Origin of the sequence: Streptomyces ficellus (assembly GCF_030406405.1) — a bacterium.
GTDB lineage: Bacteria > Actinomycetota > Actinomycetes > Streptomycetales > Streptomycetaceae > Streptomyces > Streptomyces ficellus_B.
The window spans coordinates 1-110,897 of sequence record NZ_JAUEPL010000014.1 but is presented as its reverse complement, the minus strand read 5'-3'; the positions used below and the strand labels follow the sequence as shown (position 1 = coordinate 110,897).

Sequence of the window (110,897 nt, the reverse complement as noted above, 5' to 3'; positions counted from 1 at the left end):
GCCTTCGTCTGGCGGTGGCGGCCGTGGGCGGCGCCGGACGCACCGGAGCGGCGCCTGCGGACCAGCTCGCCCCGGCGGCGTACGACGGGCAGGCGGGCGGTGTCCACGGACGGCATCGGAACGACCGCGGTGCCCGCGTCCGGCTCCGGCGCCGACCGCACGAGCGAGCGCAGCCAGCCGCGCAGCTCCTCGAAATCCGGCCGCTCGGTGGGGTCCTGACGCAGCAGCGACTCGACCACCGGACGCAGCGCACCGCACTCCTCGGCGAACGCGGGCGGCTCGGAGCAGACCAGCTGGACCAGCTCGGCGGCGTTCTCCTCGGGGTAGGGGGCGTGGCCCTGGACGGCGCGGTAGAGCAGCGCGCCCAGCGCCCACAGGTCGGTGGCCGGACCGATGGGCGGCGCGAGCTGCCATGTCTCGTGGACCGGCCCGGCCTGTTCGGGCGCCCATCGCTCCGTTACGGCTCCGACGACCGCGATCCGCGCCTGGCGGGCGCGCTCGGCGGCGAGGGGCGTGGCGGGGCCCCGATACCGGGAGGCCGCGGCGGGGGTGTGGTCGCGGCCGGGTACCGACTCCCTGGCGGGCTGCGGCAGGCGGGTTTCGGGCTCGCGGGTGTGGGGTGCGTGGCCATGGGGTGCGCCGGGCTCGGGCTCGGGCCGGCGGGTGTGGGGCCGGGTTTCGGGAGCGCGGTTGTGGGGTGCGCTGGGCTCGCGGCGGGCGTCGGCGCGCAGTGCGTCCCTGTTGCCGTACGGGGAGACGCCGCCGCCCGCCGGGACGGAACCCGAGCCGCCGCCCGGCCCGTCGCTCCAGCTGCCGGTCAGCAGGGCGCGCCGGGGGGCTCCGCCCTCGGGTCCCGTGTCGCGCTCGACGCCGGCCGCACCGTCCGCGTCGTCGTCATCCTCTTCGACGAGGTGGGCGGCCTGGGACCACCAGTGCGCCTGGTGGTCGGCCGGGGTGCCGCCCGCCGGGGCCGCCGGGCCCTGGGGTGCGGGCGGCAGCGGCAGGGCGGTGGCCGCCTCGTTGGCGCGGGCGGCGGCACGGGCTCCCGCCCGGTACGCCGCGATGGCGCCCGCCCGGGTGGCCCGGGTCTCCGTCAGGGGCCGGTCGCCCGGGGACGCCGCGTACTGCTCGGGGAGCGCGGGGGCGGCCGGTTCGTACCCGGGCGCGAGGGCGGGAAGGGGCGCGGGGCCGGGGGCGGGAGCGGTCGGGGGCGCCGCGGTGCGGGGCAGGTCGTCGTCCGTGTCCGGATCGGGCACCGGGGCGTACCCGCACAGGGCCTCTTCCGCGGCGCCCGCCGCGAGCCCCGTCAGGACGACCCGTCCATCGTCACAGACCAGCACCGTGCGGGCGGTGATGTTCCGGTGGATCCAGCCGTGCGCGTGGAGGGCGCGCAGCGCGGTGAGCACGTCGGAGCCGATCTCGGCAGCCCGGTAGGGGTTCAGCGGCTTCTCCGCGAGCAGCGCCGCCAGCGGCCGGCCCGCGACCAGTTCACTCACGATCCACAGCGACCCCGCCTCGGCGAAGACGTCGAAGACCTGGTCGAGCCGCGGATGGTCCGGGATCTGCGCCGCTGCCTGCGCGGCCTCGACGGCCCGTCGTACGACCGGATCGGCCGGCCGCCGGGTGGTCCGGCCGGCCGCCGCCCCTCCGCGTGGCGCCACGGACCCGGCCGGTCCGTCATCGTCCAGCATTTCCGCTTCGACGACCTCCGGCAACGGAAGCTGCCGGACCAGGACTTCCTGACCGCTGTAGGTGTCGAAGGCGCGCGTCTCGACGAGTTCGTACTCGTCAGAGGGCGGCAAGGGCAGGCGGTAGCGGTCGGCGAGCACCCTTCCCGCGTAGTCGTCCACGACGCCGCCTCCCCACGAGCGCGCTGTCGCCCGGTCTCGGTCTCACAGATCGTACGCAACCGTCAATTGTGGTCACTTCGCATGCATTTACCCGCTGATCCAGGCTGAATCCGGCTGAACTCCGCTGCGTACGGTCTACGAGCTCTCACGATACGTGGCCTTGGTCAGTCCTTGGGGCTGAACGTCGCGAACGCCGTGTCCCTCAGCGTCTTGCACTCCGCGCCGTTCCACTCGCTGGACTTGCAGGTGATCATGATCGAGTAGCCGCGCTTGTCGTCGACCTTGAAGCCCCTGTTGAGCACCCGTACCCGCTGACCGTTCTGGTTGCGCTCGAACTGCCAGTCGGCGACCGTCGGGTAGCCCTTGTACTCGACCTTCTCTATGCCGTGGTGCGTGTAGCCGCTGACGCTGGCCCTGAGGCCACCCATGGCGGCGTTCCAGGCAGCCGCGGCGTCGTCCTTGGGGTCGCTGCCGAAGTCGACCTGGACGCGCGGGAACCCTCCGTTGGCGCTGAATATCGCACCGGAGTTCTGCCCCGCTATGCCCGTCATACGGAAGGTCGACGGCATGGCCATGGTGAAGTGGAACCGGTCGTTGCTCACCATGGTGTACCCGGCCGGCAGCGCCGCCACGCCGCTGCCGGGCCCACCGGACGGCTTCATGCCACCGGTGCTGGTGCCCGTGCCGGCGCCGTTGCCGGTGCCGGTGGCGGGCTGTCCGGCGCCCTGCTCCTTGCCCTGCTCGCCGTCGGACCGGCCGGCGTTGCCGCCCGTGGGGCTCGGGTCGGCCGTGGCCCCGGCCGACGCCGCCTTGTCGCCGCCGGCCGTGCCCTGGCTCTTGCCGCCCGGCTCGTCGTCACCGCTCAGGGCGACGGCCAGCACGGTGGCGACGACGGCCAGCACGGCGACGACCGCGATGATCACCAGGGTGCGCCGCGGCACCACGTCGGTGAGCGGCGCCCTTACCGGCGCGGGCGGTCCCGGCCGTTCCGCGGGCCGGGGGCGCGTCGTGGACTCCGGCCTCGCGGCCGCTGCCGCCGCCGCGTTGCGTACGGAACGCAGCGCGCCGCGCATCCGCTCCGCCGCCGCGTCGGCCGCCGGCCTGGCCTTCTCCGCGTTGCTCTGGGCGTTCTTCCGGGCGGCCTTCCGGGCGGTCTCCTGGGGCGGGAACGGCGGCAACGGCACGACGCGTGTGGCCTCCGGTGACGGCTCGGGCACCGGCGGCGCGACGGGCTCGTCGGGCGCGTGGATCACCTCGTTGAGCAGCGCCCGGGCGCCCGCGTCGTCGAGCCGCTTGGCCGGGTCCTTGTGGAGGAGGCCGTAGATGACCTCTTCCAGGGGACCCGCGTTCTTCGGCGGGTCCAGCTGCTCGGTCATCACGGCGGTCAGCGTGGCGATGGCGGAGCCCTTGTCGTACGGCGGGCAGCCCTCCACGCACGCGTACAGCAGGCCACCCAGCGACCACATGTCCGCCGCGGGCCCTGGCCGGTGGCCCCGGGCGCGCTCCGGCGAGATGTACGAGGGCGCGCCGACGAGCATGCCGGTCGAGGTGATGGACGGGTCGCCCTCGACCTGCGCGATACCGAAGTCGGTGAGAACCACCCGGCCGTCCTCGGCGATCAGCACATTGGACGGCTTCACATCGCGGTGCAGGATGCCCTCACGGTGCGCGGAGCGCAGTACGTCGAGGATCGCGAGCCCCACTTCGGCGGCGCGCCTGGGCGTCAGGACGCCGTCCTCGCGCACGGCGTCGGCGAGCGACTTGCCCTCGATGAGCTCCATGACGATCCAGGGACGGTCGTCCTCGTCGACGACGTCGTACACCGTGACCGCGCCGTTGTTACGGATGCGGGCGATCGCCTTGGCCTCGCGGAGGGTGCGCGTGATGAGACGGCGCTTCTCGTCCTCGTCGATGCTGTTGGGGAAGCGCAGTTCCTTGACGGCGACGGTACGGCCCAGCGTCTCGTCCACGGCCCGCCAGACGGTGCCCATCCCGCCGCGGCCGAGGACCGCGCCGAGCCGGTACCGGCCGGCGAGCAGGCGCGCCTGGCTGGTCCCCCGCCCCGCCGACTGCCCCTCGGCCCGCCCGCCACGCCCGGTCCCGGCCTTGCGTTCCTGCGCGGTCGTACCGCTCTTACCCCCCTCGGCCTCCGCCCATCCGGGCACCTTGCCGCCTCCGCCCCCTGCGGCCCTGCGGCCCGGGGCGCCCGCGCCGGCCCTCCCGTCCTCGGCCCCCTTGCCGGCCTGGGCACCCTTACCGGCCTCCGCGCCCTCGCTGGCATGGGCGCCCTTACCGGCCTCGGCCGCCGTGCCGTTTGTGGCTCCCCCGCCGACTTCGGCACCCTTGCCGGCCTGGGAAGCCTTGCCGGGCTGGGCACCCTCGGCCACCTCGCTGGCCTGGGCGCCCTTACCGACTTCGGCACCCCCGCCGGGCTGGGCGCCCTCGCCGACCTCGGCACCCCCGCCGGGCTGGGCACCCTTACCGACTTCGGCACCCCCGCCGGGCTGGGCGCCCTCGCCGACTTCGGCACCCCCGCCGGGCTGGGCACCCTTACCGGCCTCCGCGCTCTCGCCGGCCTGGGCGTCCTTACCGGCCGCGCCCTTGCCGGGGTCCGTGTCGCTGCCGGGCTCGGTCTTGGCATTCTTCGGCGCGCCCGAGCGGGCGGCGGGAACCGAACTCCGCGTGCCCGGGCCCGAAGACGGCGCCGTAGCGGACGCCTCGTCACCTGGCTCCGCCGCGCCGCGGCCACCGGCGTCACCCGCCGCGTCCTGCTTCTGGCCCCGCTCGGCACCCGGCCTGCCGGCCGCGCCGTCACTCGCTCCGGCGCCCAGCTTCATGGTGGTGTCCTTGCCGCCGGGTTCGGTGCCCGGCTTCCCGGGGGCTCCGTCCTCGGCCTTGCCGGCGCCCGGCTCCGCGTCGGGTCCGGCGTCCGCCGCGGCGCCCGACTTCCTTGCGTCCCGCTGAGGTTCCCGAGCCGCGTTCCGCGACTGCTCCGCTCCCGACATGCGTCCCCTCTGCGATCCCTGATCCTCGCCCGCGCCTGCCGCTTCCGCGCGATGCGGTAACCCGCCCTGGAAGAGCCCCCATTGTCTCTCACTCCGGGACCGGCGCTTCTCCCGGGTCCTTCGTCGGTCAGGATGGGCCCCGAGGAAAGGAGCCCCCGATGCCACTCCCCAGGGCCCGGCTCGCCGCTCCGCTGGTCACCGCCCTGCTCGGGTTGGGCACCGGCCCGCTGTCAGGGGAACCCTCCCCCACCCCTCCCTCCTCCGTTCTGCCACGGTTCGTGGCCGAGGGCAACGCTCCGGCCGCCGCAATGCTCTCGGCCTCGCCCACCGCGTCGCAGTTCGAGGCCGCCGGCACCGGCATCGACCGCGCCGACCGCTTCCGCGCGGGCAGCATCACCAAGACGTTCGTCGCGACGGTCGTCCTCCAGCTGGCCGCCGAGCGCCGGTTGGGCCTGGACGACCCGGTCGGCCGGCACCTTCCCGGCCTGATCCCCGGCGAGGCGGGCCGCCGCGTCACCCTGCGCGCGCTGCTCACGCACACCAGTGGCCTGCCCGACTACACCGACCGCGGCGGCGCCCTCTCGTCCATGGCACCGGGCACCGCACGCGAGGCGGTTCGCCGTGCCCTGACCCGCCCGCCGGGCCCCGTGGGCAGGTACGCGTACTCCAACACCAACTACGTCCTACTCGGCCTGGTCATCGAACACGTCACCCACCGCCCCTACGCGACCGAGGTGCAGCGACGCATCCTCACCCCCTTGCGCCTCACCGGCACTTCGTTCCCCGGCGCGCGGCGCACGCTGCCCGCCCCGCACGGCCGTGCGTACGACGCGGCCGGCCATGACGTCACCGCGCTCGATCCGCGCACCGCCGACGCGGCGGGCGAGCTGATCAGCACCCTCGACGATCTGAACCGCTTCTACGCCGCCCTCCTCGGCGGCCGCCTCCTTCCCGCCCCACAGCTCCGCGAGCTGCTCGACACCCGCCCGGCGAGCGGCGACTACGGCATGGGCATCTACCCGCGCACGCTCTCCTGCGGCACCACCGTGTGGGGCCACAACGGTCACATCACCGGCAGCTATGCCCGTACCGCCGCCACCGCCGACGGCCGACACACCGTCACCTTCCGCGTCAATACGGACGCTCTCGGCCCCAGCACGCTGAGCACGCTGGAACCGGCGCTTCTCGAAGCCGAATTCTGCCGGCAGCCCCACCACACCGAGCAGCCCGCGCGGAACTAGAGCGGAACGATGTCCGGAGCGCCCAGTCGGGCCGCGTCAGCCGTCAGGTCGTCCGGCTGGCGCTGCGACTCCCGTTCGGCCTCCACCCGCTTCTCGTAGTGCTCCACCTCCTTCTCGATGTGCCGTTCGTCCCAGCCCAGCACCGGCGCCATCAGCTCCGCGCACTCGCGCGCGCAGCGCGTGCCCCGGTCGAAGGTCTCGATCGAGATCCGCGTCCGCCGGGTGAGCACGTCGTCCAGGTGCCGGGCGCCCTCGTGCGACGCGGCGTAGACGACCTCCGCCCGCAGATAGTCGTCGGCACCGCCCAGCGGTTCGCCGAGTTTCGGGTCGGCGACGATCAGTTCCAGCACCTCTTCGACCAGCGAGCCGTACCGGTTCAACAGGTGCTCCACGCGCGCCACGTGAAGCCCTGTCCGGGCCGCGATGCGGGCGCGCGCGTTCCACAGCGCCCGGTATCCCTCGGCGCCCAGCAGCGGCACGTCCTCGGTGACGCAGGCCGCCACCCGCGTGTCGAGCCCGTGCACCGCCTCGTCCACCGCGTCCTTGGCCATCACCCGGTACGTCGTGTACTTGCCGCCCGCCACCACGACCAGGCCCGGCACCGGATGCGCCACCGTGTGCTCGCGCGACAGTTTGCTGGTCGCGTCGGACTCGCCGGCCAGCAGCGGCCGCAGCCCCGCGTACACGCCCTCGACGTCGTCCCGGGTGAGCGGCACCGCGAGGACGCTGTTCACATGCTCCAGCAGGTAGTCGATGTCGGCGCTCGACGCCGCCGGATGGGCCTTGTCGAGGTCCCAGTCGGTGTCGGTGGTGCCGATGATCCAGTGCCGGCCCCATGGGATCACGAAGAGCACGGACTTCTCGGTCCGCAGGATCAGGCCGGTAGTCGAGTGGATCCGGTCCTTGGGCACGACCAGGTGGATGCCCTTCGAGGCCCGTACGTGGAACTGCCCCCTCTCCCCGATCAGGGCCTGCGTGTCGTCCGTCCACACCCCGGTCGCGTTGACGATCTGCTTGGCCCTGACCTCGTACTCGCCGCCCGCTTCCACGTCCTGCACCCGGGTACCGACCACCCGTTCGCCCTCACGGAGGAAGCCGATGACGCGCGCCCTGCTGGCGACCTGCGCGCCGTAGCTCGCGGCCGTCCGCACGAGCGTCGCCACGAAGCGGGCATCGTCCATCTGGGCGTCGTAATACTGCAGCGCCCCGACCAGTGCCTCCCGCTTCAGCGCGGGCGCCACACGCAGCGCGTGCCGCCGCGAGAGGTGCCGGTGCACGGGCAGCCCGCGCCCGTGCCCGGACGACACGGACATCGCGTCGTACAGCGCGACGCCCGACCCCGCGTAGAGCCGCTCCCAGCCCTTGTGCCGCAGCGGGTAGAGGAACGGCACGGGTTTGACCAGGTGCGGGGCCAGCCGTTCCAGCAGCAGTCCGCGTTCCTTCAGCGCTTCCCGTACGAGTGCGAAGTCGAGCATCTCCAGATAGCGCAGCCCGCCGTGGATGAGCTTGCTCGACCGACTGGAGGTGCCCGAAGCCCAGTCGCGCGCCTCCACCAGCCCGGTCGCCAGTCCTCGTGTCGCCGCGTCGAGGGCCGTTCCGGCGCCCACCACTCCGCCGCCCACGACGAGCACGTCCAGTTCACGATCGGCCATGGCCGCCAGCGCCTCCGCGCGCTCGGCGGGTCCCAGTGTCGCTGTCCTCACCGCTGCCTCCCGTCGTCCCCCGTGTGGCCGGGGCTCGTCTCCCCCGGATGGCCGGGGCTCGTGTCCCCGTTGGTTGGGGCTCGTGTCCCCGTTGGCCGGGGCTCGTCCCCGGTATGGCCAGGGCTCCTCTCCCCGTGTGACCGGGGCGCGTCCCCGGTATGGCCGGGGCCCACGGACTCGCCCGTGTGATCGGGCCCACAGACTCGATTCTGTCCCGCCCCTCCGACTTCAGCCACCGCCTGTGGACAACACTCCGCGTAACCTCGCCGCGCAATGCCGCATAACGGTCATATTTACGCCTAGTCTGACATTGCACACCGCTCGTTCTGTCCACAGGACTTGCGCGTCTCGTCCACTCCGGCTACTGGGAAGGACGGCATCACCCATGCCCGCAGACCTCGCCGTCATCGGCCTCGGCCACCTCGGACTGCCCCTCGCCCAAGCCGCCACAGCCGCCGGTATCGACACCATCGGCTACGACACCGATCCCCGACCCGTGGCGGAGCTCGCCGCCGGCCGTCCGCCGGTCGACGGCTCGCTGACCGCCTCGGAGATCCGCCGGATGCTCTCGGGGGGCTTCCGGCCCACCACCAACCCCGCCGAGCTCGGCCGGGTCCGTACTGCCGTGATCTGCACACCCGTGCCCCTCGGCACCCACCGCGCCCCGGACCTGACCGCCGTCGCCGAGGCGGCCCGCGCGCTGGCCGCCCGGCTGCGCCCCAACACCACCGTTCTGCTCGAATCCCCGGTCCACCCCGGCACGACCGAGCAGTTCCTGCTCCCGCTGCTCGAAGGCGGCTCGGGCCTACGGGCGGGCCGGGACTTCCACCTCGCGTACTCCCCCAGCCGCCTCGACCCCGGCAACCGCGCCCACGGGTACGCCCACACCCCGAAGGTCATCGGCGGCCTCACCCCCGCCTGCACGGAATCCGCCGCCGCCTTCTACGGCCGCCTCACCGACAAGGTCGTACGGGCCCGTGGCACGCGCGAGGCCGAGACCGTGAAAGTGCTGGAAACCAACTTCCGGCACGTCAACATCGCCCTCGTCAACGAGATGGCGGTGCTGTGCCACGAGCTCGGCGTCGACCTGTGGGACGTCATCCGGTGCGCCGAGACCAAACCCTTCGGCTTCCAGGCCTTCCGCCCGGGCCCGGGCGTCGGCGGCCACGGCGTCCCCGTCGACACCATCGGCCCCCACCGCCCGCTGCGCCTGGTCGAGTTGGCGGGCCAGGTCAACGAGCGCATGCCGCAGTACGTCATCCAGCGCTGCGCCACGCTCCTCAACGAGCACGGCAAGTCCGCGCGCGGCGCGCGCGTGCTGCTGCTCGGTATCACCTACAAGCCCGATCTGGCCGACCAGGAGGGCTCCCCCGCCACCGAGATCGCCCGCCGCCTGATGGACATGGGGGCCGTGGTCAGTTACCACGATCCGTACGTCGCCGACTGGCGCGTCCGCGACCTGCCCGTACCCCGGGCGGACTCCCTCTACGAGGCGGCGGCGGCGGCCGATCTGACGGTCCTGCTCCAGCACCACCGTACGTACGACCTCCAGGGGCTCGCGGTGAAGGCTCAGCTCCTCCTGGACACCCGCGGGGTCACCCCGGCCGGCGCCGCTCACCGTCTGTGACCATCCCGGACCCCGGCACCATCGGCACCGGAAACAAACTCCTTACGCGATGCGCTCAGCGGGAGGGGGTCCGGGACATTGAAGCGCCGTACCGTGCTCGCCGGCGGCGCCGGAGCCGCCGACAAGCTCGCCGACGTGGCTGCTTTCAGCACGTCCCGGCCGCCCATGGACCAGTCCCGGCGGACGCGGACGGTCCTGACCGACCGCGACCCGTCGGCGTCACCGGCTGCCCGCGCCGTATACGGGCTGCTGGCCGACCTGTGGAAGGAGGCCGCGGACGCCATGACGTACGTCTTCCTCGCCATAGCCGCGGTCACCGCCTTCGCCGGCGCGAAGAAGGCCAACGCGTAACGCGACCGCCGTACGCGAAAGGGGCCCGCGCCACCCGGCACGGGCCCCTTCACGTACTCAGACGCCAAACTTCAGGCACACCCCAGCAGCGCTTGCGTACGGCGCACGTACGACCAACCGTCAGCGCTTGTGCTGGGCGTCGGCGACCGTGACCTCGACGCGCTGGAACTCCTTGAGCTCGCTGTAGCCCGTCGTCGCCATCGCGCGGCGCAGCGCGCCGAAGAAGTTCATCGACCCGTCCGGCGAGTGGGAGGGGCCGGTGAGGATCTCCTCGGTCGTGCCGACCATGCCGAGGTCGACCAGCTTGCCGCGCGGCACGTCCTCGTGGACGGCCTCCATGCCCCAGTGGTGGCCCTTGCCCGGCGCGTCGGTCGCCCGTGCCAGCGGGGAGCCGATCATGACCGAGTCGGCGCCGCACGCGATCGCCTTCGGCAGGTCGCCGGACCACCCGACGCCGCCGTCCGCGATGACGTGCACGTACCGGCCGCCGGACTCGTCCATGTAGTCCCGGCGGGCGGCCGCGACGTCGGCCACGGCCGTCGCCATCGGCACCTGGATGCCCAGGACGTTACGGGTGGTGTGCGCGGCGCCGCCGCCGAAGCCGACCAGGACGCCCGCCGCGCCCGTACGCATCAGGTGCAGGGCGGCGGTGTAGGTGGCGCAGCCGCCGACGATGACGGGGACGTCCAGCTCGTAGATGAACTGCTTCAGGTTCAGCGGCTCGGCCGCGCCCGAGACGTGCTCGGCGGAGACGGTGGTGCCGCGGATGACGAAGATGTCGACCCCGGCGTCCACCACGGCCTTGGAGAACTGGGCCGTGCGCTGCGGGGAGAGCGCGGCGGCGGTGACGACGCCGGAGTCGCGCACCTCCTTGATGCGCCGCCCGATCAGCTCCTCCTGGATGGGGGCCGCGTAGATCTCCTGCAGACGGCGGGTCGCGGTCTCGGTGGGCAGCTCCGCGATCTCGTCCAGCAGCGGCTGCGGGTCCTCGTACCGGGTCCACAGGCCCTCGAGGTTCAGCACGCCCAGGCCGCCGAGCCGGCCGATGCGGATGGCGGTCTCCGGGGAGACCACCGAGTCCATCGGGGCGGCCAGGAACGGGAGCTCGAACCGGTAGGCGTCGATCTGCCAGGCGATCGAGACCTCCTTCGGGTCCCGGGTGCGCCGGCTCGGGACGACGGCGATGTCGTCGAACGCGTACGCCCTGCGGCCGCGCTTGCCGCGCCCGATCTCGATCTCAGTCACGATGTGTGGCCTTTCCCTCTACGTCTGCGCCTACCAGTATCCCCGACACACGAGTGAGGGGCGGTCCCGGCCGTATGCCGGGACCGCCCCTCACGCACGCGTGGATTACTTCCTGCTGTAGTTCGGCGCCTCGACCGTCATCTGGATGTCGTGCGGGTGGCTCTCCTTGAGGCCCGCCGACGTGATCCGGACGAACCGGCCGCGCTCCTGGAGCTCCGGCACCGTGCGCCCGCCGACGTAGAACATCGACTGGCGCAGGCCGCCGACCAGCTGGTGGACGACCGCCGAGAGCGGGCCGCGGAAGGGCACCTGGCCCTCGATGCCCTCGGGCACGAGCTTCTCGTCGGAGGCGACACCCTCCTGGAAGTACCGGTCCTTGGAGAAGGAGCGCTGCTCACCGCGGGACTGCATGGCACCGAGCGACCCCATGCCGCGGTACGACTTGAACTGCTTGCCGTTGATGAACATCAGCTCGCCCGGCGACTCCTCGCAGCCCGCGAGCAGCGACCCGAGCATCACCGTGTCGGCGCCCGCGACCAGGGCCTTGGCGATGTCCCCGGAGTACTGCAGGCCACCGTCGCCGATGACCGGGACACCGGCCGCCTTGGCGGCGAGGGAGGCCTCGTAGATGGCGGTGACCTGGGGGACGCCGATACCGGCGACCACGCGGGTGGTGCAGATGGAGCCGGGGCCGACACCGACCTTGATGCCGTCCACACCGGCGTCGATCAGGGCCTGGGCGCCGTCGCGGGTGGCGACGTTGCCGCCGATGACGTCCACCGAGGAGTTCGACTTGATCTTGGCGACCATCTCGCCGACCAGCCGGGAGTGGCCGTGCGCGGTGTCGACGACGATGAAGTCGACGCCCGCCTCGATGAGCGCCTGGGCACGCTCGTAGGCGTCGCCCGCGACGCCCACGGCGGCGCCGACCAGCAGCCGGCCTTCCTTGTCCTTGGCGGCGTGCGGGTACTTCTCCGCCTTGACGAAGTCCTTGACGGTGATGAGGCCCTTGAGGATGCCGGCGTCGTCGACGAGCGGGAGCTTCTCGATCTTGTGGCGGCGCAGCAGCTCCATGGCGTCCACGCCGGAGATGCCGACCTTGCCGGTGACCAGCGGCATCGGCGTCATGACGTCACGGACCTGCTGGGTCCGGTCGGTCTCGAAGGCCATGTCGCGGTTGGTGACGATACCGAGGAGCTTGCCCGCCGGGTCGGTGACGGGGACGCCGCTGATGCGGAACTTGCCGCAGATCGCGTCGGCCTCGGCGAGTGTCGCCTCCGGGCGGACCGTGATCGGGTCGGTGACCATGCCGGACTCGGAGCGCTTGACCAGGTCGACCTGGTTGGCCTGGTCGGCGATGGAGAGGTTGCGGTGCAGCACGCCGACGCCGCCCTGGCGGGCCATGGCGATGGCCATGCGGGCCTCGGTGACCTTGTCCATCGCGGCGGACAGCAGCGGGATGTTCACCCGTACGTTCTTGGAGATGTACGAGGAAGTGTCGATCTGGTCGGGCGCCATGTCGGACGCGCCCGGCAGCAGCAGCACGTCGTCGTAGGTCAGCCCGAGTGTCGCGAATTTCTCGGGCACTCCGTCGACGTTGGCAGTCATGACACCTTCCCCAAATTGCCTTGATCGGTGCGGATGTCCATGCTAACGGGCTGCGGCGGTGTCTCATTCCACGAGCAAGATCACCGGGAAGGTTTGGACGTTCACACGTATGGACGCGGCCATCGGGAGCCGGGGGCGGCTCACTGCTCGGCCAGCGCCCGCAGCCGGCTGAGCGCGCGGTGCTGCGCGACCCGTACCGCGCCCGGGGACATGCCCAGCATCTGGCCCGTCTCCTCGGCGGTCAGGCCCACCGCGACCCGCAGCACCAGCAGCTCGCGCTGGTTCTCGGGGAGGTTGGCGAGCAGTCGCTTGGCCCACTCGGCGTCATCGCTGAGCAGCGCCCGCTCCTCGGGCCCGAGGGAGTCGTCGGGCCGCTCGGGCATCTCGTCGGAGGGCACGGCGGTGGAGCCGGGGTGGCGCATGGCGGCCCGCTGGAGGTCGGCGACCTTGTGCCCGGCGATGGCGAAGACGAACGCCTCGAAGGGGCGCCCGGTGTCCTTGTAGCGCGGGAGGGCCATCAGCACCGCGACGCAGACCTCCTGGGCGAGGTCCTCGACGAAGTGCCGGGCATCACCGGGAAGCCGGTTCAGCCGTGTACGGCAGTAGCGCAGGGCCAGGGGATGGACGTGGGCCAGGAGGTCGTGCGTGGCCTGCTCGTCACCCTCGACGGCACGGTGAACGAGTGCACCGATCGCCCCGTGGGCAGTGGCCGCCTCGTCGTCACGCATCGGTCCATGGTGCCTTGACGGCCGTTCATCCGCGGCACCGCGTCCGCTGTTGTGCACCGAAGCGTTATGAGCAGGCGCGCCGGAACTCATCTCCTGCGCCCTCCCCTCCCGCTCGATCGACTCGTCCCCGAGGAACTCCACCCTTCAAGGATGCGGCATCGCGCGGGAAACAGATATCGGGCCTCCGCCGCCCCGTCCGCCGGGCGGCGGACGGGGATCGATACGGTCACGTGCTAGCGCACCAGGCCCCAGCGGAATCCGAGCGCGACCGCGTGCGCCCGGTCCGATGCGCCCAGCTTCTTGAAGAGCCTTCTGGCGTGGGTCTTCACGGTGTCCTCGGAGAGGAAGAGCTCACGGCCGATCTCCGCGTTGGAGCGGCCGTGGCTCATGCCCTCCAGCACCTGGATCTCGCGGGCGGTGAGGGTGGGCGCGGCGCCCATCTCGGCCGAGCGCAGCCGGCGCGGGGCGAGCCGCCAGGTCGGATCGGCGAGGGCCTGGGTGACCGTGGCCCGCAACTCGGCGCGTGAGGCGTCCTTGTGCAGGTAGCCGCGGGCGCCGGCCGCGACGGCGAGCGCCACGCCGTCCAGGTCCTCGGCGACGGTGAGCATGATGATGCGGGCGCCGGGGTCCGCTGACAGCAGCCGGCGTACGGTCTCCACGCCGCCCAGACCGGGCATGCGTACGTCCATCAGAATGAGGTCCGAGCGGTCCGCACCCCAGCGGCGGAGGACTTCCTCGCCGTTGGCCGCGGTCGTCACACGCTCGACGCCGGGCACCGTCGCGACGGCGCGGCGGAGCGCTTCTCGGGCAAGCGGGGAGTCGTCGCAGACGAGGACGGATGTCATGGCCGTCCTCCGCAGCTGATGCGCGTCACCTTGAGCCTCCAGGCTGGTTACGTTTCGTCACCTGTGACGGTTGACGCCCCCGGACATCTGCCCGAGCGCTTGTTCTCTCAACCGCCTCCGCACTCTCAACGACGGTCACTCGAAAGAGTTACGGGTCCACCCTCCCTCTTCGGCACTCTACGTGAGGGGGTGCGTACGGAGGAGAGCGACGCAGGTCACCGTTGCTTCACCCAGAGCTATGCCCCATTTAGCGGCTTTTCCTTCACTTTGTCGGTGTCTGTGGCTAGATTCGCAATGAGTCATATTTACATCTACTTAGACAGTAGTTGTACGGTCGTTGCTATATCGGCCCAGCCAATCCGCTCAGTTACCGGAACCAAGGGGACATGCGCTATGGCAGATTTCTCCCGCCTTCCCGGACCCAACGCCGACCTGTGGGACTGGCAGCTGCTCGCGGCCTGCCGGGGGGTCGACAGTTCGCTCTTCTTCCACCCCGAAGGTGAGCGCGGCGCGGCGCGGAGTGCGCGCGAGAACTCGGCGAAAGAGGTCTGCATGCGGTGCCCGGTCCGCGCGGAGTGCGCGGCCCACGCGCTGGCCGTGCGGGAGCCCTACGGCGTATGGGGCGGTCTCACCGAGGACGAGCGCGAGGAGCTCATGGGACGGGCCCGCAATCGTCTGGTCCAGACGTCGGCGACGACTTCGGCGCGCAACTGACCCCTCGCCCGAACACATGAAGGAACGTTTCTGCACATCTGCTCAGGGGCGACCACGGGCCGCCCCTTCGGCGTGGACAGTCCCTTCGGCTTGCGCCGCCCCTCCGGCCTGGGCAGTCCCTTCGGCTTGGGCCGCCGGCCGGCGGCGGTTCAGGTGCGCGCGGCCGCGCGTGTCAGTTCGTCCAGGGTGGCGGCGACCGCCGGGACCTGGGCCAGGTCGGGCAGCGTGAGGGCGACGACCTCCCGCTCGACGGCGGGCTCCACCGCGACCATCCGGGCGCCCCTGGGCCGTACCGACTCGATGGCGAGCTCGGGCAGCACCGCGACCCCGAGCCCCGCGCCGACCAGGCCGACCACCGCGGGGTAGTCGTCGGTCGCGAAGTCGATGCGCGGGGTGAACCCCGCGCCCTCGCAGACCTCCACGAGCTGGCGGCGGCAGCGCGGGCAGCCCGCGATCCACGACTCCCCGGCGAGCTCGCCGATGGCCACGGCTTCCGCCTCCGCGAGGCGGTGGCCCTCCGGGACCAGGCCGACCAGGCGGTCGGCGAGCAGCGGGCGTACGACGAGGTCGTCCCACTCCGCGACGGCCGGGCGGTAGCGGAAGGCGAGCGCCACGTCGCAGTCGCCCTCGCGCAGCATCTCGACCGAGCGGGGCGGTTCGGCCTCGACCAGGGAGACGCGGGTGCCGGGGTGCGCCGCGCGCAGGGCGGCGAGCGCGGTGGGCACGAGGGTCGAGCTGCCGCTGGGGAAGGAGACCAGCCGCACGCGCCCGGCCCGCAGCCCCGCGATGGCCGCGATCTCCTCCTCGGCGGCGGTGAGCCCGGCGAGGATGCCCGAGGCGTGGCGTACGAGCGCCTCGCCGGCTTGTGTCAGGCGCATCTCGCGGCCCGTACGGATCAGCAGCGGTGTGCCCGCGGACGCTTCGAGCGCTTTCATCTGCTGGCTCACGGCGGGCTGGGTGCAGCCCAGTTCGCGCGCGGCGGCCGAGAAGGAGCCGGTGGAGGCGACGGCGCGCAGCACACGCAGATGACGGGCTTCGATCACCCTTTGAATATAAGGCTCGCTTGGACTGGGCGCCAATTATTCGCTGGCTGCTTTGGGCAGCGTGGCGTTAGCGTGCCGCTCATGAGAGTTCTCACCGTGAACGTGGGGCGGTCCAGGGCCGTCGACTACACCGACGCGCCGAGCGGTACGTCCGGGATCGACAAGCGGCCGGCCGACGGGCCGGTCCGGGTGTCGGATCCGGGGCCGAGGGGCGAGGGCGAGAGGGGCGCGAGAGCGAGTGGCGTGGCCGGGGACGCGGTCTGTGACCTGCGCTTCCACGGCGGGAGACACCGGGCGGTGTACGCGTTCGCGCGCGAGGAGCTGGACCACTGGGAGGGCGAGTTGGGGCGTCCGCTCGCCAACGGCGCGTTCGGGGAGAACCTCACCACCTCGGGCATCGACGTCAACGCCGCGCTGATCGGCGAGCGGTGGCGGATCGGTTCGGCGGTCCTGGAGGTGGCGTCCGGGCGCATTCCCTGCCGTACGTTCGCGGGTTGGCTGGACGAACGGGGCTGGGTGAAGCGGTTCACCCGGCGCGCCGCCCCGGGCCCGCTCCTGCGGGTCGTCGAGCCGGGCGACATCCGCGCGGGCGACGCGATCGAGGTCGTGCACCGGCCGGACCACGACGTGACCGTCGAGGTCGCCTTCCGGGCGTGCACCCTCCAGCGGGAGCTGCTGCCGCGCCTGCTCGGGGCGGGTGAGGCGCTGGACCCCGAGCTCCGCGAGGTGGCGCTGTCGTACATTTCGCGAGCCGCCAGATCCTGACACTCCGTATATGTACGGGCGGGTCACGGCCGCCGCCTGTGGACGGCGCGCCGGCATGTCCGTGGGAGGCACTAACGTGCCGCGCATGACGACTGCACTGATTACGGGCGCGACGGCGGGAATCGGGGCCGCCTTCGCGCGGCGGCTGGCGGCGGACGGCCGCGACGTGGTGCTGGTGGCCCGGGATGTGAAGCGGCTCCGGGAACAGGCGACCGAGCTGCACGACCGGCATGGGATCGAGGCCGAGGTGCTGGCGGCCGACCTGGCCGAGGAGGACGGCATCGCGGCCCTGGAGGCGCGGCTGTCCGACCCCAAGCGGCCGGTGGACCTGCTCATCAACAACGCCGGGTTCGGCAACAAGGGCCGCTTCCTGGACGTGTCGATGGCCGACGAGCTGAGGATGCTGAAGGTGCACTGCGAGGCGGTGCTGCGGCTGACCTCGGCGGCGGCGGCTTCCATGCGCGACCGGGGGCGGGGCGGCGTGGTGAACGTCGCGTCGGTCGCCGCGTTCGTGCCGCGCGGCACGTACGGGGCGTCGAAGGCGTGGGTCGTGCAGTTCACGCAGGGCGCGGCGCGTGATCTGGCGGGCAGCGGGGTGCGGCTGATGGCGCTGTGCCCGGGCTTCGTGCGTACGGAGTTCCATGAGCGGGCCGGGATGGGGACGGACAACATCCCGGGCTGGCTGTGGCTGGACGCCGACAAGCTGGTGGCGGAGGCGCTGGCGGATCTGGCGCGGGGCAAGACGCTGTCGATTCCGGACCCGCGGTACAAGGCGCTGATGGGTGTGGTGAAGCTGGCGCCGCGCGGGCTGCTGGGAGGCGTGAGCTCCCGGGCGGGCCGCAAGTACGGGCCGCGGTAACCCTGCGGCCGCGCTCGCGACCCGCCCGCCCCCCGACGACCAGCCCCTGCCTGGCCGTCACCTGGCCGGAATCATGCGCGGAAAGTGATCGAACGTCAACAGTCGCGGAACGAATGATCGAAACTTCCGCCGTTCGATCATTCTGGTCTAGGGTCGGGCGACGACCGGGCGCCGCTCGATGGAGCCACCACACCCCGAGGGAGACTTCCGCCGTGCGCGAGAGTGCTGTTGAACGTCACGACCGTCTGCTCGCCCTGGTGCGGGAGCGCGGTACGGCGCGCGTCTCGGACCTCGCCGCGCAGCTGGGCGTCTCTCCGGTCACCGCGCGCCGGGACGTGGAGGCGCTGGCCGGCCGGGGACTGCTGGACCGCGTGCACGGCCAGGTCTCGTGGCCCGGGAGCCGGGGCGGGGCCGAGTACCGCCCGGGCGCCGAGCCGCCGGCCGCCGCGCCCGGCAGCGGGCCGGTGCTCGGCCTGCTGGCGCCGTCCGCGACGTACTACTTCGCCGAGGTGATCCGCGGGGCGCGCGAGGCGGCGGCCCGGGCCGGGGCGCGGCTGATCCTGCGGATCTCCGACTACCGGCCCGAGGACGACCGGGCGCGCACCGACGGCCTGCTGGCAGCGGGCGCGGAAGGGCTGCTGGTGGCGCCCGGCTGGCGGGCGCCCGGCGACCAGGCGGAGCACAGCGACTGGATCGCCGGGCTGCCGGTGCCGGCCGTGCTGCTGGAGCGGCGCGCGGCGCCGGGCTCCGCGCTGGACGGGCTGGACCGGGTGTCCTCCGACCACGGTCACGGGGTCCTGCTCGCCGTGCGCCACCTCGCGGGCCTCGGGCACGGCGCGCCGCTGCTGGTGGCCCGCGCGGACAGTCCGACCGCGCTCGCGGTGCGCGCCGGGTACGCCGAGGCACTGGGCGCGCTCGGGCTGCGCGCGCCGGGCCCGGTGATCGAGTCGGTGCCCGCGGAGCTGGACGCGGCGGGGTTCGAGGAGGCGGTCCGGGCGCTGCGCTCGGCGGTCGCCTCGGGCGGCGCGTCCGCGGCCCTGGTGCACAACGACGTGGACGCGATCCAGATGGTGCAGCGCCTCGCCGAGCTGGGCGTGCGCGTGCCGCAGGACCTGGCGCTGATCGCGTACGACGACGAGGTCGCCGCCCTCGCCGACATCCCGCTGACGGCGGTCGCCCCGCCCAAGCGGCAGGTGGGCCGGCTCGCGACCGAGCTGCTGGTCGAGCGGCTGGCCCGGGCGGCGCGCGAGGGGAGCGCGGAAGGCGAGGACGACGCGGACCCCCGGCGGCATCTGGCGCTGCTGCCGCGCCTTCGCGTCCGGGCGTCCTGCGGAGCCGCCGCACCCGAACCTGCCTGATCTATTTTCGATCAATCAATCTTTCGCTCTTGACTTCGCTCACGACTGGCTCAATCATCACGGCCACACCATCCGTGCCGCCGCCCGTTCAGGAGCCCTGCCATGAGCCGCAGTTGGAGCAGAACGTCCCCCGTCGTGGCCGTCACCGCCGCCGCCCTCGCCGTACTGACGGGGTGTGGCGGCGGCGGTGACGGGGCGTCGGCCCCCGCGGCCGACGGCAAGCCCGTGACCATCACCTTCTGGGGCTGGGCCAAGGGATCCAAGGACGTCGTCGACGCCTTCAACGCCTCGCACCGGAACATCAAGGTGACGTTCGAGGAGATCCCCTCCGGCAACGCCGGCGGCTACGCCAAGATCTCCAACGCCGTGAAGGCGGGCAATGCCCCCGACCTGGTCTCCATCGAATACCCCTCGCTCCCCGAGTTCGTCAGCCAGGGAGCGCTCCAGGACATCGGCGCCCACCTGTCGGACGACGTCAAGGGCAAGCTGCTGCCGCAGGCCGTGGAACTCACCACGCTCGGCGGCAAGAACTGGGCCGTGCCCTTCGACGCCGCGCCACAGGCCTTCTACTACCGCAAGGACCTCTTCGCGAAGTACGGGATCGAGGTTCCCACGACGTGGGCGGAGTTCAGGGCCGCGGCCGAGAAGGTGAAGAAGACCGACGCCAGGACCCGGATCGCCACCTTCTTCCCCGACGACCCGACCAGCTTCCAGGCGCTGGCCTGGCAGGCCGGTGCCCAGTGGTTCAAGGCCGAGGGCGACACCTGGAAGGTCGACACCACCGACGCCGCCACCCACAAGGTCACCGCCTACTGGCAGGGCCTGCTCGATGCCGGCCTGGTCCACAACCACGCCTCCTTCACCCCCGAGTGGACCAGTTCCCTGAAGAACGGCTCCACCATCGGCTACCTCGGCGCCTCCTGGGGCGCGGGCGTCCTCAAGGGCACCCTGCCCGAGCAGAGCGGCGCGTGGGCCGTCGCCCCGATGCCCACCTGGGACGGCAAGCCCGCCAGTGGCATGCTCGGCGGCTCCACCTTCGCCGTCACCAAGGACAGCGAGAAGGCCGGGCCCGCGGTGGAGTTCGCCACCTGGATGGCCACCACCGAGGAGGGCGTCAAGGCCCGGATCGCCTCCGGCACCTCCAGCGCCTTCCCCGCCGCCGCCGGACTCCGCCCGGTCGCCAAGGAGGCCTTCGACGCCGGCTTCTACGGCGGCCAGGACATCTACGCGCTCTTCGAGCGGGCCGGTGCCTCCATCAACCCCAACTGGGCGTGGGGCCCGGCCACCGGGACCACCAACCTCGCCATCAAGGACGGGTTCGGCAAGATCGCGAACGGTGGCACGACCCTCGCCGACGCCATCAGGGCCGGACACGAGGCGACCGTCGCGGAGATGAAGAAGCGCGGCCTGAAGGTCGAGGGCTGACCCCCGATGAAGGCCCGCGCCGCCCGCGCCCCCGCCCCCGTCCCCGCCCCCGCCCTCGCCCCCAAAGGCCCGACCGCACCCCCAGCCCCTGCCGCCACCCCTACCGTCGCCCCTACCATCGCCCGTGCCCGTACCGGCGCGGCCGCCGTCCTGCTCGCCCCCTTCTTCGTCCTGTTCACCGCGGTGATGGTGGTGCCGATCGGTTACGCGGTCTGGCTGAGCCTGTTCACCGAGAAGCAGTCGGGGCTGGGCTTCGGCGGCACCGAGACCGTCTTCACCGGACTCGACAACTACCTGGCGGCGCTGGGCGACCGGGCCTTCCGCGAAGGGTTCGGCGTACTGCTCGGGTACTGCCTGCTCTACATCCCGCTGCTGCTCGCCGGGGCCCTCACCCTCGCCCTGCTGCTCGACTCGGCGCTCGCCCGCGCCCGCCGCTTCTTCCAGCTGGCCCTTTTCCTGCCGCACGCCGTGCCCGGCATCATCGCCGCGCTGATCTGGGTGTACCTCTACACGCCCCAGCTCAGCCCGGTCGTCGAGGCCATGGAGTCCGGCGGCGTCGGCTTCGACTTCTTCTCGCCCGAAGGCGCCCTCCCCTCCGTCGTGAACATCGCGCTGTGGGAATGGCTCGGCTACAACATGGTGATCTTCTACGCCGCCCTCCAGGCCATCGACCGCTCCGTCCTCGAAGCGGCGACCGTCGACGGCGCGGGCTCCTGGCGGACCGCCTTCAGCATCAAACTCCCCCTCATCCGCGCCTCCTTGGCCATGGTGGCGCTGTTCACCGTCATCGGCTCGCTCCAGCTGTTCACCGAGCCGCTGATCCTCGACAAGGGCACGGGCTCCGCCGTCACCTCCACCTGGACGCCCAACATGTACGCGTACACCGCCGCCTTCGACCGCAACGACTACGGACTCGCGGCCGCCGCCTCCGTACTCCTCGCGCTCACCGCCGCACTGCTGTCCTTCGCCGTCACCCGCCTCACCGGCCGCCGCGCGCACGACCGGAAGGAGCAGCACGCATGAGCGCGACCGTCACCACCCCGCCACCCCCGCGTGTCACCGCGCCCCCGGCCGCGGCCGGCGCGGGCACCCGCAGGCCGCCGAGCCGCTGGCTGTCCCGGACCGCCGTCAACGGCGCCCTGCTGCTGTCCGCCGCCTACATGCTCTTCCCCCTCGTCTGGCTGGTCACCGCCGCCACCAAGGACGCGGGCGGCCTGCTGGCCGGAAACGCCTTCTCCTTCCAGGGCTTCGACCTCGGCGGCAACCTCACCCGCCTCGCCGCGTACGGCGACGGCGTCTACTTCCGCTGGTACCTCAACAGCCTGCTGTACGCGGGCGGTGGGGCGCTGGCCTGCTCGCTGATCTGCGTCGCCGCGGGCTACGCCTTCGACAAGTACGACTTCCGGGGCAAGGAGAAACTCTTCGGCGCCGTCCTGATGGGCGTGCTGGTCCCCACCACCGCGCTCGCCCTGCCCATGTACCTGCTCGCCAGCAGGACCGGCATCGTCAACACCTACTGGGCCGTGCTCATCCCCGTCCTGGTCAACCCGTTCGGCGTCTACCTCGCCCGTGTCTTCAGCGCCGGCTACATCCCCGACGAGGCCCTGGAGGCCGCCCGTATCGACGGGGCGGGCGAGCTGCGCGCCTTCTGGTCCATCGGGCTGCGCATGGTCATGCCGGGCTTCGTGACCGTCTTCCTCTTCCAGTTCACCGCGATCTGGAACAACTTCTTCCTCCCCCTGGTGATGCTCTCGGACCAGCGGCTCTTCCCCCTGAGCCTCGGCCTGTACGCGTGGAACAGCAACGCCCACGCCGAACCGGACTTCTACCCCCTCGTCGTCACCGGCTCCCTGCTCGCCGTCGTCCCGCTGGTCGTCGCCTTCGTCTCGCTCCAGCGCCACTGGAAGGCCGGCCTGACCGCCGGCAGCGTCAAGTGAGGAGCTCGGTTCCCACCATGCACCACGCCACTGACAATCGGCCCCCGCTCCTGCTGGCCATGGGCCCCGGCATCGCGGACCGCCTGCTCACCGACGCCCACCGCGCCCGGCTCGCCGCCCTGACCCGTGCCGATCCGCACCTGGTCGCCCACGACCTGGCCGCGCCCACGCCCCGCGTCGCCACCGCGCTCGCCGAGGCCGAGGTCCTGTTCACCTGCTGGGGCGCCACCCCGCTCACGGCCGGCGTCCTGCGCAAGGCCCCGCGCCTGCGGGCGATCGTCCACGCCGCCGGATCGGTCAAACACCATGTCACCGACGCGTGCTGGGAGCGCGGCCTCGCGGTCACCTCGGCGGCCGCGGCCAACGCGCTGCCCGTCGCCGAGTACACGCTCGCCGTGATCCTCCTGGCCGGCAAGCGCGTCCTGCGCGCCGCACAGCGGTACGCCGAGCTGCGCAACGGCCACGACTGGCAGCGCGAGCTCGCCGACAGTGGCAACTACCGCCGCACGGTCGGCATCGTGGGCGCGTCCCGCATCGGCCGCCGCGTGATCGAGCTGCTGCGCCCCTTCGACGTACAGGTGCTGCTGTACGACCCGTACGTCGCGCCCGCCGAGGCGACGGCCCTCGGCGCCGTGCCGGTCGCCCTGGACGAGCTGTGCGCCCGCGCCGGCGTCGTCTCCGTCCACGCCCCGCAACTGCCGTCCACGCACCATATGATCGGCGCCGCGCAGCTGGCCCTCATGCCGGACGGCGCGACCCTCGTCAACACCGCGCGCGGCTCCCTCATCGACGAACGGGCGCTCCTGCCCCACCTGACGAGGGGCCGCCTCAACGCCGTGCTCGATGTCACCGACCCGGAGGTCCCGCCGCCCGGCTCGCCGCTCTACACGCTCCCCAACGTCCTGCTGACCCCGCACATCGCGGGCTCGCTCGGCAACGAGCTGCACCGCATGGCGGACCGGGCGCTGGACGAGCTGGAGCGGTACGTGAAGGGGCTGCCGTTCGAGGAGGCGGTCCGGCCCTCGGAGCTGAGCCGCTCGGCCTAGCCGCGCGACAACGCGCCCGACGCGGCCCACGAGGACGCCGGCACAGCCCACGAGACCGCCGTCCGGCAAGACCTACGAGACCGCCGCCCGGCGCAGCCCCGGGGAAACGAGCGAGGCCCGGTGCCCCCGCGACGGGGGCACCGGGCCTCGTAACGCTCAAGCGGCGTCAGTGGGAGTGGCCGTGACCGTGGCCGTGGCCCGCGTCCGCCGGCTCCTCTTCCTTCTTCTCGACGACCAGGGTCTCGGTCGTCAGCAGCAGGGAGGCGATGGACGCGGCGTTCTCCAGGGCCGAGCGCGTGACCTTGACCGGGTCGATGACGCCGGCCTTGATCAGGTCGCCGTAGTCGCCGGTCGCGGCGTTGAAGCCCTGGCCCTTGTCGAGCTCCGCCACCTTCGCGGTGATGACGTAGCCCTCCAGGCCCGCGTTCTCGGCGATCCAGCGCAGCGGCTCCACGACGGCGCGGCGGACGACCGCGACACCGGTGGCCTCGTCGCCGGTCTTGTCGAGGTTGCCCTCCAGGACCTTGGCGGCGTGGACCAGCGCGGAGCCACCACCGGAGACGATGCCCTCCTCGACCGCGGCGCGGGTCGCGGAGATGGCGTCCTCCAGACGGTGCTTCTTCTCCTTCAGCTCCACCTCGGTGGCGGCGCCGACCTTGATCACGCACACGCCGCCGGCCAGCTTCGCGAGGCGCTCCTGGAGCTTCTCGCGGTCCCAGTCGGAGTCCGTGGTCTCGATCTCGGCCTTGATCTGCGCCACGCGGCCGGTGACGTCCTCGGACTTGCCGCCACCGTCGACGATGGTGGTCTCGTCCTTGGTGACGGTCACGCGGCGGGCGGTGCCGAGCACGTCCAGGCCGACCTGGTCGAGCTTGAGGCCGACCTCCTCGGCGACGACGGTCGCGCCGGTGAGGGCGGCCATGTCGCCGAGCATCGCCTTGCGGCGGTCACCGAAGCCGGGGGCCTTGACCGCGACCGCGTTGAAGGTGCCGCGGATCTTGTTGACGACCAGGGTCGACAGGGCCTCGCCCTCGACGTCCTCGGCGATGATCAGCAGCGGCTTGGAGGAGCCGGCCTGGATGACCTTCTCCAGCAGCGGCAGCAGGTCCGTGATCGCGGAGATCTTGCCCTGGTGGATCAGGATGTACGGGTCGTCGAGGACGGCCTCCATACGCTCCTGGTCGGTCACCATGTACGGGGACAGGTAGCCCTTGTCGAAGGCCATGCCCTCGGTGAAGTCCAGCTCCAGACCGAAGGTGTTGGACTCCTCGACGGTGATGACACCGTCCTTGCCGACCTTGTCCATGGCCTCGGCGATGAGCTCTCCGACCTGCTGGTCCTGGGCGGACAGCCCGGCCACGGCGGCGATGTCGGCCTTGTCGTCGATCGGGCGCGCCGAGGCGAGGAGGTCGTCGCAGACGGCCTTGACGGCGGCGTCGATGCCCTTCTTCAGGGCGGCCGGGGAGGCGCCGGCGGCCACGTTGCGCAGACCCTCGCGGACCAGCGCCTGGGCCAGGACCGTGGCGGTGGTGGTGCCGTCACCCGCGATGTCGTTGGTCTTGGTCGCCACCTCCTTCACCAGCTGGGCGCCGAGGTTCTCGTACGGGTCCTCGATCTCGACCTCGCGGGCGATGGTGACGCCGTCGTTGGTGATGGTGGGCGCGCCGAACTTCTTGTCGATGACGACGTTGCGGCCCTTGGGGCCGATCGTCACCTTGACCGTGTCGGCAAGCTTGTTGACGCCGCGCTCAAGGGCGCGACGGGCGTCCTCGTCGAACTTCAGGATCTTCGCCATGGGAGCGATTCAGCCCTCTCGGAACTCGGGTTAACGAACCGCGCCCCTCGCCGCCCGGCAATAAAGTCATCAGCGGGGGCCAGGGGCGCAGCTCAAAGCACTATCTGCTCGGGTACGGAGTCTTCCGGGGAAGCCCCCCGGATTTCCGACCTACTTCTCGACGATCGCGAGCACGTCGCGGGCCGAGAGGACGAGGTACTCCTCGCCGCTGTACTTGACCTCGGTGCCGCCGTACTTGCTGTACAGCACGATGTCACCGGTCTTGACGTCGAGCGGCAGGCGCTCGCCGTTCTCGAAGCGGCCCGGGCCCACGGCCAGGACGACGCCCTCCTGGGGCTTCTCCTTCGCGGTGTCCGGAATGACCAGGCCAGACGCGGTGGTCTGCTCGGCGTCGAGCGGCTGGACCACGATGCGGTCCTCGAGCGGCTTGATGGCAACCTTGGAGCTGGTGGTCGTCACGATCCGACCTCCCCCTTCGGAGATCTCACGGGGTTAACTGTCTGAGGTGGCGACCAGGTGGATCCGTCGTCGCGGGTGCCGGACCTGCCCGTCGCTGTGTTGGCACTCTCCAGTGGGGAGTGCCAGAGCTGAGACTATGACCGCGGTTAGCACTCGGTCAAGCGGAGTGCCAATTCACCGACCCCGTGGCGCGATCCCTCGGGCGCGATCCGTCACACGTAGTCCTCCAGCCTGGCCACGGCGTACCCCTTCGCCGTGACGACGTCCATCACCTGGCGGACCATGTCCGGCATGGTGCCGTTCCAGTCCTCGGGGCCGCGGAAGTGCGTGAGGATGATGTCGCCGGGGTGCAGGTCCCGGTCCCATTCCCGCCACTCCATGTGGTCCGGGTACGCCTCGGCCGCCCACAGGGGCACCGCCCTGACGCCGCACGCCTGGGCGGCCCGCAGCGTGTCGGCGTTGTAGTTGCCGTAGGGCGGGCGGAAGAGCGAGGGGCGCTTGCCGTACCGCTTCTGGATCACGTCTTGCATGCCGCAGATCTCGCGCTCCTGCTCCTGGTACGACAGGGCGGGCATGTAGCGGTGGTTGAGCGTGTGGTTGTGCAGGGTGACGCCGCGCGCCTGCATGCGCCCGAAGTAGCCGTAGTCCTCCTTGACCAGGTAGTCGCTGAGGAAGGCGCTGTACGGGATGTGCAGGTCGGACATCATCCGCAGCAGTTCCGGGTCCTTCTCGGCGCCGTCGTCGATCGTCAGGAACACGACCTTCTGGCTGGTCGGCACGGTGGTGAAGACGGGCGGCAGGGTGGGGTCGCCGACCTCGAACCCCTTGCGGAAGGCGATCTCCGGTTTGTCGGCGGCCGACGGGGGCGGCGGCGCGGGGAGCGGGGTTCGCGCCAGGCCCCACTTCCTGGCGGCGACGGCGCGGGCCGCCTGCACGCGCTTGACCTTCTTGGCGTACGCGGCGCGGGCGGCGGCGGCGTCGGGCGGCTGCGCGGGACCGGCCTGACCGCTCGCCTCACCGCTCGCCGGACCACCGGGCCCGCCGCTCGCCGCGCCGCCGCCCTCCGCCGCGCAGCCGGAAGCGACCGCCGCGGCGAGCAGCACGGCCAGCGTCGCCACACGGACCCGTACGCCCGCCTTTTTGTCGTTTTGTCGTACTAGTTGCATGGCGCCGCATCCTGTCAGCGCCCCGCGCCGGCCGCCTGCCGGCAGCGCCACCCGGCGCACACCATCCCCCGCCTGGCCCACAATGGGCCGGGTGACCGATCTCGCCGCCTTCTCCGCGCTCCTCACCGACGAGGGCCAGGCCCTGCTGGCCGCCCTGCGCGACCACACCCCCGCCCAGGAGCTGGCGGTCGCCTCCCGGCTGCGCCGCGACCACCCGGCCGAGCTGGTCACGGCGGCGATCGGGCAGGCGCGGCTGCGGCAGCGCGCGGTGGCGAAGTTCGGCGAGCAGGACGCCCACCGCATGTACTTCACGCCCGGCGGCGTCGAGCAGTCCACCCGCCGGACGGTCGCCGAGCACCGCGCCGCCCGCTTCGCCCGCCTCGGCGTACGCGGCGTCGCCGACCTGTGCAGCGGCGTCGGCGGCGACGCCATCGCGCTCGCCCGCGCCGGGATCCGGGTCCTGGCGGTCGACCGCGACCCGCTCGCCGCCGAGGCCGCCCGCGCGAACGCCGAGGCCCTGGGGCTCGCCGGGCTGATCGAGGTGCGCTGCGCGGACGTCACGGAGGTCGACACCTCGCCGTACGACGCGGTCTTCGTCGACCCGGCGCGGCGCGGCGGCCGTGGCCGGATCTTCGACCCGGAGGCGTACTCGCCGCCCCTGTCGTGGGCCATCGAGGCCGCGCGCAAGGCCCCGCACGCGGCGCTGAAGATCGCCCCGGGCATCCCGCACGAGGTGATCCCCGACGCCGCCGAGGCCGAGTGGGTCTCCGACCACGGCGACGTGAAGGAGGCGGTGCTCTGGTTCGGCACCCGCCCCGGCACGGTCACCGCCACGCTCCTGCCCGGCCCGCACACCCTGACCGGCCGCAACCTCCCCGACCCCGCCGTCCGCCCGGTGGGCCGCTTCCTGTACGAGCCCGACGGCGCCGTCATCCGCGCGCATCTGGTCGCGGAGGTCGCCGACGAGCTCGGCGGCGGCCTGATCGACGAGACCATCGCGTACATCACCGCCGATGAAGCGCGCCCGACGCCCTACGCCACCGCGTACGAGATCACCGACGAACTGCCCTTCAACCTCAAGAAGCTGAAGGCCCTGCTGCGCGAACGCGACGTCGGCACCCTGACGGTCAAGAAGCGCGGCTCGGCGGTCGAACCCGAGGAACTGCGCCGCAAACTCAAGCCGAAGGGCCCGAACTCCGCGACGGTCTTCCTGACCCGGGTGGCGGGCGCCCCGGCCATGCTGATCGGGCACCCCGTCTGACGGTCCGTCAGGGCAGTTGCGGCGCCGGGCGGTAGCGGCCGGCCGGACGGGATGACCGGAACCGGGTCGCCGGTAACCAGGTCACCGGTAACCAGGTCACCGGTAACCAGGTCACCGGTCCTGCGTGCCGTGGGACGCGAAGCGCCAGCGGTGCACCTGGCGGGTGACCAGGTCGCTGCCGGGCTCGGGCAGTTCGGGCAGGTCCGCGTCGTACGGGGCGTCCCACCAGGTCAGTACCAGGACCCGGTCGCCGGGCGCCGCGAAGGTCTCGCGGCGCAGCGGCACCCCGTCGAGCGTCTGGGCCCGCGCCCACGCCAGCAGTTCGGCGCCCCTGCCGGGGGTGGCGCGGGCCTCCCACATCAGGGTGACGGTCACGAGTAGAGGTTCTCCTTGCTGACCTCGTGCACATGCTCGTGCGAGGGCACGTGCGGGTCGGTCACCGGCAGGGACGAGTCCGCCGACAGCTCCAGGTCGGAGGCGGGGCGGTTACGGGCCACCATCTCGGCGCCCAGCGCCGCGACCATCGCGCCGTTGTCGGTGCACAGCTTCGGCCGGGGCACGCGCAGCCGGATACCGGCACGCTCGCACCGCTCCTCGGCCATCGCCCGCAGCCGCGAGTTGGCGGCCACACCGCCGCCGATCATCAGGTGGTCGACGCCCTCGTCCTTGCAGGCCCGCACGGCCTTGCGGGTCAGGACGTCGACGACCGCCTCCTGGAAGGACGCCGCCACATCCCGTACCGGCACCTCCTCGCCCGCGGCCCGCTTCGCCTCGACCCAGCGGGCGACGGAGGTCTTGAGCCCCGAGAAGGAGAAGTCGTACGCGGGGTCGCGCGGCCCGCTCAGCCCGCGCGGGAACGCGATGGCGGCCGGGTCGCCCTCGCGGGCCAGCCGGTCGATCACCGGACCGCCCGGGAAGCCCAGGTCCAGCACGCGCGCGATCTTGTCGAAGGCCTCGCCCGCCGCGTCGTCGATCGTCGCGCCCATCGGCCGTACGTCGGCGGTGATGTCCGGTGCGAGCAGCAGCGACGAGTGGCCGCCGGAGACCAGCAGCGCCATCGTCGGCTCGGGCAGCGGCCCGTGCTCCAACTGGTCGACGCAGATGTGCGAGGCCAGGTGGTTCACCCCGTACAGCGGCTTGCCGAGGGCGAACGCGTACGCCTTCGCCGCCGAGACGCCGACCAGGAGCGCGCCGGCGAGGCCGGGGCCGGCGGTGACGGCGATGCCGTCGAGGTCGCGGGCGCTGACGCCCGCCTCCTTCAGGGCGCGTTCGATGGTCGGGACCATCGCCTCCAGGTGCGCGCGGGAGGCGATCTCGGGCACGACGCCGCCGTACCGGGCGTGCGTGTCGACACTTGACGCGACGGCGTCCGCGAGCAGGGTCGTCCCCCGGACGATGCCGACGCCGGTCTCGTCGCAGGAGGTCTCGATGCCGAGGACGAGGGGTTCGTCAGCCATCACTCTCAGTTCCTTGTACGTCTTGTACGTTCAGGCGCATGACGAGCGCGTCGATGTTGCCCGGCTGGTAGTAGCCGCGCCGGAAGCCGATCGGTTCGAAGCCGAAGCGCTCGTACAGCTTCTGGGCGCGGGTGTTGTCCACCCGCACTTCGAGCAGGACCTCGTCGCACTCGAAGGCGGTGGCGTGCTGGAGGAGATCGGTCAGGAGCCGGGCGCCGAGCCCGGTCCCCCACTGGTCACGGGCGACGGCGATGGTCTGTACGTCGCCGAGTCCGCCGGCCGACGCGAGCCCCGCGTACCCGACGAGCCGGCCGTCACCGGCCTCCGCCACCACATAGCGGCGGCTCGCGCGAGGTCCGCGCGCGTGGGCGAGCTCGGACCAGAACATGCCCTCCGACCAGGCGTCGTCGGGGAACAGCTCCCGCTCCAGATCGAGCACCGGCGCGATGTCCCACCAGCGCATCTCGCGCAGGACCGCCGTCACTTGGGCGTGACCACCTTGTAGTTCTTCGGAACCTGGGCGTCGGGGCGCCGCAGGTACAGCGGCCGCGGGTCCTCGAACGCCCCGCCCGCCTTCAGCCGTTCGGCGGCGAGCGCGGCGAGGGCGGCCGCCGACTGGTGCTCGGGGTCGCGGGCGTCCGGGAACACCTCGGGGTACAGCCGCGCCCCGGCGCCGACCGCCGGGAACCCGGCGACCCGCTCGGCGATGTCGGCGGGCCGGTCGACGGCGGGGCCGGTCACCCGCGTACGGCAGTCGTCGTACCGCGCCCAGTAGACCTCCTTGCGGCGCGCGTCCGTCGCCACGACGAACGGCTCCTCGATCCCGGAGGCGTACGCGAGGCCGTCCAGCGTGCACAGTCCGTGCACGGGCACACCCCCGAGGGCCGACGCGAAGGTGGCCGCGGTCACCAGGCCGACCCGCAGTCCGGTGTACGGGCCGGGGCCGACGCCCACGACGATGCCGGTCACGGCGTCGAGCGTGAGCCCGGCCTCCTGGAGCACACGGCGGACGGCGGGCAGCAGCAGCTCCCCGTGGCGGCGCGCGTCGACCTGACTCGACTCGGCGACGACGGAGTCCCCGTCGTGCAGGGCGGCGGTGACGGCGGGTGTGGCGGTATCCATGGCGAGCAAGAGCACGCAAACAGCGTACGGCTCCGCGGCGGCAGGCACGGCGCCCCGGTCGGTGTGCGCGATCCTGCTAGCGTCACCCCGCATACGTACATGGACGTATGCGGGACGTATATGGGAGAGGTGGGCAGCAGCGTGGCAAGGAGCAGCTCGGGATTCGTGGCCGGGCTCACCGCGGCGGCACTCACCGCGATCGGCTTCCTCGCCTACCAGGCGTCGGCCGGCGCCCCCGCCGGCCTCTCGGGCAAGCCGTCCGCGCCGAGCGCCTCGGCGTCGGCCCCCGTACCGGGCGGCGCCCCCAAGCAACCGGCCGCCGACCCGCTCGCGCTGCCGGAGCGGTCGGGGACCGGCGTGCGGGTCGTGTACGCGCTGGGCGACCGGCGGGTGTGGCTGGTGGGCCCGAACGGCAAGGTGACGCGGACGTTCCCGGTGATGCCGAGCACGGTCCACCCGGCCCCGGGCACGTACACGGTGACGTCCCGCTCGGGCAGCGTGCCCGGCTCGGACGGCGTGCGGATCGAGCACGTGGTGCGGTTCGCGAACGTCGACGGGGTGACGATCGGCTTCAGCGCGGCGGTGGACGGCTCGATGGCCAGCCCCGACCCGGACCGCAGGACCGGCGGCATCCGCATGAAGCGGGCGGACGGCAACGCGATGTGGACGTTCGCGACCGTCAACTCGAAGGTCGTCGTCGTCCCGTAACGGACGACCCCCGAAAGCCCCCCCGACCGGGGCACGACTGACCGGCATACCGCTGACGCGGCCCGGGCGCGGCTACCGGGCCTGCCCGACCCGGACGCGACCGACCGGCCCGGGCGACGGGCGCGACGCGGGCCCGACTGACCGGCCTACCGCCGACGCGGCTTCCGGCCGACCGGCCCTGGGCGACGGGGGCACGCTGACCGGCGTACCGCTGACGCGACCGGGCACGGCTGACCGGCCTACCGCCGACGCGACCGGGCACGGCTGACCGGCCTACCGCCGACGCGACCGGGCACGGCTGACCGGCCTACCGCCGACGCGACCGGGCACGGCTGACCGGCCTACCGCCGACGCGGCCCGGCGCCGCTGGCCGCGGCGTACCGGCTACGCGGCTTCCGGGCGGGCTTCGCGGTCTGCGTGCGCGTCCGGGGCGCTCTGGGTGGCGTCGGGCTCGTCCGCCTCGTCAGAGGCGTCCCGTGGCGGTGTGGACACCGCGTTGGCCGCCGCGCACGACGCCAGCAGATCGCGCATCGACACATCCTGCTTCGACGTCGGCATGGTCGCCTCCTGGGCTCCGGGGCAGGCATAGTTAGGTAGACCTAACCAGGTCCTGGTATCCATGTGACCACGCCTCGGAGGTACGGCGCAACATTGTGCCGACGTCTTGTCGGAAAGTACGGCGCGAGCTACCCCAGCCCGAGGTCCACGCCCGCCCAGCGCGCCCCGTACCCGGTCAGGGTCACCGTGCGCCGCTCGTCGTCCGTCGAGCCGACCACCCGGTGGATCACCACGTGCAGCCGGTCCTCCGACAGGTCCTCGACCTTGCCCTCGCCCCACTCCACGACCACCACCGACTCCGGCAGCGACACATCCAGGTCCAGGTCCTCCATCTCGTCGAGGCCCCCGCCCAGGCGGTAGGCGTCGACGTGTACGAGGGCGGGGCCGCCCACCAGCGAGGGGTGGACGCGCGCGATGACGAACGTCGGGGACGTCACCGCGCCCCGTACTCCGAGCCCCTCGCCGAGCCCGCGCGTCAGCGTCGTCTTGCCGGCGCCGAGCTCGCCGGTGAGCATCACGAGGTCACCGGGGCGCAGCAGCTTGGCGAGCGTGCGGCCCAGCTCCTGGGTCTCCTCCGGCGAGTGGAGGGTGAGACGGGCGGTGACGGTACTGGTGGCGGTCTCAGCCGCCGGGCTGTGCGGTGTCTCCATACGTGCCAACGTTAGCCGCTGCGGGCACGGCACCGACCCGTACCAGCAGGTCCGCGAGCCGGTCGGTGACCGCCTCGGGGTGCTCCAGCATCACCAGGTGCCCGGAGTCGGGGACGATCACGAGTTCGGCGTCCGGCAGCAGGTCGGCGATGGCCTCGGTGTGGGAGCTGGGCGTGACCAGGTCCTGGTCGCCGGCCAGGGCGAGCGCCGGCACCTCGGCGAAGATGCTGAGCGCCTCCGCCTTGTCGTGCTCGTTGAACGCCGGGTAGAACTCGGCCACCACGTCGATGGGCGTGCCCTCGATCATCCGCTCCGCGAACCGGGCGACCGCCGGGTCCACCTCCCGCGACGAGAACGAGTACCGCTTGATGAGCCCCGCGAAGAGGTCCGCGGTGGCCCGCCGCCCCCGCTCCACCAGCTCCGCCTGCGAGCCGAGCGCCCGCAGGACGCCGGGCAGGACGCGCCGTACCGCGTTGACTCCCGCCACCGGCAGGCCGTAGTTGACCTCGCCGAGGTTGCCGCACGAGGTGCCGACGAAGGCGGCCCCGACGACCCGTTCACGGATCAGCTCCGGGTACTGGTCGGCCAGCGCCATCATCGTCATGCCGCCCATCGAGTGCCCGACCAGCACCAGCGGGCCTTCGGGGGCGGCCGCGTCGATGACCGCCTTCAGGTCGCGGCCGAGCTGGTCGATGGAGACCGGTACGCGTTCGGGTGCCCGCTGGGAGACACCGCGCCCGGAGCGGCCGTGGCTGCGCTGGTCCCAGTGCACGGTACGGACCAGGCCGCGCAGGGCGGCGCGCTGGAAGTGCCAGGAGTCCTGGTTGAGGCAGTAGCCGTGGCTGAAGACGACCGTGACGGGGGCGGGGGTCTTGCGCCCGAAGAGCCGGCGGCGGCGCGGCGGGCTGCTGTCGGCCTCGACCTCGTCCACCTCGTAGTACAGCTCGGTGCCGTCGTCGGCCTCGGTGCGGCCCGGCGTGCCGCGCAGGGCGCCGTACGGCCCGGCCGCGTCCAGCGCGAGGCGCGCCTTGCGGCGCATGCCGCGCCCGACGGTGAGCCGTTCGAGGGCGACACCGGCCGCCGCGCCGGCCGCGATCACCCCCACCGCGGCACTGGCGAAACCGGCGCGGCGCCAATTGCCGGCGGCGGCAGCCGCCGCCGCGGTCTCCACCGAACTGGTCTCACTCACTACGGCTGCTCCTAGGTGGCTACTCGTTCAGGTAGACGCGTGGTACTCGCGAACCGATCCGGGTCACGATCTCGTACCCGATCGTGTCCGCGGCCCGCGCCCAGTCCTCGGCGGTCGGCTCACCCTCATCGCCTGCCCCGAACAGCACGGCCTGCGCACCCGGCTCGACGTCGTCCCCCTGGAGGTCGACGACGAACTGGTCCATCGCGACCCGTCCGGCCACCGTGCGCACCTTGCCGCCGACCAGGACCGGGCCCCGGCCGGAGGCGTGGCGCGGGATGCCGTCGGCGTATCCGAGGGGGACGAGGCCGAGGGTGGTCTCGCGCTCGGTGACGTAGTGGTGCCCGTAACTGACGCCGTGTCCGGCCGGAGCGCGCTTCACGAGCGCGACGCTGCCGCACAGCCGCATGACCGGGCGCAGCCCGAAGTCGGCCGGGGTGCCGAGCTCCGGGCTCGGCGAGACGCCGTACATGGCGATACCAGGACGTACGAGGTCGAAGTGCGTGGCCGGGAGCGTGAGCGTGGCCGGGGAGTTGGCCATGTGCCGCACCTCGGGCTCGGCGCCCGCCTTCTCGGCGTACGTCAGCATCTCGTGGAACGCCTCGAGCTGGGCGGCGATGGAGGGGTGCCCCGGCTCGTCGGCGCACGCGAAGTGCGACCACACGCCGGTGACCCGAAGGAGGCCTTCGGCCTGGGCCTTCAGCGCCTCGCCGACGAGCGCGGGCCAGTCGGCGGGCTGGCAGCCGTTGCGCCCGAGCCCGGTGTCGGCCTTGAGCTGCACGCGGGCCGCCCGTCCGGCCAGGCGGGCCGCCTCGGTGACCTCGCGCAGGGCCCACAGCCCGCTCACCGTCATGTCGAGCCCGGCCTCGATGCCGGCCCGCCACGGATCGCCGGGGGTCCACAGCCAGCACAGGATGGGCGCGTCGATCCCGGCCGCGCGCAGGGCGAGCGCCTCGTGCGGCGTGGCGGTGCCGAGCCAGGTGGCCCCGGCCTCCAGCGCGGCCCGCGCACAGGGCACGGCCCCATGGCCGTACGCGTCGGCCTTGACGACGCCCATGACCTGGACGTCCGGCCCCACGCGCCCGCGCAGGGCACGCACATTGGCGCGCAGCGCGCCGAGGTCGATCTCGGCGCGGGCGCGAAGGGTCTGCGGTGTCTCACTCATCGCGCCCAGTGTCTCAGGTACGGCCCGCCGCCCGGCCGAACCGGGCTGTCACCCGGATCACGTCCACGCTCCGGACGCACCGCCGTACGGCACGACCGCCCGCCCGTGTTGTGGGGGGCGACCTGGGGGGCGGCGCGCCCGTCAGCCCGTCACGTCCCGCCAGGCGCCCGGCAGGGCGGACGCCACGTCGTGGGCGGCGATCGGGGCGGAGCGGGAGGCGCGGCGGGCGGCGAGGCCGTGGAGGTAGGCGGCGACCGAGGCGGCGTCGCGGGGGCGCAGGCCCGCCGCGAGGAGGGAGCCGGCCAGGCCCGACAGGACGTCACCGCTCCCGGCGGTGGCCAGCCACGGCGTGCCCGTGGGGTTGGCCCGGACCGGCACGTCCGCGTCCGGTGCCGCGACCAGTGTGGTGGAGCCCTTCAGCAGCACGGTCGCCCCGTAGCGCCCCGCCAGTTCCCGCACCGCGTCCAGCCGCGCCGCTTCCACCTCCTCCCGCGCGACGCCCAGGAGCGCCGCGGCCTCCCCGGCGTGCGGGGTGAGGACCGTCGGGGCGGACCGGGCCCGCACGGCGGCCGGGTCCAGCGGCCGCAGCCCGTCCGCGTCGACCAGAACCGGAACGTCCGAGTCCAAAACCTCCTCCACGCCCGGCGTGTCACCCAGGCCCGGGCCGATCACCCACGCCTGTACGCGCCCCGCCTTCCCCGGCGGCCCGCCGTGCACCAGCGTCTCCGGGTAGTGCGCGAGCACGGCCTCGCCCGCCGGGCCCACGTACCGCACGGCCCCGGCCCCGCCCCGCAGCGCGCCCGCCACCGCGAGCACCGCCGCGCCCGGGTAGCGCGCCGACCCGGCGACCACGCCCACCACGCCCCGCCGGTACTTGTCGCTCTCGGCGGCCGGCACGGGCAGCAGCCGCGCCACGTCCGCGTGCTGGAGGGCCTCGACGTCGGGCACCGGAGGAAGGGCGAGCCCGATGTCGACCAGCCGCAGCGCCCCCGCGTACTCCCGTGCCGGGTCGATCAGCAGCCCCGGCTTGTACGTCCCGAACGTCACCGTCGCGTCCGCCCGGACCGCCTCGCCCGCCACCCGCCCCGTGTCCGCGTCCACCCCGCTCGGCAGATCGACGGCGACCACCACGGCCTGCGACGAGCGGGCCGCCCGCGCCACCGCCGCCGCCTCGGGCCGCAGCCCGCCGCGCCCGCCGATGCCGGTGATGCCGTCCAGGACGAGATCGGCGCGGGGGACCACGGCGAACGGGTCGTCGGCCACCCGCCCGCCGGCCGTGGTCAGCGCCGCCAGACCGCCCTGGTGCGCGCGGGAGCCGAGCAGCACGGCCGACACGCCAGCGCCCCGCCGCGCCAGCCGGGCGCCCGCGTACAGCGCGTCGCCCCCGTTGTCGCCGCTGCCGACCAGCAGCACCACCCGCGCCCCGGAGACCCGGCCCAGCAGCCCGGCGCAGGCCGCCGCCAGCCCCGCGGCGGCCCGCTGCATCAGCGCGCCCCCGGGCAGTCTCGCCATCAGCTCGGCCTCGGCGGCCCGTACGGTCTCCACCCGGTAAGCGCTACGCATACGGTCAACCCTCCGCGATCACCACGGCCGACGCCACCCCCGCGTCGTGACTGAGCGACACATGCCAGTGCCGCACGCCCAGCTCGGCCGCGCGCGCCGCGACCGTGCCGCGCACCCGCAGCCGTGGCCGGCCGCTGTCCTCGACGTACACCTCGGCGTCCGTCCAGTGCAGGCCGGCCGGCGCGCCCAGCGCCTTGGCGATGGCCTCCTTCGCCGCGAACCGGGCGGCGAGCGACGCGATCCCGCGCCGCTCCCCGCTGGGCAGGAGCAACTCGCTGTCCAGGAACAGCCGTTCCGCCATGTGCGGCGTACGCCGCATCGCCGCCGCGAACCGGTCGATCTCCGCGACGTCGATCCCCACCCCGATGATCATTCGACCGTGACCGACTTCGCCAGGTTCCTCGGCTGGTCCACCTCGTTGCCGCGCGCCGTGGCCAGCTCGCACGCGAAGACCTGCAACGGCACCGTCGACACCATCGGCTGGAGCAGCACCGGCGTGGCCGGGATACGGATCAGGTGGTCCGCGTACGGCACGACGGCCTCGTCCCCCTCCTCCGCGATCACGATGGTCCGAGCGCCGCGGGCCCGGATCTCCTGGATGTTGGACACGATCTTGTCGTGCAGCACCGACCGGCCGCGCGGCGACGGCACCACGACGACCACCGGCAGGTCCTGCTCGATCAGCGCGATCGGGCCGTGCTTGAGCTCACCGGCGGCGAAGCCCTCCGCGTGCATGTACGCGAGCTCCTTGAGCTTCAGCGCGCCCTCCAGGGCCACCGGGTAGCCCACGTGCCGGCCCAGGAACAGCACGGTGTCCTTGTCCGCGAGCGAGCGCGCCAGCTCGCGTACCGGCTCCATGGTCTCCAGGACGCGCTCGACGTCCTCCGCGATCCTGGCCAGGTCCTTGACGACCGCCCGGATCTCGTCGCCCCACTTGGTGCCGCGCACCTGCCCCAGGTACAGGGCGAGCAGGTACACCGCCACCAGCTGCGTCAGGAACGCCTTGGTGGAGGCGACCGCCACCTCGGGGCCCGCGTGGGTGTACAGCACGCCGTCCGACTCGCGCGGGATCGTCGAGCCGTTGGTGTTGCACACCGCCAGCACCCGCGCGCCCTGCTCGCGGGCGTGCCGCAGCGCCATCAGGGTGTCCATGGTCTCGCCGGACTGCGAGATCGCGATCACCAGCGTCCGGTGGTCCAGGATCGGGTCCCGGTAGCGGAACTCGCTCGCCAGTTCCACCTCGCACGGGATGCGGGTCCAGTGCTCGATGGCGTACTTGGCGATCAGCCCCGCGTGGAACGCGGTCCCGCACGCCACCACGACCACCTTGTGGGCCTCGCGCAGCACCGCGTCGGGGATGCGCAGCTCGTCCAGCGTCAGCGAGCCGCCGGCGTCGATGCGGCCCAGGAGCGTGTCGGCGACGGCCTTGGGCTGCTCGGCGATCTCCTTCAGCATGAAGTAGTCGTAGCCGCCCTTCTCGGCCGCCGAGGCGTCCCAGTCGACGTGGTAGGACCGCACCTCGGCGGGCGCCCCCTCGAAGTCGGTGACCGTCACACCGTCCCGGCGCAGCTCCACCACCTGGTCCTGGCCGAGCTCGATCGCGGACCGGGTGTGGGCGATGAACGCCGCCACGTCCGACGCGAGGAACGCCTCGCCCTCGCCGATCCCCACCACCAGCGGTGAGTTCCGCCGCGCACCCACCACCACGTCGGGCTCGTCGGCGTGCACGGCGACCAGCGTGAACGCGCCCTCCAGCCGCCGGCACACCATCCGCATCGACTCGGCCAGGTCGCCGCAGGACGAGAACGACTCGGCCAGCAGGTGCGAGACGACCTCGGTGTCCGTCTCGGACTCCAGCGTGTGCCCCCGGCCGGACAGCTCGGCCCGCAGCGCCGCGAAGTTCTCGATGATGCCGTTGTGGACGACGGCGACCCGCCCGGCGTTGTCCAGGTGCGGGTGCGCGTTGGCGTCGGTCGGCCCGCCGTGCGTCGCCCACCGGGTGTGCCCGATGCCGGCGGACCCGGTGGGCAGCGGCCGGCTGACCAGTTCCTTCTCCAGGTTGACGAGCTTGCCCGCCTTCTTCGCCGCGGCCATCGAGCCGTCCGCGAGCACCGCGACACCGGCCGAGTCGTAGCCCCGGTACTCGAGCCGCTTGAGGCCCGCGATCACCACATCAAGCGCCGACTGCCCGCCGACGTACCCCACGATTCCGCACATGGCGAGCAGCCTACGACCGGCGCCCCGTCAGCGTCCCGACGCCCCACCACGATCCGGACAGCCCGTCACGGTCCCGGAGCGCCGCCCCGGATCACGCCTTCGCCCGGTACGCCCGCATGGCCGTCGGGTAGAACACCAGGGCTATGCCCGCCGCCCAGACCAGCGACCACAGCAGCGGCCGCCCCACCTCGCCGCCCAGCAGCAGACCGCGGAAGGCGTCCGACAGCTGCGTCACCGGGTTCACGTCCACCCAGGCCTGGAGCCAGCCGGGCATCGTGTCGACCACGACGAACGCGCTGGAGGTGAACGTGAGGGGGAAGATCAGGGTGAAGCCGAAGACCTGCACCTTCTCCGCGTCGCCCGCCAGCATCCCGACGAGCACCGCGCACCACGACACGGCGGCCGCGAAGACGATGAGCAGCAGCGCGCCGACCAGGAACCCGCCCAGGCCGCCGGTGACGCGGAAGCCCAGCGCCAGGCCGAGGCCGATCATCAGCAGCATCGCCCACAGGTGCTTGGCCAGGTCGGCGGTGATCCGGCCGATCAGCGGCGCCGACCGGGCTATCGGCAGGCTCCGCAGCCGGTCGAACACCCCCTTGGTGAGGTCGGTGTTGAGGGCCATCGCCGTGTAGATGGTCATGAAGAGCGTGTTCTGGACGATGATCCCGGGCAGCGCGTACTTCAGGTACGCCTCGGGCGACCCGGCCATCTGCCCGCCCAGTACATACGTGAAGAGGAACACGAACATGATGGGCGTGATGCTGTAGTCGACCAGCTCCAGCGGGTTGTGCTTGACGGCCACCAGGCTGCGCCACGCCATGGTGGCGGTCTGCCGCAGGCCCGCGCCCGGCCGTACCCGGCCGCTCGCGGTCAGGGGCGTACCGATCGTCGTGGCGGTCATGCCGAGCTCACCACCTTCTCGATGTCGCTGTCGTCCGGCTCGGGCGCCGCGTCGTCCTCCCGGCCGGTTTCCGGTTCGGCGCGGTGCCCGGTCAGCGCCAGGAACACCTCGTCCAGGGACGAGCGGCGCAGGGCCAGCTCGCCGATCGCTATCCCGGCCCCGTCGAGCCGCCGTACGACGGCGGGCATCAGCTCCGGGTCGTTCACCGGCGCGGTGATCACGTCACCCTCGATCTGCGTCTGCCGGCCGGCCGCCTGCGCCACCAGGGCGTGGGCCTCCGCCAGGTCACCGGGCCGTACCGTCCGCAGTTGCAGCACCTGGCCGCCCACCTGGGACTTCAGCTCGTCGGGCGTGCCCTCGGCGATGACCCGGCCCTTGTCGATCACCACGATGTCGTCGGCGAGCGTGTCGGCCTCGTTCAGGTACTGCGTGGTGAGCAGGGCGGTCACGCCCTCGGCGACCAGGCCGCGCAGCATGTCCCACAGCTCACCGCGGCTGCGCGGGTCCAGGCCGGTCGTCGGCTCGTCGAGGAACAGGATCCGGGGCCGCCCGATCAGGCTGGCCGCCAGATCCAGCCTGCGCCGCATCCCGCCCGAGTACGTCTTCACCGCGCGCCCCGCCGCGTCGGTCAGCCCGAACCGCTCCAGCAGCTCCGCCGCCCGCGCCCTGGCCTCGCGGCGCGGTATGCCCAGCAGCCGCCCGATCAGCAGCAGGTTCTCCGTGCCCGTGAGGTTCTCGTCCACCGCCGCGTACTGCCCGGTCAGCCCCACCAGGGAGCGCACCAAACCCGCCTCCCGCACCACGTCGTGGCCCGCGACCATCGCCCGGCCCGCGTCCGGCTGGAGCAGCGTGGCGAAGATCCGTACCGCGGTGGTCTTGCCGGCCCCGTTGGGCCCCAGCAGCCCCAGCACCGTCCCGGTGCGGGCGGCCAAGTCCACCCCGTCCAGCGCCCGGGTCTCCTTGAACCGTTTGACCAGGCCTTCCGCCTGGATCGCGTACGTCATGGGACTCGTCCCCTCGGCTCGGCTCGTACCGCGCGAACGCCGCGGCCCCGGCGCCCACCCTTCCCACAACTGTGACGCACGCCACTGACATTCCGGTCCGGGCCGGCCCATGACCGGCACCGCGACCGTGACCGACCACACGCCCCACACCGCCCCCGCACGACCGACAATGGCCTGTGTGATCACTTCGCCGCCACGAAGCGCCGCCGCCGCCCACCGCCGCGCGGAGGCCACGCCGTACGTCGACCTCACCCGGGAGGAGTGGAGCGCGCTGCGGGACAAGACCCCGCTGCCCCTCACCGCCGACGAGGTCGAACGGCTCCGCGGTCTCGGCGACGTCATCGACCTCGACGAGGTCCGCGACATCTACCTCCCGCTCTCCCGCCTCCTCAACCTCTACGTCGGCGCCACCGCCAACCTGCGCGGCGCGCTGAACACCTTCCTCGGCGACGTCGGCGAGCGGAGCTCCCAGCGCGGCACCCCGTTCGTCATAGGGGTCGCCGGCTCGGTCGCGGTCGGCAAGTCCACCGTCGCCCGTCTCCTCCAGGCGCTGCTCGCCCGCTGGCCGGAACACCCGCGCGTCGAACTGGTCACCACCGATGGGTTCCTGCTGCCGATGAAGGAGCTCAAGGAGCGGGGCCTGATGTCGCGCAAGGGCTTCCCCGAGTCGTACGACCGGCGCGCGCTGACCCGGTTCGTCGCCGACATCAAGGCCGGGAAGGACGAGGTCACCGCGCCCGTCTACTCCCACCTCATCTACGACATCGTCCCCGGCAGGCAGCTCACGGTCCGCCGCCCGGACATCCTGATCGTCGAGGGCCTCAACGTCCTCCAGCCCGCGCTGCCCGGCAAGGACGGCCGCACCCGCGTCGGCCTGGCCGACTACTTCGACTTCTCCGTGTACGTCGACGCGCGCCCGGAGGACATCGAGGCCTGGTACCTGAATCGTTTCCGCAAGCTGCGCGCGACCGCCTTCCAGAACCCCTCCTCGTACTTCCAGAAGTACACCCAGGTCAGCGAGGAGGAGGCACTCGACTACGCCCGTACGATGTGGCGGACGATCAACAAGGTGAATCTGCTGGAGAACGTCGCGCCGACCCGCGGACGTGCCACCCTCGTCGTACGCAAGGGCCCGGACCACAAGGTCCAGCGCCTCTCGCTGCGCAAACTCTGAGCGCACTTTCGAAGGGGGACCCCGACCCGTGCTGCACCTGCGCCTGATCGTCCCGGCCGACCGCACCGACGAGGTGGTCCGCACGATCGAGAAGACGGTCGGCACGACCCATGTCGCCGTCATCCCCGGCGCGGCCCGCGACCCGGCCGGTGACCTGGTCCTGTGCGACGTGGCCCGGGAGGCGGGCGACGAGCTGCTCTCCGACCTGTGCGCTCTCGGCATCGACAGGTCAGGCTCGATCGCCGTCGAGGACATCACCCTGTCGCTCTCCGAGCACGCGGCGAAGGCGGAGCGCGACGCGCCGGGTGAGGGCCAGGACGCGGTGCTGTGGGAGCAGCTCCAGGAGGCCACGCACGAGGAGTCGACGCTCAGCGTCACCTATGTGGCGTTCCTGACGCTGGCCACGATGATCGCGGCCTGCGGTGTGGTGCTGGACAACGCCATCCTGATCGTGGGCGCCATGGCGGTGGGGCCGGAGTTCGGTCCGCTGGCCGGCATCTGTACGGCGCTGGTGCAGCGGCGGCCGCGCCTGGCCGTACGGTCGCTGGTCGCCCTCGTCGTGGGCTTCGCGGCGGCCATCGCGCTGACGGTGCTGTTCAGCCTGGCCATGGACGCCGCCGGCCAGTTCAGTCCCACCATGCTGCACGGCGACCGCCCCAACACCGGGTTCATCTACGCCCCGGACTGGTTCTCGTTCGTCGTCGGCCTGCTCGCGGGCGCGGCCGGCACGCTGTCGCTCACCTCCGCGAAGTCCGGTGCCCTGGTCGGGGTGGCCATCTCGGTCACCACCGTCCCGGCGGCGGCCAACGCGGCCGTGGCCCTCGGCTACGGAGACCTGGGCCAGACGAAGGGCTCCGTCGAGCAACTGCTGCTGAACCTGCTGGCGATCGTGCTGGCCGGGACGCTGACGCTGCTGACGCAGAAGTTCTTCTGGGCGCGGCAGCGCCGCCGTACGCAGCACGCCTGACCGTACGTACGCGAAAGGGGCGCCCCACCGGCAACCGGTGGGGCGCCCCTTCACGTCAGTGGTCAGCCCAGCGCGGCCTTCACGACGTCCGCGAGCTCGCCCGCGACCGCGCGCGCCTGCTCGATGTCCGCGGCCTCGACCATCACCCGCACCAGCGGCTCCGTGCCCGAGGGACGCAGCAGTACGCGACCGGTGGTGCCCAGCCGGCGCTCGGCGTCCGCGACGGCGGTGCCCAGCTCGGCGGAGGTCTTCACCCGCGACTTGTCGACGTCCTTGACGTTGATGAGCACCTGCGGCAGCCGCTCCATGACCCGGGCCAGCTCGGCCAGCGGCCGCCCGGTGGCCGCGACGCGCGCCGCCAGCAGCAGACCGGTCAGGGTGCCGTCACCGGTGGTGGCGTGGTCGAGGACGATGACGTGCCCGGACTGCTCGCCGCCGAGCGCGTACCCGTGCTCCTTCATCGACTCCAGTACGTACCGGTCACCGACGGCCGTCTGGACCAGCTGGACGCCCTCGCGCTCCATGGCGAGCTTGAAGCCCAGGTTGGACATGACGGTGGCGACGACCGTGTCGCCGCGCAGCGTCCCGGCTTCCCGCATGGCGAGCGCGAGGACGGCGAGGATCTGGTCCCCGTCGACCTCGGCACCGGTGTGGTCCACGGCCAGGCACCGGTCGGCGTCCCCGTCGTGCGCGATACCCAGGTCCGCGCCGTGTTCGAGGACGGCGGCCTTCAGCATCTCCAGGTGTGTGGAGCCGCAGCCGTCGTTGATGTTGAGCCCGTCCGGGGTGGCGCCGATGGTGATGACCTCGGCCCCGGCCTGCTGGAACGCGGCGGGTGACACGCCGGACGCGGCGCCGTGCGCCTCGTCGAGGACGATCTTCAGCCCGTCGAGCCGGTTCGGCAGGACGCTCAGCAGGTGCGCCACGTACTGGTCGAAGCCCTCGTGGTAGTCGGCCACCCGGCCGACCCCGGCGCCGGTCGGCCGGTCCCACGGCTCACCGGTGCGGTGCTGGTCGTACAGCGCCTCGATACGGTCCTCCAGCTCGTCGGCCAGCTTGTGGCCGCCGCGCGCGAAGAACTTGATGCCGTTGTCGGGCATGGCGTTGTGGCTCGCGGAGAGCATCACGCCCAGGTCGGCGCCGAGCGCACCGGTGAGGTACGCGACGGCGGGCGTGGGGAGCACGCCCACCCGCATGACGTCCACGCCCGCGCTGGCGAGACCGGCCACGACGGCGGCCTCCAGGAACTCTCCCGACGCACGCGGGTCCCGCCCGACCACGGCGGTCGGCCGATGCCCTTCGAAGGTCCCCGCCTCGGCGAGCACATGCGCCGCCGCGACCGACAGGCCGAGCGCCAGCTCCGCCGTCAGATCCGCGTTGGCGACACCGCGCACACCGTCCGTGCCGAAGAGTCGTCCCACAGTTGTCCTCCGAATTACTCCGAGAAAGCGAGGTGAAGAGTGAAGAAAGACGGACGCCCCGGCAGCACGAGAGGTGCCGCCGGGGCGTACGTACGAAGCAGACCGAGCAGGCGGATTAGCGCTTGCTGTACTGCGGGGCCTTGCGGGCCTTCTTCAGACCGGCCTTCTTGCGCTCGACGGCACGGTCGTCGCGGCTCAGGAAGCCGGCCTTCTTCAGCGGGCCGCGGTTGTTGTCCACGTCCGCCTCGTTCAGCGCGCGGGCCACGCCGAGGCGCAGGGCGCCGGCCTGGCCGGAGACGCCGCCACCCGAGATGCGGGCGATGACGTCGTAGCGGTTGTCGAGTTCGAGCACCTTGAAGGGCTCGTTGACTTCCTGCTGGTGCACCTTGTTCGGGAAGTAGTCCTCAAGGGTGCGACCGTTGATCTTCCACTTGCCGGTGCCCGGAACGATCCGGACGCGGGCAATGGCGTTCTTGCGGCGGCCCAGGCCGGCGGCCGGCTGCGGGTCGCCGAAGCGGGACGCCATCGACTCGGAGGTGTACTCGCCCTCGACGGGGGTCTCGGACTCGAAGGTGGTGACCTCGGCGTAGGTCTCCTCGCCCTCGATGGGGTTCTCAACAGTGGTCTCGGCCACGATGCTCCTCAGATTCTTTTCGTCTTAGGGGGTGGCCGGACTTACTGCGCGACCTGGGTGATCTCGAACGGGACCGGCTGCTGAGCAGCGTGCGGGTGGTTCTCGCCCGCGTAGACCTTCAGCTTCGAGAGCATCTGACGGCCGAGGGTGTTCTTCGGGAGCATGCCCTTGACGGCCTTCTCCACGGCCTTCTCGGGGCTCTTGGCGAGCAGCTCGTCGTAGCGGACGGAACGCAGACCACCCGGGTAGCCGGAGTGGCGGTAGGCCATCTTCTGGGTCCGCTTGTTGCCGGACAGATGCACCTTGTCGGCGTTGATGATGATGACGAAGTCACCAGCGTCGACGTGCGGCGCATAGATCGGCTTGTGCTTGCCCCGCAGAAGGGTGGCGGCGGTGGTCGCCAGACGGCCCAGGACGATGTCCTGCGCGTCGATGATGTGCCACTGGCGCGTCACATCGCCGGGCTTGGGGCTATACGTACGCACGGTCGTTGCCTTCGCTTCTTCAGTGATGGGGTCTCCCCAGGACCGCTAGGGCCGAGGGGAAGGGTCCGGACAGGCCACCCGGACGATCACGACAGCCTTGACGGCACGTCGGGGACGCAACCCGAGTGCCAGTCGCTGGTCATCGGCCCGGTGGACCGGCGTAACGGCCTCTCACGTGAGAACGAGCAAGCCAATACGCATAACGAACCAGAAGAATACGCCGCGTGCCCCGGATGGGTCAAAACAGCGCGCGGCACCGTCGCCCTCGGGCCTCCCCCGAGAGCGCGCCGGGCGCCTTCCGCCAGGGGGCGGAGCAGGGGAAACGCTCCTACCGCGCCCTCCCCCGTAGCCCTTCGGGCACGGGAGGTACCCTCACCACCCGGCGCTCGTCCCACACGGGCTCCGGCGTCTCCCGGACGACCCCGTCGGAGCCGAACACCAGGTACCGGTCGAAGGAGCGGGCGAACCAGCGGTCGTGCGTGACGGCCAGCACCGTCCCCTCGTACGCCTCCAGCCCCACCTGGAGGGCCTCCGCCGACTCCAGGTCCAGGTTGTCCGTCGGCTCGTCCAGCAGCAGCGCGGTGGTGCCCGCCAGCTCGAGCAGCAGGATCTGGAACCGGGCCTGCTGCCCGCCCGACAGCCGGTCGAAGACCTGGTCGCCCTGCCGCTCCAGCTCGTAGCGCCGCAGCGCGGACATCGCCGCGCCCCGGTCCTTGGCGTGCTCGGTCCACAGGATGTCGACGAGCGTGCGTCCGAGCAGCTCGGGATGGGCGTGGGTCTGGGCGAAGTGCCCGGGCACCACCCGCGCGCCCAGCTTCCACGTGCCCGTGTGAGCCACGTCCTCCCCCGCCAGGAGCCGCAGGAAGTGGGACTTCCCCGACCCGTTCGACCCGAGGACCGCCACCCGCTCCCCGTAGAACACCTCCAGCGAGAACGGCTTCATCAGCCCCGTCAGCTCGAGCGAGGCGCAGGTCACCGCCCGCACCCCGGTCCGCCCGCCCCTCAGCCGCATCCGGATGTCCTGCTCACGCGGCGGCTCCGGCGGCGGTCCCGCCTCCTCGAACTTCCGCAGCCGCGTCTGGGCCGCCGCGTACCGCGACGCCATCTCATGGCTGACCGCCGCCGCCTGCCGCAGATTGATCACCAGCCGTTTGAGCTGGGCGTGCTTCTCCTCCCAGCGCCGCTTCAGCTCCTCGAACCGGGCGAACCGCTCCCGGCGCGCCTCGTGGAACGTGTCGAAGCCGCCCCCGTGCACCCACACGTCCGACCCGGCCGGCCCGGGCTCCACGGCGACGATCTTCTGCGCGGCCCGCGCCAGCAGCTCCCGGTCGTGTGAGACGAACAACACGGTCTTACGGGTCTCCCCGAGCCGCTGCTCCAGCCACCGCTTGCCGGGGACGTCCAGATAGTTGTCCGGCTCGTCGAGGAGCAGGACCTCCTCCGGGCCGCGCAGCAGCGCCTCCAGCACCAGCCGCTTCTGCTCGCCACCGCTGAGCGTCCGTACCTCCCGGAACCGCGCCGTGTCGTACGGCACGCCCAGCGCGGCCGTGGTGCACATGTCCCAGCCGGTCTCGGCCTCGTACCCCCGTACCTCCGCCCAGTCGCTCAGCGCCTGCGCGTACGCCATCTGCGCGGCCTCGTCGTCCACCGTGAGGATCAGGTGCTCGGCGGCGTCCACCGCGGCCGCCGCCTGCCGGATCGGGGCCGGTGCGACCGACACCAGCAGGTCCCGCACGGAGCGCTCGTCGCGCACCGACCCGACGAACTGCGGCATCACCCCCAGCCCGCCCGAGACGGTGACCGTGCCGCCGTGCGGCTGGAGCTCCCCCGCGATCAGCCGGAGCAGCGTCGTCTTACCGGCCCCGTTCGCGCCCACGAGCGCCACGACCGCGCCCTCGCCCACCCGGAACGACACGTCACCGAGCAGCACGCGCCCGTCCGGCAGGTAGTACTCCAGATGCGCGACCTCTACATGACCCATGGGGTGCATTGTCACCGCGATCCCGGCCCTTCCCCAACCGGTTTAGGATGCGCGGCATGAGCTTTGGGGGACCCCCGTGGCAGCACGAGCCACACCAGCAGCCGTACGCGTCCGAGACCCCGGACTGGAGCGCCCTCGCCGAGGCGGCCGCCGCCCGTACCCGCCGTAAGCGCTGGCTGGTGATCGGCGGCGCGGCGCTCGCCACGGCCGCCGTGGGCACGGTGATCGCGGTCGCGATCGTTTCCGCCAACGGGGGCGCCGACAGCACCACCGCCTCGGACAAGACCAGCACCGCCCCCGAGCTGCCGACGGACACCTCCAAGCCCCAGCCGTCGTTCTCGTCGGTCGCGCCCCCGCCGCCGCCGAACCCGATGGACTTCATCTCCAGTGCCGAGAAGGACACGGCCCCCCTCAGCGCCGAATCCCTCTTCCCCGGCAAGAGGCTCACCATGGGCGACCGCGTCTACCGCAAGGGCGCCACCGCCTCCACCACCGACTGCGCGGCGGTCACCCAGGGCGGCCTCGGCGCGGTGCTGGCCAAGCACGGCTGCGAGCGGCTGATCCGGGCCACGTACGAGAGGGACGGCGTCGCCATCACCGTCGGCGTGGCGGTGTTCGGCACCCAGGCCGCGGCGGTCGGCGCGAAGGAGGAGTCCAGCGGCGGCATCGCCCCGCTCGCCGGTTCCGGCGTCGGCGACTTCTGCCGCGCCAACACGGTCTGCCTGCGCCGCGCCAACTCCCTGGGCCGGTACGCCTACTTCACCCAGGCGGGCTACACCAGCGGGAAGAAGGTGACCAAGGCCGACGGGAGTGTCTTCAAGACCAGCGACGACCTCGGCACGTTCGCCTTCAACCAGATCTACGCCCGCGGCCGCCTCCAGGCGTCAGCAGCAGCCGCCGCGCCCGCTCAGTGACCGCTTGTTGCGGGCCTCCAGGTTCCTGGCGGCCAGCAGCGTGTCGGCCGGGTAGCCGACTTCCTCCAGGGTGAGCCCGTGCGGCCGTACGACATGGACGGCCGAGTCCCGCACGCCCGCCGCGAGCACCTTGCCCGGCCAGTCCACCGGCCGGTGCCCGTCCCCGACGAACAGCAGCGCGCCCACCAGCGAGCGCACCATGTTGTGGCAGAAGGCGTCCGCGCGCACGGTCGCCTCCAGCACCCCGCCGGGCAGCCGCTCCCACCGCAGCTCCTGGAGCGTACGGATGGTCGTCGCCCCGTCCCGCCGCTTGCAGTACGCCGCGAAGTCGTGCTCGCCCACCAGTCGCTCGGCGGCCGCGTTCATGGCGTCCACGTCCAGCGGCCAGTCGTGCCACAGCACGTGCCCGCGCAGCAGCGGGTCGACGCCACCGGGGTTGTCGGTGACCCGGTACGCGTACCGCCGCCAGATCGCCGAGAACCGCGCGTTGAACCCCGGCGGGGCCTCCTCGACCCGCCAGATCCGCACGTCGTGCGCGAGGCGCCCGGCCAGCCGCCGCAGCAGCTTGTCCCGGTGCTCGGCCCACAGGGCCTGCGGCAGGTCGACGTGCGCGACCTGCCCGCGCGCGTGGACGCCCGCGTCGGTCCGCCCGGCCACGGTCAGCTCGTACGTCTCGGACGACCGCGTCACCGTACGCAGCGCGTCCTCGATCTCGCCCTGCACGGTCCGCTGCCCGCCCGCCTGCTTGGCCCAGCCGTGGAAGTCCTTGCCGTCGTACGACAGGTCCAGCCGCACCCGTACGAAGCCGGGCTTCACCTCATCGCTCACGCGACAGATCCTCTCAGAGCAGTACAACGCGGAACGGGCCCGCCCCCGTGAGGGAGCGGACCCGTCCGTCAGCCTTCAGAAGCCTCCAGAGCCTTCAGAACGCGGTTCAGGCGTCCTTGGACTCGTCGGCCTTGGCCTCGTCAGCCTTGGCCTCCGCCTCGTCGGCCTTCGCCTCGTCGGCCTTGGCGTTGGCCTCATCGGCCTCCTTGACCGCGCGCTTGGTCGCGGCCTCGGCCTCGGCGACGGTCGCCTTCTTGGCGATCTCACCCTCGACCAGCTCGATCACAGCCATCGGGGCGTTGTCGCCACGACGGTTGCCGATCTTGGTGATGCGGGTGTAACCACCGGGGCGCTCGGCGTAGCGCGGGGCGATCTCGGTGAAGAGCGTGTGGACGATGCCCTTGTCCGTGATCGTCTGCAGCACCAGGCGACGGTTGTGGATGTCGCCCTTCTTCGCCTTGGTGATCAGGCGCTCGGCGACCGGACGCAGGCGGCGGGCCTTGGCCTCGGTCGTGGTGATGCGGCCGTGCTCGAACAGCGACTTCGCGAGGTTCGCGAGAAGCAGCTTCTCGTGCGCGGCGCTGCCGCCCAGACGGGCACCCTTGGCGGGCTTCGGCATGGTGTTTCTCCTTGTGATCTGCACCGGCCGTATCAGGTACCGGTGTCAGGGCCCCGCAGGCGGACGCCTACGGGCAGTGATCAGTACTGCTCGGTCTCGACGAAACCGGCGTCCGCGTCGTCGTCGGCGCCGAAGGCGTCGGCGGCGGCGGTCGGGTCGAATCCGGGCGGGCTGTCCTTGAGGGCCAGGCCCATGCCGGCCAGCTTCGCCTTGACCTCGTCGATCGACTTCGCACCGAAGTTGCGGATGTCGAGCAGGTCGGCCTCGGAGCGCGCCACGAGCTCACCCACGGAGTGGATGCCCTCGCGCTTGAGGCAGTTGTACGAACGAACGGTGAGCTCCAGCTCCTCGATCGGCAGGGCCAGATCGGCGGCCAGCGCGGCATCGGTCGGGGACGGGCCCATGTCGATGCCCTCGGCGTCGATGTTGAGCTCGCGCGCCAGACCGAACAGCTCGACCAGGGTCTTACCGGCCGACGCCATGGCGTCACGCGGACGCATGGCCTGCTTGGTCTCGACGTCGACGATCAGCTTGTCGAAGTCGGTGCGCTGCTCGACACGCGTCGCCTCGACCTTGTACGTGACCTTGAGGACCGGCGAGTAGATCGAGTCGACCGGGATGCGGCCGATCTCCTGACCCACCTGCTTGTTCTGCACGGCGGAGACGTAGCCGCGACCGCGCTCGACGGTCAGCTCCATCTCCAGCTTGCCCTTGCCGTTCAGCGTGGCGAGCACCAGGTCGGGGTTGTGCACCTCGACACCGGCCGGCGGGGCGATGTCGGCCGCGGTGACCAGACCGGGGCCCTGCTTGCGCAGGTACATCACGACCGGCTCGTCGTGCTCGCTCGACACGACCAGCTGCTTGATGTTGAGGATGAGGTCGGTGACGTCTTCCTTGACGCCCGGCACGGTGGTGAACTCGTGCAGGACACCGTCGATGCGGATGGACGTGACCGCCGCACCCGGGATCGAGGAGAGAAGAGTCCGGCGAAGCGAGTTGCCGAGCGTGTAGCCGAAGCCCGGCTCCAGGGGCTCGATGACGAACCGCGAGCGGTACTCGTCAACGACCTCTTCGGTCAGCGAGGGGCGCTGAGCGATAAGCATGGTGTGTTTCCTTCAGTCGTGGACGCCCGCTATTTGACGTCCTCGGACACCGGGCGGCAGCCCGATGCTGTTACTCAGCAAGGGTACGGGCGGCACGCCCCCGAAGAGCCGTACCGCCCGGAACCTCACAAGACAAGCAGCCGTGCGTCAGACGCGGCGGCGCTTGGGCGGGCGGCAGCCATTGTGGGGCGTGGGGGTGACGTCCTGGATGGAGCCGACCTCAAGACCGGTGGCCTGGAGCGAACGGATCGCCGTCTCACGACCCGAGCCCGGGCCCTTGACGAAGACGTCGACCTTGCGCATGCCGTGCTCCTGCGCGCGGCGGGCGGCCGACTCGGCGGCCATCTGCGCGGCGAAGGGGGTGGACTTGCGCGAGCCCTTGAAGCCGACGTGGCCGGCGGAGGCCCAGGAGATCACGTTGCCCGAGGGGTCGGTGATCGAGACGATGGTGTTGTTGAACGTGCTCTTGATGTGCGCGTGGCCGTGAGCGACGTTCTTCTTTTCCTTGCGGCGCACCTTCTTGGCAGCGCCCTGACGACCCTTGGGGGGCATGTCTTAACTCCTACGGGAGGTGGTCGGTCCTACAGCGAAGACCGTGGACAGTCGTCCGCTGCGGACTACTTCTTGCCCGGCTTCTTCTTGCCGGCGATGGCGCGACGCGGGCCCTTGCGGGTACGAGCGTTCGTGCTGGTGCGCTGACCGCGGACCGGCAGGCCACGACGGTGACGCAGACCCTGGTACGTGCCGATCTCGACCTTGCGGCGGATGTCGGCCTGGATCTCGCGACGGAGGTCACCCTCGGTCTTGATGTTGTTGTCCACGTACTCGCGGATCTTGACCAGGTCCTCCTCGGACAGGTCACGAACGCGGGTGTTCGGGTTCACACCGGTGGAGGCGAGGGTCTCCTTCGCCAGGGTGCGGCCGATGCCGAAGACGTAGGTGAGTGCGACCTCCACGCGCTTGTCGCGCGGGATGTCAACACCGGAAACGCGTGCCATTCAATGGCTCCTGTGTGATCGGGGGTCTTCCGCAGTGCCGTTCCCGGCCGCCGTACGAGGTACGTTCCGGGTCCCCGGCCCCCGCCGGAGGTACCGCCAGCCCATGGGGCCCGGCGGGCACTGCGTATGTACGGATTGCTCGCGTCGCGCGAAGAACTGCGAGGTGCAGGTCGGCGTGCGTCAGCCCTGGCGCTGCTTGTGGCGCAGGTTGTCGCAGATGACCATGACCCGGCCGTGGCGGCGGATCACCTTGCACTTGTCGCAGATCTTCTTGACGCTCGGCTTGACCTTCATGGGATGTGAGGTTCTCCGGGTCAGTGCCACCGCCCCACAGGTGGGGCGCGACAAGATCTACTTGTATCGGTAGACGATCCGCCCACGCGTCAGGTCGTACGGAGACAGCTCCACGACGACCCTGTCGTCCGGGAGGATACGGATGTAGTGCATCCGCATCTTGCCGGAGATGTGCGCGAGGACTTTGTGACCGTTCTGGAGCTCTACCTTGAACATGGCGTTCGGCAGGGACTCGATCACGGTGCCCTCAATTTCGATGGCACCTTGCTTCTTGGCCACGCTTCGCCCTTCGAATCGGCTACCTTGATCGACTCTCGCCCCCGTATGAGGACACACGGGTACACGAGAGCCGACGCATCAGTCTACGCCAGCCCCTCGGAAAAGACGAATCCGAAGAGCTTGCCCACTCCACTAGATCCTTACCCCAGCGGATCCGGCGCCGCCGTGATCCCGAGCTCGGCGAGCTTGGCCTTGCCGCCGTCCGGCGCCGTCAGGACCAGCGGGCCCTGCTCGGTCAGGGCGACCGAGTGCTCCCAGTGCGAGGACCACGTACCGTCCGTCGTGATGACGGTCCACTCGTCCTCCAGGACCTCCGTCAGTGGCGTACCCAGCGAGACCATCGGCTCGATCGCCAGGCAGAAGCCGGGCACCAGCTTCGGCCCCTTGCCGCGCTTGCGCGAGACGTAGTTCAGCAGGTGCGGGTCCATGTGCATCTCGGTACCGATGCCGTGGCCGCCGTACTCCTCGATGATCCCGTACTTGCCGCCGCCCGGCTTCGGCTGGCGGCGGATGTAGGTCTCGATGGCCCGCGAGATGTCCACCAGCCGGTTGCCGTTCCTCATCGCGGCGATGCCGTGCCACATCGACTCCTCGGTCACCCGGGAGAGCTCGATCAGCTCCGGGGCGTGCCCCGACCCCACGAACGCCGTGTACGCCGCGTCCCCGTGCCAGCCGTCCACGACCGCGCCGCAGTCGATGGAGATGACGTCGCCGTCGTTGAGGACGACCTCATCGCTGGGGATGCCGTGAACGACGACCTCGTTCACGGAGGTGCAGATGGTCGCGGGGAACCCCCCGTACCCCAGGAAGTTCGACTTCGCGCCGTGCTCGGCGAGCACCTTCCGCGCGACCTCGTCGAGGTCCTTCGTCGTGGCCCCGGGCACGGCCGCCTCGCGCGTCGCCGCGTGGATGGCGGCGACGACCAGCCCCGCCTCGCGCATCTTCGCGATCTGCTCGGGAGTCTTGATCTGCACCATGCCGGCTGACGCCTTTCCAAACGAACGACAAAGAAGACAAAGAGAGAACGGGGCGACCCCGCACACCCCACCACGATACGGCCGTACGACATCGGCCGCGGCGCCCACCGAAGGGCACCGCGGCCGAGACACGCCACAACAGGGAGAACTACGCGGCTCTCTCGCCCCGCAGCGCTTCCATCGCCCGCTCGGTCACGTCACTGACCTTGCCGAGCGCGGAGATGGTGACCACCAGGCCCTGGCCCTTGTAGTGGTCGATGATCGGCTCGGTCTGCGTGTGGTAGACCTCCAGCCGCTTGCGCACGGTCTCCTCGGAGTCGTCCTCGCGCTGGTACAGCTCGCCGCCGCAGATGTCGCAGACACCCTCGGTCTTCGGCTTCGAGTACGTCACGTGGAAGACGTGCGCGCTGTCGTTGCGGCAGATGCGGCGGCCCGCGATCCGCTTGACGACCTCGTCCTCGGGAACCTCCAGGTCCAGCACCGCGTCCAGCTGCATGCCCTCGGCCTCCAGCATGGCGTCCAGCGCCTCCGCCTGGGCCACATTGCGCGGGAAACCGTCCAGCAGGAAGCCGCGCTCGGCGTCCGGCTGCTCCATGCGGTCCTTGGCCATGCCGATGGTGACCTCGTCGGGTACGAGGTTGCCCGCGTCCATGTACGCCTTGGCCTGCTTGCCCAGCTCCGTGCCCTGGCTGATGTTGGCGCGGAACAGGTCACCCGTGGAGATGTGCGGAATCGACAGGTTCTTGGCGAGGAACGCGGCCTGCGTTCCCTTGCCGGCACCGGGCGGTCCGACGAGGACGATTCGCATCAGCGGAGGAACCCTTCGTAATTGCGCTGCTGGAGCTGGCTCTCGATCTGCTTCACGGTCTCCAGACCCACACCCACGATGATCAGGATGCTCGTCCCGCCGAACGGGAAGTTCTGGTTCGCACCACCGAAGCCCGCCAACGCCATCGTCGGCACAAGAGCGATCAGACCCAGATACAGCGAGCCCGGCCAAGTGATCCGGTTGAGCACGTAGCTCAAGTACTCAGCAGTAGGTCGACCAGCCCGGATACCCGGGATGAAGCCACCATACTTCTTCATGTTGTCCGCGACTTCCTCGGGGTTGAACGAGATCGCCACGTAGAAGAAGGCGAAGAACACGATCAACAGGAAGTACACGGTGATGTAGTACGGGTGGTCACCCTTCACGAAGTGCGCTTCGATCCAGGTCTTCCAGCCTGCGGTGGAGCTCGAGAACTGCGCGATCAACGCCGGGATGTAGAGCAGCGACGAGGCGAAGATGACGGGAATCACACCCGCCTGGTTCACCTTGAGCGGGATGTACGTGGACGTACCGCCGTACGACCTGCGGCCGATCATGCGCTTCGCGTACTGCACCGGGATGCGGCGCTGGGCCTGCTCGACGAAGACGACGAGGCCGACCATCACGAAGCCGATCAGGATGACCGTGCCGAACTCGATCCAGCCCCCGGCGAGGTTGCCGCTCTCCTTGATGGCCCACAGCGCGCCCGGGAAGCCGGCCGCGATCGAGATGAACATCAGGATCGACATGCCGTTGCCGATGCCGCGGTCGGTGATGAGCTCACCGAGCCACATCACGAGCGCCGTACCCGCGGTCATGGTGATGACCATGACGACGGTGACGAAGATCGACTGGTCGGGCACGACCTGGTCCGCGACGCGGCAGCCGCTGAACAGCGCGCCGGTGCGGGCGGTGGCCACGAGACCGGTGCCCTGGAGGATCGCCAGGGCGACCGTGAGGTACCGGGTGTACTGGGTGATCTTCGCCTGGCCGGCCTGCCCCTCCTTCTTGAGGGCTTCCAGCCGCGGGATGACCACGGTCAGCAACTGCAGGATGATGCTCGCCGTGATGTACGGCATGATGCCGAGCGCGAAGATCGTGACCTGTAGCAGCGCCCCGCCACTGAACATGTTCACGAGGCCGAACAGGCTGTTGTTGCCCTGCTTGGCCTGGTCCACACACGCCTGCACCGCCTCGTAGCTGACACCGGGAACGGGGATGTGGGCCCCCAGCCGGTACAGCACGATGATGCCGAGCGTGAAGAGCAGCTTCTTGCGCAGGTCGGGCGTCTTGAACGCCCGGGCGAACGCGGTGAGCACGGTGCCTCCTGCGACCCCCGCGCTATGCGTCAGAGGTGACGGTCTTGAGGATCGACGAATACGTATAAGTCAAGTGGTCAGTCAAAGACCGCGTGGCAGCCCTTGGGGCGGACCGCGCGGCGCAGGGGCGCAAGCCCCCATTACAGCAACACAGTGCACGCCACCTTACCGGCGCACGTGCCCCCCTTGGAACGACCAACCGGGGATGCCCCTTTTGAGAGGCATCCCCGGTCGGATGTTCAAGCCATCAAGTCGTCTCAGACGAGCTCGGTGACGGTGCCGCCGGCGGCGGCGATCTTCTCCTTGGCGGAGCCGGAGACGGCGTCAACCGAAACCTGCAGCGCCACGGAGATCTCGCCCTGGCCCAGGACCTTGACGAGGCTGTTCTTGCGCACCGCGCCCTTGGCGACCAGGTCGGCCACCGTGACCTCGCCACCCTCGGGGTAGAGCGAGGCGAGCTTGTCCAGGTTCACGACCTGGTACTCGGTGCGGAACGGGTTCTTGAAGCCCTTCAGCTTCGGAAGACGCATGTGGAGGGGCATCTGCCCGCCCTCGAAGCGCTCCGGAACCTGGTAGCGGGCCTTGGTGCCCTTGGTACCACGACCAGCCGTCTTACCCTTCGACGCCTCACCACGACCCACACGGGTCTTGGCGGTCTTGGCGCCCGGGGCGGGACGGAGGTTGTGGACCTTCAGCGGGTTCTGCTCCGCCATGTCAGTCGACCTCCTCGACCGTCACGAGGTGGCGGACGGTGTGCACCATGCCGCGGAACTCGGGGCGGTCCTCCTTGACGACCACATCGCCCAGGCGCTTGAGGCCCAGGGAACGAAGGGTGTCGCGGTGGTTCTGCTTGCTGCCGATGTACGACTTCGTCTGCGTGACCTTGAGGCGAGCCATTACGCACCCGCCCCCGCACGCGCACGGAGAAGAGCCGCGGGGGCGACGTCCTCGAGGGGCAGACCGCGGCGGGCCGCGATCTCCTCGGGACGCTGCAGGCCCTTGAGGGCCGCCACGGTCGCGTGCACGATGTTGATCGCGTTCGAGGAACCGAGCGACTTCGACAGGATGTCGTGGACGCCCGCGCACTCCAGCACGGCACGCACCGGGCCACCGGCGATAACGCCGGTACCGGGGGACGCCGGCTTGAGCATGACGACGCCCGCCGCCTTCTCACCCTGGATCGGGTGCGGGATGGTGCCCTGGATACGGGGAACCTTGAAGAAGTGCTTCTTGGCCTCCTCCACACCCTTGGCGATGGCGGCCGGCACCTCCTTGGCCTTGCCGTAACCGACACCCACGGTGCCGTCACCGTCGCCCACCACGACCAGCGCGGTGAAGCTGAAGCGACGACCACCCTTCACAACCTTGGCGACGCGGTTGATCGCGACAACGCGCTCAACGTACGCGGTCTTCTCGGCGGCAGCAGCGCCGCCGTCACGGCCCTTCCGGTCCCGCCGCTCGCCGCCACCGGCACCGCTTCCGCGGCGCTGGGGTCCAGCCATTGGACTTTCCTTCCTAGTCTTCCTACGTGCGGAACCGGCTCAGAACTTCAGGCCGGCTTCACGGGCGGCGTCCGCCAGGGCGGCGATGCGCCCGGCGTACTGGTTGCCGCCACGGTCGAACACGACAGCCTCGATGCCGGCGGCCTTGGCACGCTCGGCCACGAGCTGGCCGACCTGCTTCGCCTTCGCCGACTTGTCGCCTTCGCCGCCGCGGATGGACGCGTCCAGGGTGGACGCCGACGCGAGCGTGTGGCCCGCGATGTCGTCGATGACCTGAGCGGTGATCCCGCGGTTGGAGCGCGTGACGACCAGGCGCGGACGCTCGGTCGTACCCGCGATCTTCTTGCGGATGCGGATGTGGCGACGCTTCAGAGCAGCGCCCTTGTAGGCCTTGCCCTTGGCAATCTTCACGCCGTATGCCATGGCTTACTTACCAGCCTTTCCGACCTTGCGGCGGATGACCTCACCCGCGTACTTCACGCCCTTGGCCTTGTAGGGGTCGGGCTTGCGAAGCTTGCGGATGTTAGCGGCGACCTCGCCGACCTTCTGCTTGTCGATGCCCTCGACCGAGAACTTGGTCGGAGACTCGACCTTGAAGGAGATGCCCTCGGGCGCCTCCACCAGGATCGGGTGGCTGTAACCGAGCTGGAACTCCAGGTTGGAGCCCTTCGCGGCGACGCGGTAACCGACACCGCTGATCTCGAGCGCCTTCGTGTACCCCTGGGTCACACCGGTGATCATGTTGGCCACCAGCGTGCGGGACAGGCCGTGGAGGGCCTTGTTCTGACGCTCGTCGTTGGGACGCGTGACGTTGAGAACGCCGTCCTCGCCCTTAACGATCTCGATCGGCGCGGCGACGGTGTGGCTCAGGGTTCCCTTGGAACCCTTGACCGTGACCGTGCGGCCCTCGATGGTGACGTCCACGCCGGCGGGAACCGTGATGGGGAGCTTGCCAATACGCGACATTAGCTTTTCCTCCGTTCCCGACTACCAGACGTAGGCGAGGACTTCCCCACCCACGCCCTTCTTCTGCGCCTGCTGGCCGGTCAGGAGGCCGTGGGACGTGGAGATGATCGCCACGCCCAGACCGCCGAGGACCTTCGGCAGGTTGGTGGACTTCGCGTAAACCCGCAGACCGGGCTTCGAGATCCGCTTGATGCCCGCGATGGAGCGCTCACGGTTCGGACCGAACTTCAGCTCGAGGACGAGGTTCTTGCCAACCTCGGCGTCCTCGACCCGCCAGCCCGTGATGAAGCCCTCCTGCTGGAGGATTTCCGCGATGTGGGACTTGATCTTGCTGTGCGGCATCGTCACGGTGTCGTGGTACGCCGAGTTCGCGTTACGCAGACGCGTGAGCATGTCTGCGATCGGATCAGTCATGGTCATGAATTGGCCTTCGGCCTCTCTCGCCGGGGTTTCCTGTATGCGCCATCCCTCTCCCCACTCATGGGCGGGACGGGTGCGGTGCGGGGACCTACGGCGTAGTAAGTCGTACGGGCGACAGGCGCCCAACCCCACAAGCCTACGACATGTGGGGAAGGGCTCCTGCCGACCAGATGCTTACCGAGAGATCCGGGTAGCCCCTACGCCCAAAGGGCAGTAGGTGCTTACCAGGAGCTCTTGGTCACGCCCGGCAGCTCGCCACGGTGAGCCATCTCACGAAGGCACACGCGGCACAGGCCGAACTTGCGGTAGACGGAGTGCGGACGACCGCAGCGCTGGCAGCGGGTGTACGCGCGCACGCCGAACTTGGGCTTGCGGGCAGCCTTCGCGATGAGAGCCTTCTTCGCCATCTCGCTTACGCCTCCTTGAAGGGGAAGCCGAGGTGACGGAGGAGCGCGCGGCCCTCTTCGTCGTTGGTCGCCGTGGTCACCACGGTGATGTCCATACCCCGGACACGGTCGATCTTGTCCTGGTCGATCTCGTGGAACATGACCTGCTCCGTGAGACCGAAGGTGTAGTTGCCACGGCCGTCGAACTGCTTGGGGGACAGGCCGCGGAAGTCGCGGATGCGCGGGAGCGCCAGCGACAGGGTGCGGTCCAGGAACTCCCACATGCGGTCGCCACGGAGCGTGACGTGGGCACCGATCGGCTGACCCTCACGCAGCTTGAACTGCGCGATGGACTTGCGGGCCTTGGTGACGGCCGGCTTCTGACCGGTGATCGTGGTGAGGTCCTTGATGGCACCCTCGATCAGCTTGGAGTCGCGGGCGGCGTCGCCCACACCCATGTTGACCACGATCTTGACGAGGCCGGGAACCTGCATGACGTTCTCGTACGAGAACTCCTCACGCAGCTTGCCCGCGATCTCCTCGCGGTACTTCGTCTTCAGACGCGGAGTGGTGGTGGTAGCCATCAGATGTCCTCACCCGTCCGCTTGGCAACGCGGATCTTGTTGCCCTCGTCGTCGAAGCGGTAACCGACGCGGGTCACGACCTTCTTGCCGTCCTTCTCCACGACGAGCTGAACGTTGCTCACGTGAATCGGGGCCTCGGTGGTGACGATGCCGCCGGTCTGCGACCCACGAGCGGTCTGGCCGGCCTTCGTGTGCTTCTTGACCCGGTTGACACCCTCGACCAGGACGCGGTCCTCGCGGGGGAAGGCCGCGATGACCTTGCCCTGCTTGCCCTTGTCCTTGCCGGTGATGACCTGTACCAGGTCGCCCTTCTTGATCTTCATGCTTACAGCACCTCCGGCGCGAGCGAGATGATCTTCATGAACTTCTTCTCGCGCAGCTCACGGCCCACGGGGCCGAAGATACGGGTGCCGCGAGGGTCGCCGTCGTTCTTCAGAATGACGGCGGCGTTCTCGTCGAAGCGGATGTACGAGCCGTCCTGGCGGCGGCGCTCCTTGACGGTGCGAACGATGACCGCCTTGACGACGTCACCCTTCTTCACGTTGCCACCGGGGATCGCATCCTTGACGGTGGCGACGATGACGTCACCGATGCCCGCGTAGCGGCGACCGGAACCACCGAGAACACGGATGCAAAGGATCTCCTTGGCACCAGTGTTGTCGGCGACACGCAGTCGCGACTCCTGCTGGATCACGTCTATCTCCTGATTGTCTGCCGGTTCCCGGTGGGGGCCGTCCTCCTCAGAGGTGCGGCACCCCACCGAGCCTGGCGGAACGAACTCGAAGGGTTACCCCTTCAAGCGATTACTTGGCCTTCTCGAGGATCTCGACGACGCGCCAGCGCTTGGTCGCGGACAGCGGCCGGGTCTCCATGAGGAGGACACGGTCGCCGACACCCGCGGCGTTCTGCTCGTCGTGCGCCTTGAGCTTGTTGGTACGGCGGATGACCTTGCCGTACAGCGCGTGCTTGACGCGGTCCTCGACGGCGACGACGACGGTCTTGTCCATCTTGTCGCTGACGACCAGACCCTCACGGGTCTTGCGGAATCCGCGCGCGGTCTTCTCTTCAGTCACGTTGTTCTCGCTCATCAGGCGCTCTCCACCGTCTCGATGCCCAGCTCGCGCTCACGCATCAGGGTGTAGATCCGGGCGATGTCCTTACGGACGGACTTGAGCCGACCGTGGTTCTCGAGCTGCCCGGTCGCCGCCTGGAAACGGAGGTTGAACAGCTCTTCCTTGGCCTCGCGGAGCTTGGCAACAAGCTCCTCGTTGCCCAGCTCGCGCAGCTCGGACGCCTTGGTACCGGCCGACATCACGCTTCACCTGCCTCGCGCTTGACGATCCGGCACTTCATCGGCAGCTTGTGGGCCGCGCGAGTCAGAGCCTCACGTGCGATCTTCTCGTTCGGGTAGGACAGCTCGAACATGACCCGGCCCGGGTGCACGTTCGCGACCCACCACTCGGGGGAACCCTTACCGGAACCCATGCGGGTCTCGGCGGGCTTCTTGGTCAGCGGGCGGTCCGGGTAGATGTTGATCCAGACCTTGCCGCCACGCTTGATGTGGCGGGTCATCGCGATACGGGCCGCCTCGATCTGGCGGTTGGTCACGTACGCCGGAGTCATGGCCTGGATGCCGTACTCGCCGAACGCAACCGTCGTACCGCCCTTGGCCATACCACGGCGCTTCGGGTGGTGCTGCTTGCGGTGCTTGACCCTACGGGGGATCAGCATGTCGGTCAGGCCTCCGTTCCGGTGCTCTCAGCCGGAGCGGCGGCAGCGGCGTCGGCCTTGGGGGCCTCGGCAGCGGTACCAGCCTGCTGCGGCTTGCGACCGCGACCGCCACGCTCGCCACCGCGGCCACCACGGGCCGGGCGGTCGGTGCCGCCACGGGCCGGGCGGTTGCCGGCGCGGGCAGCAGCGTTCTCGGCGCGGACCTCGGCGATGTTCTTGACGTCGCCCTTGTAGATCCAGACCTTCACGCCGATGCGGCCGAAGGTCGTCTTGGCCTCGAAGAAGCCGTACTCGACGTTCGCGCGGAGCGTGTGCAGCGGCACACGGCCCTCGCGGTAGAACTCCGAGCGGGACATCTCGGCGCCGCCGAGACGGCCACCACACTGGATCTTGATGCCCTTGGCGCCCGCCTTCATCGCCGACTGCATGCTCTTACGCATGGCGCGGCGGAAGGAGACGCGGGAGGACAGCTGCTCGGCAACGGCCTGGGCCACGAGCTGAGCGTCGACCTCGGGGTTCTTGACCTCGAGGATGTTCAGCTGGACCTGCTTGCCGGTGAGCTTCTCGAGGTCGCCGCGGATGCGGTCGGCCTCGGCGCCACGGCGGCCGATGACGATGCCGGGACGCGCGGTGTGGATGTCCACCCGCACGCGGTCACGGGTGCGCTCGATCTCCACCTTCGAGATGCCGGCGCGCTCCATGCCGGACGTCATCATCCGACGGATGGCGACGTCTTCCTTGACGTAGTCCTTGTACAGCTTGTCGGCGTACCAACGCGACTTGAAGTCGGTGGTGATGCCGAGCCGGAACCCGTGCGGGTTTACCTTCTGGCCCATTACCGGGTTCCTTCCTTGCTGCTGACGACCACGGTGATGTGGCTGGTCCGCTTGCGGATCCGGTAGGCACGGCCCTGAGCACGCGGACGGAACCGCTTCAGGGTCGGGCCCTCGTCGACGTACGCCTCGCTGATGAACAGCGACGAGGCGTCCGTGTGGTCGTAGTTGTGCGCGGCGTTGGCAATGGCGCTGTCCAGCACCTTGCCCACCGGCACGCTTGCGGCCTGCGGAGCGAAACGCAGGACCGCCTGAGCCTCCGTGGCGTCCATGCCACGGATGAGGTCCACCACGCGGCGGGCCTTCATGGGCGTGACGCGGATGTACCGCGCCTGGGCCCTGGCTTCCATGGTTGTCCCTTCGGTGTAAGTCATAGTCGTTTCCACCCCGCGGTTAGCGGCGCTTCGACTTCCGGTCGTCCTTGACGTGGCCGCGGAAGGTGCGAGTCGGCGAGAACTCGCCGAGCTTGTGGCCGACCATCGACTCGGTGACGAACACCGGGATGTGGGTCTTGCCGTTGTGCACCGCGATCGTGTGGCCCAGCATGGCCGGGACGATCATCGAGCGACGGGACCAGGTCTTGATGACGTTCTTGGTGCCTGCTTCGTTCTGGGCGTCCACCTTCTTGATCAGGTGGTCGTCGACGAAGGGCCCCTTCTTGAGACTGCGCGGCATCTAAACCCGCTCCTAGCGCTTCTTGTTCGTCTTGCGGCGGCGGACGATGTACTTGTTGCTCGCCTTCTTGGGAGAACGAGTACGACCCTCCTTCTGACCCCAGGGGGAGACCGGGTGGCGACCACCGGAGGTCTTGCCCTCACCACCACCGTGCGGGTGGTCAACCGGGTTCATCGCCACACCGCGGACGGTCGGGCGAACGCCCAGCCAGCGCTTACGGCCGGCCTTGCCCCAGTTGATGTTCGACTGCTCGGCGTTGCCGACCTCGCCGATGGTGGCGCGGCAGCGGACGTCGACCAGGCGGATCTCACCGGACGGCATGCGCAGGTGGGCCATCTGGCCCTCCTTCGCGAGCAGCTGCACGGAGGCACCCGCGGAGCGGGCGAACTTGGCACCGCCACCGGGACGGAGCTCGATCGCGTGGATCGTGGTACCGACCGGGATGTTGCGGAGTGCCAGGTTGTTGCCCGGCTTGATGTCGGCGCCGGGGCCGTTCTCGACCCGGTCGCCCTGGTTCAGGCCGCGCGGGGCGATGATGTAGCGCTTCTCGCCGTCCACGTAGTGGAGCAGCGCGATGCGCGCGGTGCGGTTGGGGTCGTACTCGATGTGAGCGACCTTGGCCGGCACGCCATCCTTGTCGTGACGACGGAAGTCGATCACGCGGTAGGCACGCTTGTGGCCACCGCCCTGGTGACGGACGGTCACACGACCGGTGTTGTTACGGCCGCCCTTGCTGTGCAGGGGGCGGACCAGCGACTTCTCCGGCGTGGACCGCGTGATCTCGACAAAGTCGGCGACGCTGGAGCCACGACGGCCCGGAGTCGTCGGCTTGTACTTGCGGATACCCATTTCTCAGTCCTCGTCCGATATTCGGACCAGGGCGCTCCGTTAGGAGGCCTGGCCGAAGATGTCGATACGGTTGCCCTCAGCAAGGGTCACGATGGCGCGCTTGGTGTTGGCGCGCTTACCGAAACCGGTGCGGGTGCGCTTGCGCTTGCCCTGGCGGTTGATCGTGTTGACCCCGGTGACCTTGACCGAGAAGACCGCCTCGACGGCCTGCTTGATCTGCGTCTTGTTGGCGCGCGGGTCGACGACGAACGTGTACTTGTTCTCGTCCAGCAGGGCGTAGCTCTTCTCGGAGACAACCGGCTTGACGAGAATGTCGCGCGGGTCCGTGAAGGTCTTGCTGGTGATCTCGGCCATCAGGCCTCGCTCCCTTCGGTCTCGGTGTTGGCCTTGGGGCCGGACACGAAGGACTCGAAGGCGGCCTTGGTGAAGACCACGTCGTCGGAGACGAGCACGTCGTACGTGTTCAGCTGGCCCGGCTCCAGGATGTGCACCTGGGGCAGGTTGCGGGCGGAGAGCCACGCGGCCTCGTCGCTGCGCTCGGCGATCAGGAGCAGGTTCTTGCGCTCCGAGATCTTGCCGAACAGCGTCTTCGCGGCCTTGGTGGAGACCTCGCCCTCGACCACGCCGGAGACGACGTGGATACGGGAGTGACGCGCCCGGTCCGAGAGGGCACCGCGCAGGGCGGCGGCCTTCATCTTCTTCGGGGTGCGCTGCGAGTAGTCACGCGGCACGGGGCCGTGGACGACGCCACCGCCGGCGAACTGCGGAGCGCGGGTCGAGCCCTGACGGGCGCGGCCGGTGCCCTTCTGGCGGTACGGCTTCTTGCCGCCACCGCGGACTTCGCCACGGGTCTTGGTCTTGTGCGTGCCCTGACGGGCAGCGGCCAGCTGTGCGACGACGACCTGGTGGATCAGCGGAACGCTGGTCTTCGCGTCGAAGATCTCCGCGGGGAGCTCGACGGTCCCGGCCTTGTCGCCAGCCGGCGAAAGGATGTCAATGGTGCTCATCGTTACCTCAGGCCCCCTTGGCCGCGGTACGGACCAGGACGAGGCCGCCGTTCGGACCGGGAACCGCGCCCTTGATGAGCAGCAGGCCCTTCTCCGCGTCAACGGCGTGGACGGTCAGGTTCTGGGTGGTGACCCGCTCGTTGCCCATACGGCCCGCCATGCGGAGGCCCTTGAACACACGGCCCGGGGTGGCGCAGCCACCGATGGAACCGGGCGAGCGGTGCTTGCGCTGGGTACCGTGTCCGGCGCCCAGACCACGGAAGTTGTGGCGCTTCATGACACCGGCGAAGCCCTTGCCCTTGCTCTTGCCGGTGACGTCGACCTTGACGCCGGCCTCGAAGACCTCAGCGGTGATCTCCTGGCCGAGCGTGTACTCGGAGGCGTCAGCGGTGCGGAGCTCCACCAGGTGGCGGCGCGGGGTGACGTCGGCCTTGGCGAAGTGACCCTTGAGGGGCTTGTTCACCTTGCGCGGGTCGATCTCGCCGAAGGCGATCTGGACCGACTCGTAGCCGTCAGTGTCGTTGGTGCGGACCTGGGTGACGACGCAGGGCCCGGCCTTGACGACGGTCACCGGGACGACCCGGTTGTTCTCGTCCCAGACCTGGGTCATGCCGAGCTTCTCGCCCAGGACGCCCTTAATGTTCTTAGCCATCTCGCGCGTCACCTCAGAGCTTGATCTCGATGTCGACGCCGGCCGGCAGGTCGAGACGCATGAGCGAGTCAACCGTCTTCGGCGTGGGGTCGAGGATGTCGATGAGGCGCTTGTGCGTGCGCATCTCGAAGTGCTCGCGCGAGTCCTTGTACTTGTGCGGCGACTTGATGACGCAGTACACGTTCTTCTCAGTGGGCAGCGGCACCGGGCCCGCGACCGACGCACCAGTGCGCGTCACCGTCTCGACGATCTTCTTCGCCGAGGAGTCGATGACCTCGTGGTCGTAGGCCTTGAGCCGGATGCGGATCTTCTGTCCCGCCATGGCTACTCAGTAGTCCTGTCTCTCGTAACGCTCTGGAACCTGGTGGGCCGCGCCTCCTGGCTCCCGTGGAAGCCACTTAGGAAGAACCGCCCCTCCTCCGACCCACGCGGTCGGGCGTGTCGCACTCCCTCTACGAAGATCTCCCGGAGGATTTCCCAACCAAGGGGGTGCGGCCCTGAAGACCGCAGGCCGGGGGCGGAACACCCACCGGGTGCCTGGCCGGCGCCCCGCCCACGCTTCCCGAAAGATTCCCGTACGTCCGCCCCTGATCAGGGGCGACGAGTACTGTGGGACTCGCTTCCGGTCCTCCCGGCGGGAGGCGCGCAGCATCGGCACTCAACCGAGCAACCCCGACAGTCTGCCATACGGGGCAGAGGGGACGCCAATCGAGCCGAAGAGATTACCCCGCGGCCTATCCGTGTCAAACCACGGCACGCGGCGCCCACGACCGAAGGCCACCCTCCCGTGCCTGCCCGGAGCGCCTTCCCCACCCCGGCCGGCCGGCGGGCACCACCACCCGCCGATGCGTCCGACATCACACGACTTGGCCGCCGATGTGGGGTCGGCAGACCCCGGGTCGGGCCGTAGGACCGGGCCCTCGGGCCGGCTGGCGGTGCCGCACTCCCTCGGATGACACCGTGAACAACGTGACCTCCACCCCGTACTCCTTCGTCGTCTCCGTGAACAACCCGGTTCCGGCATCCGACCCACGGCCACTGCACCTGCCGCCCGACGCCGAGACGGCCTCGACGATCCGGCTGACGACCGCCCGTCGTCGCGAGGACACTCCGCAGGCCCGGGTCTTCACCCCGCGCACCGTGCAGCGCTGGAGCCGCCAGGCACCCGTGCCCTTCTGGATCGACAACGGACGGGACGGCAGTCCGTCCTGCTCCGTCCGCCCCGCCGCCCCGGACGCCTATGACGTGCACGCGCCCGACGGCACACCACTGGCCCGGATCACCCGCCGCACCGGCCGGTTGCTGCCCTGGCCCCGCCGCGTCCAGTGGTCCGCACAGTGCATCAGCCCGCCACGGACCGTCACGGGCAGGTCTGGCACCTGGTACGCGTGGCTCATCTACGGGGTGACCGCCCCGGTCTGGTTCCTCGCCGCGCTCGGCGTAGCGGTGTACTCGTTCTTCGCGGGCGAGCCCGACGACGACACCATCGCAAGACCGACCCGAACCCGCTGGCGCACACCCGGCGCCGGCACCGTGCTCGACTACCGGGGCGTCAACAAGATCTACCGCTTCGACCCCCAGCGCCTGGATGCCCGCGTCGCCTACGCGCTTGCGGTCCTCCACACATGGGAACGCGAACGCTGACTTCCGGGTGACATAGGGACCCGGGCGGTCCGGCTCGGAGGAGCCGGTGACGCGCGGGGGCGAAGAACGCGATCGCGCTGGGCGGCCAGCCGGGCCAGAGTGGGGACGTGCGTACGAGCGAGGAGGTCTACCACCGGGTCCTGTGGGATCCCCGGTTCGATCCCGCCCGGTTCGTGGTGGGCGTCCGCCTGCGGGAGGGCGACCCGGGGCGGGTGCCGCTGGCCGAGTTCGTACCGGGCGGCGACATCCCGTGGCACCGGGTGCTGTTCTTCGAGGCGGACGGGGAGGTGGTCTGGGACCGCACGACGGGCGTGGACCGGCTCGACGTGAGCGATGCCGGGCGGGTGCGGGCCCTCGATGTACGGCCCACGCCCCGGACGGCGGTGGCGTGGCTGCCGCCCGATGAGCTGTGGCCGCCGATCCAGGCCATCCGCCGGGACCACGACCCGCAGATCCACCGCTGGCCGCCGCACGTGAACCTGCTCTTCGGCTTCGTACCGGAGGAGGACTTCGGGCGGGCGGCGCCACTGCTGGCCTCGGCGGCGGCCGGCATGGAGCCGTTCGAGGCGCGCCTGGCCGGGATCCACACCTTTCGCCACCGCGAGGGCTCCACGGTCTGGCTGGACCCTGCGGCGGCCGACGACCGGCCGTGGGCGGAGCTGCGGACCGCCCTGGAACGCCGCTTCCCCTCCTGCCTGGGCCACCACAAGGGCTTCACCCCACACCTGAGCCTGGGCCGGACCCGGCACCCCCATACCGTCACCGCCGAGTGCGCCGAGCGGCTGGGCCCGTGGGGGCCGCTCACCGCCCGGGTGGCCGAGCTGGTGGTGCTCTCCCGGCGCGGTGACGAGCCGATGCGGGTCCGGGCGACGGTCACCCTCGGCACCGGCGAGGTTCGGTGGGTGGCCGTCTAGGCGCGGGACGCGTACGTGAGGAAGCCGGCCCAGGCGGCGGGGGCGCCTTCCCCGCACGCAGTCAGCGTCGGGTAGCCCGATCGAGTGACGCACATGCGATTGGCACATGCCAAGCTCACTCGCTCCCTACGGTCTGCCCCATGGTCAGTTCTCCGCACGAGGCGATGCACCGCATCTTCCAGGAGTACCCGGAGCTCTTCTCCGGGGTCTCGGAGGTGCTGGGTGTCCCCTTCTCCCGGCCCGCATCGGTCACGATCCTGCCGACCGACCTCACCGAAGCCCGCCCGCTCGAACGTCGCGTGGACACGCTGCTGCGTTTCGACACGGAGGAAGACGGCTCGTTCCTGCTCGCGGTCGAAGCCCAGGGAAAGAAGGACCCCGCCAAACTCGCGAGCTGGGCGTACTACCTCACCTACCTGCACGCCAAGTACCGACAACCACCCGTGCTGCTTGTCGTATGCCAGGACAGGGCTACGGCGGAGTGGGCCTCATGCCCCGTCCACATCGGTCCCCCGCAGTGGGTCTCTCTCACGCTCCGCCCCCTCGTCGCCGGGCCGCACAACATGCCGGTGATCACCAACACGGCTGAGGCGCGCAAAGACCTGGCACTGTCGACCCTGGCCGCGATCACACACGCTGACAATCCGGCTGTCGCTGCCATACTGAAGGCAGTCTCCGGAGCCCTGCGTGAAACACCCGAAGAGCTCGCCCACCCCCTCGCCGAACTCATCGCACAAGGCCTGGCCAGGCGCCCGGCCGCACAACTGTGGAGGCATCTGATGGCCGTCGACCTGTCGTTCTACAAGTCGCCCCTCTCGGAAGAGATCCGGGACGAAGGCCGTGCGAGGGGTCGCGCCGAGGACATTCTGATCGTCCTGGAGCAGCGCGGCATCGACGTGCCGGACGAGGCCCGCGAGCGCATCACCGGCTGCGGCGACCCCGAACTCCTGCGCCACTGGCTCGCCCGTGCCGTCACCGCCCCGTCCGCCGAAGAGATCTTCGCGGACGAGTAGCCCCGGCCCGCCGAGGCAGCGAGCGCGAGACCGAGGCCGAGACCGAGATCGAGAAGGGATCGGCACCACCGTGTCCCTGGGTCGGCCATGTGCACGCACCAGCTGAAGTGACCCCGCGCTGAACAGCGCGCTCCCTCCGGGCAACCCTGCTCGCGGATTTTCCGTCTAGATGATCGCGACACGCGGGATGGATTGCGGGCGGGGGAGCAGTACACGTGGACCACATACGGGGGGCGGGGCTGCGCCCTGCCGCGGTACGGCGGCGGGGGTTCATCGCCTCCGCCGCGGGCGTGGCTCTGGCGGCGCTCGCCGGCTGTTCGGTGCCCGCGCCGCGGCGGGGCGGGCCCACGGCGGACCCCGCGCCGGGGATCCCGATCACCAGCTCGCGGCGCGCGCAGCTGATGCAGATCGTGGCGCATCCGGACGACGACCTGTACTTCATGAACCCGGACAGCCAGCGGATGGTGCACGCCGGTGTGCCGCTGGTGTCGATATACGTCACCGCCGGCGAGCACGACGGCAAGAACCACATACCCGGCCGCAGGAACATCCCCGCCGACAAGGCGGCCTACTCCTCCGCCCGGCACCAGGGGCTTCGCCAGGCGTACGCGACGATGCTCGGGCTGGAGACGTTCACCAGCTGGCAGAAGGGCGTCATCACCCTCCGCGGGGACCGCCGTGCCGAGATCAACACCCTCACCCACGGCAACCGCCGCGTCGAGCTGGTCTTCCTCAACCTGTCCATGCACGCCCCCCGCCGCTGGATGGCCCTGCCCAGCCTGTGGAAGGACCGGGCGCTGGGGCTGCGGACCGTGGTGGCCGACGACTCCCCCGTACGCAAGGCCGACACGTACGACTACGACTCCCTCCTCGACGTACTCGTCGGGCTCATGGAGCAGTACCGGCCGACCGTCATCCACACGCTGGACCCGGACCCGGACATCCAGCACAGCGACGAAGCCACCCGTAAGAGGGACTCCGAGCAGCGCGGCTACTCGGACCACGCCGACCACACCGCCGTGGCCTGCTTCAGCTGGGCCGCGATGGTCCGCTGGGTGGCCGACGCGACCAGGGACGGGGGATCCATACCGGCCTTCGTGGCGACGTCCTTCCGGGGCTACTACAACCGGCACTGGCCCAAGAACCTCCCCGGGCCCGTCCTCAAGGAGAAGGCCGCGCATCTCGTTCCGTACGGCGGCGATCCCTCCTGGCGGTGCGGCAACAGCGGCGGCTGCGGCGACTACAACGTCGGCGGCACGCGCCCGCTCACCAACAAGAAGGGGTGGGTCAGAGCGACTCACTACCGCTATCCGGGCGCCGGGCCCGTCGTGGCCACCGAGCCGGACGGGCGGCTCGCGGTGTACGGGGTGCTGGGCCTGCGAGCCGTGCGCTGGCGCGAGACGGAACCCGGCAGCGGGCAGTGGGGCGAGCCGGGCGACCTGGGCGGCGGGCCGCTGGCGCCCGGGCTCGGCGGGGTGACGCTGAAGGACGGCCGGCAGTTGCTGTTCGGGCTGCGGTTCGCGGCGCTGGGCGGGCACGGCGGGCCGAACAAGCGGGAGGTCGTGCTGCTGGAACAGCGCTCGGCGGGCGGGCCGTTCCTGGCGTGGACCGGGCTCGGCAACCCGGAGTACGGCGACGACCGGGGGCGGCGGCTCGGCGTCCCGGTGGCGGTCACCGACAACGACGGCCGCGTCCACCTCTTCGTACGCAACGCGGGCAAGGGCGTCAGCGCCCGGGTGCGGCAGCCCGACGGAACGTGGGAGCCGTGGCGCGACCTGGGCGGGGCCGAGGTCCAGGACGGGCTGTCGGCCGCGGTGGACGGCACCGGCCGGGTGCACCTGTTCGCGGCCGGGCGCGAGCGCGTCCACCACTGGGCGCAGGACGCGCCGGGCGGCCCGGTCGCCTTCCGCGCGGACGGCGGCCTGCCGGTCTCGGGCGGCCCCGTGGCGGTCACCGTCACGCGCGACGGCGGCCTGGAGCTGTACTACCGCGCGCCCACCCGCAAGGAGCTGACAGCCGTACGCCTCGACGGCGCCGCCCCCTCCACGGTCTCCCTCGACGGGTACGGGCCCGTGTCCGCGGCTCCGGGCCCGGTCCTCCTCGGCAAGGACCTGCGCGGGCGCGTCCAGATCCGCACCGCCGCAGGGCGCCTGGCCACCCGTACCCACGGCGCCGTCGCCCTGGAGTCGGCGGCCCTCCACGCACACGCACGGCACGGCGTCCTCGCCATAGGGCTGGGCGCGGACGCCCACCCGTGGACGTGGGTCCCCGAGCCCCGTACCGAAGGCTGACACCGGGCAACGCCGAAGGGCCCCGCACCTTCCGATGCGGGGCCCTTCTTGCAGCTCTGCGAGCTACCAGGTCAAACCGTCGAGGACTTACTTGACGATCTTGGTGACCTGGCCGGCGCCGACGGTCCGGCCACCCTCACGGATGGCGAACTTGAGGCCCTCCTCCATGGCGACGGGCTGGATGAGCTCCACCTTCATCTCGGTGTTGTCACCCGGCATGACCATCTCGGTGCCCTCGGGGAGGGTCACGACGCCGGTCACGTCCGTCGTACGGAAGTAGAACTGCGGGCGGTAGTTGTTGAAGAACGGCGTGTGGCGGCCACCCTCGTCCTTGGAGAGGATGTAGGCCTGCGCCTCGAACTCGGTGTGCGGCGTGACCGAGCCCGGCTTGATGATGACCTGGCCGCGCTCGACGTCCTCGCGCTTGATGCCGCGGAGGAGCAGACCGACGTTCTCACCGGCCTGGCCCTCGTCGAGCAGCTTGCGGAACATCTCGATGCCGGTGACCGTGGTGGTGGTCTTCTCCGGCTTGATGCCCACGATGTCGACGGTCTCGTTGACCTTCAGGACACCGCGCTCGATACGGCCGGTGACGACCGTACCGCGACCGGTGATCGTGAAGACGTCCTCGATCGGCATGAGGAACGGCTTGTCGACGTCGCGCTCCGGCTGCGGGATGGCCTCGTCGACGGCGTTCATCAGGTTGAGGACCGACTCGGCCCAGACCGGGTCGCCCTCGAGCGCCTTGAGCGCCGAGACCTTGACGACCGGGACGTCGTCGCCCGGGAACTCGTACTCGGAGAGGAGCTCACGCACCTCGAGCTCGACGAGCTCCAGGATCTCCTCGTCGTCGACCATGTCGGCCTTGTTCAGGGCGACCACGATGTACGGAACGCCGACCTGGCGGGCCAGGAGCACGTGCTCCTTGGTCTGCGGCATCGGGCCGTCGGTGGCGGCGACCACGAGAATGGCGCCGTCCATCTGGGCCGCACCGGTGATCATGTTCTTGATGTAGTCCGCGTGACCCGGGCAGTCGACGTGCGCGTAGTGACGCGACTCCGTCTGGTACTCGACGTGCGCGATCGAGATGGTGATACCGCGCTGACGCTCCTCAGGAGCCTTGTCGATCTGGTCGAAGGCCGAAGCCTCGTTCAGGTCCGGGTACTTGTCGTGCAGCACCTTGGTAATGGCGGCCGTGAGGGTCGTCTTACCGTGGTCGATGTGACCGATGGTGCCGATGTTGACGTGCGGCTTAGTCCGCTCGAACTTCGCCTTCGCCACTGGGGTCCTCCTGTGGAGTGGTTCTGTACGCCTTACTCATCGGCGCCAGGTGATCTTTGCTGGGGTGCCATCCGCCGGGGCCCGGTCCTCGGGTTGGGGCTCGGGCCCCGGTGATGGTGTCAAGCCTAAAGCGTGAACTCGGGTGAGTTACTCGCCCTTGGCCTTCGCGATGATCTCCTCGGCGACGTTCCGCGGAACCTCGGCGTAGGAGTCGAACTGCATCGAGTAGCTTGCGCGACCCGAGGTCTTGCTGCGGAGGTCGCCGACGTAGCCGAACATCTCCGAGAGCGGCACCAGGCCCTTGACGACCCGGGCGCCTGCCCTCTCCTCCATGGCCTGGATCTGGCCACGGCGGGAGTTGATGTCACCGATGACATCGCCCATGTAGTCCTCGGGCGTGGTGACCTCGACGGCCATCATCGGCTCCAGGAGCACCGGGGACGCCTTGCGCGCGGCCTCCTTGAAGGCCTGCGAACCGGCGATCTTGAAGGCGAGCTCGGAGGAGTCGACCTCGTGGTAGGCACCGTCGAGAAGCGTGACGCGAACGCCCGTCATCTCGTAGCCCGCGAGGATGCCGAACTGCATGGCCTCCTGGCAGCCGGCGTCCACGGAAGGAATGTATTCCTTCGGGATGCGGCCACCGGTGACCTTGTTGACGAACTCGTACGAGGCGTCGCCGCCCTCGATCGGCTCGACCGCGATCTGCACCTTGGCGAACTGACCGGTACCACCGGTCTGCTTCTTGTGGGTGTAGTCCACGCGCTCGACGGCCTTGCGGATCGTCTCACGGTACGCGACCTGCGGCTTACCGACGTTGGCCTCGACCTTGAACTCGCGCTTCATACGGTCCACGAGGACCTCGAGGTGAAGCTCGCCCATACCGCCGATGACGGTCTGGCCGGTCTCCTCGTTGGTGTGCACCTGGAAGGAGGGGTCCTCCTCCGCGAGACGCTGGATGGCGACACCCAGCTTCTCCTGGTCACCCTTGGACTTGGGCTCGATGGCGACCTCGATGACCGGCGCCGGGAAGTCCATGGACTCCAGGATCACCGGCTTCTTCTCGTCGCACAGCGTCTCACCGGTCGTGGTCTGCTTCAGACCCATGACGGCGATGATGTCGCCGGCGCCCACCGACTCGATCTCCTCACGCTTGTTCGCGTGCATGCGGTAGATCTTGCCGATGCGCTCCTTCTTGCCCTTGACCGAGTTCAGCACCGAGGTGCCGGACTCCAGGCGACCGGAGTAGATCCGGACGAAGGTGAGCTTGCCGAGGTGCGGGTCGCTCATGATCTTGAACGCCAGCGCCGACAGCGGCTCGTCGTCGGACGGCTTGCGCTTGACGACGACCTCGGGGTCCTTGACGTCGTGGCCCTCGATGGCCTCGATGTCGACCGGCGAGGGCAGGTAGCGCACGACCGCGTCGAGCAGGGGCTGGACGCCCTTGTTCTTGAACGCGGTGCCGCAGAACACCGGGGTGACCGTGGTGTCCTTGGACTTGCCGGAAGCGATCGTGATGCGGCGGATCGCCGCGTACAGCTGCTCCTCGGAAGGCTCCTGGCCCTCCAGGTACAGCTCCATGATCTCTTCGTCGTTCTCGGCGACCGTCTCGAGCAGCTTGCCGCGCCACTCGTCGGCGGCCTCGGTGTGCGTGGCCGGGATGTCGACGATGTCGTACATCTCGCCCTTGGCGGCCTCGGCGGACCAGACGAGGGCCTTCATACGAACGAGGTCGATGACGCCCTTGAAGTCGGCCTCGGCACCGATCGGCAGCTGCATCACGATCGGCGTCGCGCCCAGGCGGTCGCTGATCATGTCGACACAGCGGTGGAACTCGGCGCCGGTGCGGTCGAGCTTGTTGACGAAGCAGATACGCGGAACGCCGTAGCGGTCCGCCTGACGCCACACGGTCTCGGACTGCGGCTCAACGCCGGCGACGCCGTCGAACACCGTCACCGCACCGTCGAGCACGCGGAGCGAACGCTCCACCTCGACGGTGAAGTCGACGTGGCCCGGGGTGTCGATGATGTTGATGGTGTGGTCAACGTCTTCCAGCGGCCAGTGGCAGGTCGTCGCGGCAGACGTGATCGTGATGCCGCGCTCCTGCTCCTGCTCCATCCAGTCCATCGTGGCAGCGCCGTCGTGGACTTCACCGATCTTGTACGAAACGCCGGTGTAGAACAGGATCCGCTCGGTGGTGGTCGTCTTGCCCGCGTCGATGTGAGCCATGATCCCGATGTTGCGGACCTTGGCCAGGTCAAGCGAAGTGGTAGCCATAAGGCTTCAGTCTTCTCTCGGTCTCTCGATGTGGGTTGCGACTACCAGCGGTAGTGCGCGAAGGCCTTGTTGGACTCGGCCATCTTGTGCGTGTCCTCACGCTTCTTGACCGAAGCACCGAGGCCGTTGGAGGCGTCGAGGAGCTCGTTCATGAGGCGCTCGGTCATGGTCTTCTCGCGGCGGGCGCGGGAGTAACCGACCAGCCAGCGCAGCGCGAGCGTGGAGGCGCGGCCGGGCTTGACCTCGATCGGCACCTGGTAGGTGGCGCCACCGACGCGGCGGGACTTGACCTCGAGGGACGGCTTGACGTTCTCGAGGGCGCGCTTCAGCGTGATGACCGGGTCGTTGCCGGTCTTCTCGCGGAGGCCTTCCATGGCGCCGTAGACGATCCGCTCGGCGGTGGAGCGCTTGCCGTTGAGCAGGATCTTGTTGATCAGCGAGGTCACCAGAGGAGAACCGTAAACCGGGTCGATGATGACCGGGCGCTTCGGGGCGGGGCCCTTACGAGGCATTCTTACTTCTCCTTCTTGGCGCCGTAGCGGCTGCGGGCCTGCTTGCGGTTCTTGACACCCTGGGTGTCGAGCGAGCCGCGGATGATCTTGTAGCGAACACCCGGCAGGTCCTTCACACGGCCACCACGCACGAGCACGATGGAGTGCTCCTGCAGGTTGTGTCCCTCACCCGGAATGTAAGCCGTGACCTCGATCCCGCTGGTCAGACGCACACGCGCGACCTTGCGGAGGGCCGAGTTCGGCTTCTTCGGGGTGGTCGTGAACACACGCGTGCAGACGCCGCGGCGCTGAGGGGAACCCTCGAGTGCGGGCGTCTTGTTCTTCTCGACCTTGTCCTGCCGGCCCTTCCGGACCAGCTGCTGGATCGTAGGCACTACTTCTCCGGTTTCTGTGTGCCGTGTAGTAAAGCTAACCTGGAACGTCGCCGACCCACGCGGTCGGGTGTGTCGAATACTGCGGCCCCCCGCCCAGAGGCGGAAACGAGCGCAGATTGCGGTGGCCGATGCTCGACTCGCCATGCGGTTGCAGACACGCACAGGAGCCCAGGCACACCCCAGGCACAAGGTCTGAGCGTACCTACCGTATGGACCTGGGTCAAAACAAATGACCATGCCCCCGGCCAGGCCCCGGCCGCCCGCGTCCGAGCCCACCCCTAGGCGGCCGCTTTCGTCACCGAGCGTGACCTCGGCGCCGGCTGTGGCGGCGGTGCCGGACCTGCCAGGGACCGCCCCAGCGCCGAGGAGAAGGCGCCAGCCCGGCCGGCGGAGCGGGCGCTCACCCGCTGACCGTCCCGGCGGCGTACGACAACACCAAGGGCTAGGAGCAGGCACTCGGCTGGGTTCCCGAAGAGTTGGGATCCCAACCCCCCGTCGCGGTGGTTCCGCGTACGGACACGGTCGCGTATATGACCGGCACGGAGGAAGGCTACGCGGTCCAGGCCCGGCGGGCGTCGACCGGTGCGGTCCTATGGACGGGCAAGGCGTGGAGTCCCCCGCTGTCCATGGCCGAGGCCGACGTGGGCGACTACGGCCGCAAGGTCGCCGAGATCCCCGGTGTGACGGCGGTACGCCAGGCTGGACGCGAGTACATCGTCGCCTGGGGACACGGAGTTGAGGGTAAGAGCGAGATCGCCAAGGGCCGGGAGGTCGTACGGCTCGCCATCCACCGGGCAGAAACGTCCGGCACCGGTGTCGCCCCCCTGCGTAAGGTATCCGTCCCGGTGACGTCCTACGGCACCCTCACGGTCACGGACGGCGGTGCGGGGCTCCTCCTCATCCGCTGGCACGGCGATTCGGGGTACGGAGCAGCGTGGGTGGACATGGCCAGCGGAAAGGTCACCGGATGCGGCGACGAGTGCGACGAGGCCCAGCCGGTGACGATGACAGCCCAGGGCCTCCAGGGGCGGGAGAAACGGCACGGTGGAGCCGTGACCGACGGCCGTCTGCAGGCCCAGTGGGAGGCCCGGCCCGGCGAGCAGGCGGAGCACACCCGCTCGGTGCACGCTGATGGAGCGGGTGATCCGTCAGGAGGTCGACCCCTGGTGACGCCATGGAAAGTGGAGCCCCGCCCCTATCTCTTATCTCTCCAGGATCAGATGGCGTCGGCCTCCGCCGCCCCGGCCATGCCCTCTCCGATAGCCGAGGCTGCCCAGCTACGAGCCGGCCCGAACGCCGGCCGCGCGGCCGCGCGCCCCGCCGCCGCACAAGCACCGGTAGGGGGGCCGCCGGGGGCGGTACGGCCGCAGCTACCGTCTCAGAATCGGCCAATGGCCCCCCGTCCCGCCGGCCCCGGCCGCTGACGGGGCGGAACGGCGGAACACCAAGCACGGGAACGCCGAAGGGCGGCCACCCCGTACGAAACGGGGTGGCCGCCCTTCGGTCAGCAACTACTACTGGTTGTACGGACCGTAGTCGTAGTCCTCCAGCGGAACGGCCTGGCCGGAGCCGGTGCCGAACGGCGAGTAGTCGATGTCGTCGTAGCCGACGGCCGAGTACATCGCGGCCTTGGCCTCCTCGGTCGGCTCGACCCGGATGTTGCGGTAGCGGGACAGGCCCGTACCGGCCGGGATGAGCTTACCGATGATGACGTTCTCCTTGAGGCCGATCAGGGAGTCGGACTTGGCGTTGATCGCCGCGTCCGTCAGAACCCTGGTCGTCTCCTGGAAGGACGCCGCCGACAGCCACGACTCGGTGGCGAGCGAGGCCTTGGTGATACCCATCAGCTGCGGACGGCCGGAGGCGGGGTGACCGCCCTCGGTGACCACACGACGGTTCTCGGACTCGAACTTCGACCGCTCGACGAGCTCGCCCGGCAGCAGCTCCGCGTCGCCGGACTCGATGATCGTCACACGGCGCAGCATCTGCCGGATGATGATCTCGATGTGCTTGTCGTGGATCGACACGCCCTGCGAGTTGTAGACCTTCTGGACCTCGCCGACCAGGTGGACCTGGACGGCCCGCTGGCCAAGGATGCGCAGCACGTCGTGCGGGTTGGTGGCACCCGCGGTGAGCTTCTGGCCCACCTCGACGTGGTCGCCCTCGTGCACCAGGACCTTGGCGCGCTTCGAGATCGGGTAGGCCGTCTCGTCGCTGCCGTCGTCCGGGGTGACGACGATCTTCTTGGTCTTCTCGGTCTCCTCGATACGGACGCGGCCGGCCGCCTCCGAGATCGGGGCGACACCCTTGGGCGTACGAGCCTCGAAGAGCTCGACGACACGGGGCAGACCCTGGGTGATGTCGTCACCGGCCACACCACCGGTGTGGAAGGTACGCATGGTCAGCTGCGTGCCGGGCTCACCGATGGACTGGGCGGCGATGATGCCGACCGCCTCACCGATGTCGACCAGCTTGCCGGTGGCCAGCGAACGGCCGTAGCAGTACGCACAGGTGCCGACCGCCGACTCACAGGTCAGGACCGAGCGGGTCTTGACCTCCTCGACGCCCGCGTTGACCAGGGCGTCGATGAGGACGTCACCCAGGTCGACGTTGGCCGGCGCGATGACCTTGCCGTCCACGACGACGTCCTCGGCGAGCATCCGCGCGTACACGGACGTCTCGACGTCGTCCGCCTTGCGCAGCACGCCGTCCTCGCCGCGCTCGGCGATCCGCAGCTTCAGACCGCGCTCGGTGCCGCAGTCCTCCTCGCGGATGATCACGTCCTGCGAGACGTCCACCAGACGACGGGTCAGGTAACCCGAGTCGGCGGTACGCAGGGCGGTGTCCGCCAGACCCTTACGGGCACCGTGCGTGGAGATGAAGTACTCCAGCACGGACAGACCCTCACGGAACGACGCCTTGATCGGACGCGGGATCGTCTCGTTCTTGGCGTTCGACACCAGACCACGCATACCCGCGATCTGACGCATCTGCATCATGTTTCCGCGAGCACCCGAGTTCACCATCATGAAGATCGGGTTGGTCTTCGGGAAGTTGTCGTTCATCGCCTCGGCGACCTCGTTGGTCGCCTTGGTCCAGATCGCGATGAGCTCCTGCGTGCGCTCGTCCTTGGTGATCAGACCGCGCTCGTACTGCTTCTGGACCTTCTCGTCCTGCGCCTCGTACGCCTTGACGATCTCCTTCTTCGCCTCGGGAACGACGACGTCGGAGATGGCGACGGTGACACCGGAACGGGTCGCCCAGTAGAAGCCGGCCGCCTTCAGGTTGTCGAGCGTCGCCGCCACGATGACCTTGGGGTAGCGCTCGGCGAGGTCGTTGACGATCTCGGAGAGCTGCTTCTTGCCCACCGAGTAGTCGACGAACGGGTAGTCCTCGGGCAGCAGCTCGTTGAAGAGCGCACGGCCCAGGGTCGTCCGCAGACGGAACGAGTCGCCCTGCTGCCACGCCCCTGCCCCGACGGAGTCGTCACTCTCCTCCTCGACCGGCGGGGTCCAGCCACGCGGCGGGACGGTGCCGATCGGGAAGCGGATGTCGACCTTCGCCTGGAGCGAGAGCTCGCCCCGGTCGAACGCCATGATCGCTTCGGCGGTGGAGTTGAAGGCGCGGCCCTCGCCCTTGACCTCGCGCTCCTCCTCGTCCGTGGTGAGGAAGAAGAGGCCCAGCACCATGTCCTGGGTCGGCATGGTGACCGGACGGCCGTCGGCCGGCTTGAGGATGTTGTTCGAGGACAGCATCAGGATGCGGGCCTCGGCCTGCGCCTCCGCGGACAGCGGCAGGTGCACGGCCATCTGGTCACCGTCGAAGTCCGCGTTGAACGCGGTGCAGACGAGCGGGTGGATCTGGATGGCCTTGCCCTCGACCAGCTGCGGCTCGAAGGCCTGGATACCGAGGCGGTGCAGCGTGGGCGCACGGTTCAGCAGCACCGGGTGCTCGGCGATGACCTCTTCGAGGACGTCGTACACCACGGTGCGGCCGCGCTCGACCATGCGCTTGGCCGACTTGATGTTCTGCGCGTGGTTCAGGTCGACCAGGCGCTTCATCACGAACGGCTTGAACAGCTCCAGCGCCATGGCCTTGGGCAGACCGCACTGGTGCAGCTTCAGCTGCGGGCCGACGACGATCACGGAACGCGCCGAGTAGTCGACTCGCTTACCGAGCAGGTTCTGACGGAAGCGACCCTGCTTGCCCTTCAGCATGTCGCTGAGGGACTTCAGCGGGCGGTTACCGGGACCGGTGACCGGGCGACCACGGCGGCCGTTGTCGAACAGCGCGTCGACGGCCTCCTGCAGCATCCGCTTCTCGTTGTTCACGATGATCTCGGGGGCACCGAGGTCAAGGAGACGCTTGAGGCGGTTGTTGCGGTTGATGACACGGCGGTACAGGTCGTTCAGGTCGGAGGTCGCGAAGCGGCCACCGTCCAGCTGCACCATCGGACGCAGGTCCGGCGGGATGACCGGCACGCAGTCCAGCACCATGCCCTTGGGGCTGTTGCTGGTCTGGAGGAACGCGGAGACGACCTTCAGGCGCTTGAGCGCACGGGTCTTCTTCTGTCCCTTGCCGGTACGGATGATCTCGCGGAGCTTCTCGGCCTCCTCCTCCAGGTCGAAGGACTCCAGGCGCTTCTGCAGCGCCGCGGCACCCATCGAACCGTCGAAGTACGTACCGAAGCGGTCGCGCAGCTCGCGGTAGAGCAGCTCGTCGCCCTCCAGGTCCTGGACCTTGAGGTTCTTGAAGCGGTTCCACACCTCGTCGAGACGGTCGATCTCGCGCTGGGCGCGGTCGCGCAGCTGCTTCATCTCGCGCTCGGCGCCCTCGCGGACCTTGCGGCGCACGTCGGCCTTGGCGCCCTCGGCCTCCAGCTCGGCCAGGTCGGTCTCGAGCTTCTTGGCGCGGGCCTCGAGGTCGGCGTCGCGGCGGTTCTCGATCTGCTGGCGCTCGACGGAGACGTGGGCCTCCAACGAGGGCAGGTCGCGCGTGCGGCGCTCCTCGTCGACGTACGTGATCATGTACGCCGCGAAGTAGATGACCTTCTCCAGGTCCTTCGGAGCGAGGTCCAGCAGGTAGCCAAGACGCGACGGAACGCCCTTGAAGTACCAGATGTGGGTGACGGGAGCGGCCAGCTCGATGTGGCCCATCCGCTCACGGCGCACCTTGGCGCGGGTGACCTCGACGCCACACCGCTCACAGATGATGCCCTTGAAGCGGACACGCTTGTACTTGCCGCAGTAGCACTCCCAGTCCCGGGTCGGACCGAAGATCTTCTCGCAGAAGAGTCCGTCCTTCTCGGGCTTCAGGGTGCGGTAGTTGATGGTCTCCGGCTTCTTGACCTCGCCGTGGGACCACTGACGGATGTCGTCCGCGGTGGCCAGGCCGATCCGCAGCTCGTCGAAGAAGTTGACGTCGAGCACTATGCGTCAATCCCTCTCAGGGTTTGAGTCTCAATCATGGTCTGTACGGGTCCGGGGCAGGGCCGGGGCCTCACGAGGAGGCCCCGACCAGACCCGTCAGACCTCTTCGACGCTGCTCGGCTCGCGCCGGGACAGGTCGATGCCAAGCTCTTCCGCAGCGCGGAAGACGTCCTCATCGGTGTCGCGCATCTCGATGGACATGCCGTCCGAGGACAGCACCTCCACGTTGAGGCACAGGGACTGCATCTCCTTGATGAGCACCTTGAAGGACTCCGGGATGCCGGGCTCCGGGATGTTCTCGCCCTTGACGATGGCCTCGTAGACCTTCACGCGGCCGGTGACGTCGTCGGACTTGATGGTCAGCAGCTCCTGGAGGGCGTAAGCGGCGCCGTACGCCTCCAGCGCCCACACCTCCATCTCACCGAAGCGCTGGCCACCGAACTGGGCCTTACCACCCAGCGGCTGCTGGGTGATCATCGAGTACGGGCCGGTCGACCGGGCGTGCAGCTTGTCGTCGACCAGGTGGTGGAGCTTGAGGATGTACATGTACCCGACCGAGATCGGGTCCGGGAACGGCTCGCCGGAGCGGCCGTCGAACAGGCGCGCCTTGCCGGTCGGGAGCACCATCCGGTCCCCGTCGCGGTTCGGGATGGTGTGCTGGAGCAGGCCGGCCAGCTCGTCCTCACGCGCACCGTCGAAGACGGGGGTGGCGACGTTGGTGCCGGGCTCCACCTTGTCGGCGCCGATCGCCTGGAGGCGCTGCGCCCACTCCTCCGCGAGGCCGGAGACGTCCCAGCCGCGGCTGGCGAGCCAGCCGAGGTGGATCTCCAGGACCTGTCCCGGGTTCATTCGGGACGGGACACCCAGCGGGTTGAGGATGATGTCGACCGGGGTGCCGTCCTCCAGGAACGGCATGTCCTCGATCGGCAGGATCTTGGAGATGACGCCCTTGTTGCCGTGGCGGCCGGCGAGCTTGTCACCGTCGGTGATCTTGCGCTTCTGCGCGACGTACACGCGCACCAGCTGGTTGACACCGGGGGGAAGCTCGTCGCCCTCCTCGCGGTCGAAGACGCGTACGCCGATGACCTTGCCGGTCTCGCCGTGCGGCACCTTCAGCGAGGTGTCACGGACCTCACGGGCCTTCTCACCGAAGATCGCGCGGAGCAGGCGCTCCTCCGGCGTCAGCTCGGTCTCACCCTTGGGCGTGACCTTGCCGACGAGGATGTCGCCGGCGACGACCTCGGCACCGATACGGATGATGCCGCGCTCGTCGAGGTCGGCGAGGACCTCCTCGGAGACGTTCGGGATGTCCCGGGTGATCTCCTCCGGGCCGAGCTTGGTGTCACGGGCGTCGACCTCGTGCTCCTCGATGTGGATCGAGGAGAGGACGTCGTCCTGCACGAGGCGCTGCGACAGGATGATCGCGTCCTCGTAGTTGTGGCCCTCCCACGGCATGAACGCGACCAGCAGGTTCTTGCCGAGCGCCATCTCACCGTTCTCGGTGGCCGGCCCGTCGGCGAGGACCTGGCCCTCGACGACCCGGTCACCCTCGGAGACGATGACCTTCTGGTTGACCGAGGTGCCCTGGTTGGAGCGGGAGAACTTGGCGACGCGGTACGTGGTGTACGTGCCGTCGTCGTTGGCGACGGTGACGTAGTCGGCCGAGACCTCCTGGATCACACCGTCCTTCTCCGCCTTGATGACGTCGCCGGCGTCGGTGGCACAGCGGTACTCCATGCCGGTACCGACCAGCGGCGCCTCCGCCTTGATGAGCGGAACGGCCTGGCGCATCATGTTCGCGCCCATGAGGGCACGGTTGGCGTCGTCGTGCTCCAGGAACGGGATCATGGCGGTCGCGACCGACACCATCTGGCGCGGCGAGACGTCCATGTAGTCCACGTCGTCGGGCGCGACGTAGTCGACCTCACCACCGCGGCGGCGGACCAGGACGCGGTTCTCGGCGAACCGGAGCTCCTCTGTCAGCGGCGCGTTGGCCTGGGCGATGACGAAGCGGTCCTCTTCGTCGGCGGTCAGGTAGTCGACGTCGTCGGTGACCTGGCCGTCGACGACCTTGCGGTACGGCGTCTCGACGAAACCGAACGCGTTGACGCGTCCGTACGAGGCGAGCGAACCGATCAGACCGATGTTCGGGCCTTCGGGGGTCTCGATCGGGCACATACGGCCGTAGTGAGACGGGTGCACGTCACGGACCTCGAAGCCGGCCCGCTCACGGGAGAGACCACCCGGGCCAAGAGCCGACAGGCGGCGCTTGTGGGTGAGACCCGACAGCGGGTTGTTCTGGTCCATGAACTGCGACAGCTGGCTGGTGCCGAAGAACTCCTTGATGGAGGCGACGACCGGCCGGATGTTGATCAGCGTCTGCGGCGTGATCGCCTCGACGTCCTGGGTCGTCATGCGCTCGCGCACGACGCGCTCCATCCTCGCCAGACCCGTACGGACCTGGTTCTGGATGAGCTCGCCGACGTTGCGCAGACGGCGGTTGCCGAAGTGGTCGATGTCGTCGGTCTCGACGACGATCTGGGAGCCGTTCTCGCCGACCGTCTCGGTCTCGCCCGCGTGGAGCTTCACCAGGTACTTGATGGTGGCGATGATGTCGTCGGTGGTCAGTACACCGGCGTCCAGCGGCTCGTCGGCGCCGAGCTTCTTGTTCACCTTGTAGCGGCCGACCTTGGCGAGGTCGTAGCGCTTGGGGTTGAAGTAGAGGTTCTCGAGCAGCGTCTGAGCGGCCTCACGCGTCGGCGGCTCGCCCGGACGCAGCTTGCGGTAGATGTCGAGCAGCGCGTCGTCCTGGCCCTGGGTGTGGTCCTTCTCCAGGGTGGCGCGCATGGACTCGTACTCGCCGAACTCCTGGAGGATCTGCTCGGTGGTCCAGCCGAGCGCCTTGAGGAGGACGGTCACGGACTGCTTGCGCTTGCGGTCGATGCGGACACCGACCATGTCGCGCTTGTCGATCTCCATCTCCAGCCAGGCACCCCGGGACGGGATGATCTTGGCGGAGAAGATGTCCTTGTCGGACGTCTTGTCGATGGAGGAGTCGAAGTAGACACCCGGCGAGCGGACGAGCTGCGACACCACGACACGCTCGGTGCCGTTGATGACGAAGGTGCCCTTGTTGGTCATGAGCGGGAAGTCGCCCATGAAGACCGTCTGGGACTTGATCTCGCCGGTCTCGTTGTTGGTGAACTCGGCCGTGACGAAGAGCGGCGCGGCGTACGTGAAGTCGCGCTCCTTGCACTCGTCGATCGAGTTCTTCGGGGGCTCGAAGCGGTGGTCGCGGAAGGTCAGCGACATCGACCCGGAAAAGTCCTCGATCGGCGAGATCTCCTCGAAGATCTCCTCCAGACCGGACTTGGTGGGGACGTCCTGTCCGGACTCCAGAGCCGCCTCGACACGAGCCTTCCACGCGGCGTTGCCGAGCAGCCAGTCAAAGCTCTCGGTCTGCAGCGCGAGGAGGTTCGGAACCTCGAGGGGCTCCTTGATCTTTGCAAAGGAGATGCGCAGCGGGGCGGTGCTTGCGCCGTTGTTCGTATTCGCGGTCGAGGCGTTGCGCGAGGCGGCCAAGAGGGGGTCCTTCCGAGGGCTCGGACTCACTACGCGCGTACCGGTCCCAAGCAGGACGCGGGGACGAAATCCCTTGTCGGGGCAGTCGTTCCACTGTGGTCTTGCGAGGGGATGCCCCTGGTGACGGGCAGAGGGCAGCTAACAGGCAGCGCAAAGGGTCAGTGTAGCCACTTGGCCCACTGATGTCCAGGGCGAGTAATTCGCGACCCTCGTTGTTCTCAACTCCGCGGCACCTCGCGCCTTAGCGCACATCGATACTGCCCGTTCCGCCGTCGATCCATGCCTCGGTTCCGGATCGTTGTGACGGCGCGTCCTGAGAATTGCGCGCGGCGTGCGGTTCGTCAAGGCCCCCAGCCACGTGGGGCGCACGGCGAAGATCACCATACTCCGCGTGGAGCACAGCGCAAGGCAGGCGTCGCGGCAACGCCGAAGGGCGACCACCCGGATGGGTGATCGCCCTTCGTGGCGCCCTGAGGCGCCGTGTGCGGGTCAGGAGACCCGCAGGGTGTTACTTGACCTCGACGGAGGCGCCGGCGGCCTTGAGGGACTCGGCAGCCTTCTCCGCGGCGTCCTTGGCGACCTTCTCGAGGACCGGCTTCGGGGTGCCGTCGACGAGGTCCTTGGCCTCCTTCAGACCCAGCGAGGTCAGCTCACGCACGACCTTGATGACCTGGATCTTCTTCTCGCCGGCGCCGGTGAGGATGACGTCGAACTCGTCCTGCTCCTCGGCGGCCTCGGCGGCCGGGGCACCCGGGCCCGCGACGCCGGCAACGGCGACCGGGGCGGCGGCGGTGACGTCGAACTTCTCCTCGAACGCCTTCACGAACTCGGAGAGCTCGATGAGGGTCATGCCCTCGAACTGCTCGAGCAGGTCTTCCTGAGACAGCTTCGCCATGATGGCGGTCCTTCCACTAAATCGGCTGGTGCCGGGTGTACATGTGAGGCGGGCGTACGTTGGGCCCGCTACGACCGTCGCCCTTGCGGGCCACGATCAATGCGCGAGCCGAATTACTCGGCACCGCCCTGCTCGGCCTGCTTGGCACGGAGCGCGTCCACGGTGCGGACGAGCTTCGACGGGAGCGCCTGGAAGAGCGCGGCAGCCTGGGACTGCTTGCCCTTCATGGCGCCCGCCAGCTTGGCGAGCAGAACCTCGCGGGACTCGAGGTCCGCAAGCTTCTTGATCTCATCGGCGGACAGCGCCTTGCCGTCAAGGACACCGCCCTTGATGATCAGGTTCGGGTTGTCCTTGGCGAAGTCACGAAGACCCTTCGCCGACTCCACCGGGTCACCGGTGATGAAGGCGACAGCCGTCGGACCAGCGAACTGGTCGTCCAGCGTCGTGATCCCGGCCTCGTTGGCCGCAATCTTGGTCAGCGTGTTCTTCACCACGGCGTACTGGGCGTTCTCACCGAGCGAACGGCGCAGCTGCTTGAGCTGTGCCACGGTGAGACCGCGGTACTCGGTCAGCACGGCGGCGTTCGAGCTGCGGAACTTGTCCGTCAGCTCGGCAACCGCAGCAGACTTGTCGGGCCTCGCCATGAGCCTCGGCCTCCTTCCGGGTGATTCGGACCGCATTGGCTGAAGGAAGGAGACTGGGCAAAACGGAACGCCCCGGCGCAGGCGCACGGGGCGTGAACTCGACCGGAATCTCTTCGTTCTCTTCCGGGAGTACATCCACAGTCACCTGCGCGGGTCGTCCGCAGCTAGCGGATCCTTCGGCCGCCGCGACTCTGACGAGCGCGGCAACGACCAGCGGTCTTTGGCTTCCGTGGAAGAGTACGCGAACGGTTCCCCGTCAAGCAAATCGGGCCACCCGGGTGATTCGGTACGACCCCCGGCCCGGTCCGTACCGCCCGGGACCAGGGCCGCTCTCGGGGCCTGGGGCAGGGCCTCGGGGCCTCCGGGCGGGGCCCTGGGCCTGGGGGCAGGGCCTTGGGAGCATGAAAAACCGGCCCCCGCCGCTCCGGAGAGCTGCGGGGGCCGGCTTGAAGCACGCGAGCGCCGCGGCTGCCGTCAGTGTCAGACGGCGGCCGGGTCCTCCTCGACGAGGAGGTTACGGGTGCGGTTGGCGTCCAGCGGGATGCCGGGGCCCATCGTGGTGCTCAGGGTCGCCTTCTTGATGTAGCGCCCCTTGGCGGCGGACGGCTTCAGACGGAGGATCTCGTCCAGCGCCGCCGCGTAGTTCTCGACCAGCTTCTTCTCGTCGAAGGAGACCTTGCCGATGATGAAGTGCAGGTTCGAGTGCTTGTCGACGCGGAACTCGATCTTGCCGCCCTTGATGTCGTTGACAGCCTTGGCGACATCCATGGTGACGGTGCCGGTCTTCGGGTTCGGCATCAGACCACGCGGGCCGAGGACGCGGCCGAGGCGGCCGACCTTGCCCATGAGGTCCGGGGTGGCGACGACCGCGTCGAACTCGTTCAGGCGGTTGCCCTTGGAGATCTCGTCGATCAGTTCGTCGGAGCCGACGATGTCGGCGCCCGCGGCTTCCGCGGCCGCAGCACGGTCACCGGTCGCGAAGACCAGGACCCGGGCGGTCTTACCGGTGCCGTGCGGAAGGTTCACGGTGCCACGGACCATCTGGTCGGCCTTGCGCGGGTCAACGCCCAGGCGGAAGGCGACCTCGACGGTGCCGTCGAACTTGGTGGCGGCGGTGTCCTTGGCGAGACGGACGGCCTCGAGGGGGGCGTAGTTGCGCTCCCGGTCGATCTTGGCGTCCGCGCCGCGGAGAGCCTTGCTGCGCTTCACTTCTTCTCCTGGTGGTTCAGGTGTGGAGGTGTGGTCCGGGCCAGCGCGTGGCCCTCCCACAGGTCGTACGGGGCTGATCAGCCCTCGACCGTGACGCCCATGGAACGGGCGGTGCCGGCGATGATCTTCTCGGCGGCGTCCAGGTCGTTGGCGTTCAGGTCGGGCATCTTGGTCGTGGCGATCTCGCGGACCTGGTCGCGCGTGAGCTTGGCGACCTTGGTCTTGTGCGGCTCGCCGGAGCCCTTGTCCACACCCGCGGCCTTGAGGATCAGCTTGGCGGCCGGCGGAGTCTTGGTGATGAAGGTGAAGGAACGGTCGTCGTAGACCGTGATCTCCACCGGCACGACCATGCCACGCTGCGACTCGGTCGCGGCGTTGTAGGCCTTGCAGAACTCCATGATGTTGACGCCGTGCTGACCGAGCGCGGGACCGACCGGCGGAGCCGGGTTGGCCGCACCGGCCTGGATCTGGAGCTTGATAAGCCCCGTGACCTTCTTCTTCTTGGGAGGCATTGCTCTCTCCGGGTCCTAGTGAGAGTTTTCCAGCCGCCGTCCGGATCATCCGGATGGAGGCATACCGCACAACGATAACGGGTATGGCTGCGCGGCCAAAAACCGAGCAGGTCAGAGCGGGCACGAAGCCCGGTCTGACCTGTTCGGAAACCTGTGGGGGTTAGTTCTTCTGGATCTGGTCGAAGCTCAGCTCGACCGGGGTCTCGCGGCCGAAGATCTCGACGAGGCCCTTGACCTTCTTGGAGTCGGCGTTGATCTCGTTGATCGTGGCCTGCAGCGTCGCGAACGGGCCGTCGGTGACGGTGACCGAGTCGCCGACCTCGAAGTCCAGCACCTGGACCTCGACCTTGCGGGCCGGAGCCGGCTTGCCCTCGGCCTCGGCGGCCTCACGGGCGGCCTTCTCCTCGGCCTCCGGGGCGAGCATCTTGACGATCTCGTCCAGGGTCAGCGGGTACGGGTCGTAGGCGTTGCCCACGAAGCCGGTGACGCCCGGGGTGTTGCGGACGACGCCCCAGGACTCGTTCGTCAGATCCATGCGGACCAGAACGTAACCGGGCAGCTTGTTCTGCCGGACGTTCTTGCGCTCGCCGTTCTTGATCTGGACGATCTCTTCCTCGGGCACCTCGGCCTGGTAGATGAAGTCCTCGACGTTGAGCGAGACGGCACGCTGCTCCAGGTTGGCCTTCACGCGCTTCTCGTAGCCCGCGTAGGTGTGGATCACATACCACTCGCCCGGCAGACCGCGCAGCTCCTCGCGGAGCGCGGCGACCGGGTCGACCGGAGCCGCGGGCTCCTCGTCGGCCTCGACCTCAGCCTCGGCGTCGGCGGCCTCGGCCTGGGCGTCGGTGGCCTCGGCGTCGGCGGCCTCGGCGGTCGCGTCGTCGGCGCCCTCGTCCTCGGCCTCGACGGCCTCCTCGTCCGCGCCCTCGTCCTCGACGTGGAGCGCGGCCTCCTCGGCGGCCTCACCGACAGCGGCGTCCGCAGCTTCCGCCTGGTCCTCGTCGGCCGCCTCGACGATGTCGAGCTCGTCCTGGGCGGACTCGTTCAGGTTCGGGTCAGACACGGTGGCTGCTTCTTCCTGGATACAGATGGGTGGAACATGCGAAAAGGGGCGCCGGGGTGGGCGCCCTCCGCGGGAATCAGCCGAAGACGTACTTGACTGCTTCCTGGAAGCCAAGGTCAATCACGGTCACCAGACCGATCATGATGACGACGAAGACGATAACGACGGTCGTGTACGTCGTCAGCTGGCTGCGAGTCGGCCAGACGACCTTGCGCAGCTCGGCGACAATCTGACGGTAGAAGAGCGCGAGACGGCCCAGCGGGCCCTTCTTTCCGCGCTTGCCGCCCTTGCGGCTCTTCTTCTTCGACTCCTGTGCTTCGTCCTCGGCATCAGGCATGTCGATGGAGCCTACGGCGTCCGTCACGTCTCTCACCTGATTCCGGGTCGGCCGTGCCGCGCCCGGGTTGAGCCGCACGGCGGTGCAATGAAGTACATACCTGCGCACACATCCTGGCGGTGTGTGTAGCAGGGCCGGAGGGACTTGAACCCCCAACCTTCGGTTTTGGAGACCGGTGCTCTACCAATTGAGCTACGACCCTTTGTGGTTCTCACCCAACCTACCGCATCCGTGGAGGTGGTCGGTGAGGGCCAACGAGCAGAGAGTGTACGTGGTCAGCGGCGCCGCGTCGAACAGATAGCTCCGGACACGGCCCGCCGGAGGGACCGTGGGGCGACTGACGCCCTGTCTGTCCGTACAGCGAAACCTGTGTGCCGCGCCCGTTCGGGGTCTGGGACGATGGCCGCATGAGCGCTGCAACCCCTCCCACCGAGCGCCGGGTCTCCGCCCGGGTCGGTGCGATCTCCGAGTCCGCGACCCTCGCCGTCGACGCCAAGGCCAAGGCCCTCAAGGCCGCCGGGCGCCCGGTGATCGGCTTCGGCGCCGGTGAGCCCGACTTCCCGACGCCCGACTACATCGTCGAGGCCGCGATCGAGGCCTGCCGCAACCCGAAGTACCACCGCTACACGCCGGCCGGCGGCCTGCCCGAGCTGAAGGCCGCCATCGCCGCCAAGACGCTGCGCGACTCCAACTACGAGATCGACGCCTCCCAGGTCCTGGTGACCAACGGCGGCAAGCAGGCGATCTACGAGGCGTTCGCCGCGATCCTGGACCCGGGTGACGAGGTCATCGTCCCGGCCCCGTACTGGACGACGTACCCCGAGTCGATCCGGCTCGCGGGCGGTGTCCCGGTGGAGGTCGTCGCCGACGAGACCACCGGCTACCGGGTCTCGGTGGAGCAGCTGGAGGCGGCCCGTACGGAGCGGACCAAGGTCGTCCTGTTCGTCTCCCCGTCCAACCCGACCGGCGCCGTCTACAGCGAGGCCGACGCCGAGGCGATCGGCCGCTGGGCGGTCGAGCACGGCCTGTGGGTGCTGACCGACGAGATCTACGAGCACCTCGTGTACGGCGACGCGGCCTTCACGTCCCTGCCGGCGATCGTGCCCGAGCTTCGCGACAAGTGCATCGTCGTGAACGGTGTGGCCAAGACGTTCGCGATGACCGGCTGGCGCGTGGGGTGGATCATCGGCCCCAAGGACGTGGTCAAGGCCGCGACGAACCTGCAGTCGCACGCCACGTCGAACGTGTCCAACGTCGCCCAGGCCGCCGCGCTGGCCGCCGTCTCGGGCAACCTCGACGCGGTCGCGGAGATGCGTGCCGCCTTCGACCGCCGCCGCCAGACCATGGTGCGGATGCTCAACGAGATCGACGGCGTCTTCTGCCCCACGCCGGAGGGCGCCTTCTACGCGTACCCCTCGGTGAAGGGGGTGCTGGGCAAGGAGATCCGCGGCAAGCGTCCGCGGACCTCGGTGGAGCTGGCGGCGCTCATCCTGGACGAGGCCGAGGTCGCCGTCGTCCCGGGCGAGGCTTTCGGTACGCCGGGTTACCTGCGGCTGTCGTACGCGCTGGGTGACGCGGACCTGATCGAGGGTGTCTCGCGGATGCAGAAGCTGCTGGCGGAGGCGCGCGACTAGCCTCCTCTTGAGAGCAGGCTGCGGGCCCCCGGCGTTGCGCCGGGGGCCCGCTTCTTCGTTCCCGCAAGCACCCGATCGGTGAAAGGGGCCGAAAGGGGCTCCCGCGCGGGCGGCCGGTTTGGCAAGATCCCCAGATGCTGCGCTTTCCAGGGGGACACCCCCCGAACCCCCCGCACGTACGAGATCTGCGGCTGCTGCCCAAGGCCCATCTGCACCTGCACTTCACCGGGTCGATGCGGCCCGCCACCCTGCTGGAGCTCGCCGCCAAGTACGGCGTGCACCTCCCCGAGGCGCTGACCGGCGGTGAGCCACCCCAGCTGCGGGCGACGGACGAGCGGGGCTGGTTCCGTTTCCAGCGGCTGTACGACATCGCCCGGTCGTGTCTGCGGGAGCCGGAGGACATCCAGCGGCTGGTGCGCGAGGCGGCCGAGGAGGATGTGAGGGACGGGTCGGGGTGGCTGGAGATCCAGGTGGACCCGACCTCGTACGCACCGAGGCTGGGCGGGCTGATCCCGGCGCTGGAGATCATCCTGGACGCGGTGGAGAGCGCGTCGCGGGAGACCGGCCTGGGCATGCGGGTCGTCGTCGCCGCGAACCGCATGAAGCACCCCCTGGACGCCCGTACCCTGGCGCGCCTCGCCGTCCGGTACGCGGACCGGGGGGTGGTCGGGTTCGGGCTGTCCAACGACGAGCGGCGGGGCATGGCGCGCGACTTCGACCGGGCGTTCGCGATCGCGCGCGAGGGCGGGCTGCTGGCGGCGCCGCACGGGGGCGAGCTGACCGGGCCGGCGTCCGTGCGGCACTGTCTGGACGAGCTGCGTGCGGCGCGGATCGGGCACGGCGTGCGGGCCGCGGAGGACCCGCGGCTGCTGCGGCGCCTGGCCGAGAAGGGTGTGACGTGCGAGGTGTGCCCGGCGTCGAACGTGGCGCTGGGCGTGTACGAGAAGCCCGAGCACGTGCCGCTGCGGACGCTGTACGAGGCGGGGGTGCCGATGGCGCTGGGCGCGGACGACCCGCTGCTGTTCGGCTCGCGGCTGGCGGCGCAGTACGAGATCGCCCGCGTGCACCACGGCTTCACGGACGAGGAACTGGCGGAACTGGCCCGCCAGTCGGTGCGCGGCTCGGCGGCGCCCGAGGACGTCAAGGCGAAGCTGCTCGCGGGCGTCGACGACTGGCTGGCCGGCTAGGCCCCGCGCGTCAGAGGCTGACGCCCACCGTGACCGGCTCGTTGACCAGGGTGACGCCGAAGGCGTCCCGTACTCCGGCGACGACCTCGCGTGCGAGGGCGAGCAGGTCCTCGGTGGTGGCCTCGCCGCGGTTGGTGAGGGCGAGGGTGTGCTTGGTGGAGATACGGGCGGGGCCGGAGCCATACCCCTTGGTGAACCCGGCCTTGTCGATCAGCCAGGCCGCCGAGGTCTTGACGCGGCCGTGGTCTCCGGTGGGGAAGGCGGGCGGGGTGACGTCCGGGCCGAGGCGGTCGCGGACGCGGCCGAGGAACTCCTCGTACTGCTCCCGCTCCAGGATCGGGTTGGTGAAGAAGGACCCGGCCGACCAGGTGTCGTGGTCATCGGGGTCCAGGACCATGCCCTTGCCCGCGCGCAGCGCCAGCACCGTCTCGCGGGCGGTGGCGGCCGGGACGCGGTCCCCCGGCTCGACGCCGAGCGCACGGGCCGTCTCGGCGTACTTGATCGGGGCGCTCATGCCTCCGGCGTCCTCCAGCGCGAACCGCACGCGCAGCACGACGAACCGGTGCGGGTCGGCCTTGAAGCGGCTGTGGCGGTACGAGAAGTCGCAGTCCGCGTTCGGGATGGTGACCGTCTCGCCCGTGCGCCGGTCGTACGCCACGACCTCCGTGATGGTGGCGGAGACCTCCTGGCCGTACGCCCCCACGTTCTGGATCGGGGTGGCGCCGGCCGAGCCGGGGATGCCGGCCAGGCACTCGATGCCCGCGAGTCCGGCCTCGACGGTGCGGGCGACGGCGTCCGACCAGACCTCGCCGGCCGCCAGCTCCAGCCGGGTGCCGTCCAGGGCGAAGCCCTGGGTGGCGATGCGCAGGGCGGTGCCGTCGAAGCCCTTGTCGCCGATGACCAGGTTGGAACCGCCGCCGATGAGCAGCAGCGGCGTCCCGGTGGCGTCCGCCTCGCGCACGACGGCGACGACCTCGTCGTCGGTGGTGGCCGTGACGAGGCGGGTGGCGGGGCCGCCGAGCCGGAAGGTGGTCAGCGGGGCGAGGGGAGCGTCATGGAGTTCCTGCACGCGCCCAAGACTACGGGGCGGGTCCGACACCGCCCGCCCCTCGCCCCCACCCCCGTGCCTCCCGGCCCCGGCGGCGTACCGTCAGGCGAGCCGCACCACGGCACGCGACATTCCGAGCACCTTCTGGCCGGCGCTCATGGCGGTCAGGTCCACCCGGACCCGGTTGTCGTCCAGCTTCGCGGCCACCTTGGCGCTGACCTCGATCAAAGCGCCGGTCTCGTCGTTCGGCACGACGACCGGCTTGGTGAACCGCACCCCGTACTCCACGACCGCACCCGGGTCGCCCGCCCAGTCGGTCACCACCCGGATCGCCTCGGCCATGGTGAACATGCCGTGCGCGATGACGTCCGGCAGCCCGACCTCCTTGGCGAACTTCTCGTTCCAGTGGATCGGGTTGAAGTCCCCCGAGGCACCCGCGTACCGCACCAGCGTGGCGCGCGTCACGGGAAAGCTCCGCGCCGGCAGCTCGGTGCCGACCTCGACCTCGTCGAACGCGATCTTCGCGGTCATCGCCTCACGCCTCCTCTGCCGCCGCACGGGCCACGAGCTTCGTCCACGCCGTCACCACATGCTCACCGGCCTCGTCGTGGACCTCGCCACGGATGTCCAGGATGTCGTTCCCGGCGAGCGACTTGATCGCCTCGATGGTCGAGGTCACCGTCAGCCGGTCCCCCGCCCGTACCGGACGGGTGTACGCGAACTTCTGGTCCCCGTGCACCACACGGCTGTAGTCCAGGCCCAGCTTCGGGTCCGCGATCACCTCTCCCGCGGCCTTGAACGTGATCGCGAACACAAAGGTGGGCGGAGCGATCACATCCGGGTGGCCGAGCGCCTTGGCGGCCTCCGTATCGGTGTACGCGGGATTCGCGTCCCCGACCGCTTCGGCGAATTCGCGGATCTTTTCCCGGCCGACCTCGTACGGCGCGGTGGGCGGATAGGTCCGCCCCACGAAGGACTGATCGAGCGCCATGGACTCGCTACCTCCTGGGTCCTGGGGTGTGTCTTCGAACAAACGACACGAGGCCGCCCCCTGACGGGGACGGCCTCGTGTACGAGCCTGATTCAGCGCGTTTCGCGGTGCGCAGTGTGCGCGTTGCAGCGCGGGCAGTGCTTCTTCATCTCAAGACGGTCCGGGTTGTTACGCCGGTTCTTCTTGGTGATGTAGTTCCGCTCCTTGCACTCCACGCAGGCCAGCGTGATCTTCGGGCGGACGTCGGTGGCAGCCACGTGAGTGCTCCTTGACGGACGGTGGACGGATGAACGCAAGAAAGAGTAGCCGATCGAAGGACCGACCCCACAATCGGCTACTGTGTGTAGCGGTGACCGGACTTGAACCGGTGACACAGCGATTATGAGCCGCTTGCTCTACCGACTGAGCTACACCGCTTTGATACAGCGTCCCTCACCCGGAGGTGAGGGCTACCGCACCAGAGCCCCAATACGGAATCGAACCGTAGACCTTCTCCTTACCATGGAGACGCTCTGCCGACTGAGCTATTGGGGCGAGCGATGAAGACATTACACGGTCGGCCGCCGTTCGCCCAAATCCGATTCCCGCGCCGATCTTCCGCTCCCCGCACGGCTGTCCCGGGCCGGGCGGGAGCGGCTTCGTCGGCACTTCATCAGCGCTTCGTCGGCGCTCGGTCGGCGCTTCGTCGGCGCTTCGTCGGCCCTCGTGGGGGCGTCGCCCAGGCGTGCCCGGAGCTTCCCCGGGGCGCACGTCGGCGCTTCCATGGCGCTTGGTGGGCCCTGCTCGGGAGGCATCCCCCCGTCCCGTACGCCACTCGCGCCCCGCGCCGGTACGACTATTGCGCTCCTCCTCGATGCCCGGTCGGACGGCCCCTAGGCTCGGCTCACGCTGCGTGATCATGCCCGTACCGACCCGTACTCCGCCGCGGTCACGCCCGAGCCCCGAGCCCACGAGCCCGCCAGGAGCCCGATGTCCTCCGACAGCCAGCAGCCGCAGCCATCCGAGGGCGCCACCGCCGACACCACCGCGCTGTTGCTGTGCGGCGCCCGCCTCACCGACGGCCGGACCGTCGACGTACGGCTCAGCGGCGGGCGCATCGAGGCCGTGGGCACCGCGGGCAGCCTGCCCGCGCAGGGCGCCCGTGTCGACCTCGCCGGCTACCTGCTGCTGCCCGCCCCCGCCGAACCGCACGGCCACGCCGACACCGCGCTCAGCGCCGACTCCCCCGGCCCCGTCTCGTACGCCACCGAGGACGTCCAGCGCCGCGCCACCGAAGCCGCGCTGCTCCAGCTCGGGCACGGCGCGACCGCCCTGCGCGCCCATGTGCGCATCGGCGACGTCCAGGGCCTCGGCCCCCTGGAAGCGGTCCTCCAGGCACGCCGCTCGCTGCGCGGGCTGGCCGACCTGACGGCCGTCGCCGTGCCGCGGCTGCTGACCGGCGTGGCCGGGGCGGACGGGCTCGCGATGCTGCGCGACGCGGTGAAGATGGGCGCCGGTGTGGTGGGCGGGTGCCCGGACCTGGACCCGGACCCGGCCGGGTACGTGGAGGCGGTGCTGGAGGTCGCGGCCGAGCACGGCTGCCCGGTGGACCTCCACACGGACGGTGACGACCCGGCACGCCTGGCGCGGCTGGCCGCGATGGCCGGGGGGCTGCGGCCCGGGGTCACCATCGGGCCCTGCGGGGCGCTGGGACGGCTTCCGGGGGACCTGGCGGGGCGGGCGGCCGACCAGCTCGCGGCGGCCGGTGTGACGGTCGTCTGCCTGCCCCAGGGCGGCTGCGGCGGTACGGAGGTGCGGGGCGTCGCGCCGGTGCGGCTGCTGCGGGCGGCGGGGGTGCGGGTCGCCGCGGGGAGCGGGGCGCTGCGGGACGTGGCCAATCCGGTGGGGCGGGCGGACCCGCTGGAGGCGGCGTACCTGCTGGCCTCGCAGGGCGGTCTGCGGCCCTCGGAGGCGTACAAGGCGGTGAGCGGGGCCGCGCGCGAGGCGATGGGGCTGCCTGCCGTACGGGTGGAGGCGGGGTTCCCGGCGGAGCTCCTGGCGGTGCGCGGGGAGCGGCTGTCGGGCGTGCTGTCACTGGCGTACAGCAGAATCGTGGTGCACCGGGGGCGGGTGGTGGCGCGGACCAGCGCGGTGCGGGAGTACTGCGACTCGGCGGCGGCGCTCGAACTGCCGCGCCAGGGGCGGCCCGACGCCCGTCCGTGAGCGTTTTCGCCGTTTGGGCCGTACGGTCGGGAGCATGCGCATTGTCATCGCTGGAGGACACGGTCAGATCGCCCTGCGGCTGGAGCGGCTGCTCTCGGCGGGCGGGCACGAGGTGGCGGGCGTCATCCGCAACCCGGAACACGCCGACGATCTGCGTGAGGCGGGCGCCGAACCAGTCGTCCTGGACCTGGAGTCGGCGTCCGTGGAGATGGTCGCGGCGGTGCTCCAGGGCGCGGACGCGGCGGTCTTCGCGGCGGGCGCGGGCCCGGGCAGCGGAGCCGAGCGCAAGTACACCGTGGACCGGGGCGCGGCGGTGCTCTTCGCCGACGCGGCGGAGCGGGCGGGGGTACGGCGCTACATCGTCGTCTCCTCGATGGGCGCGGACGCCGACCACCCGGGCGACGAGGTGTTCGACGCGTACCTGCGCGCGAAGGGCGCGGCGGACGACTACGTGCGGGCCAAGCGGAACCTGGACTGGACGATCCTGCGGCCCGGCATGCTGACGAACGACGCCGGCACCGGGCTCGTACGGCTGGAGGCGTCGACCGGGCGCGGGCCGGTGCCGCGCGACGACGTGGCGGCCGTGCTGGCCGAGCTGGTGGAGACGCCGGCGACGGCGGGCCTGATCCTGGAGCTGGTGAGCGGTTCCGTACCGGTGTCGGTCGCGGTCAAAGCCGTCGCGGGCGAGTGATGTCGGCCGGCCCCGTGGTGGTGGAGCGCCCCGAGCGGCCGTACGTCTTCATGCGCCGCCGCGTGACGATGGACGGCTTCGCCGAGATCGCCGACCGGCTGCCCGAGCTGATCGGGTGGCTGGCGGCGCGGGGCATCGAGGTGGCGGACGCGCCGTTCTTCCGCTTCAACACCGTGAACGTCCGGGACGCGGCCGGGGAGTGGGAGGTGGAGGCGGGCGTTCCGGTCACCTCGCCGCCGGAGCCTGAGGGCGATATCGGCGTGGCGCTGCTCCCCGCCGGCCGCTACGCCACGCTCACCCATGTCGGCCACCCGGACCGGCTGTTCGAGGCGGTCCGGACGCTGCGGGAGTGGGCGGACGAACAGGGCCTGCAGTGGGACATGCGGGAGGTGGACGGCGTGGAGCGGTGGGGCTGCCGCATCGAGTCCTACCGCACGGACCCCCGCGTCGAACCGGACCCGTCCCAATGGGAGACGGAACTGTCCTTCCGCCTCGCCGACACCGACTGACCGCCGACCGAATCCCCGCCCCACCGGGTGAGCCGTAGGTACACCGTCACAAACGAAAACCCCCGCCGAACCGCGTTTTCGCAGTTCGGCGGGGGTCTCACCATGTGGCGGCGCCAGGATTCGAACCTGGGTAGGCTAAGCCGACGGATTTACAGTCCGCTCCCATTGGCCACTCGGGCACACCGCCATGGGATGTCGCCTGGGAGGTGGCCGCTTTTCGGCGGCGCTCCGTGGCAACGACGTAAACGATACCTGATGCCGGGGGGTGCTACGCCACCGGATTGATCAGCACTCATGGTGGACGCGGGTGGCTAGGCTTTGGGGTGGCGGTACGGGAGCCCGGCCGTACCTCCACGTACGTCCAGGTACGTACGCACGCACTTGATACGCACCCGATCCAAGGAGCCACAGGACATGGCCGACTCCAGTTTCGACATCGTCTCGAAGGTCGAGCGGCAGGAGGTCGACAACGCCCTCAACCAGGCGGCGAAGGAGATCTCGCAGCGCTACGACTTCAAGAACGTCGGGGCCTCCATCGCCTGGTCCGGCGACAAGATCCTGATGCAGGCGAACTCCGAGGAGCGGGTCAAGGCCATCCTCGACGTGTTCGAGTCCAAGCTGATCAAGCGCGGCATCTCACTGAAGGCGCTCGACGCCGGTGAGCCGCAGCTGTCCGGCAAGGAGTACAAGATCTTCGCCTCCATCGAGGAGGGCATCTCCCAGGAGAACGCCAAGAAGGTGGCGAAGATCATTCGCGACCAGGGCCCCAAGGGTGTCAAGGCGCAGGTGCAGGGCGACGAACTGCGGGTCAGTTCCAAGAGCCGGGACGACCTCCAGGCCGTGATCGCGCTGCTGAAGGGGCAGGACTTCGACTTCGCGCTGCAGTTCGTGAACTACCGGTAGTTCCTGGGCGCGTTGCGCGTACGCGCGCACGTTGCGTGGAGGACCGCACGGGCGGGCCGGGGGCGGACGCGGCTGCGGCCGGTCCGCCCCCGTCCTGTGTGCCGAAGGCCGTCATGTCCGAAACCCGCCAGCTCGGGGGCGGGCGCGCCAGCACACTGGTGGGGTGGGACGCGAGGAAGGGGACGGATCATGACGGTGTACGCGTACGTCGACGGGCCGCTCGGCGAGATGCTGCTGGTCGGCGAGGAGTCCGCCCCGGGCCGGACCGCGCTCGCCTCGCTCTCCCTGCCCGGACAGAAGGGCGGCGCGGTCGTCCGGGACGGGTGGCGGCACGCGCCGGCGGCGTTCGAGGGGATCGCCGCGCAGCTGCGGGCGTACTTCGCGGGCCGGCTGACGCGCTTCGACATCGCGTACGCCGGCGGCGGCACCGACTTCCAGCGGCGGGTGTGGCAGGCGCTGGACGACATCCCGTACGGCTCCACCACGACGTACGGGGAGATCGCGGCGCGGGTCGGTTCGCCGGGGGTCGGTGTGCGCGCGGTGGGGACCGCGATCGGGCGCAATCCGCTGCTGGTCGTGCGGCCCTGTCACCGGGTGATCGGGGCGGACGGGGCGCTCCGGGGGTACGCGGGCGGGCTGGAGCGCAAGGAGCGGCTGCTCGGACTGGAAGGCGCGCTCGTACGGTGACGGGCGGCGGGGGCGGCCTTTTCCGGCTGCCGCGCGAGCGGGCGGAGGTCGCGCCCGGCGCGGTGCACGTGCCGGAGTGGCTGCCCATGGAGCGGCAGCGGGAGCTGGTCGAGGCGTGCCGGGAGTGGGCGCGGGGGCCGGTGCCCATGCGGCACACGGTGCTGCCGGGCGGTGGCGTGATGTCCGTGCGGACGGTGTGCCTGGGCTGGCACTGGCAGCCGTACCGGTACACCCGGACGGCCGGGGATGTGAACGGCGCCCGGGTGGCCGCGCTCCCGGACTGGCTGGCCGACCTGGGGCGGGCCGCGCTGGTGGCGGCGTACGGGGATGACGGCGCGGGCTACGACGGCGGTTACGCCCCGGACACCGCCCTGGTCAACTTCTATGAGCCCGGTGCGCGGATGGGCATGCACCAGGACAAGGAGGAGCGGTCCGGTGCCCCGGTGGTGTCGCTGAGCATCGGGGACAGCTGCGTGTTCCGGTTCGGGAACACCGAGACGCGTGGGCGGCCGTACACGGACGTGGAGCTGGCGTCGGGCGATCTCTTCGTCTTCGGGGGCGCGTCACGCTTCGCCCACCACGGGGTGCCGAAGATCATCCCGGGCACGGCGGACCCGGCGGTGGGGCTCACCTCGGGCCGGCTCAACATCACTCTGCGGGAGACGGGCCTGTCCTAGGCCCGTTCCAGCGGGAGCGCGAGTGGCCGAACAGGCTCCGGTACGCGATCAGCAGCACGAGCGAGCCGCCGATGGCCGCCCCCCAGGTGGCGCCGTCGTAGAACTGGCTGCTGATCGGCCGGTCCAGGAAGCGTGCCGATATCCAGCCGCCGGTGAACGCGCCCGCGACGACTGGAGGACGCCGGCGGTGCGGAGGGTGGTTGCGGAGATCAGTAGGGTGCGGCGCATGACACAGGAGTTGCGGCGGTCGCTGGGCGTCTTCGACGCGGTCGTCGTCGGGCTGGGCGCGATGGTCGGGGCCGGGATCTTCGTGGCGCTCGGGCCGGCGGCCGGGGCGGCCGGGAGCGGGGTGCTGGTGGGGCTGGCGCTGGCCGCGGCCGTCGCGTACTGCAACGCCATGGCGTCGGCACGGCTGGCCGCCCGCTATCCGGCCTCGGGCGGGACCTATGTGTACGGGCGTGAACGGCTCGGTCCCTTCTGGGGTTACCTCGCGGGCTGGGCGTTCGTGGTCGGCAAGACCGCCTCGTGCGCGGCGATGGCGCTGACGGTCGGGGCGTATGTGTGGCCGGGGCAGGCGCACGCGGTGGCCGCCGCGGCGGTGGTGGCGCTGACTGCCGTGAACTACGCGGGCGTCCAGAAGTCGGCGCTGCTCACGCGCTCCATCGTGGCGGTGGTCCTGGCGGTTCTCGTGGCGGTGGTCGTCTCCTCTCTGGGCTCGTCGGCTGCTGACTTCGGGCGACTGGAGCTGGGTGGTGACGCGTCGGCGGGCGGCGTGCTCCAGGCGGCGGGGCTGCTGTTCTTCGCGTTCGCCGGGTACGCGCGGATCGCCACGCTCGGCGAGGAGGTGCGGGACCCGGAGCGGACCATCCCGCGGGCGGTCCCGCTGGCGCTGGGGATCGCGCTGGTCGTGTACGCGGCGGTGGCGGTCTCCGTCCTGACGGTGCTGGGCGCGCGGGAGTTGGGCGGCTCGGTTGCTCCGCTCGCGGACGCGGCGCGGGCGGCGGGCGCGGACTGGCTGGTACCGGTGGTGCGGGTGGGCGCGGCGGTGGCCGCGCTCGGTTCGCTGCTGGCGCTGATCCTCGGGGTCTCCCGTACGACGCTGGCGATGGCACGCGACGGCCACCTGCCGCGCACGCTCGCCGCCGTCCACCCCCGCTTCCAGGTCCCGCACCACGCGGAGCTCGCGGTCGGGGCGGTCGTCGCGGTGGTGGCGGCGACGGCGGATGTGCGCGGGGCGATCGGCTTTTCGTCGTTCGGGGTGCTGGTGTACTACGCGATCGCCAACGCCTCGGCGTGGACGCTCGGCTCGGGCCGTGTGCTGGCGGTGGGCGGCCTGGCGGGCTGCCTGGTGCTCGCGTTCGCCCTGCCGCTGTCCTCGGTGCTGGCGGGCACGGCGGTCCTGGCGGTGGGCGCGGTGATGTACGCGGTCAGGGGAAGCTAGGGCGCCGGGGCGCGGGGCCGGGACGTCAGCGCACGGGGGGCGCCGGGGCCGGGGCGTCAGCGCGGGTGCGGCGCGGGACCGGGGCGTTGTGGGAGCCGGGCGTCATATTCGGGCGTGGACGCGGTGGTTCACCTCGCCGATGCCCGAGCCAGGAAACTGCTCGTATGCGGTCATGCGTTCATGCTGCACCACGGCACTGACAATCGGCTCACCGCGTCGCGAAGGGCCGGTCGCTCGGGACGATCTCCTTGCCCAGCGGCAGCAGCGAGACCGGGATGAGCTTGAAGTTCGCGATGCCCAGCGGGATGCCGATGATCGTCACGCACAGGGCGATGCCCGTGATGACGTGCCCGAGAGCGAGCCACCAGCCGGCGAGGACCAGCCACAGCACATTTCCCACGCAGGACGCCGCGCCGGCGTCCCGGCGGTCCACGACTGTCTGGCCGAACGGCCACAGGGCGTACAGGCCGATGCGGAAGGCCGCGAGGCCGAACGGGATGCCCAGAATCGTGATGCAGAGCAGCACGCCCGCCAGCATGTATCCGAGGAACATCCAGAAGCCGCTCAGGATGAGCCAGATGACGTTGAGGACTGTCTTCACGGGCGGTGACCTGCCATCTGTTCGAGTCGGGCGATGCGTTCCGCCATCGGCGGGTGCGTCGAGAACATCCTGGCCGCCCCCTGGCCGGGCCGGAACGGGTTCGCGATCATCATGTGGCTGGCGGTCTCGATCCGGGGCTCGGGCGGCAGCGGGAGCCGCTTGGTACCCGCCTCCAGCTTCCGGAGGGCGCTGGCCAGGGCCAGCGGGTCGCCGGTGAGCTGGGCGCCGGAAGCATCGGCCTCGTACTCGCGGGACCGGCTGATCGCCAGCTGGATGACCGACGCGGCGAGCGGGCCCAGCAGCATGATCAGCAGCATGCCCAGCAGGCCCGGGCCGTCGTCGTCGTCCGAGCGGCCCACCGGGATCAGCCAGGCGAAGTTCACCAGGAACATGATCACCGAGGCGAGGGCGCCCGCGACCGAGGAGATCAGGATGTCGCGGTTGTAGACATGGCTCAGCTCATGGCCGATGACGCCGCGCAGCTCGCGCTCGTCGAGGAGCTGCAGGATGCCCTCCGTGCAGCAGACCGCGGCGTTGCGCGGGTTGCGGCCGGTGGCGAAGGCGTTGGGGGCCAGCGTCGGCGAGATGTACAGGCGCGGCATCGGCTGGCGCGCCTGCGTGGACAGGTCCCGGACCATCCGGTACAGCTGCGGCGCCTCGAACTCGCTGACCGGGCGGGCGCGCATGGCGCGCAGCGCGAGCTTGTCGCTGTTCCAGTACGCGTACGCGTTGGTGCCCAGCGCCACGACGAGCGCGACGAGCAGGCCTGTACGGCCGAAGAAGCTGCCGATCAGGATGATGAGTGCGGACAGTCCCCCGAGGAGTACGGCGGTCTTCAGCCCGTTGTGCCGGCGGTGCACGGTAGGCCCTCCAAATGGTGCGTCAGGGGAACCCCTTTGCTGGTGCTGGTCCTCTGTTCAGTGGACCCTCCCGTACTGGTCAACGCCAGGCGGGGAGTACGGGTTCCCTTGCGCGCCGGGGGCGCGGCTGGGCCGTCCGGGGGACGCGGCGGGCGGGTGGACCGCCCGGCCTGCCGGGCCGGGCCGCCCGGGATCAGAAGAGCGTGTCGGCGGCGAAGCGCAGCACGAGCTGGGGGTAGCCCGAGAGAACCACACCGGCGACCGCCGTCAGGGCGATGGCCGCGGTGATGGGGGCGGTGGCCGGCCTCGCGGGGACACCCTCCGCCGCCGCCACGGGAACGCCCTCCGGTGTGCGGAACAGCACCGCCGTCCACTGGAGGTAGTAATAGAGGGCGATCACGACGTTGACGCCCATGACGACGGCGAGCCAGCCGAGGCCCGCGTCGACCGCCGACGAGAACACCGTGACCTTGGCGAACAGGCCGATGATGCCCGGGGGGAGTCCCGCGAGGCAGAGCAGGAAGAAGCCCATCACCAGCGCGGCGGCGGGCCGGGTGGCGTACAGGCCCCGGTAGTCGGAGATCCGGTTGAGCGGGTGCGTACGGGCGACCAGGGCGGCGACCGCGAAGGCGCCCAGATTCACGACGGCGTACATCAGGGCGTACGCGACGGTGGCGCCGATCTGGTCGTCACCGGAGTAGGCGGCCGCCGCGATCGGCACCAGGAGGTAGCCCGCCTGTGCCACGGAGGACCAGGCCAGCAGCCGTACCGCGCTCCACGCGCGCGTGGAGACCTGCCGCAGGGCGGCGACGTTGCCCACGGTCATGGTGAGCGCGGCGAGCACGGACAGGGCCGGGCCCCACACGTCCGCGTACGTCGGGAAGGCGATGACGGTCACCAGGATGAGGCCGGTGAACCCGACCGCCTTGCCGACGACGGAGAGGTACGCGGCGATGGGCAGCGGCGCCCCCACGTACGTGTCGGGCACCCAGAAGTGGAACGGGACGGCGGCCGTCTTGAAGGCGAAGCCCACCAAGGTGAGCGCGACGCCCGCCTTCGCGACGGTCTCCAGCTGTGCCGGGACGTCGTCCAGGGCCTGGGCGATCTCCGTGAGGTGGAGCGTGCCGGTCGAGGCGTAGACGAAGCTCACGCCGAGCAGCATCACGGCGGTCGCGGTGACGGAGGAGAGGAAGAACTTCAGCGCCGCCTCGCCGGACATGCGGTCGCCGCGCTTGAGCCCGACGAGTGCGAAGGCGGGCAGCGAGGCGACCTCCAGGGCGACGACGAGCGTCGCCAGGTCCCGGGAGGCGGGCAGCAGCGCGGCACCGGCGGCGGAGGACAGCAGCAGGAACCAGAACTCCCCGGCGGGCAGCCTCTCCTTGGTGTCGTTCAGCGACAGCAGGGCCGTAAGGAGCGCCCCGCCGAGCACGAGGAACTGGATGACCAGCGCGAAGTGGTCGGCGGTGTAGCTGCACGCGTCGGCGTCGGTGGTGAGGCAGAAGGTGCTGCGGTCGCCCTTGCGCAGGGGCACGAGGGCGAGGATCGCCGCGACGAGACCCGCGATCGCGGTCCAGCCGAGGACCTGCCACCGTTCCTTCGGCACGAAGAGGTCGGCGACGAGCACGAGCAGGGCGACCACGGCGGCGATGGTCGGCGGCGCGATGGCGGCCCAGTCGACGGACTGGACGAGGTTGGCGGCGCCCGCGGCTGCGACGGTCACGACTTGCCTCCTGCGAGGAGCTTCTGCACGGCCGGGTCGGTGAGGCCGAGGAGGACCGCGGGCCAGAGGCCGGCGACGACGGTGAGGACGGCCAGCGGCGTCCAGGCGGCGAATTCGTACGTCTGGATGTCGGCGAGCGCCGGCTGATCGGCGGCGGGCTTGGCGCCCATGCAGACGCGGCGCACCACGAGGAGGAGGTACGCGGCGGTGAGCAGCGTGCCGAAGGCGCCGACGGCCATGAAGGTGAGGAAGGCGGGGCGGCTGAGGCCCTCGGCCGGCTGGAACGCGCCGAGCAGGGCGAGCATCTCGCCCCAGAAGCCGGCGAGGCCGGGCAGCCCGAGCGAGGCGACGGCGGCGAAGGCCAGCAGGCCGCCGAGGCGGGGTGCGCGGCCGTAGAGCGCGGCGCCGGTGGCTCCGGCGAGGGTGTCGAGGTCCGCCGTGCCGTACCGGTCCTTGATGGCTCCGACCAGGAAGAAGAGCAGGCCGGTGATGAGGCCGTGGGCGATGTTGGCGAAGAGCGCGCCGTTGACGCCGGTGGGGGTCATGGTGGCGATGCCGAGGAGGACGAAGCCCATGTGGCCGACGGAGGAGTACGCGATCAGGCGCTTGAGGTCGCCCTTCGCGCCGGTCCTGGCCAGGGAGAGGCAGGCGAGCGATCCGTAGATGATGCCGGCGACGGCGAAGGCGGCGAGGTACGGCGCGAGGATGTGCATGCCGTCGGGGGTGATCGGCATGACGATCCGGACGAATCCGTACGTACCCATCTTCAGCAGGACGCCTGCGAGAAGCACGGAGCCGACGGTCGGCGCGGCGGTGTGCGCGTCCGGCAGCCAGCTGTGCAGCGGCCACATCGGGGTCTTCACCGCGAGGCCGATGCCGATCGCGAGGACCGCGATGACCTGCACGGATGTGGTGATGTCACGGCCGTTGTCAGTGGCGAGTGCCACCATGTCGAAGGTGCCGGCCTTCAGCCCGACGAGGAGCAGGCCGAGCAGCATGACGACCGAACCGAGCAGCGTGTAGAGGATGAACCGCCAGGCGGCCGGCTGGCGCCCCTCACCGCCCCAGCGGGCGATGAGGAAGTACATCGGGATGAGCACCATCTCGAAGGCCAGGAAGAACAGCAGCAGGTCGAGGACGGCGAAGGTCGCCAGCGTGCCGGACTCGAGGACGAGCAGCAGGGCGACGAATGCCTTCGGGGAGGGGCCCGCGGGCATCCGGAAGTAGCTGTACAGCGCGCACAGGAAGGTCAGCAGCGCGGTCAGGACCAGGAGGGGGAGGGAAATGCCGTCGATGCCGAGGTGGAGCCGCACGTCGAGTGCCGGGATCCAGCTGATGTCCGTCGTGGCCTGCATCTTCGAGGGGTGGTCGTGGTCGAAGCCGAGCGTGAGGACGATCGCGGCGGCGAGGATCGCGCCGGTCACGGTCACGCCATGGCGCAGCACGGCCTGGTCCGGGGACTTCCCCTTCAGCCCCGGCGGGGCCGGAAGGAGAGCCGCGGCGGCGCCGATGAGCGGGCCGACGACGATGAACGCGAGAAGGAACTGCATCACGGATTCGCTGATATCGATCACGGCTCACGCTCCGGCGGCGACGAGTACGGCGGCGATCGCCAGGACGACGGAGCCGGCGAGCAGGGCGCTGAGGTAGGTCTGCACGTTGCCCGTCTGAGCGCGGCGGACGGCCCATCCGAGCAGGTTGGTGCCGCTGCCCGCGCCGCGTACGTAGGTCTCGACGACCTCGCGGTCCAGGAAGCTGACCAGGGAGGCCGCCGCGCGGACGGGGCGTACGAACAGCGCGGAGTACACGGCGTCGAGGTGGAAGCCGGCGGCGGCGTGGCGGTGCAGCGGGCCGAGCAGCAGGCGTCCGGGGTCGGCGGGGTCCGGGGCGATCACCTCGGCCTGGGAGACCGCCGGCTCCTCCTGGGGGTGGGGGGCGACCGCGCCGAGCGGGAAGCGCGCGGCCATCGCCGTGGTGTGGCGCCAGGTGGCGTAGGTGACCAGGCCGCCGACGAGGGCGATGCCCGTGCCGAGGACGGCGGTGGTGACGGTCGGGGTCAGGGCGTGCCCGTCGAACCAGTCGTCGATCGGGCCGACGGTCAGGCCGAACGCGAGGGAGGGGACCGCGAGCACCCACAGGACGGCGTTCATGACGAGCGGCTGCCTGCTGGGGGTCTCCCCTGCTCGCGCGGGGTCGGGAGCTTGGTGAAGGCCGGGGGCTTCGGCGCCCCGGCCGCGGAAGGCCAGCAGCCACAGGCGCGTCGCGTAGGCGGCGGTGAGGAGGGCGGTGACCATACCGGCGACGAGCACGATCCAGCCGGCCCCGGCAGGGGCGACGTCCCGGTCGCCGAGAGCGGTGTGCTCGGCGGCCACGAGGACGGCTTCCTTGGAGAAGAAGCCGGCGAACGGCGGGATGGCGGCCAGCGCCAGCAGGGCGACCGTCATCGTCCAGTAGGCGTCGGGGACGCGCTTGGTCAGACCCCTCATACGGGACATGGCGGCCAGCGAGTTGGTGCCCGCGGCGTGGATGATCACGCCGGCGGCGAGGAACAGCAGCGCCTTGAAGGCGCCGTGCGACAGGAGGTGGAAGACGGCCGCGCCCCGGTCGCCGACGGCCAGGGCGCCCGACATGTAGCCGAGCTGGCCGATGGTCGAGTACGCCAGGACGCGCTTGATGTCGTCCTGGGCGAGCGCGGCGAGCCCGGAGCCGACCATGGTGACCGCGGCCATCACGGCGAGCACGGTCATGGCCGCCGCCGAGGCGGCGAAGACGGGAAGGAGACGGGCCACGAAGTACACACCGGCGGCGACCATCGTCGCGGCGTGGATGAGCGCGGAGACCGGGGTGGGGCCGGCCATGGCGTCGGGCAGCCAGGTGTGCAGCGGGAACTGCGCGGACTTGCCCGCCACGCCCGCGAGGAGTAGCAGCGCCACGAGGGTGGGGTGATCGATGCCGCCGGCGGCCACGGCGCCCAGGATCCCGGTGATGCGGAACGTGCCGGCGTCGGCCGCCAGCGCGAACAGACCGATCAGGAAGGGGACGTCGCCGAGCTTGGTGACCAGGAAGGCCTTCAGTGAGGCTGCCCGCGCCTCGGGCGTCTCCCAGTAGTGGCCGACGAGGAAGTACGAGCAGATGCCCATGATCTCCCAGCCGACCAGCAGCACCATCAGGTCGCCGGAGTAGACGACGAGCAGCATCGCGGAGGTGAACAGGGAGATGAGCGCCGCGTACGAGGGGTAGCGCGGGTCGCCGCGGAGGTAGCCCGTCGAGTAGATCTGCACGCACGACGCGACCAGGCCGACCAGGACGGCGGCCAGCGCCGCGAAACCGTCCAGGTGCAGGGCGAGGTCGATGGGGACCGAGCCGGTCGGGGTGAGCTGGGTGGCCGCGTCGATCGCCTTGCCACCGCCCTGGCGGACAGCGACGAGGACCGCGAGCGCGAAGGCCGCCACGGTCGGCAGGACCGCGAGCGGGCGTACGAAACCGGGGGCGGTGCGGCCGAGCAGCAGCCCGGCGGCGGAGCCGAGGAACGGAAGGAGGGGTACGAGGACGGCGAGGGTCGGGGTGGTCACGCGGTTGCCTCGGCCTTCTCGTCGGGACCCGCGTCGTCGGGACCCGCGGTCTCGGCGTTGTCGCGGAGCTTGTCGATGTCCGAGGTGCCGCGGTTGCGGTAGACCATCAGGACGATCGCCAGGCCGATGCCGATCTCGGCGGCCGCGATGGCGATGGTGAACAGGGTGAGCGCCTGACCGGCGTGCAGGGCGTCGCGGAGCCAGACGTCGAAGGCGACCAGGTTGAGGTTGACGGCGTTGAGCATCAGCTCGACGGACATCAGGACCAGGATCGCGTTGCGGCGGGCGAGCACTCCGTACAGGCCCGTGCAGAAGAGCAGCACGGCGAGGACCGCGGGGTAGGCGAGATGCATCAGCGCTGCCCCTCCCGGTCGGTCGTCCGGTCCTTGCGGGAGAGGACGATCGCGCCGACGAGCGCGGCGAGGAGGAGCACGGAAAGCGCCTCGAAGGGCAGCACCCAGTGCCGGAAGAGGATGGTGCCGGACACCTTGGTGGAGCCCTGGGCGGGGCCGTCGAGGTCGATCCAGGCGGTGCGGAACGCGTCGACGACCACCCAGACCAGGGCGGCCGCGGCGGCGAGTGCGACCACGAGGGCGGCCGGGCGGTTCCCCGAGTCCGCGTCCGGGGAGCGGCCGATGGGTGCCTTGGTGAGCATGAGACCGAAGAGGAGGAGGACGACGACGGAACCCACGTAGATCAGCACCTGGACCCAGGCGACGAACTCGGCCGTGAGGAGGAGGTACTCGACGGCGAGGCCGCCGAGCGCCACGACCAGCCAGAGCGCGGCGTGCACCAGCTGCTTGGTCGTGACGGTGACGACGGCCGCGCCGAGGGTGGCGATGCCGACGAGGAGGAAGGCGATCTCGACGCCGGTGGGCGACAGGAAGCCCTGGGCTGCGGCCAGGCTCACTCGGTGCCTCCCTCAGCCGGGCGCTGCGCCTGCGGGGGCTGTGCCTGTTCGCGCTGTGCCTGTTCGGCTACGGCGGTGTCGGTCTGGGCGGCCGGGGTGGAGTCGGTGGCTTGGGGGGCCTGGCCGGCCGGTTCGGCGGCCTCGGCGGCCGCGGCGGCTTGGGCGGCGGCGACCTTCTCCGCGGCCTTGCGGGCGGCGGCGATCTCCTTGGGCTCCTCGGCACCGGGGTCGAGGGCGGGCGGTTCCGGCACCGTCCACATCCACTCGCGGAGCTTGTCCCGCTCGTGGGTGAGGTCGTGGATGTCCGTCTCCGCGTACTCGAACTCCGGCGACCAGAACAGCGCGTCGAAAGGACAGACCTCGATGCAGATACCGCAGTACATGCACAGCGCGAAGTCGATGGCGAACCGGTCGAGGACGTTGCGGCTGCGCTCGCGGCCGCCGGGAGTGGCGGCGGGGATCGTCTCCTTGTGGGAGTCGATGTAGATGCACCAGTCGGGGCACTCGCGTGCGCAGAGCATGCAGACCGTGCAGTTCTCCTCGAACAGCCCGATCACGCCACGGGTACGGGGCGGGAGTTCGGGCTGGACGTCCGGGTACTGCGCGGTGTGGCTCTTCTTCGTCATCGTACGGAGGGTGACGGCCAGGCCCTTGGCGAGGCCGGATCCCGGGATGGGGGCCATGGTTACGAATTCACCACCTTGACGATGCCGGTGAGGGCGATCTGGGCGAGGGCGAGCGGGACGAGTGTGGTCCAGGCGAGCTTCTGCAACTGGTCCTCGCGCAGCCGCGGGTAGCTCACGCGCAGCCAGATCACGATGAAGGCGAGCACGGCCGTCTTGAGCAGGGTCCAGACCCAGCCGAGCCCCTCGGCGCCGAACGGGCCGTGCCAGCCGCCGAGGAAGAGGACGGTGGTCAGACCGCACAGGACGACGATGCCCGCGTATTCGGCGAGCAGGAACAGCGCGAAGCGCAGGCCGGTGTACTCGGTGTACGCGCCGAAGATGATCTCTGAGTCGGCGACCGGCATGTCGAAGGGCGGGCGCTGGAGTTCGGCGAGCCCGGCGACGAAGAACACCAGGGCGCCGACGATCTGCCAGGGCAGCCACCACCACTCGAAGGCGTTGACGATCCCGGGGAGCGAGACCGTGCCGGCCGCCATCGCGACGGACGCGGCGGCCAGCAGCATGGGCAGCTCGTACGCGAGGAGCTGAGCGGCGGTACGCAGACCGCCGAGGAGGGAGAACTTGTTGGCGGACGCCCAGCCGGCCATGAGCGAGCCCAGCACACCCACGCCCATGACGGCGAGCACGAAGAAGATCCCCGCGTCGACGATCTCCCCGACCGCCCCTTCACTGGGGCCGATCGGGATGGCCACCAGGACGAGGAGGTACGGCAGGAGGGCGACGGCCGGAGCGAGCTGGAAGATGCGGCGGTCGGCGTTGGCCGGAACCACGTCCTCCTTCTGCGCGAACTTCACGCCATCGGCGACGAGCTGGGCCCAGCCGTGGAAGCCGCCCGCGTACATGGGGCCGAGGCGGCCCTGCATATGGGCCATGACCTTGTGCTCGGTCTGACCGATCACCAGGGGCAGGACCAGGAACACGGCGAAGACGACGACCAGTCGAAAGGCGACGTCGAGTACGTCGTTCACGCGTCTCCTTCGGGTCGTCGTTGCTGTGCGGTGTCGGGTGCGGGGGGATCGGTGGCATCGTCACGGTCGCCCGCCGCCGGACCCGCCGGGGGTCGCGGCTCCGCCGTGGTCGGCACCTCGGTGGCAGGCGGGCCCTGCGTCACCGGACCGGTCGCGCCGCTTTCCGGCGCGGGCTCCGACACCGGCTCGGCGTCCGGTGCCGGGGCGGATGCCGGACCGGGCGCCGGGGCCGCGTCCGGCTCGGGGACCGGCTTCGGGCCGGGCGCCGGGGTCGGGCCGGGGGCCGGGGTCGCGTTCGGCTGGGGGACCGGGTTCGGCTCGGGCACCGGGTTCGGGGCGGGGGCCGGGGTGGCGTCCGGCTCGGGCACCGGCTTCGGGGCGGGGGCCGGGGTGGCGTTCGGCTCGGGCGTGGGCGCCGGGGTTGGTTCGGGCTTCGGGGTGGCGGTCGGCGGCGTGGGGGCGCGGTCCGCCGGGGTGTCGTCGAAGGCCGGGCGCGGGTTGTTCCAGGGGGCGTCCGAGCTGCGCATGCGCCGGGGCGTCGGGGAGCCCTCGCTCGCCGGCTCCGTACGCTGGCTGGCCGAGCCCGCGCTCGCGCTGCGGCTGCGGCGCGGGCCCGCCGGGGCGGCCGGCCGGCTCGCCGAGCCTTCCGAGGCGCTGCCCGTGCG

General features: G+C 70.5%; 113 protein-coding genes, 4 tRNA genes and 3 pseudogenes (1 of these 120 running past the window's edge). 31 read left to right on the top strand and 89 right to left on the bottom strand.

The window, feature by feature from the left end; genetic code table 11:
* A protein-coding gene (locus QWM81_RS12545; protein ID WP_290111904.1) for a serine/threonine kinase C-terminal domain-containing protein crosses the window boundary here: on the bottom strand, window positions 1-1,850 show its 5' portion. 757 nt of this gene lie to the left of the window's left edge; 1,850 of the gene's 2,607 nt are visible here — the first part of the coding sequence; its start codon is at window positions 1,848-1,850; its stop codon lies off the left edge, out of view.
* A gap of 164 nt (window positions 1,851-2,014) precedes the next feature.
* On the bottom strand, window positions 2,015-4,855 hold the full coding sequence (locus tag QWM81_RS12540; protein ID WP_290111903.1) for a protein kinase domain-containing protein: 2,841 nt from the start codon (window positions 4,853-4,855) through the stop codon (window positions 2,015-2,017).
* A gap of 158 nt (window positions 4,856-5,013) precedes the next feature.
* Here QWM81_RS12540 and QWM81_RS12535 point away from each other — a divergent pair, with 158 nt between their 5' ends.
* Window positions 5,014-6,096 (top strand): serine hydrolase domain-containing protein, encoded by a 1,083-nt coding sequence (locus tag QWM81_RS12535; protein ID WP_290111902.1) that lies wholly within the window; start codon window positions 5,014-5,016, stop codon window positions 6,094-6,096.
* On the opposite strand, the gene QWM81_RS12530 is transcribed toward QWM81_RS12535, so the two are convergent.
* The gene (locus tag QWM81_RS12530) at window positions 6,093-7,799 is read right to left on the bottom strand and encodes a glycerol-3-phosphate dehydrogenase/oxidase (RefSeq protein WP_290111901.1); all 1,707 of its coding nucleotides are present in this window, start codon (window positions 7,797-7,799) and stop codon (window positions 6,093-6,095) included. The genes QWM81_RS12535 and QWM81_RS12530 overlap by 4 nt on opposite strands.
* Before the next feature lie 385 nt (window positions 7,800-8,184).
* Here QWM81_RS12530 and QWM81_RS12525 point away from each other — a divergent pair, with 385 nt between their 5' ends.
* Window positions 8,185-9,426, top strand: a complete 1,242-nt coding sequence (locus QWM81_RS12525) for a nucleotide sugar dehydrogenase (RefSeq protein ID WP_290111900.1) — start codon at window positions 8,185-8,187, stop codon at window positions 9,424-9,426.
* A gap of 78 nt (window positions 9,427-9,504) precedes the next feature.
* Entirely contained in the window at window positions 9,505-9,777 is a 273-nt protein-coding gene (locus QWM81_RS12520; RefSeq protein ID WP_290111899.1) for a hypothetical protein, read from the top strand.
* Window positions 9,778-9,897: 120 nt separating this feature from the next.
* Here QWM81_RS12520 and QWM81_RS12515 read toward each other — a convergent pair whose 3' ends face one another.
* The 4 genes from QWM81_RS12515 to QWM81_RS12500 all read right to left on the bottom strand — a co-directional run bounded on the left by QWM81_RS12515 (window position 9,898) and on the right by QWM81_RS12500 (window position 14,203).
* On the bottom strand, window positions 9,898-11,022 hold the full coding sequence (locus tag QWM81_RS12515; protein ID WP_290111898.1) for a GuaB3 family IMP dehydrogenase-related protein: 1,125 nt from the start codon (window positions 11,020-11,022) through the stop codon (window positions 9,898-9,900).
* Window positions 11,023-11,127: 105 nt separating this feature from the next.
* Window positions 11,128-12,630, bottom strand: a complete 1,503-nt coding sequence (guaB, locus tag QWM81_RS12510) for an IMP dehydrogenase (RefSeq protein WP_290111897.1) — start codon at window positions 12,628-12,630, stop codon at window positions 11,128-11,130.
* A gap of 140 nt (window positions 12,631-12,770) precedes the next feature.
* Entirely contained in the window at window positions 12,771-13,358 is a 588-nt protein-coding gene (locus QWM81_RS12505; protein WP_290111896.1) for a sigma-70 family RNA polymerase sigma factor, read from the bottom strand.
* A 233-nt stretch (window positions 13,359-13,591) separates the two neighbouring features.
* Window positions 13,592-14,203 carry a response regulator transcription factor gene (locus QWM81_RS12500; protein WP_003948568.1) on the bottom strand — a complete coding sequence of 204 codons (612 nt, stop codon included), beginning with the start codon at window positions 14,201-14,203 and terminating at the stop codon, window positions 13,592-13,594.
* A gap of 393 nt (window positions 14,204-14,596) precedes the next feature.
* Between QWM81_RS12500 and QWM81_RS12495 the strand changes: the two genes are divergently transcribed.
* Window positions 14,597-14,917, top strand: a complete 321-nt coding sequence (locus QWM81_RS12495) for a WhiB family transcriptional regulator (RefSeq protein WP_290111895.1) — start codon at window positions 14,597-14,599, stop codon at window positions 14,915-14,917.
* A 149-nt stretch (window positions 14,918-15,066) separates the two neighbouring features.
* On the opposite strand, the gene QWM81_RS12490 is transcribed toward QWM81_RS12495, so the two are convergent.
* Window positions 15,067-15,960 (bottom strand): LysR family transcriptional regulator, encoded by an 894-nt coding sequence (locus tag QWM81_RS12490; protein WP_290111894.1) that lies wholly within the window; start codon window positions 15,958-15,960, stop codon window positions 15,067-15,069.
* An 81-nt stretch (window positions 15,961-16,041) separates the two neighbouring features.
* Between QWM81_RS12490 and QWM81_RS12485 the strand changes: the two genes are divergently transcribed.
* From QWM81_RS12485 to QWM81_RS12455, 7 genes are all read left to right on the top strand, one after another.
* Window positions 16,042-16,725, top strand: coding sequence for an MOSC domain-containing protein (locus tag QWM81_RS12485; RefSeq protein WP_290111893.1), 684 nt, complete (start codon window positions 16,042-16,044; stop codon window positions 16,723-16,725).
* Window positions 16,726-16,810: 85 nt separating this feature from the next.
* Window positions 16,811-17,584 carry an SDR family NAD(P)-dependent oxidoreductase gene (locus tag QWM81_RS12480; protein ID WP_290111892.1) on the top strand — a complete coding sequence of 258 codons (774 nt, stop codon included), beginning with the start codon at window positions 16,811-16,813 and terminating at the stop codon, window positions 17,582-17,584.
* 212 nt (window positions 17,585-17,796) lie between these two features.
* A complete protein-coding gene (locus tag QWM81_RS12475) occupies window positions 17,797-18,942 on the top strand; it encodes a substrate-binding domain-containing protein (RefSeq protein ID WP_290111891.1) in 1,146 nt (381 codons plus the stop codon).
* Between the two features lie 102 nt (window positions 18,943-19,044).
* Entirely contained in the window at window positions 19,045-20,367 is a 1,323-nt protein-coding gene (locus QWM81_RS12470; RefSeq protein WP_290111890.1) for an ABC transporter substrate-binding protein, read from the top strand.
* 6 nt (window positions 20,368-20,373) lie between these two features.
* Window positions 20,374-21,390 carry a carbohydrate ABC transporter permease gene (locus tag QWM81_RS12465; RefSeq protein WP_290111889.1) on the top strand — a complete coding sequence of 339 codons (1,017 nt, stop codon included), beginning with the start codon at window positions 20,374-20,376 and terminating at the stop codon, window positions 21,388-21,390.
* Window positions 21,387-22,304 (top strand): carbohydrate ABC transporter permease, encoded by a 918-nt coding sequence (locus QWM81_RS12460; protein ID WP_290111888.1) that lies wholly within the window; start codon window positions 21,387-21,389, stop codon window positions 22,302-22,304. The genes QWM81_RS12465 and QWM81_RS12460 overlap by 4 nt, the downstream gene beginning before the upstream one ends.
* Before the next feature lie 17 nt (window positions 22,305-22,321).
* Window positions 22,322-23,350 carry a hydroxyacid dehydrogenase gene (locus QWM81_RS12455; RefSeq protein ID WP_290111887.1) on the top strand — a complete coding sequence of 343 codons (1,029 nt, stop codon included), beginning with the start codon at window positions 22,322-22,324 and terminating at the stop codon, window positions 23,348-23,350.
* A gap of 166 nt (window positions 23,351-23,516) precedes the next feature.
* On the opposite strand, the gene groL is transcribed toward QWM81_RS12455, so the two are convergent.
* The 3 genes from groL to QWM81_RS12440 all read right to left on the bottom strand — a co-directional run bounded on the left by groL (window position 23,517) and on the right by QWM81_RS12440 (window position 26,770).
* Window positions 23,517-25,145 carry a chaperonin GroEL gene (gene groL / locus QWM81_RS12450; RefSeq protein ID WP_290111886.1) on the bottom strand — a complete coding sequence of 543 codons (1,629 nt, stop codon included), beginning with the start codon at window positions 25,143-25,145 and terminating at the stop codon, window positions 23,517-23,519.
* Window positions 25,146-25,295: 150 nt separating this feature from the next.
* Window positions 25,296-25,604, bottom strand: coding sequence for a co-chaperone GroES (groES, locus tag QWM81_RS12445; RefSeq protein WP_010471835.1), 309 nt, complete (start codon window positions 25,602-25,604; stop codon window positions 25,296-25,298).
* A 212-nt stretch (window positions 25,605-25,816) separates the two neighbouring features.
* Window positions 25,817-26,770: a polysaccharide deacetylase family protein gene (locus tag QWM81_RS12440; protein WP_290111885.1), complete on the bottom strand. Its 954-nt coding sequence runs from the start codon at window positions 26,768-26,770 to the stop codon at window positions 25,817-25,819.
* An 82-nt stretch (window positions 26,771-26,852) separates the two neighbouring features.
* On the opposite strand from QWM81_RS12440, the gene QWM81_RS12435 reads away from it, so the two are divergent.
* Entirely contained in the window at window positions 26,853-28,031 is a 1,179-nt protein-coding gene (locus tag QWM81_RS12435; protein WP_290111884.1) for a THUMP-like domain-containing protein, read from the top strand.
* A gap of 111 nt (window positions 28,032-28,142) precedes the next feature.
* Here QWM81_RS12435 and QWM81_RS12430 read toward each other — a convergent pair whose 3' ends face one another.
* Genes QWM81_RS12430 through tsaB form a run of 4 tightly spaced genes read right to left on the bottom strand, consistent with a single transcriptional unit; the run spans window position 28,143 to window position 30,625 of the window.
* A complete protein-coding gene (locus QWM81_RS12430; protein WP_290111883.1) occupies window positions 28,143-28,406 on the bottom strand; it encodes a hypothetical protein in 264 nt (87 codons plus the stop codon).
* The gene (gene tsaD, locus QWM81_RS12425; protein WP_290111882.1) at window positions 28,403-29,488 is read right to left on the bottom strand and encodes a tRNA (adenosine(37)-N6)-threonylcarbamoyltransferase complex transferase subunit TsaD; all 1,086 of its coding nucleotides are present in this window, start codon (window positions 29,486-29,488) and stop codon (window positions 28,403-28,405) included. The genes QWM81_RS12430 and tsaD overlap by 4 nt, the downstream gene beginning before the upstream one ends.
* Entirely contained in the window at window positions 29,481-29,951 is a 471-nt protein-coding gene (rimI, locus tag QWM81_RS12420) for a ribosomal protein S18-alanine N-acetyltransferase (RefSeq protein ID WP_290111908.1), read from the bottom strand. The genes tsaD and rimI overlap by 8 nt, the downstream gene beginning before the upstream one ends.
* Before the next feature lie 17 nt (window positions 29,952-29,968).
* Entirely contained in the window at window positions 29,969-30,625 is a 657-nt protein-coding gene (tsaB, locus tag QWM81_RS12415) for a tRNA (adenosine(37)-N6)-threonylcarbamoyltransferase complex dimerization subunit type 1 TsaB (RefSeq protein WP_290111881.1), read from the bottom strand.
* Window positions 30,626-30,775: 150 nt separating this feature from the next.
* Here tsaB and QWM81_RS12410 point away from each other — a divergent pair, with 150 nt between their 5' ends.
* Window positions 30,776-31,318: a hypothetical protein gene (locus QWM81_RS12410; RefSeq protein WP_290111907.1), complete on the top strand. Its 543-nt coding sequence runs from the start codon at window positions 30,776-30,778 to the stop codon at window positions 31,316-31,318.
* Between the two features lie 384 nt (window positions 31,319-31,702).
* Here the strand turns inward: QWM81_RS12410 and QWM81_RS12405 are convergent, their stop codons facing one another.
* From QWM81_RS12405 to QWM81_RS12365, 9 genes are all read right to left on the bottom strand, one after another.
* Window positions 31,703-31,876: a hypothetical protein gene (locus tag QWM81_RS12405; RefSeq protein WP_290111880.1), complete on the bottom strand. Its 174-nt coding sequence runs from the start codon at window positions 31,874-31,876 to the stop codon at window positions 31,703-31,705.
* A gap of 128 nt (window positions 31,877-32,004) precedes the next feature.
* A complete protein-coding gene (tsaE, locus tag QWM81_RS12400; protein ID WP_290111879.1) occupies window positions 32,005-32,526 on the bottom strand; it encodes a tRNA (adenosine(37)-N6)-threonylcarbamoyltransferase complex ATPase subunit type 1 TsaE in 522 nt (173 codons plus the stop codon).
* Window positions 32,498-33,715 carry an alpha/beta fold hydrolase gene (locus QWM81_RS12395; RefSeq protein WP_290111878.1) on the bottom strand — a complete coding sequence of 406 codons (1,218 nt, stop codon included), beginning with the start codon at window positions 33,713-33,715 and terminating at the stop codon, window positions 32,498-32,500. Before QWM81_RS12395 ends, tsaE begins: the two co-directional genes overlap by 29 nt.
* Before the next feature lie 19 nt (window positions 33,716-33,734).
* A complete protein-coding gene (alr, locus tag QWM81_RS12390) occupies window positions 33,735-34,880 on the bottom strand; it encodes an alanine racemase (protein WP_290111877.1) in 1,146 nt (381 codons plus the stop codon).
* A gap of 141 nt (window positions 34,881-35,021) precedes the next feature.
* Window positions 35,022-36,443, bottom strand: coding sequence for an NAD(P)H-hydrate dehydratase (locus QWM81_RS12385; RefSeq protein WP_290111876.1), 1,422 nt, complete (start codon window positions 36,441-36,443; stop codon window positions 35,022-35,024).
* 4 nt (window positions 36,444-36,447) lie between these two features.
* Window positions 36,448-36,816, bottom strand: coding sequence for a holo-ACP synthase (locus tag QWM81_RS12380; protein WP_290111875.1), 369 nt, complete (start codon window positions 36,814-36,816; stop codon window positions 36,448-36,450).
* On the bottom strand, window positions 36,813-38,660 hold the full coding sequence (gene glmS / locus QWM81_RS12375) for a glutamine--fructose-6-phosphate transaminase (isomerizing) (RefSeq protein ID WP_290111874.1): 1,848 nt from the start codon (window positions 38,658-38,660) through the stop codon (window positions 36,813-36,815). The genes QWM81_RS12380 and glmS overlap by 4 nt, the downstream gene beginning before the upstream one ends.
* Before the next feature lie 91 nt (window positions 38,661-38,751).
* Complete coding sequence (locus tag QWM81_RS12370) at window positions 38,752-39,561, bottom strand: ABC transporter permease (RefSeq protein ID WP_290111873.1); 810 nt, start codon at window positions 39,559-39,561, stop codon at window positions 38,752-38,754.
* Window positions 39,558-40,565, bottom strand: a complete 1,008-nt coding sequence (locus tag QWM81_RS12365; RefSeq protein WP_290111872.1) for an ATP-binding cassette domain-containing protein — start codon at window positions 40,563-40,565, stop codon at window positions 39,558-39,560. The genes QWM81_RS12370 and QWM81_RS12365 overlap by 4 nt, the downstream gene beginning before the upstream one ends.
* A gap of 169 nt (window positions 40,566-40,734) precedes the next feature.
* Here QWM81_RS12365 and coaA point away from each other — a divergent pair, with 169 nt between their 5' ends.
* Together coaA and QWM81_RS12355 are read left to right on the top strand one after the other, a co-directional pair.
* On the top strand, window positions 40,735-41,739 hold the full coding sequence (gene coaA, locus QWM81_RS12360; protein ID WP_435372359.1) for a type I pantothenate kinase: 1,005 nt from the start codon (window positions 40,735-40,737) through the stop codon (window positions 41,737-41,739).
* 28 nt (window positions 41,740-41,767) lie between these two features.
* A complete protein-coding gene (locus QWM81_RS12355) occupies window positions 41,768-42,706 on the top strand; it encodes a DUF389 domain-containing protein (RefSeq protein ID WP_290111870.1) in 939 nt (312 codons plus the stop codon).
* A 62-nt stretch (window positions 42,707-42,768) separates the two neighbouring features.
* Here the strand turns inward: QWM81_RS12355 and glmM are convergent, their stop codons facing one another.
* The 4 genes from glmM to QWM81_RS12335 all read right to left on the bottom strand — a co-directional run bounded on the left by glmM (window position 42,769) and on the right by QWM81_RS12335 (window position 47,227).
* On the bottom strand, window positions 42,769-44,127 hold the full coding sequence (gene glmM, locus QWM81_RS12350) for a phosphoglucosamine mutase (protein ID WP_290111869.1): 1,359 nt from the start codon (window positions 44,125-44,127) through the stop codon (window positions 42,769-42,771).
* Window positions 44,128-44,242: 115 nt separating this feature from the next.
* Entirely contained in the window at window positions 44,243-44,761 is a 519-nt protein-coding gene (gene rpsI, locus QWM81_RS12345) for a 30S ribosomal protein S9 (protein WP_290111868.1), read from the bottom strand.
* 41 nt (window positions 44,762-44,802) lie between these two features.
* The gene (gene rplM / locus QWM81_RS12340; RefSeq protein WP_290111867.1) at window positions 44,803-45,246 is read right to left on the bottom strand and encodes a 50S ribosomal protein L13; all 444 of its coding nucleotides are present in this window, start codon (window positions 45,244-45,246) and stop codon (window positions 44,803-44,805) included.
* A 328-nt stretch (window positions 45,247-45,574) separates the two neighbouring features.
* The gene (locus tag QWM81_RS12335) at window positions 45,575-47,227 is read right to left on the bottom strand and encodes an ABC-F family ATP-binding cassette domain-containing protein (RefSeq protein ID WP_290111866.1); all 1,653 of its coding nucleotides are present in this window, start codon (window positions 47,225-47,227) and stop codon (window positions 45,575-45,577) included.
* A 56-nt stretch (window positions 47,228-47,283) separates the two neighbouring features.
* Between QWM81_RS12335 and QWM81_RS12330 the strand changes: the two genes are divergently transcribed.
* Complete coding sequence (locus QWM81_RS12330; RefSeq protein WP_290111865.1) at window positions 47,284-48,141, top strand: hypothetical protein; 858 nt, start codon at window positions 47,284-47,286, stop codon at window positions 48,139-48,141.
* Here QWM81_RS12330 and truA read toward each other — a convergent pair.
* The 31 genes from truA to rpsJ form a co-directional block, all read right to left on the bottom strand.
* A complete protein-coding gene (gene truA / locus QWM81_RS12325) occupies window positions 48,112-48,969 on the bottom strand; it encodes a tRNA pseudouridine(38-40) synthase TruA (protein WP_290111864.1) in 858 nt (285 codons plus the stop codon). The genes QWM81_RS12330 and truA overlap by 30 nt on opposite strands.
* A gap of 106 nt (window positions 48,970-49,075) precedes the next feature.
* Window positions 49,076-49,588: a 50S ribosomal protein L17 gene (gene rplQ, locus QWM81_RS12320; protein WP_290111863.1), complete on the bottom strand. Its 513-nt coding sequence runs from the start codon at window positions 49,586-49,588 to the stop codon at window positions 49,076-49,078.
* Between the two features lie 80 nt (window positions 49,589-49,668).
* A complete protein-coding gene (locus tag QWM81_RS12315; protein ID WP_003956430.1) occupies window positions 49,669-50,691 on the bottom strand; it encodes a DNA-directed RNA polymerase subunit alpha in 1,023 nt (340 codons plus the stop codon).
* A gap of 147 nt (window positions 50,692-50,838) precedes the next feature.
* On the bottom strand, window positions 50,839-51,243 hold the full coding sequence (gene rpsK / locus QWM81_RS12310) for a 30S ribosomal protein S11 (RefSeq protein WP_003956432.1): 405 nt from the start codon (window positions 51,241-51,243) through the stop codon (window positions 50,839-50,841).
* A gap of 65 nt (window positions 51,244-51,308) precedes the next feature.
* Entirely contained in the window at window positions 51,309-51,689 is a 381-nt protein-coding gene (rpsM, locus tag QWM81_RS12305; RefSeq protein ID WP_290111862.1) for a 30S ribosomal protein S13, read from the bottom strand.
* A 180-nt stretch (window positions 51,690-51,869) separates the two neighbouring features.
* Complete coding sequence (gene rpmJ / locus QWM81_RS12300) at window positions 51,870-51,983, bottom strand: 50S ribosomal protein L36 (RefSeq protein ID WP_003956441.1); 114 nt, start codon at window positions 51,981-51,983, stop codon at window positions 51,870-51,872.
* A 57-nt stretch (window positions 51,984-52,040) separates the two neighbouring features.
* Window positions 52,041-52,262, bottom strand: coding sequence for a translation initiation factor IF-1 (gene infA, locus QWM81_RS12295; protein ID WP_003956442.1), 222 nt, complete (start codon window positions 52,260-52,262; stop codon window positions 52,041-52,043).
* Window positions 52,263-52,402: 140 nt separating this feature from the next.
* Entirely contained in the window at window positions 52,403-53,239 is an 837-nt protein-coding gene (map, locus tag QWM81_RS12290; RefSeq protein ID WP_290111861.1) for a type I methionyl aminopeptidase, read from the bottom strand.
* 148 nt (window positions 53,240-53,387) lie between these two features.
* Window positions 53,388-54,047: an adenylate kinase gene (locus QWM81_RS12285; RefSeq protein ID WP_290111860.1), complete on the bottom strand. Its 660-nt coding sequence runs from the start codon at window positions 54,045-54,047 to the stop codon at window positions 53,388-53,390.
* A complete protein-coding gene (secY, locus tag QWM81_RS12280) occupies window positions 54,047-55,366 on the bottom strand; it encodes a preprotein translocase subunit SecY (RefSeq protein WP_290111859.1) in 1,320 nt (439 codons plus the stop codon). Before secY ends, QWM81_RS12285 begins: the two co-directional genes overlap by 1 nt.
* A gap of 257 nt (window positions 55,367-55,623) precedes the next feature.
* On the bottom strand, window positions 55,624-56,079 hold the full coding sequence (gene rplO / locus QWM81_RS12275) for a 50S ribosomal protein L15 (protein WP_290111858.1): 456 nt from the start codon (window positions 56,077-56,079) through the stop codon (window positions 55,624-55,626).
* A 1-nt stretch (window position 56,080) separates the two neighbouring features.
* A complete protein-coding gene (gene rpmD / locus QWM81_RS12270; protein WP_041130781.1) occupies window positions 56,081-56,263 on the bottom strand; it encodes a 50S ribosomal protein L30 in 183 nt (60 codons plus the stop codon).
* Window positions 56,263-56,868, bottom strand: a complete 606-nt coding sequence (rpsE, locus tag QWM81_RS12265) for a 30S ribosomal protein S5 (protein WP_290111857.1) — start codon at window positions 56,866-56,868, stop codon at window positions 56,263-56,265. The genes rpmD and rpsE overlap by 1 nt, the downstream gene beginning before the upstream one ends.
* Before the next feature lie 39 nt (window positions 56,869-56,907).
* Window positions 56,908-57,291 (bottom strand): 50S ribosomal protein L18, encoded by a 384-nt coding sequence (rplR, locus tag QWM81_RS12260; protein ID WP_031076680.1) that lies wholly within the window; start codon window positions 57,289-57,291, stop codon window positions 56,908-56,910.
* A 3-nt stretch (window positions 57,292-57,294) separates the two neighbouring features.
* Complete coding sequence (gene rplF / locus QWM81_RS12255; RefSeq protein WP_064069946.1) at window positions 57,295-57,834, bottom strand: 50S ribosomal protein L6; 540 nt, start codon at window positions 57,832-57,834, stop codon at window positions 57,295-57,297.
* Between the two features lie 21 nt (window positions 57,835-57,855).
* Window positions 57,856-58,254 carry a 30S ribosomal protein S8 gene (gene rpsH, locus QWM81_RS12250; protein ID WP_073753488.1) on the bottom strand — a complete coding sequence of 133 codons (399 nt, stop codon included), beginning with the start codon at window positions 58,252-58,254 and terminating at the stop codon, window positions 57,856-57,858.
* A gap of 221 nt (window positions 58,255-58,475) precedes the next feature.
* Entirely contained in the window at window positions 58,476-58,661 is a 186-nt protein-coding gene (locus QWM81_RS12245) for a type Z 30S ribosomal protein S14 (RefSeq protein WP_003956452.1), read from the bottom strand.
* Window positions 58,662-58,666: 5 nt separating this feature from the next.
* Window positions 58,667-59,224, bottom strand: a complete 558-nt coding sequence (gene rplE, locus QWM81_RS12240) for a 50S ribosomal protein L5 (RefSeq protein WP_073753487.1) — start codon at window positions 59,222-59,224, stop codon at window positions 58,667-58,669.
* On the bottom strand, window positions 59,224-59,547 hold the full coding sequence (rplX, locus tag QWM81_RS12235; protein ID WP_073753485.1) for a 50S ribosomal protein L24: 324 nt from the start codon (window positions 59,545-59,547) through the stop codon (window positions 59,224-59,226). Before rplX ends, rplE begins: the two co-directional genes overlap by 1 nt.
* A 2-nt stretch (window positions 59,548-59,549) precedes the next feature.
* Window positions 59,550-59,918 (bottom strand): 50S ribosomal protein L14, encoded by a 369-nt coding sequence (gene rplN, locus QWM81_RS12230; protein ID WP_003956455.1) that lies wholly within the window; start codon window positions 59,916-59,918, stop codon window positions 59,550-59,552.
* A 109-nt stretch (window positions 59,919-60,027) separates the two neighbouring features.
* Complete coding sequence (gene rpsQ, locus QWM81_RS12225; protein ID WP_290111856.1) at window positions 60,028-60,312, bottom strand: 30S ribosomal protein S17; 285 nt, start codon at window positions 60,310-60,312, stop codon at window positions 60,028-60,030.
* Window positions 60,312-60,536, bottom strand: coding sequence for a 50S ribosomal protein L29 (gene rpmC, locus QWM81_RS12220; RefSeq protein ID WP_031076670.1), 225 nt, complete (start codon window positions 60,534-60,536; stop codon window positions 60,312-60,314). Before rpmC ends, rpsQ begins: the two co-directional genes overlap by 1 nt.
* On the bottom strand, window positions 60,536-60,955 hold the full coding sequence (gene rplP, locus QWM81_RS12215; RefSeq protein WP_005313579.1) for a 50S ribosomal protein L16: 420 nt from the start codon (window positions 60,953-60,955) through the stop codon (window positions 60,536-60,538). The genes rpmC and rplP overlap by 1 nt, the downstream gene beginning before the upstream one ends.
* 5 nt (window positions 60,956-60,960) lie before the next feature.
* Window positions 60,961-61,791, bottom strand: coding sequence for a 30S ribosomal protein S3 (gene rpsC / locus QWM81_RS12210; protein ID WP_290111855.1), 831 nt, complete (start codon window positions 61,789-61,791; stop codon window positions 60,961-60,963).
* A complete protein-coding gene (gene rplV, locus QWM81_RS12205; protein WP_009327087.1) occupies window positions 61,791-62,138 on the bottom strand; it encodes a 50S ribosomal protein L22 in 348 nt (115 codons plus the stop codon). Before rplV ends, rpsC begins: the two co-directional genes overlap by 1 nt.
* 43 nt (window positions 62,139-62,181) lie before the next feature.
* Window positions 62,182-62,463 (bottom strand): 30S ribosomal protein S19, encoded by a 282-nt coding sequence (gene rpsS, locus QWM81_RS12200; RefSeq protein ID WP_010036728.1) that lies wholly within the window; start codon window positions 62,461-62,463, stop codon window positions 62,182-62,184.
* A 12-nt stretch (window positions 62,464-62,475) separates the two neighbouring features.
* Window positions 62,476-63,312 carry a 50S ribosomal protein L2 gene (rplB, locus tag QWM81_RS12195; RefSeq protein WP_018847502.1) on the bottom strand — a complete coding sequence of 279 codons (837 nt, stop codon included), beginning with the start codon at window positions 63,310-63,312 and terminating at the stop codon, window positions 62,476-62,478.
* A gap of 39 nt (window positions 63,313-63,351) precedes the next feature.
* On the bottom strand, window positions 63,352-63,666 hold the full coding sequence (gene rplW, locus QWM81_RS12190) for a 50S ribosomal protein L23 (protein ID WP_290111854.1): 315 nt from the start codon (window positions 63,664-63,666) through the stop codon (window positions 63,352-63,354).
* Window positions 63,666-64,319 (bottom strand): 50S ribosomal protein L4, encoded by a 654-nt coding sequence (gene rplD, locus QWM81_RS12185; RefSeq protein ID WP_290111853.1) that lies wholly within the window; start codon window positions 64,317-64,319, stop codon window positions 63,666-63,668. The genes rplW and rplD overlap by 1 nt, the downstream gene beginning before the upstream one ends.
* 7 nt (window positions 64,320-64,326) lie before the next feature.
* On the bottom strand, window positions 64,327-64,971 hold the full coding sequence (rplC, locus tag QWM81_RS12180; RefSeq protein ID WP_290111852.1) for a 50S ribosomal protein L3: 645 nt from the start codon (window positions 64,969-64,971) through the stop codon (window positions 64,327-64,329).
* A 13-nt stretch (window positions 64,972-64,984) separates the two neighbouring features.
* Window positions 64,985-65,293 (bottom strand): 30S ribosomal protein S10, encoded by a 309-nt coding sequence (gene rpsJ, locus QWM81_RS12175; protein ID WP_003948644.1) that lies wholly within the window; start codon window positions 65,291-65,293, stop codon window positions 64,985-64,987.
* A gap of 638 nt (window positions 65,294-65,931) precedes the next feature.
* Between rpsJ and QWM81_RS12170 the strand changes: the two genes are divergently transcribed.
* From QWM81_RS12170 to QWM81_RS12155, 4 genes and pseudogenes are all read left to right on the top strand, one after another.
* Window positions 65,932-66,615 (top strand): hypothetical protein, encoded by a 684-nt coding sequence (locus QWM81_RS12170; protein ID WP_290111851.1) that lies wholly within the window; start codon window positions 65,932-65,934, stop codon window positions 66,613-66,615.
* Between the two features lie 107 nt (window positions 66,616-66,722).
* Window positions 66,723-67,520: pseudogene (locus QWM81_RS12165) on the top strand (RNA repair domain-containing protein); the annotation flags it as partial.
* 149 nt (window positions 67,521-67,669) lie between these two features.
* Entirely contained in the window at window positions 67,670-68,542 is an 873-nt protein-coding gene (locus tag QWM81_RS12160) for an RpnC/YadD family protein (protein WP_290111850.1), read from the top strand.
* A 215-nt stretch (window positions 68,543-68,757) separates the two neighbouring features.
* Window positions 68,758-70,833 (top strand): PIG-L family deacetylase, encoded by a 2,076-nt coding sequence (locus QWM81_RS12155; RefSeq protein ID WP_435372358.1) that lies wholly within the window; start codon window positions 68,758-68,760, stop codon window positions 70,831-70,833.
* Window positions 70,834-70,920: 87 nt separating this feature from the next.
* On the opposite strand, the gene tuf is transcribed toward QWM81_RS12155, so the two are convergent.
* From tuf to rpsL, 4 genes are all read right to left on the bottom strand, one after another.
* Window positions 70,921-72,114 (bottom strand): elongation factor Tu, encoded by a 1,194-nt coding sequence (gene tuf, locus QWM81_RS12150; RefSeq protein WP_290111849.1) that lies wholly within the window; start codon window positions 72,112-72,114, stop codon window positions 70,921-70,923.
* Between the two features lie 147 nt (window positions 72,115-72,261).
* On the bottom strand, window positions 72,262-74,388 hold the full coding sequence (gene fusA / locus QWM81_RS12145) for an elongation factor G (RefSeq protein ID WP_290111848.1): 2,127 nt from the start codon (window positions 74,386-74,388) through the stop codon (window positions 72,262-72,264).
* A gap of 41 nt (window positions 74,389-74,429) precedes the next feature.
* The gene (gene rpsG, locus QWM81_RS12140; protein WP_031076642.1) at window positions 74,430-74,900 is read right to left on the bottom strand and encodes a 30S ribosomal protein S7; all 471 of its coding nucleotides are present in this window, start codon (window positions 74,898-74,900) and stop codon (window positions 74,430-74,432) included.
* A 2-nt stretch (window positions 74,901-74,902) separates the two neighbouring features.
* Complete coding sequence (rpsL, locus tag QWM81_RS12135) at window positions 74,903-75,274, bottom strand: 30S ribosomal protein S12 (protein ID WP_003948652.1); 372 nt, start codon at window positions 75,272-75,274, stop codon at window positions 74,903-74,905.
* 530 nt (window positions 75,275-75,804) lie between these two features.
* Here rpsL and QWM81_RS12130 point away from each other — a divergent pair.
* Window positions 75,805-76,698 (top strand): hypothetical protein, encoded by an 894-nt coding sequence (locus tag QWM81_RS12130; protein WP_290111847.1) that lies wholly within the window; start codon window positions 75,805-75,807, stop codon window positions 76,696-76,698.
* 90 nt (window positions 76,699-76,788) lie between these two features.
* On the opposite strand, the gene QWM81_RS12125 is transcribed toward QWM81_RS12130, so the two are convergent.
* From QWM81_RS12125 to QWM81_RS12085, 9 genes are all read right to left on the bottom strand, one after another.
* The gene (locus QWM81_RS12125; RefSeq protein WP_290111846.1) at window positions 76,789-80,703 is read right to left on the bottom strand and encodes a DNA-directed RNA polymerase subunit beta'; all 3,915 of its coding nucleotides are present in this window, start codon (window positions 80,701-80,703) and stop codon (window positions 76,789-76,791) included.
* A 96-nt stretch (window positions 80,704-80,799) separates the two neighbouring features.
* Window positions 80,800-84,285 carry a DNA-directed RNA polymerase subunit beta gene (gene rpoB / locus QWM81_RS12120; RefSeq protein WP_290111845.1) on the bottom strand — a complete coding sequence of 1,162 codons (3,486 nt, stop codon included), beginning with the start codon at window positions 84,283-84,285 and terminating at the stop codon, window positions 80,800-80,802.
* 508 nt (window positions 84,286-84,793) lie between these two features.
* Window positions 84,794-85,180: a 50S ribosomal protein L7/L12 gene (rplL, locus tag QWM81_RS12115; RefSeq protein WP_290111844.1), complete on the bottom strand. Its 387-nt coding sequence runs from the start codon at window positions 85,178-85,180 to the stop codon at window positions 84,794-84,796.
* Between the two features lie 113 nt (window positions 85,181-85,293).
* Window positions 85,294-85,824: a 50S ribosomal protein L10 gene (gene rplJ / locus QWM81_RS12110; RefSeq protein WP_290111843.1), complete on the bottom strand. Its 531-nt coding sequence runs from the start codon at window positions 85,822-85,824 to the stop codon at window positions 85,294-85,296.
* Between the two features lie 480 nt (window positions 85,825-86,304).
* On the bottom strand, window positions 86,305-87,033 hold the full coding sequence (gene rplA / locus QWM81_RS12105; RefSeq protein WP_290111842.1) for a 50S ribosomal protein L1: 729 nt from the start codon (window positions 87,031-87,033) through the stop codon (window positions 86,305-86,307).
* A 77-nt stretch (window positions 87,034-87,110) separates the two neighbouring features.
* Entirely contained in the window at window positions 87,111-87,545 is a 435-nt protein-coding gene (rplK, locus tag QWM81_RS12100; RefSeq protein ID WP_290111841.1) for a 50S ribosomal protein L11, read from the bottom strand.
* Window positions 87,546-87,705: 160 nt separating this feature from the next.
* Complete coding sequence (gene nusG / locus QWM81_RS12095) at window positions 87,706-88,608, bottom strand: transcription termination/antitermination protein NusG (RefSeq protein WP_290111840.1); 903 nt, start codon at window positions 88,606-88,608, stop codon at window positions 87,706-87,708.
* 76 nt (window positions 88,609-88,684) lie between these two features.
* The gene (gene secE / locus QWM81_RS12090; protein ID WP_073753440.1) at window positions 88,685-88,972 is read right to left on the bottom strand and encodes a preprotein translocase subunit SecE; all 288 of its coding nucleotides are present in this window, start codon (window positions 88,970-88,972) and stop codon (window positions 88,685-88,687) included.
* Window positions 88,973-89,074: 102 nt separating this feature from the next.
* A tRNA-Trp gene (locus QWM81_RS12085) sits at window positions 89,075-89,147 on the bottom strand.
* Window positions 89,148-89,352: 205 nt separating this feature from the next.
* Here QWM81_RS12085 and QWM81_RS12080 point away from each other — a divergent pair.
* Together QWM81_RS12080 and QWM81_RS12075 are read left to right on the top strand one after the other, a co-directional pair.
* On the top strand, window positions 89,353-90,579 hold the full coding sequence (locus QWM81_RS12080) for a pyridoxal phosphate-dependent aminotransferase (protein ID WP_290111839.1): 1,227 nt from the start codon (window positions 89,353-89,355) through the stop codon (window positions 90,577-90,579).
* Between the two features lie 134 nt (window positions 90,580-90,713).
* Window positions 90,714-91,766, top strand: coding sequence for an adenosine deaminase (locus tag QWM81_RS12075; protein ID WP_290111838.1), 1,053 nt, complete (start codon window positions 90,714-90,716; stop codon window positions 91,764-91,766).
* Between the two features lie 10 nt (window positions 91,767-91,776).
* Here QWM81_RS12075 and QWM81_RS12070 read toward each other — a convergent pair whose 3' ends face one another.
* The 6 genes from QWM81_RS12070 to QWM81_RS12045 all read right to left on the bottom strand — a co-directional run bounded on the left by QWM81_RS12070 (window position 91,777) and on the right by QWM81_RS12045 (window position 94,339).
* Window positions 91,777-92,835: a UDP-N-acetylmuramate dehydrogenase gene (locus QWM81_RS12070; protein ID WP_290111837.1), complete on the bottom strand. Its 1,059-nt coding sequence runs from the start codon at window positions 92,833-92,835 to the stop codon at window positions 91,777-91,779.
* Window positions 92,836-92,916: 81 nt separating this feature from the next.
* Window positions 92,917-93,345 (bottom strand): MaoC family dehydratase, encoded by a 429-nt coding sequence (locus QWM81_RS12065; RefSeq protein WP_290111836.1) that lies wholly within the window; start codon window positions 93,343-93,345, stop codon window positions 92,917-92,919.
* 4 nt (window positions 93,346-93,349) lie between these two features.
* Complete coding sequence (locus QWM81_RS12060) at window positions 93,350-93,805, bottom strand: MaoC family dehydratase N-terminal domain-containing protein (protein WP_290111835.1); 456 nt, start codon at window positions 93,803-93,805, stop codon at window positions 93,350-93,352.
* A 92-nt stretch (window positions 93,806-93,897) separates the two neighbouring features.
* Window positions 93,898-94,062, bottom strand: a complete 165-nt coding sequence (rpmG, locus tag QWM81_RS12055) for a 50S ribosomal protein L33 (protein WP_003948671.1) — start codon at window positions 94,060-94,062, stop codon at window positions 93,898-93,900.
* An 87-nt stretch (window positions 94,063-94,149) separates the two neighbouring features.
* Window positions 94,150-94,222 (bottom strand) — tRNA-Met (locus tag QWM81_RS12050).
* Window positions 94,223-94,266: 44 nt separating this feature from the next.
* Window positions 94,267-94,339, bottom strand: a tRNA-Thr gene (locus QWM81_RS12045).
* Between the two features lie 435 nt (window positions 94,340-94,774).
* On the opposite strand from QWM81_RS12045, the gene QWM81_RS12040 reads away from it, so the two are divergent.
* From QWM81_RS12040 to QWM81_RS12030, 3 genes are read left to right on the top strand one after another with little or no spacing between them, the layout of a single operon-like run.
* The gene (locus tag QWM81_RS12040) at window positions 94,775-96,007 is read left to right on the top strand and encodes an amidohydrolase family protein (protein WP_290111834.1); all 1,233 of its coding nucleotides are present in this window, start codon (window positions 94,775-94,777) and stop codon (window positions 96,005-96,007) included.
* A gap of 34 nt (window positions 96,008-96,041) precedes the next feature.
* A complete protein-coding gene (locus tag QWM81_RS12035; protein ID WP_290111833.1) occupies window positions 96,042-96,698 on the top strand; it encodes an SDR family oxidoreductase in 657 nt (218 codons plus the stop codon).
* On the top strand, window positions 96,698-97,207 hold the full coding sequence (locus QWM81_RS12030) for a GyrI-like domain-containing protein (RefSeq protein WP_290111832.1): 510 nt from the start codon (window positions 96,698-96,700) through the stop codon (window positions 97,205-97,207). The genes QWM81_RS12035 and QWM81_RS12030 overlap by 1 nt, the downstream gene beginning before the upstream one ends.
* A 105-nt stretch (window positions 97,208-97,312) precedes the next feature.
* On the opposite strand, the gene QWM81_RS12025 is transcribed toward QWM81_RS12030, so the two are convergent.
* Window positions 97,313-97,394: transfer RNA gene (locus QWM81_RS12025), tRNA-Tyr, on the bottom strand.
* A gap of 227 nt (window positions 97,395-97,621) precedes the next feature.
* Here QWM81_RS12025 and QWM81_RS12020 point away from each other — a divergent pair.
* The 3 genes from QWM81_RS12020 to QWM81_RS12010 all read left to right on the top strand — a co-directional run bounded on the left by QWM81_RS12020 (window position 97,622) and on the right by QWM81_RS12010 (window position 99,474).
* Entirely contained in the window at window positions 97,622-98,110 is a 489-nt protein-coding gene (locus QWM81_RS12020) for a YajQ family cyclic di-GMP-binding protein (RefSeq protein WP_290111831.1), read from the top strand.
* A 189-nt stretch (window positions 98,111-98,299) separates the two neighbouring features.
* Window positions 98,300-98,797, top strand: a complete 498-nt coding sequence (locus QWM81_RS12015; RefSeq protein WP_290111830.1) for a methylated-DNA--[protein]-cysteine S-methyltransferase — start codon at window positions 98,300-98,302, stop codon at window positions 98,795-98,797.
* Window positions 98,794-99,474: an alpha-ketoglutarate-dependent dioxygenase AlkB family protein gene (locus QWM81_RS12010; protein WP_290111829.1), complete on the top strand. Its 681-nt coding sequence runs from the start codon at window positions 98,794-98,796 to the stop codon at window positions 99,472-99,474. Before QWM81_RS12015 ends, QWM81_RS12010 begins: the two co-directional genes overlap by 4 nt.
* Here QWM81_RS12010 and QWM81_RS12005 read toward each other — a convergent pair.
* Window positions 99,446-99,643, bottom strand: a pseudogene (locus QWM81_RS12005) (hypothetical protein); the annotation flags it as partial. The gene QWM81_RS12010 and the pseudogene QWM81_RS12005 sit on opposite strands and share 29 nt — an antisense overlap.
* A 57-nt stretch (window positions 99,644-99,700) precedes the next feature.
* On the opposite strand from QWM81_RS12005, the gene QWM81_RS12000 reads away from it, so the two are divergent.
* Complete coding sequence (locus QWM81_RS12000; protein WP_290111828.1) at window positions 99,701-100,915, top strand: APC family permease; 1,215 nt, start codon at window positions 99,701-99,703, stop codon at window positions 100,913-100,915.
* 208 nt (window positions 100,916-101,123) lie between these two features.
* Here the strand turns inward: QWM81_RS12000 and QWM81_RS11995 are convergent, their stop codons facing one another.
* The 9 genes from QWM81_RS11995 to QWM81_RS11955 all read right to left on the bottom strand — a co-directional run bounded on the left by QWM81_RS11995 (window position 101,124) and on the right by QWM81_RS11955 (window position 110,232).
* Complete coding sequence (locus tag QWM81_RS11995) at window positions 101,124-101,516, bottom strand: YccF domain-containing protein (protein WP_290111827.1); 393 nt, start codon at window positions 101,514-101,516, stop codon at window positions 101,124-101,126.
* Window positions 101,513-102,376, bottom strand: coding sequence for a zinc metalloprotease HtpX (gene htpX, locus QWM81_RS11990; RefSeq protein WP_290111826.1), 864 nt, complete (start codon window positions 102,374-102,376; stop codon window positions 101,513-101,515). Before htpX ends, QWM81_RS11995 begins: the two co-directional genes overlap by 4 nt.
* 193 nt (window positions 102,377-102,569) lie before the next feature.
* Window positions 102,570-104,096, bottom strand: coding sequence for an NADH-quinone oxidoreductase subunit N (locus tag QWM81_RS11985; RefSeq protein ID WP_290111825.1), 1,527 nt, complete (start codon window positions 104,094-104,096; stop codon window positions 102,570-102,572).
* A complete protein-coding gene (locus QWM81_RS11980; protein WP_290111905.1) occupies window positions 104,093-105,646 on the bottom strand; it encodes an NADH-quinone oxidoreductase subunit M in 1,554 nt (517 codons plus the stop codon). The genes QWM81_RS11985 and QWM81_RS11980 overlap by 4 nt, the downstream gene beginning before the upstream one ends.
* Window positions 105,647-105,673: 27 nt before the next feature.
* The gene (locus QWM81_RS11975; RefSeq protein ID WP_290111824.1) at window positions 105,674-107,668 is read right to left on the bottom strand and encodes an NADH-quinone oxidoreductase subunit 5 family protein; all 1,995 of its coding nucleotides are present in this window, start codon (window positions 107,666-107,668) and stop codon (window positions 105,674-105,676) included.
* Window positions 107,665-108,021 carry an NADH-quinone oxidoreductase subunit NuoK gene (nuoK, locus tag QWM81_RS11970; protein ID WP_290111823.1) on the bottom strand — a complete coding sequence of 119 codons (357 nt, stop codon included), beginning with the start codon at window positions 108,019-108,021 and terminating at the stop codon, window positions 107,665-107,667. The genes QWM81_RS11975 and nuoK overlap by 4 nt, the downstream gene beginning before the upstream one ends.
* Window positions 108,021-108,578, bottom strand: coding sequence for an NADH-quinone oxidoreductase subunit J family protein (locus QWM81_RS11965; protein ID WP_290111822.1), 558 nt, complete (start codon window positions 108,576-108,578; stop codon window positions 108,021-108,023). The genes nuoK and QWM81_RS11965 overlap by 1 nt, the downstream gene beginning before the upstream one ends.
* Window positions 108,575-109,261, bottom strand: coding sequence for a NuoI/complex I 23 kDa subunit family protein (locus tag QWM81_RS11960; RefSeq protein WP_290111821.1), 687 nt, complete (start codon window positions 109,259-109,261; stop codon window positions 108,575-108,577). The genes QWM81_RS11965 and QWM81_RS11960 overlap by 4 nt, the downstream gene beginning before the upstream one ends.
* A 2-nt stretch (window positions 109,262-109,263) precedes the next feature.
* Entirely contained in the window at window positions 109,264-110,232 is a 969-nt protein-coding gene (locus QWM81_RS11955; protein WP_290111820.1) for a complex I subunit 1/NuoH family protein, read from the bottom strand.
* A gap of 51 nt (window positions 110,233-110,283) precedes the next feature.
* Here QWM81_RS11955 and QWM81_RS11950 point away from each other — a divergent pair.
* Window positions 110,284-110,897 (top strand): annotated as a pseudogene (locus QWM81_RS11950) (hypothetical protein); the annotation flags it as partial.

What these genes read in the sequence shown, in the direction of transcription:
- QWM81_RS12130 (WP_290111847.1), top strand. Translation starts at nt 75,805, where the DNA reads ATGACCGGCACGGAGGAAGGCTACGCGGTCCAGGCCCGGCGGGCGTCG.
- rplL (WP_290111844.1), bottom strand. Translation starts at nt 85,180, where the DNA reads ATGGCGAAGCTGTCTCAGGAAGACCTGCTCGAGCAGTTCGAGGGCATG.
- QWM81_RS12465 (WP_290111889.1), top strand. Translation starts at nt 20,374, where the DNA reads ATGAAGGCCCGCGCCGCCCGCGCCCCCGCCCCCGTCCCCGCCCCCGCC.
- QWM81_RS12455 (WP_290111887.1), top strand. Translation starts at nt 22,322, where the DNA reads ATGCACCACGCCACTGACAATCGGCCCCCGCTCCTGCTGGCCATGGGC.
- nuoK (WP_290111823.1), bottom strand. Translation starts at nt 108,021, where the DNA reads ATGCATCTCGCCTACCCCGCGGTCCTCGCCGTGCTGCTCTTCTGCACG.
- rplK (WP_290111841.1), bottom strand. Translation starts at nt 87,545, where the DNA reads ATGCCTCCCAAGAAGAAGAAGGTCACGGGGCTTATCAAGCTCCAGATC.
- QWM81_RS12035 (WP_290111833.1), top strand. Translation starts at nt 96,042, where the DNA reads ATGCGCATTGTCATCGCTGGAGGACACGGTCAGATCGCCCTGCGGCTG.
- rpmD (WP_041130781.1), bottom strand. Translation starts at nt 56,263, where the DNA reads ATGGCTCGCCTCAAGGTCACGCAGACGAAGTCGTACATCGGCAGCAAG.
- rpmC (WP_031076670.1), bottom strand. Translation starts at nt 60,536, where the DNA reads ATGTCGGCCGGTACCAAGGCGTCCGAGCTGCGCGAGCTGGGCAACGAG.
- QWM81_RS12385 (WP_290111876.1), bottom strand. Translation starts at nt 36,443, where the DNA reads ATGCGTAGCGCTTACCGGGTGGAGACCGTACGGGCCGCCGAGGCCGAG.
- QWM81_RS12065 (WP_290111836.1), bottom strand. Translation starts at nt 93,345, where the DNA reads ATGACCGCGAAGATCGCGTTCGACGAGGTCGAGGTCGGCACCGAGCTG.
- rplP (WP_005313579.1), bottom strand. Translation starts at nt 60,955, where the DNA reads ATGCTGATCCCCCGTAGGGTCAAGCACCGCAAGCAGCACCACCCGAAG.
- QWM81_RS11960 (WP_290111821.1), bottom strand. Translation starts at nt 109,261, where the DNA reads ATGGCCCCCATCCCGGGATCCGGCCTCGCCAAGGGCCTGGCCGTCACC.
- rplC (WP_290111852.1), bottom strand. Translation starts at nt 64,971, where the DNA reads ATGGCTAAGAACATTAAGGGCGTCCTGGGCGAGAAGCTCGGCATGACC.
- rpsS (WP_010036728.1), bottom strand. Translation starts at nt 62,463, where the DNA reads ATGCCGCGCAGTCTCAAGAAGGGGCCCTTCGTCGACGACCACCTGATC.
- QWM81_RS12160 (WP_290111850.1), top strand. Translation starts at nt 67,670, where the DNA reads ATGGTCAGTTCTCCGCACGAGGCGATGCACCGCATCTTCCAGGAGTAC.
- rpsE (WP_290111857.1), bottom strand. Translation starts at nt 56,868, where the DNA reads ATGGCTGGACCCCAGCGCCGCGGAAGCGGTGCCGGTGGCGGCGAGCGG.
- rimI (WP_290111908.1), bottom strand. Translation starts at nt 29,951, where the DNA reads ATGCGCTGGTGGGACATCGCGCCGGTGCTCGATCTGGAGCGGGAGCTG.
- QWM81_RS12315 (WP_003956430.1), bottom strand. Translation starts at nt 50,691, where the DNA reads ATGCTTATCGCTCAGCGCCCCTCGCTGACCGAAGAGGTCGTTGACGAG.
- QWM81_RS12540 (WP_290111903.1), bottom strand. Translation starts at nt 4,855, where the DNA reads ATGTCGGGAGCGGAGCAGTCGCGGAACGCGGCTCGGGAACCTCAGCGG.
- QWM81_RS12245 (WP_003956452.1), bottom strand. Translation starts at nt 58,661, where the DNA reads ATGGCGAAGAAGGCTCTCATCGCGAAGGCTGCCCGCAAGCCCAAGTTC.
- alr (WP_290111877.1), bottom strand. Translation starts at nt 34,880, where the DNA reads ATGAGTGAGACACCGCAGACCCTTCGCGCCCGCGCCGAGATCGACCTC.
- rpsK (WP_003956432.1), bottom strand. Translation starts at nt 51,243, where the DNA reads ATGCCCCCCAAGGGTCGTCAGGGCGCTGCCAAGAAGGTGCGCCGCAAG.
- QWM81_RS12060 (WP_290111835.1), bottom strand. Translation starts at nt 93,805, where the DNA reads ATGGCGCTCGATCAGTCCTTCGTGGGGCGGACCTATCCGCCCACCGCG.
- QWM81_RS12330 (WP_290111865.1), top strand. Translation starts at nt 47,284, where the DNA reads ATGAGCTTTGGGGGACCCCCGTGGCAGCACGAGCCACACCAGCAGCCG.
- rplO (WP_290111858.1), bottom strand. Translation starts at nt 56,079, where the DNA reads ATGGCGGAGCAGAACCCGCTGAAGGTCCACAACCTCCGTCCCGCCCCG.
- rplX (WP_073753485.1), bottom strand. Translation starts at nt 59,547, where the DNA reads ATGAAGATCAAGAAGGGCGACCTGGTACAGGTCATCACCGGCAAGGAC.
- QWM81_RS12030 (WP_290111832.1), top strand. Translation starts at nt 96,698, where the DNA reads ATGTCGGCCGGCCCCGTGGTGGTGGAGCGCCCCGAGCGGCCGTACGTC.
- QWM81_RS12365 (WP_290111872.1), bottom strand. Translation starts at nt 40,565, where the DNA reads ATGACGTACGCGATCCAGGCGGAAGGCCTGGTCAAACGGTTCAAGGAG.
- QWM81_RS12080 (WP_290111839.1), top strand. Translation starts at nt 89,353, where the DNA reads ATGAGCGCTGCAACCCCTCCCACCGAGCGCCGGGTCTCCGCCCGGGTC.
- QWM81_RS12525 (WP_290111900.1), top strand. Translation starts at nt 8,185, where the DNA reads ATGCCCGCAGACCTCGCCGTCATCGGCCTCGGCCACCTCGGACTGCCC.
- rplQ (WP_290111863.1), bottom strand. Translation starts at nt 49,588, where the DNA reads ATGCCGAAGCCCGCCAAGGGTGCCCGTCTGGGCGGCAGCGCCGCGCAC.
- rpsC (WP_290111855.1), bottom strand. Translation starts at nt 61,791, where the DNA reads ATGGGCCAGAAGGTAAACCCGCACGGGTTCCGGCTCGGCATCACCACC.
- QWM81_RS12435 (WP_290111884.1), top strand. Translation starts at nt 26,853, where the DNA reads ATGGGCCGGGTGACCGATCTCGCCGCCTTCTCCGCGCTCCTCACCGAC.
- QWM81_RS12000 (WP_290111828.1), top strand. Translation starts at nt 99,701, where the DNA reads ATGACACAGGAGTTGCGGCGGTCGCTGGGCGTCTTCGACGCGGTCGTC.
- QWM81_RS12460 (WP_290111888.1), top strand. Translation starts at nt 21,387, where the DNA reads ATGAGCGCGACCGTCACCACCCCGCCACCCCCGCGTGTCACCGCGCCC.
- rplF (WP_064069946.1), bottom strand. Translation starts at nt 57,834, where the DNA reads ATGTCGCGTATTGGCAAGCTCCCCATCACGGTTCCCGCCGGCGTGGAC.
- rplR (WP_031076680.1), bottom strand. Translation starts at nt 57,291, where the DNA reads ATGGCATACGGCGTGAAGATTGCCAAGGGCAAGGCCTACAAGGGCGCT.
- QWM81_RS11980 (WP_290111905.1), bottom strand. Translation starts at nt 105,646, where the DNA reads ATGCAGTTCCTTCTCGCGTTCATCGTCGTCGGCCCGCTCATCGGCGCC.
- QWM81_RS12470 (WP_290111890.1), top strand. Translation starts at nt 19,045, where the DNA reads ATGAGCCGCAGTTGGAGCAGAACGTCCCCCGTCGTGGCCGTCACCGCC.
- rplB (WP_018847502.1), bottom strand. Translation starts at nt 63,312, where the DNA reads ATGGGTATCCGCAAGTACAAGCCGACGACTCCGGGCCGTCGTGGCTCC.
- groL (WP_290111886.1), bottom strand. Translation starts at nt 25,145, where the DNA reads ATGGCGAAGATCCTGAAGTTCGACGAGGACGCCCGTCGCGCCCTTGAG.
- rplV (WP_009327087.1), bottom strand. Translation starts at nt 62,138, where the DNA reads ATGGAAGCCAGGGCCCAGGCGCGGTACATCCGCGTCACGCCCATGAAG.
- QWM81_RS12405 (WP_290111880.1), bottom strand. Translation starts at nt 31,876, where the DNA reads ATGCCGACGTCGAAGCAGGATGTGTCGATGCGCGATCTGCTGGCGTCG.
- glmS (WP_290111874.1), bottom strand. Translation starts at nt 38,660, where the DNA reads ATGTGCGGAATCGTGGGGTACGTCGGCGGGCAGTCGGCGCTTGATGTG.
- coaA (WP_435372359.1), top strand. Translation starts at nt 40,735, where the DNA reads ATGGCCTGTGTGATCACTTCGCCGCCACGAAGCGCCGCCGCCGCCCAC.
- rpsQ (WP_290111856.1), bottom strand. Translation starts at nt 60,312, where the DNA reads ATGAGCGAGAACAACGTGACTGAAGAGAAGACCGCGCGCGGATTCCGC.
- guaB (WP_290111897.1), bottom strand. Translation starts at nt 12,630, where the DNA reads ATGACTGCCAACGTCGACGGAGTGCCCGAGAAATTCGCGACACTCGGG.
- rplW (WP_290111854.1), bottom strand. Translation starts at nt 63,666, where the DNA reads ATGGCCGAGATCACCAGCAAGACCTTCACGGACCCGCGCGACATTCTC.
- QWM81_RS12020 (WP_290111831.1), top strand. Translation starts at nt 97,622, where the DNA reads ATGGCCGACTCCAGTTTCGACATCGTCTCGAAGGTCGAGCGGCAGGAG.
- QWM81_RS12040 (WP_290111834.1), top strand. Translation starts at nt 94,775, where the DNA reads ATGTCCTCCGACAGCCAGCAGCCGCAGCCATCCGAGGGCGCCACCGCC.
- QWM81_RS12285 (WP_290111860.1), bottom strand. Translation starts at nt 54,047, where the DNA reads ATGCGAATCGTCCTCGTCGGACCGCCCGGTGCCGGCAAGGGAACGCAG.
- rpmJ (WP_003956441.1), bottom strand. Translation starts at nt 51,983, where the DNA reads ATGAAGGTCAAGCCGAGCGTCAAGAAGATCTGCGACAAGTGCAAGGTG.
- rpsJ (WP_003948644.1), bottom strand. Translation starts at nt 65,293, where the DNA reads ATGGCGGGACAGAAGATCCGCATCCGGCTCAAGGCCTACGACCACGAG.
- QWM81_RS12495 (WP_290111895.1), top strand. Translation starts at nt 14,597, where the DNA reads ATGGCAGATTTCTCCCGCCTTCCCGGACCCAACGCCGACCTGTGGGAC.
- map (WP_290111861.1), bottom strand. Translation starts at nt 53,239, where the DNA reads ATGGTGCAGATCAAGACTCCCGAGCAGATCGCGAAGATGCGCGAGGCG.
- QWM81_RS12535 (WP_290111902.1), top strand. Translation starts at nt 5,014, where the DNA reads ATGCCACTCCCCAGGGCCCGGCTCGCCGCTCCGCTGGTCACCGCCCTG.
- QWM81_RS12480 (WP_290111892.1), top strand. Translation starts at nt 16,811, where the DNA reads ATGACGACTGCACTGATTACGGGCGCGACGGCGGGAATCGGGGCCGCC.
- QWM81_RS12380 (WP_290111875.1), bottom strand. Translation starts at nt 36,816, where the DNA reads ATGATCATCGGGGTGGGGATCGACGTCGCGGAGATCGACCGGTTCGCG.
- rplE (WP_073753487.1), bottom strand. Translation starts at nt 59,224, where the DNA reads ATGGCTACCACCACCACTCCGCGTCTGAAGACGAAGTACCGCGAGGAG.
- QWM81_RS12440 (WP_290111885.1), bottom strand. Translation starts at nt 26,770, where the DNA reads ATGCAACTAGTACGACAAAACGACAAAAAGGCGGGCGTACGGGTCCGT.
- QWM81_RS12015 (WP_290111830.1), top strand. Translation starts at nt 98,300, where the DNA reads ATGACGGTGTACGCGTACGTCGACGGGCCGCTCGGCGAGATGCTGCTG.
- rplD (WP_290111853.1), bottom strand. Translation starts at nt 64,319, where the DNA reads ATGAGCACCATTGACATCCTTTCGCCGGCTGGCGACAAGGCCGGGACC.
- QWM81_RS12335 (WP_290111866.1), bottom strand. Translation starts at nt 47,227, where the DNA reads ATGGGTCATGTAGAGGTCGCGCATCTGGAGTACTACCTGCCGGACGGG.
- rpsH (WP_073753488.1), bottom strand. Translation starts at nt 58,254, where the DNA reads ATGACCATGACTGATCCGATCGCAGACATGCTCACGCGTCTGCGTAAC.
- QWM81_RS12075 (WP_290111838.1), top strand. Translation starts at nt 90,714, where the DNA reads ATGCTGCGCTTTCCAGGGGGACACCCCCCGAACCCCCCGCACGTACGA.
- tsaD (WP_290111882.1), bottom strand. Translation starts at nt 29,488, where the DNA reads ATGGCTGACGAACCCCTCGTCCTCGGCATCGAGACCTCCTGCGACGAG.
- tsaE (WP_290111879.1), bottom strand. Translation starts at nt 32,526, where the DNA reads ATGGAGACACCGCACAGCCCGGCGGCTGAGACCGCCACCAGTACCGTC.
- QWM81_RS12505 (WP_290111896.1), bottom strand. Translation starts at nt 13,358, where the DNA reads ATGCGTGACGACGAGGCGGCCACTGCCCACGGGGCGATCGGTGCACTC.
- rpsG (WP_031076642.1), bottom strand. Translation starts at nt 74,900, where the DNA reads ATGCCTCGTAAGGGCCCCGCCCCGAAGCGCCCGGTCATCATCGACCCG.
- QWM81_RS12485 (WP_290111893.1), top strand. Translation starts at nt 16,042, where the DNA reads ATGAGAGTTCTCACCGTGAACGTGGGGCGGTCCAGGGCCGTCGACTAC.
- rpsM (WP_290111862.1), bottom strand. Translation starts at nt 51,689, where the DNA reads ATGGCACGCGTTTCCGGTGTTGACATCCCGCGCGACAAGCGCGTGGAG.
- fusA (WP_290111848.1), bottom strand. Translation starts at nt 74,388, where the DNA reads ATGGCTACCACTTCGCTTGACCTGGCCAAGGTCCGCAACATCGGGATC.
- QWM81_RS12500 (WP_003948568.1), bottom strand. Translation starts at nt 14,203, where the DNA reads ATGACATCCGTCCTCGTCTGCGACGACTCCCCGCTTGCCCGAGAAGCG.
- rplJ (WP_290111843.1), bottom strand. Translation starts at nt 85,824, where the DNA reads ATGGCGAGGCCCGACAAGTCTGCTGCGGTTGCCGAGCTGACGGACAAG.
- QWM81_RS12370 (WP_290111873.1), bottom strand. Translation starts at nt 39,561, where the DNA reads ATGACCGCCACGACGATCGGTACGCCCCTGACCGCGAGCGGCCGGGTA.